This window comes from Mycobacterium sp. IDUB_17 (assembly GCF_055419465.1).
On record NZ_JBVAXS010000001.1, the window covers coordinates 1 to 111339 of the forward strand.

The window sequence follows — 111339 nt, forward strand, 5'->3', positions numbered from 1 at the left end:
GGTGTTGCCGCCGGAGCATTTGGGGCAGCGGGCCTGGGCGGGGAACGTGGTGGCCGTGCAGTCGGTGCAGCGGCTGCAGATCAGCTGGGGTTCGGCATCGGGCCAGGTCGAGATCTCCGGCGCGAGGGCCTTCTGCATGCGTCCGATTCCTCCGTGGTCGGCCAAAAATGTCTAGCAACTGTAACTCTTACAGTAACGTAGTCCAAGTGATCGAAGGCAAGGCTGAGTCCAAGGTGACGTTCTGCCGGATCTGCGAGCCGCTGTGCGGCATGATCGCGACGGTCGAGGACGGCAAGCTCGCCGCGCTGCGCCCGGACAAGGACCACCCGCTTTCGGCCGGATTCGCCTGCCAGAAAGGCATCGCGTTCACCGAGGTGGTCAACGACCCCGATCGGGTCACCATGCCGTTGAAGCGCACCGCGGACGGTTTCGAACCGGTGAGCTGGGATGCGGCGCTCGACGACATCGCGGCCAGGCTCACCGAGATCCACCGCCGCCACGGATCGGGTGCGCTCGCCTGGTACATGGGAAACCCGGCAGCCTTCAGCTACTCGCACCTGTTCGCCGCGATGGCGTTCGCCAAGGGCATCGGCGGCGACAGCCATTTCTTCAGCTCCTCGACTCAGGACACCAGCAGCCGGCTGCTGGCCAACCAGTTCCTCTACGGCGCCCCGTTCCCCGTGCCCATCCCGGACCTGATGCGGACCGACCTGCTGGTCATGTTCGGCGCGAATCCGGTGGTGTCCCACGGCAGTTTCCTGACCGCGCCCCGGATCAAGGACCGCATGCACGACATCGTCAAGCGCGGCGGACGGGTCGTGGTCGTCGATCCGCGGCGCAGCGAGACCGCCGCCCAGTTCGAATGGCTCGGGATCGTCCCGGATGCCGATTCCTACCTGCTGTTGTCGATCCTGCAGGTGCTGTTCGCCGAGGGGCTCGTCAGTGCGCGGGCCCGGACCCAGGCTGACGGGCTGGACTGGCTGGAGGCGCAATCGGCGCGGTTCAGCCCGGAGGCCACGCAACGGCACACCGGCATCGACCCAGACGCCGTGCGCACGTTGGCCCGCGACCTCGCCGCCACCGAACGGGCCGCCGTGTACGGCCGGCTCGGCACCTGCGTCGGCCGCAACGGAACCCTGACCACCTACCTCCTCGATGCGGTCAATCTCGTCGCGGGCAACCTGGACGCCCCGGGCGGCAGCGTGTTCAGCACACTTGGCATCCCCGGCCAGAAATGGGGATCGCTCGCGATGGGCGCCTCGCTGCGCCGTAGCTACCGGAACAAACGGACGCGGGTCGGTGACCTGCCGTTGGTCATCGGGGCGGAGCCTGCCGCATTCATGGCCAAGGAGATCACGACGCCGGGCCGGCGGCAGGTCAAGGCGATGTTCATCGGAGCCGGTAACCCGGTGCTGTCGGTCCCCAACGGCGCGGAACTAGAAGAAGCAATGGAATCGACGGACCTTTCGGTCGGACTGGACCTCTACGTCAACGAGACCACCGCACACTGCGACTACGTGCTGCCCGTGACGACGATGTACGAGCGTGACGACTTCGCGGTCACCTTCCAGATGTTCCAGGCCACGCCGTTCCGTCAGGCCACCGATGCGGTGGTGGCACCGCGCGGCCAGGCCCGGACCGAATGGGACATCGTCGTCGACCTGATCAGCCGGATGGGCGTCCGCACACCGGTTTTCGTTGCGCTTCGGCTGGCGGCCACGCGGGCTGCGCGACGCGGGAAGCGGCTCAGTCCGCGGCCGATGATCGACGGAATGATCCGGATGGCCGACGGTGGTGACCGTTTCGGGCTGCGTCGCGGCGGGCTGACGTTCCGCCGCCTGGCCGAACAGTATCCACACGGTGTGGTGGTGGCACCGAACATCCGTACCGGCGTGCTCGGTGAGGTCGTGGTGTATCCGAAGGGGCGGATACGGCTCGCGCACGAGGACATCGCTTCTGAGATCACGGCGCTGTCGCGACGAGCCGAGCCCGACGGCTACCCGCTGCGCATGATCGGCATGCGGGAACCGCGCTCGGAGAACTCCTGGTTGCACAATTCACCGTTGCTCATGCGCGGCAAGAGGATTCATCGAGCGCTCATGCATACCGAGGACGCTGCGGCGCGCCACCTCGCGGACGGCGACGCGGTGCGGGTGCGTTCGCCCTACGGTCAGATCGACATTGCGCTCTCGCTCACCGACGACATCGTGCGTGGCACGGTCGCGATACCGCACGGCTGGGGGCACAAGGGGAGTGGTGGCTGGCGGATCGCCAACCAGGCGGGCGGGGCCAACGTCAACCAGCTGATGTCGAGTGATCCCGCCGACGTCGAGGCATTGGCCGGCATGTCCTGGCTGACGGGCGTGCCAGTGCAGGTGGAAGCCTGCTGACCTACCGCGAAACTGTGTTCCAGCAGGCCGGTACTCGAACTTTCTCGGCTGGAATGCGGTTTCGGCGATTGGGTGCATTACTGTAAGTGTTACAGTTGTGCGCGTGAGCGAAGTCGTCGACCAGGCCGCTACCAGTGTGGACATCGGCGCCCGCGCCGGCGCCCGGGCCGAGAAACGCATGCTGATCGACGGTGCGTTGGTCGCCGCGGCGTCCGGTGCTGAATTCGACAATCTCAGCCCTGCCACGGGCCTGGTTCTGGGGCAGACCGCGGCCGCCGGTCCCGAGGACATGGATCGGGCGATCGGGGCGGCCCGGTGCGCGTTCGACGATTCCGACTGGAGCACCAATCGTGAGCTGCGTCAGCGCGTGCTGGCCCAACTGCAGGAGGCGATCGAATCCGAAAAAGATGACCTGCGTGAGGAGTTGATCGCCGAGGTGGGGTGCCCGGTGATGACGACGGAGAATGCCCAGCTGGACTGGCCGCTGGCCGACGCGCTGCGGTACCCGGCCCGGCTGATCGACGAGTTCGAGTGGGAACGCACGCTCGACGGCGGTGGGCTGTTCGGTGAGCGCAACGCCCGCACCGTGGTCAAGGAGGCGGTCGGTGTGGTCGCAGCGATCACCCCGTCGAATTTCCCCATCGAGGTGATCCTCAACAAGCTCGGGCCCGCGCTGGCCGCCGGCAACACCGTAGTGCTCAAACCCGATCCGCACACGCCGTGGAATGCCACCCGGCTGGGCCGCTTGATCGCGGAGCGCACCGATATGCCGCCCGGCGTGGTCAATGTGGTGCCCACGCCGTCCAACGAGGTGGCCGGGCAGTTGGGCACCGACCCGCGTGTCGACATGGTGTCGTTCACCGGGTCGACGGCCGTCGGCAGGCACCTGATGCGGGTGGGCGCCGACACCATGAAGCGCACTTTCCTGGAGCTCGGCGGCAAGTCGGCGATGATCGTGCTCGACGACGCGAAGCCCGGCCACATCATCCCCGGTGCGATCGGAGCCTGTGTGCACGCCGGCCAGGCGTGTGCGGCCAATACCCGGATGCTGGTGCACCGCAGCCTGTTCGATGAGGCGGTCGCCAATGTGACGATGGCGTTCGGTGCGGTGCCCGTTGGCGATCCCGCACTGCCGACCACCCTGGTCGGCCCGCTGATCAGTGCGGCGCAGAAGCAGCGCGTGCTCGGTGCCATCGCCGGCGCCCGCCGCGACGGCGCCGACATCGTGGTGGGCGGTGGTGAGGTCGCCGGGTTGGCCGATCATCTGCGCGACGGGCACTTCGTCGCACCCACCGTCATCGTCGGGGCCGATCCGGGATCGTCCATCGCGCAGGACGAGGTGTTCGGACCCGTGTTGGTGATGATCCCGTTCGACGATGACGACGAGGCGGTGCGGATCGCCAACGACAGCGCATTCGGCTTGGCAGGAGCGGTGCTGTCGGCATCGTCCGAGCGGGCGATGGGCATCGCGCGGCGCATCCGCACCGGGGCCATCGGCGTGAACGGTGGCATGTACTACGGAGCCGATGCACCCTTCGGCGGATACAAGAACAGCGGTGTCGGAAGGCAGTGCGGCATAGAGGGGTTCGCGCAGTACACCGAGACCAAGACGATCGGCTGGCGGCTGCCCCGTCAATGACCGACGGGGCTGTCCACATCCGGAACCGTCAGGCGCGGGTTTGCTCCGGCCGCCACGACGCGCATCACGAATGCCGCGGCTTCTTCGGCCTGCCGGGCAGCATCGAGTCCGCCGAGAATCGCCGTGCGCGCCCCCAGATCGGCGATCAACTTCTCGCTCTCCCGCAACGCGGTGGCGTCGTCACCACAGATTGCGACCACGGGAGACATGCTTCGTTCCCCGGTGAAAGGCCATGAGACGCCCGCGAACAGATGCAGCGCTTTGACCACGTGGGCGCCGACGGCAAGCTGGGCGACCAGTTCGGCAGCTGACCCGGATTCCGGATGCAGGCGTCCGCTGCGGTAATCCACCGGATTGGTGCAGTCGACGACGGTTTTACCCGACAACGCCGCGGTCGGGCCGCCGACGAGCGTCAGTGCGTCTGCCAACCCGTCCCAGGCGATCGCGACCACGATGACGTCGGCCAGGCCGGCCAGGTCGGAGGGGGCGACGGGCCTTGCGGCGGGGCCGATCTGCGTTGCCGCGGCGTTCGTATGGTCGGGGTTACGTCCCGTGACCACAATGGCATGCCCTGTGCCGGCCCACGCCTTTCCGAGTGCGACCGCCAGGTTCCCGGTACCCAAAAGTCCGATGACCACGTTTCTCTCCTTCGCCGAGTAGTTGTCGTCGTGGCGACGCTAGAGGGCCGGTTCCTACCGATCGGTGTGCTGCGCAGTGGGATACTGGCCCGGTGATCGACGGGAATTGCCAGTCGTTTGTTTCGGACTGTCACGTACGTGCTGCTGTCGCACTCATCAACCACACTTGGGACCCTGTCGTCCTGTCCGCACTGCGACTCGGCCCAACCCGCCGCAGCCTCCTGCTGCACCGAATCTCCGGCATCAGCGACAAGGTTCTGACCGAATCGCTGCGCCGTTTGAAGTCGCGTGGCCTGATTGCGCGGACGGTTGACGATTCACGATGCGAGGCAGCCGTTTACGAACTCACCGAGTTGGGCACTTCATTCGCATGTGGGCCGCTGGCACACCTCGCCCGGTGGGCGGCGGAGAATCAGGCCGAGCTGTCAGCGTGACAAGAACGCCTCGCCCCGGTCGAGGATGCTGTCGAGGATGTGGTCGAAGTTGCCGTCGTCGGCCATGCCGATTCGGTAGCCACGCCCGGGGATCGACGCGATCAGTGGCATCGCGTCGGCGTCGAGTACCTGTTCCCAGTACTCGCGGGGGAACTGGTCCTCGGCGGTGCGGCTCTGCAAGCGCTGTAGCACAGCGGAACTGCGTACCAGCACGGAGATGGCCGTATAGGTGTCGAAGGCCTGTTTGGCAGTGAGTCCGGCCGCCACCAGTGCGGCCACCGGCTGCTCGATCTTCTCCAACGCGGTGCGGGCCGCCGGTACGCCCCGGGTGCCGCGAATCAGGATGAGGTCGCACATGATCGGGTTCTCGGTGAACATCGCGCGCATGCGGTGGGCATGGGCGCGCAGGGACTCGCGCCAGGTGGCGGCGTCGATGGACAGCACACTGAGGTCATAATCGCGCAGGACGCGCTCGGTCATCGCGTCGAGCAGCTGATCTTTGCGGCGAAAATACCAGTAGATGCTCGTGACGCCGACATCGAGATGACGGGCCAGCTGCGGCATGCTGAGGTTGTCGATCGACACCTCGTCGGCGATTTCAAATGCGCCGCGCAGGATTTCGTCGACGCTGATCGACCCGCGTTCGCGGCGCTGGCGACCACTGGTGTTCGCGGGCCTGACCATTGCATCGTCCTTCAGCGGATCGGGTCGAACGTGACGGGTATGGCGGTGGGGGAGCGGAACGGCTGACCGAAGATGTGCGGGTCGTCCTCGGTGACCAGTTGAAGGTTGCGTACCCGGCCGAGCAGGCTCTCCATGGCCACCCGGGTTTCCATCCGGGCCAGGTGCAGCCCCATGCAGGTGTGCTCGCCGGCGGCAAAGGTGATGTGCGGTAACCGTTTCCGGAAGATGTCGAATTCCTCGGGCCGTTCCCAGCGGTTCTCGTCGCGGTTGGCCGACCCCATGCAGACGTCGATCACCGCGCCGGCCGGCAGCGCCACACCGTCAAGCTCGGTGTCCCGGGTGGCCGAGCGTTGCACGGTGGTGAGTGGTGTTTCGTAGCGCAAGGCCTCTTCGATGGCCTGGCCGACCAGCTCATGGTCGGCCTGTACCGCGGCGAACTGATCAGGGTGGGTGAGCAGCAGGTAGATCAGATTGCCCGAGGACCGGTAGGTGGTCTCCAGCCCGGCCGGCAAGAGCAACCGCAGGAACGAATAGATGGCCTCGTCGGTCAGCTTCTCCCCGTCGATCTCGGCGGTGACGAGGTCGCCGATGATGTCGTCGGTGGGGCGGGAGCGGCGCAGGTCGATTTGGCCGAGGAAATAGTCTTTCAACGCCGCAGATGCCTCGAAGGCGCGTTTGTACTTCACCGTGTAGCTGATCAGTTCGACGGCCCGTTGCCGGAACCAGGGCAGGTCCTCCTCGGGCAGGCCGAGCAGCTTGGAGATCACCCGGGTGGGGAATTCGAAGGTGAAGTCGCGCACCAGATCGGCGGTACCGGCTTCGATGAACTCGTCGACCAGGGCCTCGCAGATGGGGCGGACGATCTCGGGTTCCCAGCGTTGCAGCGAGCGCGACTTGAAGGCGGCCGAGACCAGGTTGCGGTGGTCGCGGTGGGTCTTGCCCTCCATGGCCAGGATGGTGGGCCCGATGAACAGCCCGATGGTGTTGTCGTAGATCTTCGAATTGAACGACTTGCCGTCGCGGAACACGGCGTTGACCGCGTCGAAGGACACCGCGGCGAATTGGTGTTCTGGCAGTAGGGATTCCGGCGTCTTGGACCAGTCCATCACCGAGCCACGGAAGACCCCGTGCTGGGCGCGGTGCCGCGCGAAGATCGGGTACGGGTCGCGCAGCAGGGTGGCTGTGTCGTCGACCGACTCGTCGACGGTCAGATCCTGCACTTCACTCTCCACAGCTCACCCCCACCGTCCGCAACGGATCCACGACGCTGATGAATATTACTGTAAATCTTACAGTAACGGAATCTGTGCGGTTCTGAGCGGTCAGAGGGGGATCGGGGCCCCATTGCTCATCGAGGCGATGAAGCCTGCGTCGACCTGGATGTCCTGGCCGTTGATCCAACGCGCCTCGGGGGAGGCCAGGAAGGCGATCAGCGGAACCACGTCGTCCACGGTGGCGTGCCGACCCACCGTGGCCCGCACCAGGTCGAGGACGTCCTTGCCCATGGTCTGTTCGAAATCGGTCAGAATCGGCGTCTCGACGGGACCCGGGCTGACGGTGTTGACGCGTACCCCGTACTTGGTCCAAGCCGGCCCCGCCACCCGCTTGACGAACAGAATCGCGGCTTGTTTGGAGGTGGTGTACACCGGGAAGTCCGGATCTTGTCCGGCCTGCCATTGCGCCACCGCGTCTCCATCGGTGAGCTCGAGCAGGCCATCGAGGATGTCGAGGCGTTGTTGCCAACCCAGGGCCGCGGTCGATGCCACCGTGACGATCGAGCCGCCGTGGCGCAGCAGCGGCAACATGCCCTCGGCCATCAGCCGCATCCCGAGATAGTTGACCTTGAGGACGTCGGCCGCCGGTGCGGTGCCCGGAACCCCCGCGACGTGCGCGAGCATGTCCCAGCCGTCCCCGATCTCGCTCAACAGCCGGGCGACGTCACCCGCATCCCGTAGGTCGCAGGTCGCGTGCTCCGACGCCGGCGTCTCACTTGTGCGCAGATCGACGGCGAGCACGTGGTCGCCGCGTTCGTGGAAATGCGCCGCGGTGGCTGCGCCGATCCCGGATCCGGCTCCGACGACGACGATTCTGCGTGCGGTTTCCGACATGCGCCGACCTCTCACTGAATGAACGACAGTAAGCATGACTGTAAACAATTCCGTCCGCCCGGACAATTGCCTACGACCTGCGGGGGCAGTGCTACCGTTAGCCTCCCCGGACAGATCTCCGGAGTGAAATGTCGTGTGCCTGGCGAGGAGACGGATTCGATGAGCGCGATCGAGGAGCGTGCGGCGGTGCGGCCGCAGCGCGACGGTCTGGATGAGCTGCTGGCTGCCCAGCGCCGGTCCTTCATCGCCGACGGCCCGCCCGATGTCGCGCTGCGCCGCAACCGCATTGATCGGCTGTTGGCCATGGTCCTGGACAACTCCGAGGATTTCGTCGCGGCCACGGCGGCCGACTACGGATCGCGGTCGCGGTCGGCGGCATTCCTCTCCGAGATCATGGGCATGCTCTCGGTCATCGAGCACACCAGGTCGCATATCCCGCAATGGATGCGCGCCACGAAGCTGATGCGGGCCGCGCGATTCGCGGGCCTGCGCGCCGAGGTGCTGCCGAGCCCGCTGGGCGTGGTCGGGGTGATCGGTCCGTGGAACTTCCCGATCCAGCTGACGGTGCTACCCGCGGCAGCGGCATTCGCAGCGGGTAACCGGGTGATGATCAAGATGTCCGAGGTCACCCCGCGCACCGCGGAGTTGATGGCGGCGACCGCGCCGAAGTACTTCGACGCCACTGAATTACAGGTCGTGACCGGCGGTCCGGATGTGGCTGCCGAGTTCGCCGGCCTGCCGTTCGACCACCTGTTCTTCACCGGCTCGCCCTCGATCGGTGCGCTGGTCGCCCGCGCGGCCTCGGAAAACCTGGTTCCGGTGACGTTGGAGCTGGGCGGCAAGAATCCGGTGGTGGTTTCCCCGGAGGCTGACATCGAACGGGCGGCGAGCCGAATCGCCCAGGCACGCATGGTCAATGGTGGGCAGGTCTGCGTCTGTCCCGACTACGTCTTCGTCCCCGATGCTCAGGTGGACCGGTTCGTCACGGTGGCGCGCAAGACACTGACCAATCTGTTTCCCACCATCGTCGACAATCCCGATTACTGCTCCTCGGTGAACGAGGCCAACTTCGACCGGGTGGTCGGCCTGATCGCCGACGCCCGCGCCCATGGGGCTCGCATCGACTCCGTCGTGCCGGCGGGGGAGGTGCTGCCCGATCCGGGCTCGCGCAAGATCGCCCCGACCATCGTGCGTGACGTCGACGATCGGATGCGGATCGCGGGCGAGGAGGTGTTCGGACCGGTGCTGGTGGTCCGCGGCTACTCCGCGCTCACCGAGGCCATCGACCACGTCAACGCCAATCCCTCACCGTTGGTGGCGTACTGGTTCGGCCCCGACGACGCCGACTTCCGGAGCTTCGTCAGCCACACCCGTAGCGGTGGGGTGGCCCGCAATGACTTTGCCGCGCACATGATTCCGTCGGACGCCCCATTCGGTGGCGTCGGGCGCAGCGGGACCGGCGCCTACCACGGCAAGGCCGGCTTCGATACGTTCAGTCACTACCGCTCTGTGGTGGGCAGTGACCTGCCGTTCAGCGTCACCGGCCAAGCGGCCAGGCCGTTCACCGCCTCGATGCGGGTCACCACCGACCTCGCGCTGCGGCGGGCCCGGAGCCGAACCGCCGCCCGGCTCAAGAAGTTTCGCTGACCGCCTGCTCGCGGGCCCATCGGTAGTCAGCCTTGCCGGCCGGGCTGCGCTCGATGACCGGGCGAAACACCACGGCCTTGGGCAGCTTGTAGCGGGCGATGGAGGATTCGGCGTGCCGGATGAGCTCTTCGGCTTCCGCTGAGGCGCCATCGGCCAGCGCGACGATAGCCACCACTTCCTGGCCCCAGCGTTCACTGGGCCGGCCGGTGACCACCACATCCCGCACCGCCGGATGTGAGGCGATCGCGGATTCGACCTCCTCGGCAAAGATCTTCTCCCCACCGGAATTGATCGTCGCCGAGTCACGGCCGAGCAACTCGATCGCGCCACTGTCGAGATGGCGGGCGCGGTCACCGGGTGTCGCATAGCGCACGCCGTCGATCACAGGGAAGGTCGCCGCCGTCTTGGTCGCGTCGCCCTTGTATCCCAGCGGCACGAACCCGCGCTGTGCCAGCCAGCCCAGCCCGTCGTGTCCCGCAGACAAGACCGCGGTGAAATCCTCGGCAACCACGCAGGTATCGGGTCCGGCGTTGAAGGTTCCTGTCGACACCGCACCCGGGGCCGACATGTGGCTCATCTGAGCGCCGGTTTCCGATGACCCCACCCCGTCGACAACGATGAGGTTGGACTTGGCGTCGATGAGTTGTTGTTTGACGTACGGGGTCAATTGCGCCCCACCGTTGGCCACGACGGACAGTGAGGACACATCCACGGTGCCGTCCCGCAGGCCGGTCTTGATCGCATCAAGGAGCGGACGCGCCATGGCGTCACCCACCACTGTGGCCACCAGCACCTGCTCGCGTTCGATGGTGCGGACCACGTCGTCAGCATCGAAACGGTCGACCACACTGGGGAATACGACGGTTTGGCCGGTCGTCAGCGCCGTCATCGCACCCCATTGGGCGGCGCCGTGAATCAGCGGCGGGAGGATGAGCAGCTTCGTGCCCGGGTTGTCGACCGCACGCCCCACGATCTCCTCGACGGACTGTGCCTTCTCACCGGTCATCATGTTGCGGCCGCCGAACGCGGTCATGAAGATGTCGTGCTGCCGCCACAACACTCCCTTGGGCATGCCGGTGGTACCGCCGGTGTATAGCACGTAGAGATCGTCGGGGCTGGGCTCAACCGGGGGTGCCGTCAGCGTCGGGGAGCCGACGATCGACTCGTAATCCACTGCGCCGTAGAGCAGTTCATTGCCAGAGTCGTCAGCGATCTGGATCAGAACCCGCAGTGCCGGCAGATCTCCGAGAATCTCGGCGACCCGCGGTGCGAACGCGGCGTGGTACACGAGCGCAGAGGCGCCGGAATCGGCCAGCAGATACTGCAATTCGTTCTTGACGTAGCGGTAGTTGACGTTGAACGGGGCGACGCGGGCGCGGAAGGAACCGAGCAGGGATTCGACGAACTCGGGACCGTTGTAGGCGTAGATGCCCAGCAGGTCCTGACCCACCTCGTGGCCGGCCAGCTCACTGCGTTCGGTCCGTGCACCCAGCCCGCGCGAATGCAGATACGCCGCCAGCCGATTCGACCGGTCCACGATCTGGCGGTAGGTATAGCGGCGGTCGCCCTGGACGATCAGTGGGCGGTCTCCGAGGGCGGTGGCGACGGCCTCAGCGACAGCCGGAACGGTGAACTGCACGAGTGCTCCTCTTGGGCGGTCAGCGCTGCCAGGCGTGCAGCAGGTTGTCGGTGGTGGTGACGGTGGCGAGCAAGGACAGAGTGTTGTCGATGACCGCGTCGGAGTAGGCCGTCGGCATACCGGCTACTGCGTCGCGGGGCAGCACCACCCGGTACCCGGCGTTGACCGCGTCCATCACCAGGTTGGTGATCGCGATGTTCACCGAGACGCCGACAGCCACGATGGTGCGTACCCCGAGGTTGCGCAGGATCGCATCCAGGTCGGTGCCGCCCATCGGCCCCAGGCCATGCCAGCGGGACAGCACGAGATCGTCTGGCTCCGGGCCGAATTCGGGTAGCAGCGTGGCGCCGGGGGTGCCAGGCAGGATGCCGACGTCATTGCGGCCGATGGCGAAGATCTTGGCGTTGTGGTTGGAACCCAGTCCGTCCGGACGTCGCTGCACCAGACAATGAACCACCCGGGCCGAGGCGGCCCGCGCCGCCGGCAGCAGCCTGGCGATATTGGGCAGCGCTTCCCGGCGAGCCTCGTCGGCCAGTGCGGCCAGCCCGGCGTCGGGACCGACCACGGCGCCCTGACATTCCTGAGTGACGATCGCGGTGTGCTCGGGCGCGACCAGTTCGGCCAGGTCGGGCCTCATGAGACGGTGACTGCGTTCTCCACGGGCGGGACCTCGTAGAACTGGGTCGCCCACTTACGCATGGCCATATACGGTTTCGCGTCGATCTTCGCTAGCGGCGGATGCTCGACGTACTTCTGGTAGCGCCAGATGTCGCAGTCCTCCCACACGGTTTTGAGGAACTGCTTCTCCACCTGCTTGCGTACCGCGTCGGGCGGGATGTCGGACGTCTCGCCCGCGAGCTTGGGCCACCAGATCGAATAGAACATGTCCGACACCTCGTCGTCGACCGGTGTGCAGGCGAAGATCAGCCGGTGGTTGGACGAGCCCTCGAAGGCGCTCATGGCGAAGCCGAGGCCGGAGAAGTGGCTGTGAATCCGCAGTGCCATCTTGTTCGGATCGTCACTGCGGGCGTCGGGCCAGCCCGTCAGGAACCGCCACTCCTCGTCGACGTGCTCCCAGTGCAGACATACCGGCGTCACGGTGGCGCCGTGGACGTAGCGGAAATGTGAACTGTCCGGGCCGTTCTCGGCCACGATCTGCGGGTGGACCGGGATCGCGTCGGCCCGGCTGGAGAACTCCGGGTAGGGCCGGTAGTACGCATTCGGATCGGTTTCGAACTGGGGAAACTTGTGAAAGATGTCGGGCAGTTCCCACTGCGGTTCCGAGCCGGCGGGCTGGTACCACATGAAGATGCAGCCGTACTGCTCCTTGACCGGGTAGGAACGCAGCCGCAGGCCGCGGTTGGGCTTGTCCGGCTGATACGGGATGTAGGTGTTGTTGCCTTCGGGGCCCCAGCGCCAGCCGTGGAACGGGCACTCGACGCAGTCCCCGACGACCTTGCCGCCGTGGCCGATGTGGGCGCCCAGATGCTTGCAGTGCGCCTCCAGTACGTGCAGCTCGCCGTACTCGTCGCGATAGGCGGCGAGATCTTCGCCGAAGTACTTGAGCGCTTTGACATCGCCGACCGCGTACTCAGCCGACCATCCGATCATGAACCAGCCGGTTACCTTCCAGGTGAACGGCACTTTCATGGCCAGCTGCCTCCCTGCTTCACGGCTCTCACAACAAGTACGGAAGACATTACAGTAATGGTTACCGCATAGATAGTGGGCAAATCGCGGTCGCGAACCGGCGTGAGGGCGTTCGGTCGGGTGGGGCCTGTGGGCGGGTTGTTGATTCTACTGAATAGCTTACGGTAGCGTTTACAAAAAGTAAGACTGGCCGATCCCCGATCTGGACGGGTGAGCTGGTCAGGGGTATGTCGCGGACCGTGACTCGTCACAGAGTCGGAAGAGGATTATCGATGACTGCGGCCACGGTGGTGTTCGACCCGTTCTCCGAGGACTTCTTCAACAGTCCCTACGAGATGTACCGCCAGATGCGCGTGCACGCACCGGTCTACTACAGCGAGCGGTATGACTTCTACGCGCTGACGCGTCATGAGGATGTCGCCGCGGCGTTCAAGGACTACGAGACCTACTCCTCGGCCTACGGTGTCGACCTCGCTCAAGTTCGCAAAGGTGATGTCACCGAGCACGGTTCGATCATCGCCATGGATCCACCGGCGCACCGGAGGATGCGCAGTCTGCTCAACAAGGTCTTCACACCGCGCGCTATCCAGTCCCAGCGGGGCTTGGTGAACGGACTGGTCGACAAACACCTTTCGGCCGTGGACCCAGCAGGTTTCGACTTCGTCCAGGACTTCGCAGCCCTTTTTCCCGTCGATGTGATGACCACGCTGCAGGGCGTCCCCGACCAAGATCGCCAGCAGGTGCGGCTGTGGATCGACGACCTGCTTCACCGGGACGCGGGACAGATCGAGATGAGTGCGGCTGGGGTGGAGTCCGCCGTCAACATGGCCGTCTATTACTACCGGCTGATCAAGAAGCGTCGCGAGGATCTCGGCGAGGACTTGCTAAGCAAGCTGATCGAATCCGAGATCGAACGGGACGACGGTGAGATGTCCCCGCTGACGAACATCGAAATCACCGAATTCGCCACGCTGCTCGGCGGTGCCGGTGCCGAGACGGTGACCAAGCTGCTCGGCAATGCGGCAGTGGTCTTTGCTCAGTTTCCGGACCAGTGGCAGAAGCTGCTCGAGGACCGTAGCAAGGTGCCGGCGGCGGTCGAGGAACTGCTGCGCTACGAGGCGCCGGCGCAGTACAACGTGCGCCGCTCGATGCGCGAGGTCGAATTGCACGGGGTGACGATTCCGACCGGCAAGCCGGTGTTCCTGGTGGGCGGTTCTGCCAACCGGGATCCTGAAGCGTGGACCGAGCCGGACCGGTTCGACATCGACCGCGATCGATCGCAGGCGCAGAATCTCGGGCTGGGCTACGGAATTCACAGCTGCCTGGGTGCGGCGTTGGCGCGTCTGGAAAGCGTGATCGCACTGGACAAGATGCTGGACTTCATGCCGCGCTACGAAGTGGATTACGACGCCTGCAAGCGGGTGAACATGCAGAACGTCGCGGGCTGGAGCAACGTACCGGTGCGCCTGTTGGACTGAGTGGCGAAGCTGCCGGCCGGCATCGCAACTGAGGTGCTTACCGTATAGTTCGCCGTAGTCGACCAGGAGGTGACCCGTTGTCCGACGACATCGAAGCGATCAAGCAGCTCAAGGCCCGTTACTGCCGGTTCCTGGACACCAAGGACATCGATGCCTGGCGCGCGTTGTTCGTCGACGACGTTGTGGTGAAGCTCGACATGGCTGTCTCGACCGGTGGGGCCGATCCGCAGACGGCCCCACCGCTGAACAGCTTCGACGAGTTTTTCCCGGTGGTCTGGGGCGGTGTCGAGAACGCGGCGACGGTGCACCACTGTCACACTCCGGAGATCATGCTGACCTCCGATACCACCGCGACGGGTATCTGGGCGATGGAGGACATGTTGTTCTTCCCCGATGGCAGCGAGCTGCACGGCGCCGGTCATTACCACGAGACTTACGAAAAGCGTGACGGGACATGGCAGATCACGAGCCTGCACCTGACCCGGACCCTGTTGAAGTTCAAGACGGCCTAGCCGGCTGAGCTGCCCGCGCGCGTAGCGCTGTGGCGAAAAATCGGGGTGCTCACCGCCGCAGCGCTACAAACGTGATTCCGAGATGCCGTGTCTTGCGGCAAGATCCATCGATCTCATCGTTTTCGAGGCGCTACTGAAAGCGTTACCGTAACATCCATCGTTGGTCGTCAACTGGGATGGAGTAGCGATGGATCGCCGGCGAAAAGTACTCGTCATGGGCGCAAGCGGAAACGTAGGAGCCTGTGTCACCCGTCAACTCGTCGAGCGGGGCGACGATGTGCGGGTGCTGCTGCGGCGGAGTAGTTCGACCAAGGGCATCGACGGTCTCGACGTTGAACGGTGTTACGGCGACATCTTCGACACCGATGCGGTGGCGGCGGCGATGTCCGGCCGGGACGTGGTGTTCTATTGCGTCGTCGACACCCGCGCCCACCTGGCCGACCCGGCACCACTGTTCTCCACCAACGTCGAGGGCCTGCGGAATGTCCTCGACGTCGCGGCGAATGCCGACCTGCAGCGGTTCGTCTTTCTCAGCACCATCGGGACGATCGCCGTCGGTGACGACGGCGCGACCGTCGATGAGGACACCCCGTTCAACTGGGCCGGCAAGGGCGGGCCGTACATCGAATCCCGACGCCAGGCCGAACGTCTGGTGCTGTCCTACGCCAGGGAACGCGGACTGCCCGCTGTGGCGATGTGCGTGTCCAACCCGTACGGACCGCCGGACTGGCAGCCGAGACAGGGTGCGCTCGTCGCGATGGCTGCGTTCGGCAAGTTGCCCGTGTATGTGCGCGGCGTCGGCTCGGAGGTGGTTGGGATAGACGACGCAGCCGATGCGCTCATCCGGGCCGCCGAGCACGGCCGGATCGGTGAACGCTACATCGTGTCCGAGGGCTATATGTCTCAGCGGGAGATGTTCACCACCGCCGCGGAGGCAGTGGGCGCGCGACCACCGCGATTCGGAATCCCGATGGCCCCGTTGTATGTCTTCGGATGGTTTGCCGGCATATCGAATCGGTTGTTCGGCACCGACTTTCCGATGAACCTCACGGCCGCGCGGCTGATGTGGCTGACCTCGCCGGCCGACCATGGCAAGGCCACTCGCGATCTGGGCTGGAAACCGGCACCCACCGCCGAATCGATCGGCCGGGCCGCGCAGTTCTACATCGACCGCAAGAGCCGCAACGAGAAGGTCATCGACTTGTGAGCGATACCGATTTCGATGCGATCGTCGTGGGTGCAGGATTCTCCGGCTTGTACGCGCTGCACCGGCTGCGCGAGCAGGGCCTGCGGGTGCGGGTTCTGGAGAAGGCCGAGGCCGTCGGCGGCACCTGGCTGGTCAATCGGTATCCGGGTGCTCGCTGCGACATTGAGAGCATCGAATACTCCTACAGCTTCAGCGATGAGATCCAGCAGGAGTGGGTCTGGACCGAGACGATGCCCGCGCAACCCGAGATCGAGGCATATCTGAACTTCGTCGCCGACCGACTCGACCTGCGCCGTGATATCGCATTCGGTTCCGAGGTCGTGACGATGACGTTCGACGAGGGCACCTCCCAATGGGCCGTCACCACCGCCGATGGTCAGACACTGCACACCCCTTTCGTGGTGGCCGCCACCGGAATCCTTTCGGTGCCACTGGAACCCGACATTCCCGGGGCGTCCCGATTCACTGGCACGTCGCTCTTCACCAGCCGCTGGCCCCGCGAGGGTGTCGACCTCACCGGCAAGCGGATCGGGGTGATCGGTACCGGCTCCACCGGTGTGCAGCTGATCCCGGTGGTGGCCGGGCAGTGCGAACACCTCACGGTGTTCCAGCGGTCCCCGGCGTTCACCCTGCCGTGGCAGGTCCGGCCTTTCGAACCCGGGGAACTCGACGCACTCAAGGCTGACTACGCGAGCATCCGGGCTGCGCAGCGGGAACACCCGGTCGGGGCGGCGCGGCTCAGTGCATTCTCGGTGCTGCTGGAGATGCTGGTGCGGCCGCCGGTGAAATCGGCATCGCCCGAGGAGAAACGGCGCGCCGTCGAGGAGGACGGTGTCATGGGTGCGCTGAATTGGGGCGATGTCTTCTTCGACATCGACGCCAACCGGATGGCCACCGAGCTGTACGGACAAGCCGTGGCCCGCATCGTCACCGACCCGCACACGGCGGCGTCGCTCACGCCCAGCCACCCGTTTGCCTGCAAGCGGCCGATCATCGACCAGGGCTACTACGAAACATATAACCGCGACAACGTCACCCTTGTCGACCTGCGCAAGGGTGCCATCCGTGAGGTGACGGCGACCGGGATTTCCACCGAGCAAGGCGATTTCGACCTCGACGTGATCGTGTATGCGACCGGGTTCGACGCCATGACCGGCGCGTTGAGCCGGATCGATGTGCGGGGCCGGGACGGAGTGGTGCTGGGGGAGTACTGGTCCAAGGAAGGCGCGCTGTCCTACCTGGGCTTGGCGGTGGCCGGGTTCCCGAATCTGTTCACGATTCAGGGACCGGGAAGTCCCTCGGCAGCAACGAATTTCGTGGCCGCCCTGGAGCAACACGTCGAGTGGATCGCGGACTGCATCGCGTACCTGAGAGCCGGTGGGTACTCGAGCATCGAGGCTGCGCGGCAGGCGCAGGCCGAATGGGTCGAGCACACCACGGCGCTCGTGGCGCCCACTGTGTTGGTGCACCCGAGCTGCAACTCCTGGTACAACGGCGGCAATGTGCCCGGCAAGAAGAGGATGTACCTCGGATACACCGCGGGCATACCCGAGTACCGTCGCCGCTGTGACGAGATCGCCGCTGACGGCTACCCGGGATTCATCATTGCTTAGGGCGACCCGGATAGCGTGGGAGCTAGGCGGCGTGGTGCCGCGCTCGGTGGGCGCTATGGCAGGCGCGGGGGATTGGAATCCGCTTTCCTTCACCGGTCTACGTCAGCTCGGCGAGGTCGCCCTCGACGAGCTCGTGGTCACCGGTATGACGCTGACCGGCCCACCGCCGCAACTCCCGCGACCACTGGGCGAGTATCAGCGGGCGTCCGACGAACTTGGCGCGCTCGGTATCGATGCGGCGCATTCGCGCCCGGATGCTCTGCAGGTCAAACACATCCGGCCACGCCGGTTCGGCGCGCTGACGTTCGATGAGTTGGTCTTCGAACACGAACCCGCGCTGCCGGCCTCAGTGCTGGCCGACGGTCACGGCGGGGTTGCCACGGCCAGGGTGCGGTTGTATCGGTGCGGCGACGACACCCGGCCCTGGCTGATCTGGGTGCATGGGGCCGGTCAGGGCGATCCGATGGATCTGCTGGTCGCCCGGGTCCGACGCCTGCGCGAACTCGGATTCAACGTGGCGTTGCCGGTGCAGCCCGGGCACGGTGCTCGGCGCGGTTGCCGGCCCGAATATCCCGCCCGCGATCCGCTGGCCAATGTCGCCGGCATGATGCGGGCGGTGTCAGAGGTGCGGGCGTTGATCGGCTGGCTGGAACCACAGGCGTCGTCGATCGCGGTAGCCGGTCTGTCACTGGGCAGTGCGGTGGCGGCGCTGGTGTCACATCTGGACGAAAGGGTCGGGGCGGTGGCGGTCTACACCCCCATTCTCGGGCTCAACACGATGATCGGAATGCACCTGGGACGCTGGGGAGCAGCCGGACAGCAGTCGGCGCGAGAGTTGCAGTCGACCACAGTCGCGGCGATGACCTCGGTGATCGACCCGCTGCGCACCCGGCCGCGCGCCGAGCGTCGCCTCATCGTCGGTGCCTGGCATGACCGGATGGCGCTGCGCAGTTCGGCGCTGGCCATGCATGAGCAGTGGGGCGGCGAGCTCTACTGGCACGACGGCAGCCATGTCGGACACCTGTTTTCCGGTGCGGTACAGGATGAGACCGAGCGGTTCTTAACGACCGTAGCTTGAGGTGATCCGGGCCCGCACACAGTTGATCTCGTGGTCGAGATCGTGGTCCTCGGGCAGGACCACCCACTGGAAAGCGATCCCGAAGATGGACCCGGTGATGTCCCGCAGCGCCATGTCGACATCGATGTCGGCCCGCAGAGAACCGTCGGCGATACCGGTGCGCAGGCCCGCCTCGATCTTGACGGCTGCCCCCGCCAACTGGGTGCGCACGCCGTCGCGCAGTGGCGAGGTGGTCTTCACGGCCTCGAATGCCGATACGAACATGGCCCTGGTCACCGCGGCATCCTCGGCGTGAATCTCCTGCACGCGGTCGAAATGTGCCAGTACCTGCTGCAGTCCGGTGGCGCCCGGTTCAGGGTCGGGGTTCAGACGCGCCACGTACACATCCTGGAAGGCATCGAGGATGGCGTCCTTGTTGCCGTAGCGGGCGTGCACCATGGCCCGGCTGTACCCGGCCCGTCGGCCGATCTCGGCGGCAGTCGTTGCTTCCCAGCCCTTTTCAACGATCAACTCAGCGGCAGCCTGCAGCAGCCGGCGCGAGGACTGCTCGACGCGTTGCGGCTGGGTGAGGCCCTGAGCTGGGGAAGGCACCCTTGCATATTAGACGGTCGACAACTAACTTAGTTGTTCAGCGTCAAATTTCTGTGCGGAGGTCAACGATGACATCAGTCGCAGTGCCTTTCTCTGGGCCGGTACCCACCGGCATCGATGAGGTCACCGCGCCCTGGTTGACCGAGGCGCTGGGCGCACAGGTGACGGCGGTTCGAGCGGAGCGGATCGCTTTGGACACCGGTTTCTCCGCAGCGCTGTACCGGATCCATCTGAGCGGATCCGATGATGTGCCAGAGACTTTGATCGTCAAACTGCCCGCGGACTCACTGGCGCGTGGCGGGATGGAGATGCTCGGCGGCTACCAGCGCGAGCTGTACTTCTACCGGCATGTCGCGTCGGAATCTCCTATTGCCACGCCGCGCTGCCATGTCGCCCGGATGTCCGGTCCCGACTTCGTGCTCGTCCTCGAAGATCTGCGGGACTGGGAGAACGCCGACCACCTGGCCGGGCTGTCGCTCCCGCGCGCCCGGCTCGGTATCGAACAGTTGGCCGGGCTGCACACATGGTCGACAGGTGTCGATGATGCTGTACTGCAGGAATTCCCGAGCATCGACAGCTCGTTGACGCGCGACCTGTTCCTGCCGGCATTTGCGGCCGGGTGGCAGCTCTACCGAGACCATACCGGCCGGACGGTTTCGCCGGCGGTGGCGCATTTCGCTGAGCGGTTCGCCGATCTCGCACCCGCCGCGCTGTCTGCGCTCTCGGACCGGAACATGTTGCTGCACGGAGATATTCGAGCTGACAACATGTTCTTTCGCGACGATGCGCTGAAGGTGGTCGACTTCCAGCTGACGGTCCGCGGTGCGGGTGCGGCCGATATCGCGTATCTCATCAGCCAGGGCCTGCCCACCGAGGTCCGCCGCGGCCACGACGCGGAGTTGCTGCGCGAGTATGTCAGTCAGGTCGAGGGGTATTCGTTCGATGCGGCCTGGCGGCACTATCGCTTTGCGACCGCCCTGCTGATGTACATGCCGGTGGTGGCGCTGCTCACCTGGGACGTCGCACCGGAGCGGTCCCGGCAGCTGTGTCTGACGCTCATCGACCGCGCCGTCGCGGCCATCGAGGACATCGACGCCTTGGAGGAGTTTTCATGAGGACGGCGCGTGAAGTCGTGGAGCAGTACAACTGGGTGGTCTGGAACGAGAAGGACTTCGCCCTCGCCGATGAACTGTTGGGGGACACAGTCACCCGTCACGATGTGGGCGAGGTCAACGTGCTCACCCATGAAGAGGCGGTGAACCGGGTGATCGACCACTGGGCGATGTTCGAGACGATCCGGTTCGACCTGAACCTGATCGTCGCTGGTGACGACGCTGAGCACGTCGCGATCGTGTACGAATCCCCGATGACGTTCCCGGACGGCAACGCCATGACCGTCAGCAGCATGGAGATCTTCCGCGTGGTCGACGGTCGCATCACCGAGGTGTGGAACTGTGGTTACAAACAAGGAGTTTGGGCATGAGCGAAGTGGTTCTCGACGAACTTGGCTACTACCTGTTGGCCGGCGCCGGCGGTGAAGGCCCGGCCACGCTGATGGACGAGGCGCGCCGCGGCGAGGAACTCGGCTTCGGTACCGCGTTCATCTCCGAGCGGTGGAACGTCAAGGAAGCATCCTCGCTGGTCGGCGCCGCCTGCGCGGTGACCGAACGCATGCAGATCGCGACGGCGGCAACCAATCACAATACCCGCCACCCGCTGATCACCGGGTCATGGGCCACCACGATGCACCGGCTGTCACGTGGCCGATTTACCTTGGGCATCGGTCGCGGCGTTGCGGCCATGTACAACGCATTCGGGGTACCCGCGGTGACCACCGCGCAGATGGAGGACTTCGCGCAGGTCATGCGCAGACTGTGGCACGGCGAGGTGGTCTTCAACCACGACGGCCCGATCGGCAAGTACCAGGTGCTGTTTCTCGACCCGGACTTCAACGAGGACATCCGCCTGGCGATCGTGGCCTTCGGACCGAAGACGCTGGCGTTGGGCGGGCGGGAGTTCGATGACGTCATCCTGCACACCTACTTCACCCCCGAGACGCTGCAACGCGCGGTGAAGACGGTCAAGGAAGCCGCCGAGCAGGCCGGCCGCGACCCCGCCAGCGTGCGGGTCTGGTCGTGCTTTGCCACCGTGGGCGACCACCTGCCCGAGGAACTGCGGCTCAAGAAGACCGTGGCTCGGCTCGCCACCTACCTGCAGGGCTATGGCGACCTGCTGGTGAGCACGAACAATTGGGATCCGGCTGTGCTGCAACGCTTCCGGGAAGACGCTGTCGTCACGTCGATTCCGGGCGGTATCGACCACAAGGCGAGTGCCGAGCAGATCGAACACATCGCGACCCTGATCCCCGACGAGTGGCTGGAACCGTCGGCCACCGGATCGGCACGTCATTGTGTGGACCGCATCCGCAAGGAGTTCGACTACGGCGCCGACGCGGTGATCATGCACGGGGCCACCCCCGACGAGCTCGAGCCGATCGTCGCCGAGTACCGGTCGACCAAGGTGTCATAACGCTACTGCTCCCGAGCGAGGTGGGCTGCTGGGTGCGACACCCAGCAGCCCACCTCAATCGCCGCATCGCGACTCGCCGCCATCCCCGAGGTTCAGTACCGCTCACCTGACATCGACCGCGCCCAGCAGGAGCTGGAATCACTCGACGATCAGGTGCTGGCATCCTGAGACGCCGCGGCGCGGTGGAGGGCTAGGGCGTGATCACGGTGCGCGACACTGGTTCGGCGACCGCCTGGCGGCTGAAGATGCCGTGCTGCAGCGTCGTCAGCAGGGCGTTGCGGGTTTCTTCGGGGGAGATCAGCTCGTCGAAACCGAGGTGACCCGCCGACCGGAAGGACGCCTCCAGTTCCATCCGCTTGAGCACCTCGGTGTAGTCCTCGCCGGCGTGGGTGGCGGCGCTGAGTGCGGCCGCGCCCATCGCGCCCATCGTGGCTCCGGGATAGGCGAATGTCGCCACCTGATCGTCAAACCCCAGTAGCGACATCACCATTGACCCGAACCCGAAGGCCTTGCGCAACGTCACGTGCAATTTGAGAGTGGTGGCGGCGGTCTGGGCGGCGAACATGCGTGCCCCACTGCGCAGCACGCCGCTGCGTTCGGATTGGCTGCCCGGCAGCATTCCGGGATTGTCGGCAAGGAATACTATCGGCAGATGGAATGAGTCGGCCACGGTGATGAAATGCGCTGCCTTGTCGGCGGCGTCGGCATCGATCGAACCGGCCATCACCTGTGGCTGGTTGGCCACCACCGCGACCGGATAGCCGCCCAGATGAGCTAGCGCACAGATTATCGCGCGACCGAACTTGGGTTGCACCTCGAACCAGTCGGGCCGGTCGAAGATCTCGTCGATCACCGCACGGATGTCGTAGATCTGGCGGTTGTCGCGGGACACGATGTCGAGAATTTCCGGGGTGAGTCTCGGGTCTGCGGTGTCGTCGGCAAGCCGGGTCGGCGGATACGACCATGCGCTGGACGGGAAGTAGGAGAGGTAGCGCCGGATGTCGTCGATGACCGTCTCGTCGTCCTCGGCGTAGTTGTGAATGACGCCGCTGGCCAATGCCACGTTGGGGCCGCCCAGATCCTCCTTCGAAATATCCTCTCCGGTCGACTCTTTCACCACCGGCGGGCCGGCAGTGAAGATCGCTCCCTGACGGCTCATGATGCTGAAGTCGCACACCGGGGCCACCAGGGCACCGTGGCCGGCAGACGGGCCGAGGATCGCCGATACCGTGGGCACCTTTCCCGAACATCTCGCCTGGGCGATCAGATCGGTCGGCGTGCGCCCGTAGTGCTCACCGCTGGGGCGAAAACCTGCGCCCTCCAACAGCATCACGAGCGGAATCTTGTTGCGAAGCGCCAACTCGGCGAGCCGGTACCGCTTGGCGTTGCCGCCCGGGCCGATACTGCCGGCCAGGGTGGTGAAATCCTCGGCGCCCACCATCACCGGTGTGCCGTCGATACGGCCCGCCCCCGCGACGAGGCCATCGGCGGCGATGTCGCCGCCGACCAGCGTCCCGAACTCCTGAAAGGTGCCGGGATCCAGCAGGCGCGCGATCCGCGCACGGGCGTCGAGCTTGCCCTTGCCGTGGTGTTTGGCCAACCGATCGGGACCGCCCATGCCATGGGTGTGTTCACGCCGACGAGCAAGGTCCTCGAGAGTTTCCTTCCACTCCGGGTCGTTCGTCATGCCGCCGTCCTTTTGTCGAGCGTTCGCGCTTGGGTGCACAAGCCTACCGCCGTTGACCATACTGAATTGCTTACTGTAGCGTCGATCAGGTGGTCGCTTTGCGCATGGTGAAACACGCTGGCAAAGGAATGCGTCGCCGATGAGTGACCCCGTTCCGCGCGTTGTCAAAGTCGACCGAGGCGTCCCCAGCCGGTTGGCCGATGTCCCGGATATCGCCCGTGAGCTCGAGGCGAGCGGTTATGACGGGTGCTGGACGGGCGAGATCAACCACGACCCGTTCCTGCCCTTGGCGATCGCGGCCGAGCACACCGACCGGATCCAGATCGGAACCAGCATCGCGGTGGCCTTCGCGCGCAATCCGATGAGCATGGCCCAGCTGGGTTGGGATCTGCAGACCTATTCGGGAGGACGTTTCATTCTCGGATTGGGCACCCAGATCCAGCCGCACATCGAGAAGCGGTTCAGCATGCCGTGGAGTCATCCGGCCCGCCGCATGCGCGAGTACATCGAAGCGCTGCATGCGATTTGGGGCTGCTGGCGCGATGGGACCAAGCTGCGGTTCGAGGGGGAGTTCTACACCCACAAGATCATGACTCCGATGTTCACCCCGGAGCCGTCGACGCTGCCGTTTCCGAAGGTGTTCCTGGCCGCGGTGGGTGAACTGATGACCGAGGTGTGCGGTGAGGTGGCCGACGGGCTGCTGGCCCATGCGTTCACCACCCGGCGATATCTGGACGAGGTGACCACGGTCGCGCTGCAGCGGGGCATGGACCGCAGCGGGCGCGACCGTGACGACTTCGAATTGTCCTGCCCGGTCTTCCTGGTCACCGGTGCCGACGAACAGGAGATGGCCGCGGCGTCGGTCGCAACCCGCAAACAGCTCGCGTTCTACGGCTCGACACCGGCCTACCGCAAAGTCCTGGAGCTGCACGGCTGGGGCGATCTGCATACCGACCTGCACCGGCTGTCGCTCGCCGGGGAGTGGGACGCGATGGGCGAGCTCATCGACGACGAAGTGCTCGGCACCTTCGCCGTGGTCGCCCCGATCCCAGAGCTTGCCGAGGCATTGCGGCGCCGTTGTGACGGCGTCATCGACCGCGTGCTTCCAGGCTTTCCCGCCGCTGTATCCCCGGAAACCGTGAACGCGGTGTTGCAGGAGTTTCGCGAATGCCCGCCAGTGAGGAGCAACGTATGACCGTCCGCACGATCGACGATGTCGCCAAGATGTTCGCCAACCCGTCGGCCTATACCGACGAGGCGACAATCCATGCGGACCTGGCCCACCTGCGGGCCAACGCCCCGGTTTCCTGGGTCGAGGTGCCCGAGTATGCCCCGTTCTGGGCGATCACCAAGCACGCAGACATCATGGAGATCGAGCGTGCCAACGACATCTTCACCAACTCTCCCCGCCCGGTACTGGTCACCCGCGAGGGTGACGAGCAGCAGGCCGCCATCGGAATCCGGACGCTGATCCACACGGACGACCCTCTGCACCGCGACCTGCGGGCCATCGGTGCCAACTGGTTTCGGCCAAAGGCCATGCGCGCGTTGAAGGATCGCGCCGATGAACTGGCCAAGCAGTTCGTCGACAGAATGGTCGATGAGGGGCCGGAATGCGATTTCGTGCAGCAGGTCGCCGTGAACTATCCGCTGTACATGATCATGACGCTGCTCGGTGTGCCCGAGTCCGACTTTGCGTTCATGCTCAAGCTCACCCAGGAGCTGTTCGGCAGCGACGACGACGAGTTCAAGCGCGGCACCAGCATGGAAGAGCAGGGCATGGCGCTGCTCGAGATGTTTCAGTACTTCACCGAACTGACTGCATCGCGTCGGGCGAATCCGACCGACGACTTGGCTTCGACGATCGCCAACGCCACCCTGGATGGGGAGCCGCTGTCCGATATCGACACGGTTTCCTATTACGCGATCATCGCCGCGGCCGGCCATGACACCAGCAGTGCCAGCATTTCTGGCGGCATGCACGCGCTGCTGCAGAATCCCGACCAACTGGCCCGGCTGCAGAATGACATGAGTCTGATGCCGCTGGCGGTCGAGGAGATGGTCCGGTGGTCGACACCGGTCAAGGAGTTCATGCGTACCGCGCAGCAGGACTACGAGATTCGCGGTGTACGCGTTGCGAAGGGCGAGTCGGTGCTGCTGTCCTATGTCTCGGGTAACCGCGACGAGGATGTCTTCGTCGATCCGTTCCGCTTCGACGTCGGTCGAGATCCCAACAGACACATCTCGTTCGGCTACGGTGTGCATTTCTGCCTCGGTGCCGCACTGGCCCGGATGGAGATCAACAGCTTCTTCTGCGAGCTGCTACCGCGGTTGCGCTCCGCGGAGCTCACCGGCGCACCGCAGCACATGGCCACTACGTTCGTCGGCGGGCTCAAGCACCTGCCCGTGCGCTACTCGCTGCGGTAGGGCGCCGAGCATCACCCGGCTCTGCGATGGGCGATCTGAAAGAGATTGCCCTGCGGGTCGGCCACCATGGCACGCCGGTCGCCGTACGGGGTGTCGCGCGGTGTTTCGATGCTCGTCGCGCCGGCGGTGAGGGCCCGCTGATAGGCGCGGTCCGCGTCGTCGACGTAGATGTAGAGGAAGGCGGGGAACAGCCCGCGCTCGCCGACCGAGGTGACCATGACCAGTGAATCGCCGATGCGCATCTCGGCAGGGCGATCAGGATGGACCTCGCCGGTGGCACCGAAGACTGTCCGCAGGAAATTCACCGCTACCGCGACGTCGCCGACAACCATGCGGGGCGTGACCGTGTGGTACCCCGGGGGTGGATCGAGCATGCGATGCACCTTCCCTCCTGACCCTCGTGGGAACCACTTGGCGGGTCGGTATGAAAGGTACGCCTCGCGGGTCGGACCCGGTGTCGACTAGCTCGACCCCGAGTTCCCCCGCGCCGCGGCGTGCAGCGCGTCACCGCGGGTGCCCTGCTCGTGGTGGCTCAGCGCCTGGATCGAAACGTCATGACCCTCAGCGGCTTTGCGCAGCGCGCCAACCGTCGCCTGGTCGCGCGAGATGTGCGTGAACGGGTCGAACGAGTACCAGCGCATGGCGTTCTCGTGAGTCATCTTGTTGATCTCGTCATCGGGCACGTTGTTCTCGGTCAACACGTCCCACAGCTCCTCGGGGGCGCCCGGCCACATCGAGTCGCTGTGCGGGTAGTCGGCCTCCCAGCTGATGTTGTCGACGCCGATCCTGTCGCGCAACGCGACGCCGACCGGATCGGAGATGAAGCAGGTCAGGAAGTGCTCGCGGAACACCTCGCTGGGCAGCTTGCCGCCGAAATTCTGGTGCGTCCAGGTCGAGTGCATCTCATAGGTGCGGTCGACGCGCTCCAGGAAGTACGGAATCCAGCCCGTACCGCCCTCGGACAGCCCGATCTTGAGATCCGGGTAATCCTTGATGGGCTTGGACCACAACAGATCCGCGGCGGCCTGCACGATGTTCATCGGCTGCAGGGTGATCATCACGTCCAGCGGCGCGTCCGGGGCGGTGATGGCCAGCTTGCCCGACGATCCGATGTGCACATTGAGCACGGTGTCGGTGTCGCACAACGCCTTCCACAGCGGGGTCCAGTAGTCGTCGTGGAAACTCGGGTAACCCATCGCGGCGGGGTTTTCGGTGAACGTCAGCGCGTGCACACCCTTCTTCGACACCCGGCGGACCTCGGCGGCGCACGCCTCGGCGTCCCAGATCACCGGAAGTGCCATCGGGATGAACCGGGCCGGGTAGGCACCACACCATTCGTCGATGTGCCAGTCGTTGTAGGCCTGGACCAGGGCCAGGGAGAACTCGGGATCCTCGGTGGCGAACAGGCGGCCGGCGAAACCGGGGAAGGACGGGAAGCAGATCGAGCCGAGGATGCCGCCGGCGTTCATGTCCTTGACCCGCTCGTCGACGTTGTAGCAGCCCTTGCGGATCTCGTCGAGGCCCTGTGGCTCCAGGCCGTACTCCTCCTTGGGCCGGCCGGCGACCGCATTCAACGCGACGTTGGGGATGACGATGTCGCGGAACTGCCAGGTGTCGCTGCCGTCGGGATTGTGCACCAGACGCGGCGCCTCATCGGCGTATTTCTTCGGCAGGTGGTTCTTGAACATGTCAGGCGGTTCGACGATGTGATCGTCCACGCTGATCAGGATCATGTCGTCTTTGTTCACGAACGCGCTCCATTCACGACGGCCTTACCGTATGGACGACAGTTTAGCCGGACGTGACGGCTTCAGGCCAGGCCATCAGCAGATTCGCGGTTCAGCAGCAGCGCGCCCCTGGATTGGCCTCCGTGTTGCGGTGCCGCATTTTCCAATAATCCCGCTCGGACAGCACCGGGTCACCCGGATGGGTGCGCTCCCGATGGGCGACGTAGCGCCGATAGTGGTTGTCGCCCATCAATGTTGACCAGTACCACCCGATGTGGCGTGCGGCCTGGCGTGTGCTCCGGGCAAGGCGTCCCACTGCTTCTGCACCTCCTTCTCGACCGAAGTGGCGATCAGACCTGATGGGGCGAAGATGCGCGAGGGCACCTCCTCATCCACGGCCAGCGGTCGCCCGGTTCCACGTAGCGCCTGCAGCGCCATCACGACGCCCGCGATGAACACGATCAGCACCAGCACCGCGAAGACCACCGACAAGGTGCCCTGGATGAAGGTGTTGCGGATGACCGCGTCGATCTGATCGGGGTTCTTCGCCGCACCGAATGTCGACTTGCCGGCCTCCTGGGCGGCGACGTACTGCGAATGCTGCTTCCAGTAACCGACTTTCGGGTCGGCGGAGAAGATCTTCTGCCACGATGCCGTCATCGTCACCGTCAGATCCCACAGCAGCGGAATACCCGGAATCCAGGCCCATTTCACCAGCCCGCGCTTGATCACCACCACCGTGACCACCGTCAATGCGATCGCGGCCAGCAGCTGATTGGCGATGCCGAACAGCGGGAACAAGGTGTTGATACCGCCCAGCGGGTCGGTGACGCCCATCAGCAGGATCGAACCCCACGCGGCGACCACGATGACGCTGCAGGCCCAGGCGCCGGCCCGCCAGCTGGGATTGCGCAGCTTCTTCAGCGGCCCACCGAGATTGCCGAGGCCGTCCGACAACATGAATCGCGCGACCCGGGTGCCGGCGTCGACCGTGGTGAGGATGAACAACGCCTCGAACATGATCGCGAAGTGGTACCAGAACGCTTTGAGGCTCTCGCCGCCGAACACCTGGTGCAGCACCTCGGACATGCCGAACGCCAGGGTGGGTGCACCGCCCGTCCGCGACACGATCGAGTGCTCGCCCACGCCCTCGGCAGCTGCGGTGATCTCCTGTGCAGTGATCGGCTGACCGGACAGGCCAAGGCCGTTGACGTAGTCGGCCGCGGTCTGTGCCGTCGTACCGGTAGCGGCTGTCGGTGCGTTGATCGCGAAGTAGAGATGCTGGTTGAGGATCGCCGCGGTGATCAGCGCCATGATCGCGACGAAGGACTCGGTGAGCATGCCGCCGTAGCCGATCAGCCGCATCTGGCTTTCCTTCTCCAGCAGCTTGGGCGTGGTGCCCGAGGAGATCAGCGCGTGAAAGCCCGACAGAGCACCGCAGGCGATGGTGATGAACAGGAACGGGAACAACGAGCCGGCGAACACCGGGCCGGTGCCGCTGGTGGCGAACTGCGAGATCGCGGGTGCCTGCATCACCGGCCGGGCGATCAGGATGCCGACGGCAAGCAGTGCGATGGTGCCGACTTTCATGAACGTCGACAGATAGTCACGCGGGGCCAGCAGGAACCACACCGGCAGCACCGAGGCGGCCAGGCCGTAGATGATGATGCACCACGACAGGGTGACCTTGGAGAGGGTGAACCAATCGGCGCCCCAGGATGTTTCGGCCACCCAACCGCCGGCGATCACCGCGAGCAGCAGCAGTACGACACCGATCAGGGAGACCTCCGACACCCGGCCGGGGCGGAAGAACCGCAGGTACAGGCCCATGAAGATGGCGATCGGGATCGTCATCGCGATCGAGAAGACACCCCAGGGGCTTTCGGCCAGCGCGTTGACCACCACCAGCGCCAGCACCGCAAGCAGGATCACCATGATGACCAGCACGCCGACGATCGCCGCGACACCGCCGACCAGGCCGAGCTCGTCGCGCGCCATCTGGCCCAGCGACCGGCCGCGGCGGCGCACCGAGATGGACAGCACCAGGTAGTCCTGGACACAGCCGGCCACCACGGCGCCGATGATGATCCAGATCGTGCCGGGCAGATAGCCCATCTGCATGGCCAGCACCGGGCCGACCAGCGGGCCGGCACCCGCGATCGCGGCGAAGTGATGACCGAACAGCACCCGCCGATCCGTCGGCATGTAGTCCGTGCCGTTGTCGAAAAGTTCGGCCGGAGTGGCATTGTCGTCGCGAGGCCGGACGATCTTCATCTCGATCAACCGGGCGTAGAACCGGAAGCCGATGACGTAGGTGCAGATCGCGGCGATCACGAACCAGACCGCATTGACGGTTTCACCGCGGAAGAAGGCGATGACCGCCCAGGCCACTGCGCCCAGCACCGCGACTGTCGCGAAGATCGCCTTGTGTTTGGCGGTGATCGGAGAGCGGTCGATGATCGCCACCGGCGGAAGATCCTTGTCGGTGCGGATATAGGTGACGTCGCCGTCGTGCTCCTCGATGCGGTCCGCCGGTGGGGCGTCCGGTGTTGCCACGGTCTCTCCTCGCTCACCCAGTGTCATACGCGTCGTCTGTGATCTTTTCATCGCGCCAAACCGCGCGGCATCGAATCCCGGTTTCCGAACCGTAACCGGGAAATCGTCGGCAGGTCAGGTGAGGAATGCGCGCACGGTGTCGATCGTGCTCGGTCTGCCGCGTCAGCATCACGCGGTCAAGCCCCGCGAAGTCAGTTGGCTGCGATGTCAGCCGCAAACTCGCCCGCGACGTTGATCGGCCGGCGATGCCACCACCAGCCGTCCTTGTTCTCGATGCGGTAGAACCTGCCAATTGCGAGGCCTCCGTCGTCCACCGTTGCGGCGCGGAAGCGGGCGTCGAGCGCCTCCAGCTCCCCAACGCGTGCGCCACGGACGCGGTCGGTCAGCATCGGCCACACGAGGGCAAGCCAGTCCCGGCAAGCCATGTCGTTGGTGTACTCATACGCCATCTGGTCGTAGCCCCGCTCGACTTCTGCGACGAGTGAAGCCCATGCAGCGAACATCTCATTCACCGTGAATGCCTTGCGCCATCCGCGAGCGTGGAGTTCGCGGGATGCCCGATCGATGGACTCGTAGTCCTCGGCGGTGAATTCGCCCATCGGACTACTCGCCGTCGCGCCAGGAAACGAGCGCCTCTGCCAGTTTGCGATCTGCGCCGAAATCAGGGTTCAGGCCGAAGTGGTCGACTCGTTCGCGTGCGATCCAGCCGTGCAGGAACACGGCGTCGGCTCCGCTCCGAATGTGGCCGAGAAGCGGACCGATCATGCAGTCGTACTCGTCTTGGCATTCGACGGCGTCCGCAACGCCGATGGCGTCCCACTCCATGAGCAGAGCACGCACTCCTGCCATCTGCTTCTCGGGCTCCCGATTGTCCACGTCGCCATTCTCGACGACGCTGCCTCGCATGGGAGACCGATTGTGGTCACGGGCTGGCGAGATACGACCGCACGGTATCGATCGTGTCCGCCTGATCCGGGGTCTTGTCGTCGCGATAACGCAAGACCCTGGCGAAGCGCAGCGCGACGCCACCGGGGTAGCGGCTCGACCGCTGGACCCCGTCGAAGGCGATCTCGACGACCTGCTCCGGCCGGACGGTGACCACCCAGCCGTCGTCATCGACCTGCAGTTCCCGGAAGCGCTCGGTCTGCCAGGCCAGCATCGCGTCGGTCATGCCTTTGAAGGTCTTGCCCAGCATCAAGAATCCGCCGGTGTCGGGATCGCGCGCGCCGAGGTGGATGTTGGACAGCTTGCCGGTGCGCCGCCCCGACCCCTGCTCGACGGCCAGCACCACCAGGTCCAGGGTGTGCACGGGTTTGACCTTGAGCCAGCCGGCGCCGCGGCGGCCAGCCTCATACGGTGCCGTCGGTGACTTCGCCATGACGCCCTCATGGCCGGCGGCCAGGGTGCGGTGCAGGAACTCCTGCGCGACCGACGTGTCCGACGTAACCACGCGATCGACGCGGCGGTCCTGCGGAACCAGCGCGTCGAGGGAGGCCAGCCGCTGGTCGGTGGGCAGATCGAGCAGATCCCGGCCGTCGACGTGCAGCAGGTCGAAGAAGAACACCGAAAGCGGTTCGAGATCATTCGGGGTCTTGCGGCCGAACCGGGCGGCGGTGACCTGAAAGGGGTGCGGGCGATTGTCCGGACGCAGAGCGATGGCCTCGGCGTCGGCGATCAGATCCGTGGCCGGCAATTCCAGCGTCGCCTCGACCACCTCGGGCAGCCGGTGGGTGACGTCGTCGAGGCTGCGCGTGAACACCGACACCTGTGATCCCGTGCGGTGGATCTGTACCCGGGCGCCGTCGAGCTTGGCCTCCAGAATCGCTGTGCCGCCGAGGCGTTCGAGCGCATCGGTGACACCGGTCGCGGTCTGTGCGAGCATCGGCCCGACCGGGCGACCGACCTGCAAAGCGAAGTCGGTCAGGGCGGTACGGCCACCGGTCAGCGCCGCGGCGGCCACCGCGGGTAGATCACCGGCGAGCATGGCGGCGCGGCGGACCTCGGCCGCGGGGATGCCGGATGCCCGGGCCACGGCGTCGGCCATCACCCCGGCCAGGGCGCCCTGACGCAGCTCGCCACCGAGGAGGCGGCGCAGGAAGGTCTGCTCGGTGTCCGTGGCTGTGGCGAAAAGGTCCCGCACCAATTCGGCGCGCAGGGCCTGTGAGCCCTTCCCGGAGACCGCGCCGATCCGGGTGAACCGCTCGTCGACCCCGTCCACTGTCAGCCCCGGGTCCTCTGCCGGTGCCGGCAGTGAACGCAGCGCCGCCCATCCGACGCCGATCTGGCGTTGGGGGAGCTCTCCGGACAGCCAGGACACCGTGACCGCCACCGTGCGGGCGTCGCCCTCGGCGGCGGCCACCGACAGCAGGGCGGCGATGCGGTCGATCTTGGCCAGCCGCGCCGACGTCCCCGCGATGTCGGCGGATGCGGCGGTGACGTCGGCGAGCAACACGCCCTCAGCGTGCCACGGGGCTCAGACAACCTCCGGGGTTTGGCTGAGCACCTGCGTCAGGACGGCGGCCTCCGATTGCAGATCCGCCGCCCGCTGGTGATGCCCGTTCGCGATGTATTGGTCTGCCGCCGTGAGTCGTTCATCGACCTCGGCCTGAATGAGGCCGCGAATCTCGTCATCACTGAGCGCCCGGCGGGCGACCTCGGTCGAGCCCACTCCGGACACCGCACCCGCGATCGGTCCGCCGATGCGGGTATCGGTCTGGTCGGCCTGCGGCGTCTCCGCGTTGTCGATGGCGCTCAACGCCGATCGGATCGCGGTGACGCTGGTGGCGTCGCGGGACTTGCGCGCGGACAGCAGGGATTCGCGGAATCGGTCGCGCCAGTGCTGGGCAGGTGTCATGGCAGGCGAACTTAACGGGGTCGTGGGGCGGCGTCGAGGGTTTTTCGCACGCTCGTCGACGGTGAGGGAGCGCGGAATGCCGGCGACATGCGGCGTGTCAGGGAACAGGCATGCACGGTCGCGGTGCAGGGGAACCGGAAGAGGAAGAAAAAAAGGGGGAACCCGAAAGGCTTACCGGAAGGGTTGATGGGATAGGTTGCTTTACGATTTCGGTCATTTTTGGAAAGGAAGCTAGATGGAGATCGAAGGCAAGAAGGCGATCGTCGTCGGCGGCGCGTCGGGCTTCGGCCGGGCCACCGCTGAGGCATTGGCCAAGCGTGGCGCCAGCGTGGCTGTGCTGGACCGGCCCCAGTCCAAGGGGCAGGAAGTGGCCGACGCGATCGGCGGCTCGTTCTTCCCCGTCGACGTCACCGACTTCGACGGCACCGAAAAGGTGCTGGAAGAGGCCGTCGCGGCGCTAGGTGGCCTGCACATCATCGTGACCACCGCAGGTGGTGGCATCGGTGAGCGCACCATCAAGAAGGACGGTCCACACAGCCTGGACTCGTTCCGCTCCACCATCGACCTCAACCTGATCGGCACGTTCAACATCAGCCGGCTGGCGGCCTGGCACATGAGCAAGAACGAGCCGGTCGATGCCGAGGCCGAGGAGCGCGGCGTCATCATCAACACCGCCTCGATCGCGGCGTTCGAGGGTCAGATCGGTCAGGTTGCCTACACCGCGTCCAAGGCGGCCATCGCCGGGATGTGCCTGACCATGGCGCGCGACCTGGGCAGCCTGGGGATCCGGGTGCTGGCCATCGCGCCGAGCCTGTTCGCCACCGGACTGACCGAAGGCATCCCCGACGAGTTCGCCGCGGTGCTGACCAAGGACGCCGCGTTCCCCAAGCGGTTGGGCAAGCCCGAGGAGTACGCCAAGCTCGCCGTCGCGATCGCCGAGAACCCGATGCTCAACGGCCAGTGCCTGCGTCTGGACGCCGGCCAGCGCTTCGCCCCCAAGTAGAGTGAATCCGGCGTGATCGAGGGCGCCCAGCGTCACCGATCACGCCGGAATCGCATACCGGGGAGGCGTCATGGCGACGATTGCAGACCAGGTCATCTCCACCCTGACGTTGAGCGGGGTACGACGGGTCTACGGTCTTCCCGGCGACAGCCTCAACGGCTTCACCGACGCCATCCGGCGCAGCGGCGAGATCACCTGGGAGCACGTCCGGCACGAGGAGACCGCCGCGTTCGCCGCGGCCGCTGACGCCGCACTGACCGGGCAACTGGCCGTGTGTGCGGGTAGTTGCGGGCCGGGCAACCTGCACTTGATCAACGGACTATTCGACGCGCAGCGCAGCCGCGTCCCGGTGCTGGCGATCGCCGCCCACATTCCGCGCACCGAGATCGGGTCGGAGTACTTCCAGGAAACCCATCCCCAGGACCTCTTTCGCGAATGCAGCGTCTACTGCGAACTCGTCAGCACTCCCGAGATGGCGCCGCGCATCCTGGAGATGGCGATGCGAGCGGCCGTCGAGGAGAACGGCGTCGCCGTCGTCGTCATCCCCGGTGAGATCTTCCTGCAGCGTGCGGGGGAGACCGGTTGGACGGCACGCCCGGTGCGGCCCACCCGATCGATCGTGCGCCCGGACGACGAGTCGGTGCGCCGGGCCGCCGACATCCTCAACAGCGCCGAGCGCGTCACGATCCTGGGCGGCGCGGGCGTGGCCGGTGCGCACGACGCCCTGATCGAACTGGCGTCAGCCCTGCAGGCCCCGATCGTTCATGCGTTGCGCGGCAAGGAATTCATCGAGTACGACAACCCTTTCGACGTCGGCATGACCGGACTGCTCGGGTTCGCCTCGGGCTACAAGGCCATCAAGGAGGCCGACACCCTGCTGATGCTGGGCACTGACTTCCCGTATCAGCAGTTCTATCCCGAGGGCGCCACCGTCATCCAGGTCGACATCCGCGGCCGCAATCTGGGCCGCCGCACCCCGATCGACCTCGGCCTGCGCGGCAGCGTCGCCGACACGCTGGCCGCACTCCAGCCGCTGCTGCGGCCCAAGACCAACCGGGAGCACCTCGACCGGTCGTTACGCCACTACCGCAAGACGCGCTCCACCCTCGATTCGCTCGCCGTCAACGATCGCGACAAGACCCCGATCCGGCCGGAATATGTTGCTGCGCTTGCCAACCGGCTCGCTTCCGACGATGCGGTGTTCACCTGCGACGTGGGGTCCCCGGTGGTGTGGGCGGCTCGCTACCTGACCATGAACGGTCGGCGCAGGCTGGTCGGGTCGTTCAACCACGGCAGCATGGCCAACGCGCTGCCGCACGCGATCGGCGCGCAGACGGCGTTCCCGGGCCGGCAGGTGGTCGCACTGGCCGGTGACGGCGGTCTGACGATGCTCTTCGGTGAGTTGGTGACGCTGATCCAGAACCGGTTGCCGGTCAAGCTGATCGTCTTCAACAACTCGTCGTTGAATTTCGTCGAGCTCGAGATGAAGGCCGCGGGCATCGTCACGTTCGGCACCGACCTGGTCAATCCTGACTTCGCCGCAGTCGCTCAGTCCATGGGCGTGTTCGGCCGGCGGGTCACCGAACCGGCAGACCTCGAGCGCGCCATTGCCGATGCCTTCGCCCACGACGGCCCCGCCGTCATCGACGTGCTAACCGCCCGCCAGGAACTGTCGATACCGCCGGCGATCACGGTCGAGCAGGCCAAGGGGTTCTCGCTCTACGCGATCCGCACGATCCTCGCGGGGCGTGCCGACGAACTCCTGGACCTTGTCACCACCAACGTCGCCCGCCGGATCCTGGACTGACCGCTCAGGCCGGCCGCGGAATCGCAGCCGCAGTGCTCTGGCCCAGCCATTTCGGGATAGCCCGGCGGACGTCAGCGGAGCCTGACAAGGCGACACTGCCATCGAGCACGGCACGCGCCCACCCGGCGTCACCGCGCCAGATCTCGATCAGAGTGCGCAGGTGGGTCTGTACGGTGCCGGCCACCTCGTAGCCGGGATCGAAATCGCACACGTCGGCCTGCCCGTCGCTGACCGTCAGCCACCACCTCGACGACTTGGGCGCGACACCGTCGAGGACGAACGCGATCGTGGTGCGCGAGCGCGGCCAGTCCCCGATGGGGATGGTGCGGCGCATGTCCCACATCAGCAGGTGCGGATCGAGATCCTGCTCGCCGAGCTCACCGATCCACCGCACGCCCCACGACCCGAGTGCATCGACCACGCCGGCGAGTTCCTGGCCACATGGAGTGAGGGAGTAGTTTGTGCGCCCGTCTATTTCGGAGCGTTCGATCACCCCGGCGCGGGTCAGCGATTTCAGCCGCTTGGACAACAGTGCCGGGGACATCTTCGGCACACCGCGGCGCAGATCGTTGAAGTGGGCGCTGCCCCGCAGTAGTTCTCGGACCACCAACAAGGTCCAGCGTTCGTCGAGCAACTCCATGGCCTTGGCCACGGGACAGAACTGGCCATATGTCGACATCGGCGGTCTTCCTCCCCGGGAGAGTGCGCAGTGTCTTAAGTACACCGCTGTCGTGGCCCGGAAGCCAGTACAGATCCAGAACCTGGCCCACTACAGATCTGGTACTGGAATGGCCGCACCTCGCGGGATGACGATGGAACCGACCGGAGAAATGGACGATGGGAGTCTGGCCATGAACGTCACGATCGCCGACAGTGAGCTTGAGGCCAAACACCGGGCGCTGTGGGCGCTCGGAGACTACGCGGCGATCGCCGCGAACATCGTGCGCCCGCTGGGCCCCGTGCTGGTCGCAGCCAGCGGCGTCGGGCCCGGTGACCGCGTGTTGGACGTGGCTGCCGGCACCGGCAACGCCGCCATCCCCGCTGCCGCGACCGGTGCGCGGGTGACCGCCAGCGACCTGTGCTCGGAACTGGTCGAACAGGGACGTCAACTCGGAGCGGAAGCCGGAGTGGCGATCGACTGGGGAGAGGCCAACGCCGAGGCATTGCCCTACGGCGACCACTCCTTCGACATTGTGTTGTCCTGCATCGGGGTGATGTTCGCCCCGCACCACCAGCGGGCCGCTGACGAACTCCTGCGCGTGACCCGTCCGGGTGGGCGGATCGGTCTCATCGCCTGGACGCCTGAAGGTTTCATCGGGCAGCTGTTCGCCACCATGAAGCCGTACGTGCCGGCGCCGCCACCGGGGGTGTCCCCGCCGCCGCGGTGGGGAGACGAGGAGTATGTGCGCACCCTGTTGGGGGACCGGGTCGGCGAGTTGACCTGTGAGCGGCGGCAACTGGAGGTCACCGCGTTCACCGACGGCGCCGCGTTCCGCGACCACTTCAAGGCCAACTACGGCCCGACCATCTCGGCCTACCGGGCCATCGCCGCAGACACCGATCGGGTCGCGGCACTGGACGCCGAGATCGCCGCGCTCGGCGACCGGTTCCTCACCGATTCCACGATGCCGTGGGAATACCTGCTGACAGTGGTAGACGTACGCTGATCGGCCGAACCACCCTGGGCGACCGGGGCAGCTGGCACCATGACTGCATGCCCGACGATGTTCAGGAACTGCCGTCACTCAGTGCCACCGATCAGGACGCCATTCAGCGGTGGTTGCAGGATCAGCGGATCGGAACGACCCTGACCGACGTGGCACCGCTGACCGGCGGGACCCAGAACATCGTGGTGGGCATGAGCGTCGACGGTCGTCGAATGGTGTTGCGGCGGCCGCCTTTACACCCCCGTCCGACCAGTGACAAGACCATGCTGCGGGAGATCGCGGTGCTGCGCACGCTGGCCGGTTCAGCCGTGCCTCATCCAGGATTCATCGCCGCCTGCACCGACCTCGACGTCATCGGCGTCGTGTTCTACCTGATGGAGGAGGTCGACGGATTCAACCCCGGTACCGAGGTGAGTCCGGCGTATGAGGCCGATGCCGACCTGCGTTACCGCGTCGGATTGTCGTATGCCGGCAGCCTCGCCGAACTGGGCAACGTCGCCTGGGAGAACAGCGAACTCGCCGCGATCCGCCGGCCGGGATCCTTTCTGGCCCGGCAGGTTCCGCAATTCCTGGGGCTTCTCGACAGCTACCGGCATGAGCAGTATTCACCCGAATCGTTGACGGGCGTGGGGGAGTTGGCGCAGTGGCTGGAGGACAACCGCCCACCGGACGCTGAACCCGGCATCATGCACGGCGACGCGCACCTCAACAACGTCCTGTTGCGCCGGGACACCCCCGAGCTGGCCGCGTTCATCGATTGGGAGATGGGCACGATCGGCGATCCACTGCTCGATCTCGGGTGGATGCTGGTGTGCTGGCCCGACGATCCCAATCCGATCAACGCGGGGTCGGCGCTGGCCGCCCTCGGCGGTCTGGCCCACCGCAGTGAACTCATAGCGTCCTACCGCGCCGCCGGGGGTCGCCAGACCGACCGGCTGGATTGGTATGTGGCGCTGGCCTGTTTCAAACTCGGCATCGTCATCGAGGGCACCTGGTCGCGGTACCTGGCCGGGCGGGCCAGCCGCGACGCCGGCGAGCAACTTCACGCGTCGGCGGAGAACCTCCTCGCGCTGGGGACTCGGGTCGCCAAGGGGGACAACCCGTTCGAGTAGTCCCGAGTAATCCGCGCGGGGGAATTCAGTACGTGTCGAGCGCGAGCTTGACGGCAAGGGCCACGCCCGCCGCGCCGATCAGGAATCGCAGCGGAGCGGCGGGTGCGTGCCGCACGATCACCGGGCCCAGGCGTGAGCCGATCAGGCACCCGGCGCCCAACGGGATGACGGCCGGCCAGTACACCGGGGCAACCACGATGAACGCCACCGCGGCAACCGAATTGGCTACACCGAGGATCACGTTCTTGGCGGCGTTGGCATGCGCGAGCGTCGCACCGCCGGTCCGCAGCAGCAGCGCCAGCAGCAGCACTCCGGCCGCGGCACCGAAGTAGCCGCCATAGATGGTGATCAGGAAGATCGCCCCGGCCTCCATGGCCACCTTGATCCGATGCTCACGGTGATCGGCCACCCGCGACTCCCGCTGGCGGCCACGCGGCAGCAGAATCGCCACCGATGCGAACGCCAACAGGAAGGGGACGACCTTCTCGAAGCCCTCGGCCGGTGTGCACAGCAGTAGGGCCGCGCCGAGTGCCCCACCGGCCACCGCGACCGGGATGATCCGTTTGATCCACGCCCCCTGCCCGGCGAGCTCGGGCCGCGACCCCAGCACCGAACCGACGCCGTTGAACACCAACGCCACGGTGTTGGTCACGTTGGCGGTGACCGGAGGCAAGCCGATGAGCAGCAGTGCGGGATAGGTGGCCACCGAGGCCAGTCCGGCGATACTGCCGGTGAGTCCGCCGCCGATACCGGCCAGGACGAGCAGGACGACCTCACCGACGCTCATGCCGTCCCCACTCCGCCGACACTACGTACTCAAAGTGTTTGCGTGACCGGCCGGGCTGCGTCTAGCATCGCCAACGTGCCAAGGCGACTCGTAGTAGCAACCCGCAGCGGGGTCTGATCAGACCGACCCCTCGCTGTGGGTCGTTCGCTACTTCCGTCGGTCACTTCCTCTAACCAGAGAAGACCGGCACATGCACACCTCTCCTGAAACCGCTCCGCAGTCGTCGTTCGCGGCCCATTTCACCGACCCGCTGCCGCGTGGCCTGCGCGAAGCCGGCCAGACCGCCTCCTGGGACCAGTTCCTGGACGAATACGCGGCCGGCCCGGGAGTGTTGAAACTGGGCCAGTGGACCTGCACCGATACGGAGCGTTCAGCCAGCAGGCTGGGGCCGCAGGCTCGCCACTACCAGGCCACGTTGGCCTTGGGCGACACCATCAGTACCTTGACCGCGGCCGCGAGCGGGCCCATCGCCGCACTCACCGAGATGCTCTACGCGCGGGGGATCACGGTCGAGACCATGTCGTTTCACCAGCTGCCCACCGGCGGTCGGACCGCGACTTTCATCGAAGGCTGCGACGGCCTGCATAGCGAGTGGGCCATGGGGCTCGCCGATGATCCGGAGCAGTCGGCGCTGTACGCCGTGATCGCCTGTGCCAACCGGCTGATGGAAGCCTGATTGCTGCCTGTCAGCGCCGAATGGCCAGTTGTTGCACGCAAATTCCAGGAAACCGTGCAATAACCGGCCAATCGGTCATCGAATGCCTCAGTGCAGCGGGCGCAGCACGATCGGCATACCGTCGATCGGTACCGGCATGCCCCCGTAGTCGTAGTGCGGCCGGTAATCCGGGCTGGCGAGTTCCAGCTTGTAACGCCGCAGCAGCCGGTGCATCACGGTCTTGATCTCCAACTGGCCGAACACCATGCCGATGCACTTGTGCGCGCCACCGCCGAACGGGGCGAACGCGTAGCGGTGCCGCTTGTGCTCGCTGCGCGGCTCGGCGAAGCGGTCCGGGTCGAACTTGTCCGGGTCGGTCCACAGCTCGGGCAACCGGTGGTTGATCGACGGCCAGGTCACCACGCTCGTCCCGGCCGGGATGAAGTAGCCCAGCAGTTCGGTGTCGCGCACGGCCTCGCGGAAGTTGAACGGCAGCGGCGTCATCATCCGCAGTGATTCGTTGATCACCAGGTCGTAGGTTTCCAGCTTCTCCAGTGACTCGAAGTCCAGCGGTCCGTCGCCGATACGCGCGGAGTCGTCGCGCAGGCGTTCCTGCCATTCCGGATTGGCCGCCAGGTGATAGGCCATCGTCGTCATCGTCGAGGTGGACGTGTCGTGCGCAGCCATCATCACGAAGATCATGTGGCTGATGATCTGGTCGTCGGTGAAGGTCTGTCCGTCCTCGTCGGCGGAGTGACACAGCACGCTGAACATGTCGGTGCTCTCCGACCGCCGCTTCTCGCCGATGCGGCTGGCGAAGTACTCCTCGAGGGTTTTGCGCGCCTGGATCCCGCGCCACCACTTCAGCGGCGGAACCGCCGTCCGAACGATCGCATTGCCGGCCCGGGTGGTGGTGGTGAACGCGTTGTTCACCGTGGTGACCAGGGCGCGGTCGGTGCCGGCGGCAACGCCCATGAACACCTCGGAGGCGATATCGAGCGTGAGCTCCTTGATCGCCGGGTGGAACAGGAACCGCGGGTCGTCGGCCACCCAGTCATCGGCCAGCACGGTCGACGCCACCGAGTCGATGTGGGGGATGTAGCCGCTCAGTCTCGTGCGGGTGAACGCCTCCTGCATGATCCGGCGGTGGAACATGTGCTCGTCGAAGTCGAGCAGCATCAGGCCGCCCTCGAAGAAGGGGCCGATCACCGGATCCCAGGCCCGCTGCGAGAAGTCCTTGTTGCGGTTGGAGAAGACCGCCTGGGTGGCGTCGGGACCCAGCGCCATCACCGATGACAGCGCGGGGGACTGGGCGTAGTAGAGCGGTCCGTACTTGCGGTACTGCTCCAGGACGAAGTCGGGACCCCCGCGGAAGATCTCGATCATGTGGCCGATGATCGGCAAACCGGAGTCACCGAGGATCGGCTTGAGGCCACTGCCGGCCGGCGGTTCTGCGAACACGAACTGGTCCCAGTCCTTGGCCTTCAGCCTCTTCTCCAGCGCACCCATGCCCGGCAATGTGTTGGGCGTCGGGGTGAACCGGCGCTTGGCCTGATCGAGCAGGTAATGCGGGGTGCTGATGGTTGCCATGGGCCGCTCCTGACCATTGAAAGCCTGACGAAGTGTGGTCGATGTCACCACTTGAGGCCATCCTGGCTGTCAGACTTGACGCATGTCAAGTTTTGAACTGGCGCGTCGCGGTGCAAAGGTCTAGTGCCATGACCGCCGAATCGATACCGGGGAGCAGTAGCGGCTCCACCGGGCGTCCGCAGGCCCGTCGCAGCCGGGGTGACCGGCAACGCGAGGCCATCGTGGCGGCCGTGCGGGACCTGCTCGAGGAGCAGTCGTTCGCCGATTTGTCGGTGAGCACCATCAGTGAACGCGCCGGGGTGGCCCGATCGGGCTTCTACTTCTATTTCGATTCGAAGTACGCGGTGCTGGCCGTGATCGTGTCCGACGCGATGGAACAACTCGCCGCGTTGACGCACAACTACGCGCCCCGGGATGCCGGTGAAACACCTGCCGCTTTCGCCAAGCGGATGGTCGGCAGTGCGGCAACCGTGTTCGCCACCAACGACCCGATCATGTCTGCCTGCACCGTCGCTCAGAACACCGACGCCCAGATCCGGGAGTTGATGAACGACTACGAGGACGCCGTGATCGGTCAGATCGTCGGCCTCGTCGAACAGGATGCGGGTGCCCGCCCGATCTCGAACGACCTCCCGGCGCTGGTACGCACCCTGGTGGCGACGACGGCGATGACGCTGTCGCACGACTCGGCCTTTGTCGGGCGGGGCGCCGACCCGGCCCGCGCGGTCGACGTGGTCGAGCGACTGTGGCTCAACGCACTGTGGGGTGGCCAAGCGGGTTAGCGTCACAGGTAAGGTCACCGCTATGGGGAGTGATACCGCGGGTAACGGCCGAGCCGACTTTCGTGGCAAGAGGTGTTTGATCACAGGCGCCGCCAGCGGCATCGGCCGGGCCACCGCGCTGGCCCTGGCAGCTCGGGGCGCTGAGTTGTACCTGACCGACCGGGACGAAGTCGGGCTGGCCCAGACCGTTGCCGATGCCAGGGCGCTGGGCGCCCAGGTGCCCGCACACCGGGCGCTGGACATCTCCGACTACGACCAGGTGGCGGCCTTCGGTGCCGACATCCATGCGGCGCATTCGGCGATGGACGTGGTGATGAACATCGCCGGAGTGTCGGCCTGGGGGACCGTCGACCAACTCACCCATCAACATTGGCGCTCGATGATCGACGTCAACCTGATGGGCCCGATCCACGTGATCGAGACGTTCCTGCCGCCGATGGTGCAGGCCCGCCGCGGTGGGCACCTGGTGAATGTGTCCTCGGCGGCCGGCATCGTCGCGTTGCCGTGGCACAGTGCCTACAGCGCCAGCAAGTACGGGTTGCGCGGGTTGAGTGAAGTGCTGCGTTTCGACCTGGCGCGGCACCGCATCGGGGTGTCGGTAGTGGTGCCAGGTGCGGTGAAAACCGGTCTGGTGCAGACGGTTCAGATCGCCGGTGTGGATCGGGAGGACCCGAATGTGCAGAAGTGGGTGGACCGGTTCGCCGGCCACGCGATCTCCGCGGAGAAGGCCGCCGACAAGATCCTGGCCGGGGTGGCACGCAACCGCTTCCTGATCTACACCTCGGTGGACATCCGTGCCTTGTACGCGTTCAAACGCACCGCGTGGTGGCCCTACAGCGTGGCGATGCGACAGGTCAACGTGCTGTTCAGCCGGGCGTTGCGGCCGAAATCCGTGCAGCCCTAGCGTTTTCCCCAATGCCAGGACGGCGTGTTGAGCATGCCGAACCCTTCCACCTTCGTTTCACCCCATTGCTTGTAGAGCTCCACCTCGATCGCCGTGCTCGGCTGCTCGTCGGCTGCGGGCGTGGTTTCCAGGAAATCCAACAGTGCACGTGAGTGCGTCACCACGACCACCTGGGACTGTTTCGCGGCGGTCTTGATGAGGGAGGCCAGTGGTCGGACCAGATCGGGGTGCAAGGATGTCTCGGGCTCGTTGAGCACCATGAGAGATGGTGGCCGGGGGCTGGCCAGCGCCGTGGCCCACAACAGGAAGCGCAGTGTGCCGTCAGATAATTCGGCGGCGCGCAACGGGCGGAGCATGCCGCGTTGACGCAGCTGCAGATCGAACAGCCCGTCGTTGACCGCGACCGAGATGGTGGCCCCGTCGAACGCATCGGCCACCGCGCGGGCCAGATCGTCGAAGGTCGTTTCGACGATCGTCTGAACTGCCGCGGCCAGATCTGAGCCGTCGTCGGAGAGCACCGGGGTGCGGGTACCGACGTGGGGCTGGCGGGCAGGCGCTCCCGCGTCGACCCGGAATCCGTCGTAGAACCGCCAGTCGCGCAGCCGGTCCGAGACGGCCGACAGTTCCGGCAGCGCGTCCGGGTGTGCGTATTCGGCGAGCACGCTGCGGTAGGTAGGCAGCGAGCGCGTCAGCTCATCGAACCCCCGGCCTGATTGCGCGGCCACCTCGGCGTATTCGCGGGTGCGGCTCACCAGCGTCGAGGCCGGGCGCAGCACCGGTCCGGCGAACACCACTTCGCGTTTGATCTCGGGATCCTGGGCGAATGCCGACGGCTCGCCTCCCGATCCAGCCATCTGCGGCAGGCCCAGGTCCACCAGATACCCGAAATCGTCTGCGGCGAAGCCGAGTTCGAGCGACACCGGGCGGGTCCGGGTGGTGCCCTGGGTCTGTTCGTTCGGCTGTTCGGGCCCAGCCCACAGGACTGACTGCAGGCCCCCCTCCCGGGCCAGTGAGCCGATCACCTGGCCCCGCCCGCAGTCCGCCAGCAGCCGCAGCGCGCGGTAGATCGATGACTTGCCGGTGCCATTGGCGCCGGTGACCACCGTGAGTTCGGCCAGCGGCAGGATCACCTCCCGCAATGAGCGGTAGCCCCGAATGGCGATGGTCTGCATCATGGGGTCGAGGTTATTGGTCGGCGGTGACAACCGGGCCGATGGGACGCTCGGATTTGCCGTCATCCATGGACAGTTCCAGCCGTACGCCCAGCAGCCGGATCGGTCGGTCCAGCTCGAACTGATCGAACACCGCCAACGCGGCCTCGGTGATGACGCCGGCGTCCGTGCCGGGCGAACTCAGCTTGCGGATCTTCGTGCGCGTGTAGAACGTCGCGGTGCGGACCGTGACCGCCACTCTGGTGACAATGCGGCCCTGCTCGACCACCTCGTCGAGCGTGCGAAGGGCCAGCTCGCGGATCGCCTCGTCCATCTCGCTGCGCTCGGTGAGGTCCTGGGCGAACGTGGTGACGTGACTGCGTGATCGCGGAATCCAGGGCTCGGAGCTCACCTCGGTATCGCCACCGCCTTTGGCCAGCAACAGGATCCATAGCCCCGTACTGGGCCCGAACGCCGAGGTGAGCACGGTGGCATCGGTGGCGGCCAGATCGGCAACCGTGGTGATGCCCAGCGTGGCAAGCTTTTTGGTGGTCTTGGGGCCGACGCCCCACAGCGCGTCGGGCGGACGGTCACCCATCACCGACATCCAGTTGGCTTCGGTGAGCACGTAGACGCCCGCGGGTTTGGCTAGCCCGGTCGCGACCTTGGCGCGCTGTTTGTTGTCGCTGATGCCGACCGAGCAGGACAGCCCGGTTTCGGCGGCGATCACGGTGCGGATGCGCTCGGCCAGCTCGACCGGATCGCTCACGTCGGCCCCCAGATAGGCCTCGTCCCAACCCCAGACCTCCAGCGGGTGGCCGAGATCGCGCAGCAGACCCATCACCTGCTCGGACGCCGCGTCGTAAGCGTCAGGGTCCGACGGTAGGAAGGTGGCGTCGGGGCATTTGCGTGCCGCGGTGCGCAACGGCATTCCGGCGTGCACACCGAACTCACGCGCCTGATACGACGCACAGGTGACCACCTTGCGGGGTTCGGTCGGATCACCGCTGCCGCCGACGATGACGGGCAGGCCCTCGAGTTCAGGGCGACGGCGCAGCTCCACCGACGCCAGGAACTGGTCCAGGTCGACGTGCAGCACCCAAGCGGTCATGGTGCTAGTGGCCACACAACTTGCGGGCGGTGTCCTGCCACGCCGCGGTGAGCTCGTCGAGGCTGCGGCCGAGGGAGAGCTGGTGGGCCAGGTAGTCGGGGTTCAACAGCGCGATCAGGGCGTCGGTTTGGGCATCGAGATCACCTGTGGTGCCCGCGGTTTCGAGCAGCATCCGGACGTGGGTGCGGTGCAGGGTGAACGGGCCGGTGTAGCGCAGGGCGGGATCGCGGATGGCGTCGGACAGTAGGGCTTGGTGGCAGTGCACGAACCGGAGCCGATCCGCGCCGTAGGCCAGCAGCCGCTCCAGCGGGGGCGCGCCGGGCCCCAGTGGGGGTGGGCCGAACATGAAGGCGTTCTGTTCGGCGGTCTCGTCCTCGTCGAGCAGCACCATCATCAGCCCCGCACGGCTACCGAACCTTCGGAACACCGTTCCTTTTCCGACGCCTGCCTCGACCGCGATATCGTCGGTACTGACCGCGTCGGGCCCGCGTTCGGCGATGAGCCGGCGCGCGGCATCGAGAATAAGGGCGCGGTTTCGAGCGGCATCGCCGCGTTCCTGTGGCACCTGGTCGATGCCCGCGAGCTGGGTCGGGCGGTCGGAGGCTGCCACAACTGCACTTTAACTCAGGTGGAATTAATCGGACCACAGTCCGGTTGATCGTTGCAAGAATCGGGTCAGACGAACAAGGAGTGGTGAACATGGCCGATGTCAAGGTCCTGGTGTTGGTAGGAAGTCTGCGTGCGGCGTCGATCAACCGGCAGCTCGCCGAGTTGGCGGTGGAGCAGGCGCCCGACGGCGTGGAACTGCGAATCTTCGATCGGCTGGGGGAGTTGCCGTTCTACAACGAGGACATTGACACCGCGGATGTGGCCGAGCCCGTGGTCGCGCTGCGGGCGGCGGCCGCCGAGGCCGACGCCGCACTGGTCGTTACGCCCGAATACAACGGCAGCATCCCGGGTGTGTTGAAGAACGCGATCGACTGGCTGTCCCGGCCGTTCGGCAACGGTGCGCTCAAGGACAAGCCGCTCGCGGTGGTGGGTGCCGCGCTCGGGCAGTACGGCGGCGTGTGGGCGCACGACGAGACGCGCAAGTCCTTCGGCATCGCCGGGCCGCGCGTGGTCGAGGATCTCAAGCTCTCGGTGCCGGCCAAGGCGCTCGATGGCAAGCATCCGAGGGAGAACGCTGAGGTCGCCGAAGCGCTGCGCGACATTGTGGGCAAGCTCACAGTTGAGGTCGGCTGAGCGTTCGTCTTCGCGTTTTGCCGTTCGCGCCGCTTTCCGGCAAAATCTTGCCGCCGGCTGGGTCACTCCGACCCGGCCGGCGGCTTTGCTATTGGGGGACGCCTCGGTGTGTGCCAGGCCACTTTGTCGGTGGCTGGTGGTACATCTAGTGGTGCGGCGCGACACGGTCTGTCAAGTCGAGTGCGACACGCCGTGCACGTGGTTGCTGGCAAGCTTACGACCTGGGAATTTCAGAAATGTTATTCAGAACATCTTGTATGACTTCGAACTGTCGGCCACTAGGTGTAGTGTCTGGGAGACCGACAGGCCACCACAGTTCGGGAGCCGGCCGGAGCGCAGCGAATCCGGCCGGGTCGGTTTCAAGACCAGCCGGGGAGCGGCTTCGACCGGCAGGAATTTTGGCGGCCCGAAGGTCGCTGAACTTAAGCAAAACGTAAGACCCGATCAGTTGCCAGTCACCTGTCTAGTTTGTTCACTTTCCGCAAGAGGAGCCGTACCGAAGATGACCGTCACCGTGTACACCAAGCCCGCATGCGTGCAGTGCAACGCCACCTACAAGGCGTTGGAGAAGCAGGGCATCGCGTTCGAGAAGGTCGACATCACCCTCGACAGCGAGGCCCGTGACTACGTCATGGCGCTCGGTTACCTGCAGGCCCCGGTTGTCGTGGCCGGCAACGAGCACTGGTCGGGCTTCCGTCCGGATCGGATCAAGACACTCAGCACGGTCGCGGCCACTGCGTAACGGAATGTAATCACCACGGGGGAGGACGGAGAACACGATGAGCCACCTCGTCTACTTCTCCAGTGTCTCGGAAAACACCCACCGCTTCGTCCAGAAGTTGCAGTGGCCCGACGACCGAGTCACCCGGATCCCGCTGCGCGGCCGTATCGAGGTGAGCGGGCCCTACGTTCTGATCCTTCCCACCTACGGCGGCGGCCGTGCCACCCCCGACATCAACAACGGCGGCTATGTGCCCAAGCAGGTCATCGCGTTTCTGAACAATGAACACAATCGTTCGTTGATCCGCGGTGTCATCGCCGCGGGCAACAACAACTTCGGTGCGGAGTTCGCCTACGCGGGCGACGTTGTCTCGCGGAAATGCGGTGTGCCGTACCTGTATCGATTCGAACTCATGGGAACTCCGGACGACGTTGACGCTGTCCGTGCGGGGTTGAAAGACTTTTGGAAGGACCAGACGTGCCACCAACCGTCACAGCTGCAGAGCCTGTAACCAACCCCGGGCACGCCCTGCCCGGCGAGACTGATTACCACGCGCTCAACGCGATGCTGAATCTGTACGACGCCGACGGCAAGATTCAGTTCGACAAGGATGTGCTCGCCGCGCGGGAGTACTTCCTGCAGCACGTCAACCAGAACACGGTGTTCTTCCATAGCCAGGACGAGAAGCTCGATTACCTGATCGAGAAGGAGTACTACGAGCGCGAGGTGCTCGATCAGTACAGCCGCAATTACGTGAAGTCACTGCTGGATCGGGCCTTCGCCAAGAAGTTCCGGTTCCCGACCTTCCTGGGCGCGTTCAAGTACTACACCTCTTATACGCTCAAGACCTTCGACGGGAAGCGCTACCTCGAGCGCTTCGAAGATCGCGTGGTGATGGTCGCGCTCACTCTCGCCGCCGGTGACACCGAGCTGGCCGAGAAGCTCGTCGACGAGATCATCGACGGCCGATTCCAGCCGGCCACGCCCACCTTCCTCAACTCGGGCAAGAAGCAGCGCGGCGAGCCGGTGTCCTGCTTCCTGCTGCGCATCGAGGACAACATGGAGTCCATCGGGCGCTCCATCAACTCTGCGCTGCAGCTGTCCAAGCGCGGTGGCGGAGTGGCCTTGCTGCTGACCAACATTCGTGAGCATGGCGCCCCGATCAAGAACATCGAGAACCAGAGCTCGGGCGTCATCCCGATCATGAAGCTGCTGGAGGACTCGTTCTCCTACGCCAACCAGCTCGGAGCCCGCCAGGGAGCCGGTGCGGTGTACCTGCATGCGCACCACCCCGACATCTACCGGTTCCTCGACACCAAGCGTGAGAACGCCGACGAGAAGATCCGGATCAAGACGCTCTCGCTGGGCGTGGTGATCCCGGACATCACCTTCGAGTTGGCCAAGAAGAACGAGGACATGTACCTGTTCTCGCCGTACGACGTCGAGAAGGTTTACGGCGTTCCGTTCGCCGACATCTCGGTGACCGAGAAGTACCACGAGATGGTCAACGACGGCCGGATCCGCAAGACCAAGATCAAGGCGCGCGAGTTCTTCCAGACGCTGGCCGAGCTGCAGTTCGAGTCCGGCTACCCGTACATCATGTATGAGGACACGGTGAACCGGGCCAACCCGATCGCCGGCAAGATCACCCACTCCAACCTGTGCTCGGAGATCCTGCAGGTCTCCACTGCCTCGGAGTTCAACGACGATCTGTCCTATTCCAAGGTGGGCAAGGACATCTCGTGCAACCTGGGGTCGATGAACATCGCGAAGACGATGGACTCACCGGACTTCGCCCAGTCCATCGAGGTGGCCATCCGGGCGTTGACCGCGGTGAGCGATCAGACGCACATCTGGTCGGTGCCGTCGATCGAACAGGGCAACAACAGCTCGCACGCGATCGGCCTGGGGCAGATGAATCTGCACGGGTACCTGGCCCGCGAACGGATTCATTACGGCTCCGAAGAGGGCATCGACTTCACCAACATCTACTTCTACACCGTGCTGTTCCACGCCTTGCGGGCATCGAATCTCATTGCGATCGAACGTGGTACGAGCTTCGGCGGGTTCGAGGACTCCAAGTACGCCTCCGGTGAGTTCTTCGACAAGTACACCGATCAGGTATGGGAGCCGGCCACCGACAAGGTCCGGCAGATCTTCGCCGATGCGGAGATCCACATCCCGACGCAGGACGACTGGAAGCAGTTGAAGGAGTCGGTGCAGAAGCACGGCATCTACAACCAGAACCTGCAGGCCGTCCCGCCGACCGGGTCGATCTCCTACATCAACCACTCGACGTCGTCGATCCACCCCGTGGCGTCGAAGATCGAGATCCGCAAGGAAGGCAAGATCGGCCGGGTCTACTACCCGGCGCCGTACCTGACCAACGACAACCTGGAGTACTACCAGGACGCGTACGAGATCGGCTACGAGAAGATCATCGACACCTACGCCGCGGCGACTCAGCATGTGGATCAAGGTCTTTCACTGACGCTGTTCTTCAAGGACACCGCCGACACCCGCGAGGTCAACAAGGCGCAGATCTACGCCTGGCGCAAGGGCATCAAGACGCTGTACTACATCCGGCTTCGCCAGATGGCGCTGGAGGGCACTGAGGTGGAGGGTTGCGTCTCCTGCATGTTGTAGGCGCGTTCTAACTGAGAAGCAGGCCAGGGGGAATACGTTCCCTGGCCTGCTTCTTTTTTCGGGGCCGCCTGCCGGGCCGGAAGCTGATGTCCCGAATGGGAATCGGGCTCGGTAGCGAGCATTGCGAGCGAATTCATGCCTGGCGCTGTGCAAGTCGTACGGTAACCTCACGACCAGGGATTTCGCCGGTTGGGGGATTGGCATCGCACACGAATTGCAGGTCGACCGGCCGGCCGATCGTGTCCTCGCCGCGGTGACGGAGACGCTCGCCGCAAACGGTCGCGACGAAGCTCCGTGCTGAGCGGCTCCGAGGAGGAATGACGATGGCATACCTGGCGGGACAGCTGCTCTTCTTGGCTGTCGTCGCGGCGCTGATCGGCGGCGTGATCTGGGCGGTGTCGGTGATGCGCAAGCCGCGCCCGCCGCTTGAGGACGACGACGAAGGCGACGACGGTGAGTGGTGAACCGATTCTCTGCGGCGCACACAGCGCGTAGAGACCGCCACTCTGGGGCAGGTGCCGGAATGGCAGCGCCGCAGGCAAACACCGAGTCTCACTCGACAGCTATTATCGCGCGGTGACCGACAACAGCTTTCCTCCTCAGTACTCGCATGACCCGCAGAGCCCATACGGGGCGCAGAACCCCTATGGGGCGCCGAACCCGTATGGGGCGCCCGCGCCGGGCCCGGCGGCCTTCGAGGTGCCCGAGAAGTGGCGCAGCCGGTTCGACTTCTTCTCACGCTACGGCCAGCCCGCGTCCTCGCCCGAGGCAAAGGCCGCGTTCAAGCAGCTCTCGTTCGGACAGCGGATGCGGCTCGGAGCAAACGGTCCGGCGTTCTTCTTCGGCCCGATCTACTTCGCTATCAAGGGGCCTTGGCGCAAGGGCCTCAGCATCTTCGGCATTTCGTTCGTGTTGAGCTTCATCATCGCGCTCATCGAGTTGACCCTGAACCTCACCTTCCCGCCGGCCGCCTACGGCGCCGCAATCGGCGTGCTCTACTCCAGCACCGCGAACTGGGCCTACTTCCTCCACGTCACCCGCGGCAGCACCAGTTGGAACCCGTACGAGGGCGTGCCGCTTTTCGGCCGGAAGAGCTGACGTCCGCGGGCTCGGCCGCGTGGCCGCAGGGTAGGGCCGTGTACGCGAAGATGTTCCGATGTCGACGACCGTTGAGGCCATCCTTGTCACCGCTCTGGTTCTCGGCATCGTTGTCGCGATATTCGGACTGATCTACCTGTGGGAGAAGTGGGGCAAAGGCACGCGGCTGGAGCAGCGCATCGATCGCTTCTTCGACCGCGTGAGCGACATGTTCGACCGGTAGCGTCGCGCATGGCGTGATCGTGGCGTCGGCCAACCGTCCGCCGCAGTACGCCCGAGGGTTCGGGAATTGTGAGCCGGCGCGCAGGGTTCGTGCACATATGACAATAAGCGGTGATGTTGCGTCGTTCGGTCCCAACGCGCCTGGATATGTGTGGAAGTCGACTACGGACGTCGAACCGATCGAAGTCTCTCCAGGTATCACCGTCCAACTGCTCTGGCAGGGTGTCAACGGTGCCAAGGCGGCGGTCACGACCATTGCGCCGGGTGCCGTCTGGGTCGGTGAAGACCTACACGACCCGGGCCCCGAAGAGGTCTATGTTGTCTCCGGGGTCTTCAACGACGGCGTGAATGACTACGCCGCAGGCACATTCCTGCACGCCCCGGCCGGGTCGTGGCATATACCGCAATCCGCGGTGGGGTGTGTGCTGTTCCTTTTCTACCCAGAAGGCTAGACAGTGCGGGGCCGGCAAATGGCCTGCCCCGCTCGAAAAACCTGCAGCGACAGTCGGATTGAGCCTGCATGCGGAAACGGCGCTAGGGCGCTGGCGCTTCTGGGGGCGCGGGCGGAGCCGGTGCCGGGTCGGGCATGTGCCCGGGTTCGTCGGGAAGTACGTCGTCGGCACGCACCTCGTAGGTGTCATCACTCCTGACCTTGTCTTCGACCCAGCCGCCGGGGTAATAGGTGCAGTTGCTGCCCCAATAGGAGTTGGAGCAGCTGCTGGTCGGGTTCTGATAGTGGCGGGGAACTCCGATGACTCGGTGCCGTGTCCAGGACCCGTCGGGGCGGATCGGTTGGTCGCAGATCTGACGCGTCTCCGACCCGAGGAAGCCCCACGGGCGATTCTCGCAGTTGGGAGGAATTTCGGCATTGGCGACGGGCGCGTGGATAGTTGTTGCGCCGATGACCATTCCTAGTCCGAGCAAGAGAAGCGTGCGGCCCATGGCGCTGGCGGTCATTGGGGTCCTTTCGGGTGTCGATGATTGAAGGCAGCGTCAATTTACGTGAACCCGGGCACTTGCAGTGCGCAAATGGCGGTAATGCCTACGGCACCGACAACGTGGCCAAACTCTGTCGCTATGCCTCCAGCGGGGCAGGAAACTCGGTCGCCACGTATCGGGCTTGCCAGCTACCGTGCGCGCGTGGACTTCTTCACCGCCGACCTGCACCTCGCGCACCCGAAGCTGGCGGGTTTGCGCGGGTTCGACACCGTGGCTGCGCACGACGCCGCAGTGATGGCGCCGCTGTATCGGCTCGATCCGAAGCACGACACGTTGTGGGCGCTCGGCGACATCTGCGCCGGCGGTGTGGCGTCCATGGAATCGGCTCTGGCGCAGCTGAGCACGCTGCGGGTGCCGATGCACCTCGTAACCGGTAACCACGACCCGGTGCATCCGATGTACCGGGGCGCGCAGAAGCGCTTCGCCGACTATGCCGCTGTGTTCGCCAGCGTGCAGCAGGTGGCGCGGACGAAGGTGGGCGGTGAAGGCGTGATACTCAGCCACTTCCCATACGCCGACGTCCCGGACAGGTTCTCGCGCAAGAACTTCGACCAATACCAGTTGCCGAACCTCGGGATGTGGTTGATCCACGGACACACACACTCGGACCAGCGACGGTCGGGGAAGCGGTCGATCTGTGTGTCGCTGGAGGCGTGGGATCGGCGGCCGGCATCGGCTGAGGAGATCGCTGTGGAGATGCAGACACCGAGCCTGCATTGCGTCAGGGCGTAGTCGTGGGACGTCCTACCACTTCGAGGTGATCTGGTGCCAGTGTTCGCCGATATTCAGCTGTCGCACATCAACCCCAGCTGAGGTGATCAGCTCCTCGGGGCTGACGAAGAACGCAGAACCGACCGGGGCTCCGCACACGTACCAGCGTTCGCGTCGGCCGCGCTCCGCGGCGATCTCTTCGAGACGACCGAGGACAGCGTGGACGGCGTCGAGGCAGTCGTTGTTGATGTCACGTGCCAGGATCTCCTGACCGTCGAGAGCGATGTAAATCTTGTCGTCGGCCGTGCGCAGGGATGTGCGGGTCACCTGGATGCCGATGTTCGCCAGCACCGCCAGAGCTTCGGTCACCAACTTCTCCACCCATTCCTGCGCCTCGCAGTCGGGGACGTAGTCAGTGTCGACAGTTGCTGCCCGGCCCCAGTATTCGTTGCTCCAGTCACCGAAGAGCTCGTGGATTGTCGTCTCGTCCATTACTGGTTCCTTGCGAACGATTATCTCGTTGAGTGTCGGGTCAGCTCGGTGTCACGATTTCGCCGCGCGGCGGCAGTTGACCGTCGCGGAGCGCCTGGTCGACCTCCGCGAGCAACTCGCTCTCGCTGAGGCCCTCCACGTCTTCCTCGTAGAGGTAGCCGGCATCGAGCGCGCTGCCGTCGGGGTATTCGAGGTAGATCAAGACGCCGTCGTCGAGGTCGTCCAGGACGTAGGTCGTGCCGGCGTACTCCGGGTCGTCACTGACGACCGCGTACGTGGCTCGCACGGAATCTGTCACGTCTCGTAGTCTGCCGCACTTCGGCTACTGCTCCACACGGAACTTTCCGACGATGTCATCCCGGTGGAGTAGCGTTCCTGCTCATGCGCACAACCTCGGCCGGCGGTCTCAGGAGACCGCGGTAGCCCTGCCCCGCAGCGGATCTGCGGACTCGGTGGGGCTGCCCCAGTTCCGAGGATCCGCATGTCTCGCACCGATGCTCACGCTCCCTTCGCCGTCCGCCTGCTCCGAGATGAAGTAACGCATCACCCGGTGCACCTCTGTGGTGGTGACCCGGCGCTCTGCTCCCTTCCTGATCTGGAAGCCGGCTGGACCACAGGTCCCGGCTGCTGCCGATGGGAGTGGACTTTCACCGGCCAGAAGTGGTGCTCGTGCTGGATGTGCCACTGGCAGAGTCGTCGTCAGCCTCGCCGATCGGGTCGGGGTGCGTACCGCGGTCGACTGCGTGGAGTCGCCCGCTTGTGGAACGGCGGAGACAAGGAAGCAGCACTCGATATGTCACCGCTCGAGTTGTCGGTCGTCCAGTGGCCAGTTCTTACCCGCGTACCGCGAAAGAACGTGCGATAACTGGCCATTCGACGTCTAGGCGTCGCGAGCCTGCTCCGCGCGCAGCGCCTTCAGGCGGCGCTGCTCCTGTAGCACGTTCTGGTAGCTCTCGCGTTCGGCGGTCAGCCACTCCGGCTTCTCCTCGAGCAGCTGATCGATCTGCTCGGTGGTCAGCGCATCCCCGACGCCGCCGCGCGCGAGGCCGGCGATCGAGATACCCAACTTGGCCGCCACGAGGTTCTTCGGGTGCGGCCCGTTCTTGCGGAGCTCCTTGAGCCACTGCGGCGGGTCCTCCTGGAGGGCGGCGAGCTCGGCCCTGGTGATCGCGTTCTCCTGGAACTCCGCAGGTGTCGCGGGCAAGTACACGTCCAGCTTCTTCGCCGCCGTGGCGGGCTTCATGGACTGCGCGTTTGGCCTGCTCATGGAACCAGCCTATCGGTAGCCTGAAGCAGTGACCCTGCTGTCCCTCACCCTCGGGTACGTTCCCGGGGGGACCCCGGCGAAGTGGGCGCGGATCTGGGCGGACCGCCACCCCGACGTGCCGCTGCGGTTGAGCTCTGTCGACGCGGCCGACGCGGCCGATGCGGTGCGGGCCGGCACCGTCGACGTGGCGCTGCTCCGGCTACCCGCCGACACCTCTGGGCTGGCCGTCATCCCGCTCTACGAGGAGACAACGGTGGCCGTGGTGCCGGCCGATCATATTTTCAGTGCCGTCGACGCGATCACCACCGCGGACCTCGACGGCGAGCCGACGCTGCTGCCACTCGATGATGTCGTCGACTGGGCGCGTGCTCCCGGAACGCCGGTCGATCACCGCCCGGAGACCACCGCGGATGCCATCGAACTGGTCGCCGCGGGGATGGGCGCTCTCGTCGTTCCCCAGTCGCTGGCACGGCTGCATCACCGCAAGGACCTCACCTACCGGCCGATCACCGACGCACCCACCTGCCACGTGGCGCTCGCCTTCCCCGAAGGGCAGCAGCCGGCACTGGTCGAGGAGTTCATCGGGATTGTGCGGGGCCGTAAGCCCGGATCATCGCGCGGGCAGGCCCAGCCGGCACCGAAACGCACCGCACGGGAGAAGACCCTCGCGAAGCAGGCCGCCCGTGCCGCCGCGGGCAAGGTCGCCCGCAAGCCGGGCCGGACCGAGCGTGGCCGACGCTGACTTCAGGGTTCCGTGACGGTCGTGAACACCGCGACCGTGCTGTCCTGACGGTAGAAGATGTCCGCCGGCGGATCGGCCAGATGCGAGTCCGGGAGCCAGCTGTAGTCGACGACCTGAACTTCGAGTGGCCCGGCCGGCCCGGTGAGCTGCACCTCGATCCCGTCGGCAGGAACGGCCGAGAACTGAAAACCCTGCCGCGGCACCGGTGTGATGTCGCGTCCGGAGACACGCAGCGCCTGTGGCGGGCGGTCATATCGCAGGGCGATCGAGGTCGCCCCGCGGGTTGAGCGCAACTGCAGTCCGACGGTGCGATGGCCGGAATCGGTGGTGTCGGAAAGGATTTCGGCACTCGGCGCGGTCAATGCGCGGACCGGAGCGGAGCCGCTGGCGACCGATTCGGGCCATAGCCCGGCGAACTGTGTTCGTGGCGGGCCCGGCTCGACGAACTGTCGCGTCCAATGATCGGGCCGTTGTTGCGAAACCCACTGTGCTTCATGACGGTCGGCGTCGAGCGCGTAGGACAGATGTGACATCAGCGGATGCCGATCATCGAAGCGGTCGACAGCCAGACCCGCGGCCGCCAGAACCACGGTGAGGGCCAGCGCCGCGGACGGAATGATCGCGGTCCGGCGGCTCGGCCAGGAGTGTGTGAGCGTCGGTAGCAACAGCACGCCGAGCAACATCACCGCCGGAGCTGTGAGGTACGGCGCGCCGGAGACCCCCGCCTGCAGTCCGGAGAATGCCATCGTGCCCAGCATTACCGCACCCGGAACCAGCAAGATCGTGAGTATGGGCAGCCGCCACGGATCGGGCACCACGAAGGTGAGCGAAACACCCAGCGCCGCAGCGAAGACAGGTACTACCACCACGACCGCGGCCGCCGGGGCAATGGCCGTCGATACCGCGCCGATCAACGCCACACCGCACAGCAGTCCCGCGACGGTTGCCGACGCTCCGAACCACCGCCGAGACAGCGCATACCACGCGGCGAGTACGGCCACGCACAAGACGAGTACGGCTGCGTAGTAGAACTCGGGCCGGTACGGATCGACGAACAGCGAGCGGTACTGCGGCCGAATCGCGATGATCGCTTCCCACAGTCCGTAGACAGCGGCCATCGCGACCGGTATCGAAAGCACCGCGGTCGCCGCCGAACCGAGCGAGCGGACGATGCTCGCCTCACCGCTGCACCGCATCCGCCACACCACCCAGCCGGCAACGAGCACTGTGGTGACCGCAAGCACGATGATCACCCAGAGCGGCAGTATCACCAGCACTCCGAACGGCAGTGGGAAGTACGCGCTGTTCTCGTCCACGGAAGTGCCGAGGTCGCGCCGACCGAAATCGTGGGCCAGTGCGAGGGTATTGTCACCGAACTGCTGCACGGTGGCGAGGTTGACCTGGCTGGGATCGTCGAACGGATTGTGGTAGTAGGCATTCCGCCCGACGAACGCCCAATCGAGCACTTGCAGACCGCTGAGGTCAAGGGCGGCGAAATCGGTATTGCTGCCGGTCTGAGCACCGGCCAGGGTAGTCGTCAGCGAGTCGGTATTCGGGTGCGGGGCAGCGCCTACCGCACTGATCAACATGCTGCTCGGTCGGTTCATCCGCCACATCAGGGGCGGGCCGCCCGCCCCACGAGCCTCATGGTTGATGACCACTCCGCCGCGCGGGTCGGCGCCGCCCGACGCCACGAACGCCTCGGCGCCCAGTAGGCCGAGTTCCTCTGCATCCGTCAGCACAACTACCAGGTCATTGCGCAGTTCCGTTGCGCTCGCCTGCAGCGCGCGTACGGCTTCGACGATGGTGGCGACTCCGACGCCGTCGTCGTTCGCGCCGGGGCCCGACGGCACTGAATCGTAATGCGCCATCAGGTAAACGGTGCCGGTGGAGTCGCGTCCGGGCCGGTGCGCGACGACATTCCCCACGCGCGCCATGCCGAGCAGGTCGTGTTCCAGCTGCGCGGGGTATCGGCCGACGCCGTAGCGGATCTCGGTGTCCAAACCCAGATTTCGCAATTGGTCGACGAGATGCTCACGCACCCGGTCGTGTTCGGCGCTACCGACCGGATGCGGCCGCGACGCGATCGCTTTGACCGTGTCGAGCGCGCGCTCGGCGCTGAACATCTCCATGGGTGCGGAGGTATCGCGGTGGCCACGCGGTTGCTGTTCCCATGCGGTGCCGGCCACTACTGCCAACAGGATCGCGAACGCCAGCACCCCGGACAGTCGACGGCCCACCCCACGATCGTATCCGGCCAAGGGGGCCGGATTCCTACCTGATACCGAACGCGTATGTGACGTACCGTAATTGACCGCCACGCACTGTCGCGCGAGATTGATGTCCTGCGTCACAACATGTTTCACCAGCAACCATGATAGATGTCGGTTGGCATTTGCTACGGTTTGGGTTTGCGGCCCGATCGGAATGCTAGGACGGTCCCGGTAGAGCCGGTGAGCAATGCCAACGCCGCCACCAGCATGTATAGGTATTCGCTGGTAAGCGAATACTCTGTCTTGTCAACGAGGTCCAATCCAACCCGGATAACGACGCCAGCGGCCAACCAGCTCAGCAGCACCCGAGCTCCCAAGCTCATCAGAGCTCGAAATCGGTTCATTCGCCGGAGGGTAGCACCGGAACCGGAACGGCGCTGTGCGATAAACGGATCTCGATACTCCGCTATGAAAGTACGCGCAGACCCGAAGGTGACGCATCATTTGCCCGGTCGCGGGGCGGTGCCGCGGCAGCAAATCTACTGATGATCGAATTGATGGCGCGCCCAAGGGATCGCGAATCTGAAGTGAGCGCCCGCCGGGAGCGCCTGGCAGAACAGGACAACATCGGCACCAGCGCGCGAGCAGCAGTCGGTGTCGCCGACGCTGTCAGCCGCAGCACGCTGCTGGACCGCTACTGCGCCGAGATCGGCCGTGATCCGCGGTCGATTATGCGGTCCATGGCCCTGCCGGTGTCCCACGACCAGTTCGGCCAGGCCCAGGGCGCGATCACAGAAGCCCTCGACGCCGGCTTCGGTCATATCGTGCTGATCCTGGCCGCGCCGAATCCCGAGAACGTCGTCACGTTGGGCCGCAGACGAACTCGTCAACAGCCCTGTGTGGCGACGAGTGCCTACGTGTGTTGCGGACTCTGCGCCTTCTTGTACAGCGACTTGAGCAACATGTCGCGGAAGGTGTGATTGTCCAACGCCTTCAGGCCCGCACCCGCGACCGCGGGAATCCCGGCCAGCTTGTTGAAGAAGCGGCCCCGGCGGTATTCACGACCCCACGCGGCGCGCATCCGCTGCTCGTAGTTGGTGAAGTCATCGGGCCCGCCGTTGGTGAGCGCGGCGATCGCGCACTCGCCTGCGGTCAGCCCGGATTCGAGCGCCTTGGAGATGCCCGCACCGGACACCGGCTTGCCGGCGCCCAGCGAGTCACCGGCGAACAGCACACCGGGACGCCACGGCGGCCAGGCGGTGAAGCCCATCGGCAATCGCCAGGCCCGCACGCTCTTGTTCTTCTTGAGTTCCTCGATCGGCGGCAGTTCCCATTCGGCCGGCAGGGTCCGCATGAAGTCGCCGAGGAACTGGGTGGCGTTGATGGACTGCCAGTTCTTGTAGCTGTTGACGTAGCCGAGGCCGATGTTGAACCGGCCGCCGCCCATCGGGAAGACCCAGCCGTAGCCCGGCAGTTGGTCACCCTGGAACATCAGCTTGAGGTAGATCTCGAAGGCATCGCTGTCGGGACGGTTGGCGTGCATCTCGGACCGGATGGCGATAGCTGAGTAGCCGTTGTACTCCGAGTCGATCTTCAGTGCGCGCTTGATGGGGGAGTAGGCACCGTCGGCCGCGATGACCGCGTCGCCGTAGACCTTCTCACCGCTCTTGAGCACCACGCCGACCACCCGGCCCGTGGCGTCGAATTCGGGCCCGGCCACCTCGGCGCCCTGGCGCACCTCGGCACCCGCCGACTCGGCGTGCTTGAGCAACAGCGTGTCCAGTTCGGTGCGGCTCACGGTGTGGCCGTGGTCGGGCATGCCGGGACGCCGCGGGAAGGACAGCTCCCACTCGCTGGGGCTGTACACGGTCACCTTGTTGACCCGATGGAACTTGGCGACTTCGTCGGACAGGCCCATCTTCTGCAGGTAGCTCACCGCGCGGGCGGTCAGCCCGTCACCACAGGGCTTGTCGCGGGGGAACTCCGCCTTGTCCAGGACCAACACCTTGGCGCCGGTCTGAGCGGCCTGCCACGCCGCGGCTGACCCCGACGGGCCGCCACCTGCTATGACCAGGTCGTATCGCTGCGTCATGAGCCTCGTCTCATCGGTTGACTGTGGCTGCGATAGTACCCAAGCGAGGTGTCGGTGGCTTGACGGGCGAACGCCCGGGTCAAACGGTACAACCGCGTGTTGTGAGGCGGTCTGGGCAGGTCAGCGCTATCAGGGCGGGTACAGTGATCGCGTGCGGCGAACGTCGAGATCACATTCCAGCGATGGCCCGGGCGTCAAGGTTGACGCTCGTAGCGAGCGCTGGCGTGAGCACCGAAAGAAGGTGCGGTCGGAAATCGTCGACGCATCATTCCGGGCGATCGACCGGTTGGGCCCCGAGGTCAGCCTGCGGGAAATCGCCGAAGAGGCCGGTACGGCCAAGCCGAAGATCTACCGTCACTTCGCCGACAAGTCAGATCTGTTCCAGGCGATCGGCGAGCGGCTGCGCGACATGCTGTGGTCGGCGATCTTCCCGGTGATCAACCTCGGTGCCGATCCGGCCCGGGAAGTCATCCGCCGCAGCGTCGAACAGTACGTGCTGTTGGTCGACGAACACCCCAACGTGTTGCGGTTCCTGATTCAGGGCCGGTTCGCTGAACAGAGCGAATCGACGATGCGGGCACTCAACGAGGGCCGGGGCATCACCCTGGCGATGGCCGACATGTTCTCCAACGAACTGCGCGAGATGGAACTTGACGGGGCCGCGATCGAACTCGCCGCTTTCGCCACCTTCGGGGCCTGCGCCTCGGCCACGGACTGGTGGCTGGGCACCGACGAGGACAGCCCGCGCCGGATGCCGGCCCAGGAATTCGTCAACCACCTGACCACGATCATGGTCGGTTCCATCAACGGCACCTGTGAACTGCTCGGCATCTGGATCGACCCGGACCTGCCGCTTCATGAGGGTGTCCAGCGTCGCCAGCACGCCAGCTAACCATCTCGTTGACAGTCGGGTCCCAGGTCCGGAGACTGGGAAGTATCCGGTACCGCCGTTCCCAGAAAAGGACCTGAGCTATGACGGCTGCCCAACCCTCGCCGCAGGGTCAGCAACCAATCCACACCCGCGCCCTGATCATCGGCAGCGGGTTCTCGGGGATGGGGATGGCGATCGAGCTGCAACGCCGCGGCGTCGATTTCCTCATCCTGGAGAAGGCCGACGAGTTCGGCGGCACATGGCGCGACAACACCTACCCGGGTTGTGCCTGCGACATCCCGTCGCACATGTACTCATTCTCCTTCGAACCGAAGGCGGACTGGAGCCACATGTGGTCGTTCCAGCCCGAGATCCAGGATTACCTGCTGGGTGTGGCGTCCAAGTACGGGCTGCGCCGTTACACCCGGTTCAACACCCATGTGGACCGCGCGCACTGGGACGACCAGGAGCTGCGCTGGCACGTGTTCAGCGACACCGGCCAGGAGTTCATCGCCCAGTTCCTGGTCTCGGGCGCCGGTGGCCTGCACATCCCGCAGATCCCCGATATCGAGGGCCGTGACGAATTCGCCGGTGTGACTTTCCATTCCGCGCAGTGGGACCACAGTGTCGACCTCACGGGCAAGCGGGTCGCGGTGATCGGCACCGGTGCCAGCGCGATCCAGATCGTGCCTGCGATCGTCGACGACGTCGCCGAGCTGCACCTCTACCAGCGCACCCCGGCCTGGGTCATGCCCCGGGTGAACACCAAGTTCCCGCAATCGATTCGGCGCATGTTCAGCTATGTGCCCGGCACGCGTGCGGCGATGCGCGCGGCGATCTACTGGATCCACGAGGGCGTCGGCTTCGCCATGACGCAGCAGCCATGGCTGCTCAAGATCGGCGAGGCGATGGGGCGCTACAACATCAACCGCAGCATCAAAGACCCCGAGCTGCGTCGCAAGCTCACGCCGCGCTACCGCGCCGGGTGTAAGCGAATTCTCAACTCCGACACTTACTACCGCGGGATCGCCAATCCCAAGACCCAGGTGATCACCGAGTCCATCGCCCGCATGACGCCGACCGGCATCGTCACCGCCGACGGCGTCGAGCATCCGGTCGACGTCGTGGTATTCGCCACCGGCTTCCATGTCACCGACTCCTACACCTACGTCGACATCAAGGGTTCCGGCGGTGAGGATCTGGTCGACCGGTGGAACCGCGAGGGGATGGCCGCGCACCGCGGTGTCGCTGTCGCGGGCATGCCGAATCTGTTCTTCCTGCTCGGGCCCAACACCGCGCTGGGGCACAACTCGGTGGTGTTCATGATCGAGCAGCAGATCCGCTACGTGGGTCAGGCGATCGCCGCCGTCGACAAGGCCGGCGCCGAGGCGCTCTCACCCAACCCCCGCGCCCAGGCGGAGTTCAATGCCGAGCTGCAACGTGATCTGGCCGACACGGTGTTCAATACCGGAGGTTGCCGGAGCTGGTACATGGACGCCCACGGCGTCAACCGCACCCTGTGGAGCGGCATGACCTGGCAGTACTGGCTGGCAACGCGCAAGCTGGATCCCGCGGAATTCGATTTCCTCAAGGCTGGGCGCGACACGAAAACACTAGATGTTCCGGTCCCCGCGGGTGGTTAGCCCCAGGGGTAGTGTCATGGGTATCTGCTGGCAAACACAACGACCTGGTGAAATGAGGTTCCGGTGAGCGAAGGCATGAAGCTGATCGACCGCGTCTCTGCGATCAACTGGAACCGGCTCCAGGATGAGAAGGACGCCGAGGTCTGGGATCGGCTCACCGGCAATTTCTGGTTGCCGGAGAAGGTGCCGGTGTCCAACGACATCCCGTCGTGGGGAACGCTGACCGCGCACGAGAAACAGCTCACCATGCGCGTGTTCACCGGCCTGACGCTGCTGGACACCATCCAGGGCACCGTCGGCGCCGTCAGCCTGATCCCCGACGCGCTCACTCCCCACGAGGAAGCCGTCTACACCAACATCGCGTTCATGGAGTCGGTGCACGCCCGCAGCTACTCCAACATCTTCTCCACCCTGTGCTCGACGGCTGAGATCGACGACGCGTTCCGCTGGTCGGAAGAGAACCCGAACCTGCAGCGCAAGGCCGAGATCGTCATGCAGTACTACAAGGGTGACGAGCCGCTCAAGCGCAAGGTGGCCTCCACGCTGCTGGAGAGCTTCCTGTTCTACTCGGGCTTCTACCTGCCGATGTACTGGAGCAGCCGGGCCAAGCTGACCAACACCGCCGACATGATCCGGCTGATCATCCGCGACGAGGCCGTGCACGGCTACTACATCGGCTACAAGTACCAGCGTGGGCTGGCCCTGGTCGACGAGGAAAAGCGTACGGAGCTCAAGGATTACACGTACGAGCTGCTCTTCGAGCTGTACGACAACGAGGTCGAGTACACCCAGGACCTCTACGACGAGGTCGGGCTCACCGAGGACGTCAAGAAGTTCCTGCGCTACAACGCCAACAAGGCGCTGATGAACCTCGGTTATGAGGCGTTGTTCCCGAAGGACGAGACCGACGTGAACCCGGCGATCCTGTCTGCGCTCTCGCCGAATGCCGACGAGAACCACGACTTCTTCTCGGGCTCGGGTTCCTCGTACGTGATCGGCAAGGCTGTCGTCACCGAAGACGAGGACTGGGACTTCTAGTCACGCGGTTTTCTCGCCACTAGTTGGCGTACGGGTTGCGTCCCTCGCCGGTGTTGAGCAGCAGCGGATTGTTCGGATCGAGGACATGGCTGCTCGCCGGGCTGAGGACGAACCCAGCCCCGTCAAACGAGTTGCTGCACATCGTCACCGTGCCGTCGGTCCCACACGTCACATTGCGGAAGCTGATGCGTGATCCGGGCAGCAGCCGGTTCGGCAGCCCGTCGAACACGAACAGCGGCCGGTTGTCGCTGACGAACGTGGGCAACCCCTGTTGCGCGCCCGTGACCGCGTTGGCCCCATCTGGTGCTGCGGGCAGCGGGCCACTGCAACCGTAATTGCCCGACTTGCGGCTGATGGCGCATGCGATATCGCCCGGCACCGCGAATGCGTAGTACTCGCCGTTCTGCATCGCGAAGTCCGACGGCTTCACCGGCGTAAGCGCATTGAGATTGAGCGGCGGTGGGGGCGGAGGCGGGGGCGGGTCCGCTGCAGCCACGCCCGGGATGCAGAGGCCGGCGCCGACCGCCGCGCTCACCAAAGCCATCAGAAGTCTCCTGCGCATCGGTTCACCTTATGACGTCACATCGAGGCACGCAGTAACACCGGGGCGTTAACGTGCCTGGCCCGGCAACCGTCGCAAGTGGCGTGCTCTCGAATCTGGTCGATCCGTCCGCACCGATGATCACGCCGTTCTTTTGTCCCGATCGACGGATCTGGTGTCGACTTGGCCGTGGGCTGTATACGTGTGCCCCAATTCGGTTGATGCAACTTGGCCGTCGGTGACGGGCGGGCGCGCTATTCTCCCGTCGAGATCTCTGCAGTCCGAACCGGGGAGGACCTATCGATGACGGTGCCCATGCCGCCAGGCTGGTATGACGACCCGGACGGGTCACCCAACTCCGAACGCCGCTGGGACGGCCAACAGTGGACTCCAGAACAGCGGATGAAATCCGGGTCGAACCCTCAACCGGCCTACCCACAACCCACTCCACCGCCACTGCAACCACCGCCACCGATGGCACAGATGCAATATCCGCCGCTACCCGCTCACGCGTCGTATTCGCCGCCGCCGTATCCGCAACCGGATGTGCACGCGCAGTATCCGCTACCGCCACAGGCTCAATATGCGAACGGGTCCGCGTCGTCCAATCTCTTCTCGATCATTGCCTTTGTATGCGCGGGTGTCTCCGTGCTGTTCTGCCCGATCCTGTTCGGGCCGGCCGGCCTAATTCTCGGAGCGGTCGGCCTCACGAAGAAGGAACGCTTCGCGCCTATCGCAATCGCCGCGGCGGCCGGCGGCATGATCGCGGGGATCGTGCTCGGAGTGGCTGTTTGGGCCAATTAGCCGGATTTGGTTTCAGCTGGCGCCGGCGGCGGTTGCGACGTCGTCGCCGAACCACTTCTCTTTGATCAGGTTGTAGGTTCCGTCTTCGCGCATACGAAACAAGGCCTGATCGATCGGTTTACGCAATGGGCTGTTGGTGCTGATGACAAAGCCCTGGTTCTCGTCTTGGAACACCGGACCGGCCGTGACTGCGACGCCTTCACCGCGGTGAGCGACGTAGTAACGCAGCACCGGGGCATCGAAAACGACAGCGTCATAGCCCTCTTCGCGCAGTAAGTGGTACGACTCCTCGATGGTGGATGTCTCGGTAGCGTCAATGCCCATCGAGTGAAGGAAATCCGCCGCCGTCGTCCCGTGCACCGTAGCCACGGATTTCTCGTAAAGATCAGCCGGACCGGTGATTTTCGCGTCCAGCTTTGCCACGGTCAGGGTCGCGCTGAGGTTGGCCGAGTAAAACGACACGAACACGATTGCGGCAAAACCCCACAGGATCGCCAGCGCCTTGGTGATCGTTTGGGTTGCCGAGACGCTCTGGCGTCCGACCAGCGAACCCATTCCCCAGCCGAACGCCTGAAAAATGCCCGGGAAGTACGACCGCGACACCACGGGCCGTTCACTGCGTCGCCGCTCCACCAGCCAGAAAACATGGGCGGGAACAACACTGACCACCACCGCGGCAGCGAGCCAGACCAACATCGTGCGTGACAGCAGCAGGTCAAGATAGCCGCCCAACCCAGGCACCGAAGGCCGGGTGTCCTGCACCGGGACGATGATCTGCAATCCCGCGTCCAGGGTCGGTTGGGTGAAGTCGAACGACTGTTCGCGCTGCGCCGTCAGTGAAATTCCGCCGACCGCGACATCAGCACGTCGGGCAGTCACCGCCGCCAGCTGCCCGCGGACATCATCAGTGGTCAGGTAGTCGGTTGTCCATCCCACACGTTTGGCAACTTCGTCCCACAGATCGATGCTGAACCCAGTGAGTTCCCCGCTGCTGGTTCGCATCACAAACGGCTCTAGTTGATGGACGGCAACGCTGACCGTCTCCGCCGTTGTTCCTGGGTCTTTGGGGGGCGCCGGCTCGGCAGCGGCCCGCGCTGCAACAGCGGGTCCCATCGCAAGCAACGACGAGGCGATCGCGAGAGCCGCCAACCCCAAGCATCGACGTATCAGCACACTACCTACACTTCCTGCCCGCATGGCAAGTGTTACAACCACACGAAGCGTGACGGTGCCACCAGAGCGTCTTTCACCATGCCAGGCGCTGACGCTGCGTAACACTCGACCCGTGCCGGTTCAGCTGTTTCTCGGGTGGGGCGGGCTTTCACCGCCGACCCGGCTCACGTGCGACCATCAACCAGGGCAGTCGTGTAAACACGCTGCGGTACAACAAGGTTGAACAGTTGGCGATTCGCGATCAGATGAAGCCGAAACCGGGGAAGCCGTAGAACTCATCCTCGCCGGGGTACACCCCTGGGGTGGCGTCGATTTGGGTATTGCCTTCGGATGCGCACTCGGTGGTCTGCCCACCAGCTACCGAGCTGCCACCGGTCACCTGGCATTGCGGCAGCAGTGAGGGATCGGCGCCGGCGTTCGGCGCGCCCAGCAGTGCAACAGCCGCACCGACCACCGCAGCACTCCCAATCAGAACCTTACGAACTTGCGGCATTTGCGACGACACCTTCCGTTTTGGCGCGAACCACATCCACGACACCTGCTGACCCGCTGGTTATCTCGATCCGTGCACCTGATTGTCACGCACGATATGGTTGCATGCAAACATTAACCGCAGCTCGTAAACCGGAACCGATGATTGATGGAGTCGCATGAAGCCTGCAATGCATTCGCTTGGCCGTGCCACCGCGGCGGCACTGGGAACGGCGGCGGTAATCCTGAGCGCGTCGGCAACCGCCTCCGCCGAGGCGCCGAACTGCACAACTGCTGACGTGACCGCCGTGATGGCAAGTGTTTCGACAAACATGACCGGCTACTTGTTCACCCACCCGGACGTCAACGCGTTCTTCACCGGGCTGCAGGGGCAGAGCAAGTCCGCGACAGCCGCGCAGACGAAGGACTACCTCAACCAGAATCCGCAGGTACGCGCCGAGCTCGACGCGATCCGGGCGCCGGCGCTGGACCTGCGCAATCGCTGCAACATCCCGCTGGAAGCCGAGATATCCGGCGTGATCTGAGAGTCACACTTTCGCTGGTAGTACCGGAGCCTGCAGAGGCTCACAGGCGTGGAGGTGCGCGGTCCTACCGACCACGGCGCCCCCGAGGCGCGTTGTTGGATTTGGTTGCGTCGCAACGTGATCGGATCAGAAGTATTCATCGCACCGGCGGTTCCGGCCGGGACGGCGGGCGATGACGACGTCGTGGCGTGCACCTGCCCATGCAGAAACCACTCAGCGAGTTGACAGCTGGCGTTGATAGGAAATGAGCTGATGTACCAGCTCATTGCACAGATCTCGCTGATCCACGGCTGGTTCCCATTTGCCGTGCAGGCGATCGCGGCCCTGCTGCTGGGAGCCGCGGTGGGCTGGCGCTCGCCGCGCTGGCGCCGTAGGTTGCTGCCGGTGCTCGTGGTCACGGCGGCGGTGCTGGCGGCCGTGACCTACTGGTATATCGACTCGATCGGGGTAGCGGGCAACGCCGGGCCACCGGAGCTGTGGGTCTGGATCGCATTGACCGCGCTGGCCGCCGGGGTTGCGTTGCTGGGTTGGGTGAGTGCCCGATGGTGGCGACGGACCGCGTCGGTCGCGTCGGTCGGGGTCTGCGGGCTGGCCTGTGTGCTGACACTGAACATCTGGGTCGGATATTTCCCGACTGTGGACGCCGCCTGGAAGCAGCTCACCTCGAGCCCACTGCCGGGGCAGACGGACCGGTTGACCGTGACGAAGATGCAGCTCGCCCACTTCCGGCCGACAAGCGGCGTTCTGGTCCCGGTCACCATCGACTCGACGGATTCGGGGTTCAGCCACCGCGGTGAACTCGTCTACCTGCCGCCGGCCTGGTTCGCCGGCAATCCGCCGCCGCAACTTCCGGCCGTGATGATGATCGGCTCGCAACTGAACACCCCAGCCGACTGGCTACGCGCAGGCAACGTGCTGGGCATCCTCGACGGCTTCGCGGCAGCCCACGACGGCAACGCGCCGGTGTTCGTATTCGTCGATGCCACCGGCTCATTCACCAACGACACCGAGTGCGTCAACGGCGTCCGGGGCAATGCCGCCGACCATCTGACCAAAGACGTTGTTCCGTATCTCATCTCGAACTTCGGTGTGCGCCCCGATCGTGACGGGTGGGGGATCGCAGGCTGGTCGATGGGTGGTACCTGCGCGGTGGACCTGACCCTGATGCACCCGGACATGTTCAGGTCATTCATCGACATCGCTGGGGACCTGCGACCCAACACCGGCGACAAGACGCAGACGATCAACCGGCTCTTCGGTGGGGACGCCGACGCGTGGGCGGCCTACGACCCGGTCACCATCATGCGCAGCCACGGCCCGTACTCCGATGTCACGGCGTGGTTCGAGGTGCCGATCTCGCAGCGTGGTGCGAACACGCACGATCCCACGGCGAATCCCGAGGCTCAGGACGTCGCCGCGAGCACGCTGTGCGGCGCGGCCCGCGCGGACGCCATCACGTGCTCGGTGCAGACCGCGCCGGGCCGCCACGACTGGGCATTCGCCGCCAACGCGTTTGGCGCCGCCCTACCGTGGCTGGCCGGCCAGCTGGGCACCCCCGGCGTGGAACAGACCGAACTGCCACCGTCGACGTTGGGGTCGCAGCCCACCAACGTCCAGGCCGCACCGCGCTGAGTCAGCGGCCCCGCGCGGGCTGGGCAGCCGTCGATGCTGACGAGGACGGCAGAGTCGACGGGCGTTCGATGATGGTCGAATTCTGCCCTCCCACGCGGTAACTGGCACCGCGATGCTCATCGGCCAGGCGATCGCCGTGCCCCAGCAGCTTGTTGCGCAGACTGCCCGGCGCGTATGCCGGCTGGTAGGCACCGCGCTCGGTGAGGACCGGAACGACGTGCTCGATGAATTCCGAGAAGGATCCCGGCGTGATCGCATAGGCCAGGTTGAAGCCGTCGACGTCGGTCTCCTCGACCCACTCCTGCAGGGTATCGGCGACGTGCACACCCGACCCGACGATGCGCGGCCCCATGCCGCCGATTTCACCCCACTCGGCGATATCCCGCACATTCCACTCACCGCCCTTGTCCGAAGCGGACTGAAATGCCTTGACCGCGGACAGGATTGCGTTGGAATCGACATTGCCGATCGGTTCGTCGAGGCCGTAACGGGCCAGATCCACGCCCATCCACCCGGACATGAACACCAGTGCGCCCTCGGGATCGCCGTAGGCCAGATACTCGGCGTGCCTGGCGTGGGCTTCTTCGTCGGTCTCGCCGGTGATGATGGTCGTGAGGTTGAATATCTTGGCCGAGTACGGATCCCGGCCCGCCAACTCAAGCTCGGCCCGTATCGTGGAAACTGTTTCGCGCAGAAGGGCTTTGGTGGGAGCGGCGGTGAAGATCGCCTCGGCGTTCTCCGCGGCGAAGCGGACCCCGCGCGGCGAGGAACCGGCCTGGTAGATGACCGGCGTGCGCTGCAGCGACGGTTCGGCCAGATGCACCCCGGGGACGCTGAAATGAGTGCCGGAATGACCGATATGGTGCACCTTGGCCGGGTCGGTGAAGACTCCGCGTTCGGCGTCGCGCACCACCGCGTCGTCCTCCCAGGAGCCCTCCCACAACTTGTAGAGCACCTCGAGGTACTCGTCGGCATGGTCGTAGCGGGCATCGTGCGCCGGTTGGTCGGTCTGGCCCATATTGCGTGCTGCCGCAGGAAGATACCCGGTGACGATGTTCCAGCCGACCCGGCCGTTGGTCAGATGGTCGAGCGTCGACATCCGCCGGGCGAACGGATACGGATGCTCGAATCCGGTACCAGTGGTGATTCCGAACCCCAGATTCTCGGTGACCAGCGCCATCGCCGATACCAGCAGCATCGGGTCGCCGACCGGGATCTGGGCGGCCTGGCGGATCGCCGCTTCGTCGCTGGCCCCGTACACGTCGTAGGTGCCCAGCACGTCCGCGATGAACAGGCCGTCAAAACGCCCGCGTTCCAACAACTTCGCCAGCTCGGTCCAGTAGGTGATGTCTTTGTAGCGCCAGGACTGATCGTCTGGATGACGCCACAAGCCCGGCGACTGGTGGGCGACGCAGTTCATGTCAAAAGCGTTGAAACGGATCACACGGGTCACTGCGCCGAGAATGCCGGGACAGCGGTGGACGGTCACCGGTTGCGCTCAGCGGGATTGTATTTGGCGGTGAACCACGAATGAATGGCCGCCCAACTGTCGGCTCCTCCAGTGGTGGGTTGGCCTCGCAACCGCGAAACTTAGTCGGGTGTCAACAAAGTCGCTGCTGATCTCGGTCCTGAACTGGCTGCGCGCCGGCTACCCGGAAGGCGTGCCGGGCACCGATCGCGTGCCTCTGCTCGCGCTGCTGCGGGCTACCCCGCTGACCGAGGAACAGGTGGCCGAGGTGGTGCGCAACCTCGCTGAGGCTGCGGCACCTGCCGACGTCGACCATCCCATCGACCGCGACGACATCGCGGAATTCATCGCCGAAGTCACCGACCACGATGCCGGTCCGGAGAACATTCAGCGGGTGGCGGCCAAACTGGCCGCTGCGGGCTGGCCGCTGGCCGGGGTCGAACTGCAGTCCCACACCGGTCAGGAGTCAGAGGCCCGATAACGCGTTACGCCGCGGATTGCGGTCACTATGTGACGGCAATCCGCGGCGTTGACGACTCGGGATTGTTTGACCGGGCTGCGGACTAGCCGCGCAGTGAGGCGGTGTCGATCACGAAGCGGTACCGCACATCACTGGCCAGCACCCGCTCGTAGGCCTCGTTGATGTAATCGGGCTGGATGACCTCGATCTCGGGGGTCACGTTGTGCTCGGCGCAGAAGTCGAGCATCTCCTGGGTCTCCAGGATGCCGCCGATCATCGAACCGGACAGGCTGCGGCGGTAGGCGCCGAGCGGGAAGAACGGCACCACCAGCGGCTTCTCCGGCGCTCCGAGCTCCACCAGCGTGCCGTCGGTCTTGAGCAGGCCCAGGTAGGCGCCGAGGTCGAGATTGGCTGACACGGTGTTGAGGATGAGGTCGAAGCTGCCGGCCAGCTTGCGGAAGGTGTCCGGGTCGCTGGTCGCGTAGTACTCGTCGGCGCCCAGTCGCAGGCCGTCTTCCATCTTCTTCAGCGACTGTGACAGCACGGTGACGTGCGCGCCCATCGCGTGTGCGAGCTTGACGCCCATGTGGCCCAGCCCGCCGAGGCCGATCACGGCGATCTTCTTGTCTGGCCCGGCGTTCCAGTGGCGCAGCGGTGAGAACAGCGTGACGCCGGCGCACAGCAGGGGAGCGGCCTTGTCCAGAGGAATCGAATCGGGGATGCGCAGGACGTAGTTCTCGTCGACGACGATCGCGCCGCTGTAGCCGCCGTAGGTCGGGGTGCCGTCGCGCCCGGTCGCGTTGTAGGTGCCGATCATGCCGCCGCCGGTGCAGTACTGCTCCAGCCCGGCCTTGCAGTTGTCGCACTCCCGACAGGAGTCGACGAAGCAGCCGACACCGACATGGTCGCCGACCTTGTACTTGGTGACCTCCGAGCCCACGGCGGTCACCACGCCGGCGATCTCATGACCGGCCACCACGGGGTAGTTGGGGGTGCCCCACTCGCCCTTCACGGTGTGGATGTCGGAGTGACAGATGCCTGCGAAATGGATGTCGAAGGCCACGTCATGAGGCCCTACTTCACGGCGGGTGATGGTGGTCTTGGCCAGCGGTTCGGTCGCCGAATTGGCGGCATAGGCATAAACAGTGCTCATCAAAGCCCTCTTTGCTCGTCGTCTGTGCGTATCCCGGAAAAGGTTAGTCCGGTTAACTGAATACTGCCTGAGCGGCAGTCTCGTAGCTGCAACGACGCAGGCAGCGGCGATAATCCCGCCGCCGGTGTGACAAATCTCCCCGATCGAAGCCGGGCGCGGGTCACAACCCGGGTGCGCGGACCGACCCGTTGAAGGACACGCGCTCGCAGCGAATGAGCCCGGCCAGGGTGTAGGGGTCGCGGGCGATGACGTCCTCTACCTCCGCTTCGCTGAGGTCCCCGGTGACCAGGACCGCGCCGGTCGCTGATTCCAGACGTCCGGCCAACAGGATGCGGCCCGCGGCCACTTCCTCCTTGAGCCACGCGACGTGCGCGGGGCGGGTCTGGTCGACGACGTCGATGGGTTGCACGTAAGTCGTGGTGAGGACGTGGAACATGCAATGCAGACTACGGGTCGGATGCGCTGTTCCTGTTATGCCTGTCGATCTCGCGGTGGCTACGTGAACGCAGGGCTGCGGCCGCATCGTCAGGAATGCCCAGGACGCGCATGCAGGCATCCGCCACGTGGAACGGCATATCGGAACGTTTCGGACCGGGCGGCATCGACCACACGTTGACCAACGATTCGACGAGCCGGAACGGGAGGTCGGCGGCTGCTTCGTGAACGCCGGTCCGCCGGCTCAGTGCGCGACTCACAGACAGATAGTGCAGCCGTAACCGCTCCCGGTCCGACCAGAACGGTTCGAGCTTGGCTTCACGCAATTCGGGCAGCAGGTAGAGCGCACCGAGGTTCCACCTCCCGGACATCAGTTGCGCGCCGTCGAACGCCGCCAATGCGTGCAGATGTTCATCGGCGGTCAAAGCGGGTTCGGTGCCCAGCAGGCTCGGGATGAACTCGAGGGTCGGCGCAACGGTCTGCTCGAGCAGTGCGCACAAGATGTCGTCCTTGGTCTTGAAGTAGTGGTACAGGGATGCCTGGCGGACACCGACCGCCTCGGCGATCGCCCGCGTCGAAGTACCCGCGTAGCCGGTTGCGGTGAACAATTCCCCTGCGGCGTCGAGGATTTCGTCACGAGCGGTGTGCCCCTGCCGACGCTGGGCGTGTACCCGTGGTCTTCCTGCCATAGGGCCATGGTTGGCTCTTCAGCCGCAAACAGCCAGCGCAGGGGGTATCGGTCACTCGATAGAAACGCGCGACACGTGACGGTTACCGGGCCCGTCAATTCCTTTACACCTCATTAACGCCTGTGACACCCAGTGACGCCGCCGCCGGGGAAAACTGTCGCTCGACAGGCTGCGGCACAGGGTGGTGACGCGGAACAGCCAAATCGCTTCTGGGAGGCCCACGATGGCTGAGGTCACGATCGACATGACCTTCCCCGCGGATCTCGGCGCAGATGACCCCGCGACTGACGACTCGGCGATACACGCTGAGCCGACGTCACTCTCACCGCCACAGCCGGTTGCCACCATCGATGACCTACACGTCACCTTTCGTCGCAATGGCCGCGACATCCACGCGCTGCGCGGAGTCTCCCTCACCATCGCCCCGGGGGAGATCGTTGGTCTGGTCGGTGAATCCGGTTCCGGCAAAACCGTTCTGGGGTTCACGATGCTCGGCCTGCTGGCCAAGAGCGCCAAGATCGGCGGGTCGGTCCGGGTGGTGAACTCCGACATGGTGAACGGCGGAACCAAGGCGTTGCGCAAGGTGCGCCGCCTCGACCTGGGCGCGGTGTTCCAGGATCCGATGACCTCGCTCAACCCGACCATGCGTATCGGCAAGCAGGTGGCCGAGGCGGCCGGCAGCGAGCAAGAGGCGCTGCGCCTGCTCACCGCCGTCGGTATTCCGGAGCCCAAGCGCCGGATGCGGGCATATCCGCACGAACTCTCCGGCGGGCTGCGTCAGCGCGTGATGATTGCGATGGCGGTCGCGGGGGACCCAGAACTCGTCATCGCCGACGAACCGACCACCGCGCTCGATGTCACCGTTCAAGCCCAGGTCTTGCGGCTGCTACAACGGCTGCGGGACGAGATCGGTTGCAGCATCGTGCTGATCACCCACGACCTGGGCGTTGCTGCGCAGATCTCGGATCGCATCGCGGTGCTCTACGCGGGGCGCATCGCCGAAATCGGCCCCGCCGCCGAGGTGCTGGCCAACCCCGCCCATCCCTACACCAAAGGACTGCTCGGCAGCCGGCTCACCCTGGATACCGCACGTGACCGGAAGCTCGCCGCGCTGCCCGGCGCGGTGCCCAGCCCGGCCTCGCCATTGCCCGGATGTGCCTTCGAGCCGCGGTGTGCCGTGGCCTCCGGGGACTGTTCAACGTCGCTACCGGAGCCCGTTGTCGTTGCACCCCAACGAGTCAGTGCGTGTGTCCGGCCGATGGCGGACATCGCCGGCGTGGTGCGGCCCTCGGCAGCGAAGGCCGCAGAATTGTTCCCGGCCAAGGTGGCGGACAGCGCCGAGCAGCCACCGGCCGTGGCGCTGGCCAATGTCGCCAAGACGTTCGCGGTGTCGCGACGATGGCTGGATCGTTCGGCCGACAATCACGGAAAGCTGTACGCGCTGCGCGGCGTGACCATGCGTGTGCGCCAGGGCGAGTCCGTGGCCCTGGTCGGGGAGAGCGGCTCGGGCAAGTCCACGCTGTTGCAGATCATCGCCGGGCTGGAGAGTCCGACCTCGGGATCCGTCCAGGTGGCCGGCGGTCAACGACCACAGATGGTCTTCCAGGACGCGGGCGCCTCACTGACACCATGGCTGTCGGTCGGTGAGTTGATCGCCGAGCGGTTGCGCGGCACCAAGATGGCGGCGGCTCAGCGCCGCACCGTCGTGGCGGAGGTACTTGAACGGGTCGGTCTGCCGGCCGAGGTGGCCAAAGCGCGTTCAGGGGAGCTGTCCGGCGGGCAGCGCCAACGGGTTTCGCTGGCGCGGGCCACCGTTGTGCCACCGTCGGTTCTGCTGTGCGACGAGCCGACCAGCGCGCTCGACGTGTCGCTGGCGGCTTCGGTCCTCAACCTGATCGGGGATCTGCGCCGCAGTCTGGACATGTCCGTCGTCTTCGTCACCCACGACCTGTCCGTCGCCCGGGTGGTGGCCGACCGGATCGCCGTGATGTATCTGGGTCGCATCGTCGAGATCGGACCCGCAGATCAGGTGATCGGCGACCCGGCCCATCCGTACACCCGGGCACTCGTCGACGCGATCCCCGACCTGGGCCGCGAATCACGCGTACTGGCAGGCGAGCCCGCCAGCCCACTGTCACCGCCGGATGGCTGCGCGTTCCACCCGAGATGTCCGATCTCGATACCGGCGTGCGGCGGTAGCGAACTCGACGTCCGGTTGGAGGGCACACCGGGCAACCCCCATCACGTTGCGTGTATCGAAAGGCGGGCGGTCTGATGGCGATAGCCGTTGCGTTCCCCACGTTGGCGAGCGGGCGTGCACGCCCGTGGTTGTCGCGGTCGTGGCCACGGTCCACGGTGCTCAACTGGGCCGGATTCTCGATGGTGATCGTGCTGACGATGCTCGTCATCGCGGTGCCGCTGATCGCCCCGCACGACCCGCTCACACCGGTGGGCATGCCGCTGCAAGCGCCTGGCAAGAACGGGTTTCTGCTCGGCACCGACAGCGTCGGCCGCGACATCCTGTCCCGAGTTCTCTACGGCGCCCGTTCCAGCTGGTTCGCCGCGCTGGTCGTGGTCGCTGCCGGACTCGCGATCGGCGGGTTGATCGGCCTGATCGCCGGCGCGTCCGGAGGCTGGATCGACTCGGTGTTGATGCGCATCACCGACGGGTTCCTGTCCCTGCCCGCCCCGGTGCTCGCGATCGCCGTAGTCGCCGCGCTCGGACCGAGTTTCGTGCACACCCTGTTCGCGGTGTCGATCGTCTGGTGGCCGTTCTACGCCAGGCTGGTACGCGGCGAGATTGCTCGCCTGGCTGCCCGCCCACACGTCGAGGCCGCCAAACTCGCTGGGGTGAGCCGATTCCGGCTTGCGACGCGGCACCTTCTTCCGGGTGCGGTGCCGAACGCCCTCGTCGCCGCCAGCCTGGACCTGGGCACCCTGATCCTCACCGTGGCGGCACTGTCGTTCCTCGGGCTCGGGCAGGCCGCGCCGGCACCCGAACTGGGTGCCGACTCGGCCCGCAACCTCAGTTATTTCCTGCAGCAGTGGTGGATTCCGGTGATGCCGGGTCTCGGTGTCCTGGTTCTGGCGCTCGTCGGAAACATCGCCGGGGACTGTCTGCGCAACCTGATGAAGAACCGGTGAGTGAGGAGGATTCGAATGAAGACTTTCGTGGCTTCCCGGCTGGGTGCGATGATCGCCATCCTGATCGCCCTTACCGGAGTGATGTTCGTGCTCCAGCACGTCTCGCCGCTGGACCCCGTGAAGGCGCAGTTGGGTGCACAGGCCTCGGCCCAGGCGGTCGCCGCCAGACGCGAGGAACTCGGCTTGAACCAGCCGGTGCTCGTGCAGTTCTGGCACTACCTGACCAATGCGGTGACCGGTGACCTCGGAACCTCCTACCGCACCCGTCACCCGGTGTTGTCGGACCTCGGCAGCTTCCTGCCGGCCACCTTGGAACTCGCGATCTTCGGGATCGCCATCGCGCTGGTGCTGGCGGCCCTGCTGGCCTTCAGCACCACGCTGAAATGGCCGGGTGCCCAGGTGCTTCGGGCGGTGCTGTTCACCGGTGCCGCGGCGCCGATGTTCCTGCTCGGCATCCTCGGGCTGATCGTGTTCTACCAGGAGCTGGGCTGGGTTCCGGCCAATGGGCGCATCGCGGTGTCGAATCCACCTACCGGGCCGACGGGCCTGCTCACCGTCGACGGCCTCCTGCACGGCCGGTTCGACGTGGTGGCCGATGCCGTACAGCACCTGATGTTGCCGGCCCTCGTGATCGCGATCGGCCCGGCCGTGGCGATCGGGCGGGTACTGCGCAGCAGCCTGATGACCGACATCGACAGCGACTACGCACGGACCGCCCGGGCCAAGGGGCTGTCGGAGGGCCAGATCATGACGCGGCACGTGCTGCGCAACTCCGTCGGGTCTGCGTTGTCGATGACGGGTCTTCAAGTGGGCCTGATGTTCTCGGGCGTGCTCGTCGTCGAGCAGGTCTTCGGGTGGCCGGGAATCGGCCAGTACATCGCCCAGAGCATCCCGGTCGCCGACTTCCCGGCCATCGCGGGCGTCACCTTGATGTTGGGTGCGCTCTATGTAGTCATCAACACCGCCGTGGACCTGCTCCAGGCGGCAGCCGATCCCCGTATCGCAGTAATAGGAGGTTAGGTGCCCAAACAGCCACTCATCGTGGGTAATCCAGTACTTGTCGTGGTCGACATACAGGAAGGCGGTGGAATGTCGGCCCAGGACGCCGGGATTCCGGTGATGCCCGGTCATGCCGAGCGCGTCGCCGTCGCCGAGAAGCTGCTCGCCGCAGCGCGTGCGGCTGATGTGCCGGTGGTGTTCTTCCAGGAGGTCCACCGGCCCAGCGGCATCGACTTCGGCCGCGAGCTCGACGGCACCGAGGGCGTCCACTGCGTCGAGGGGCAGCCCGGCACCGACCTGGAACCGACCCTGCGGCCACTGCCCGACGAGTTCCACATCGTGAAGCGGCGCTACTCCGGGTTCATCGGAACGGATTTCGAGATCGTCCTGTCCGGCCTCAAGGCGTCGACGCTCATCCTCATCGGCGGACTCACCGACGTGTGTGTGCACTACACCTTCGCCGACGCCCACCAGCGTGACTTCTACGTGCGCGTCGTCACCGACTGCGTGGGCGGGTCGTCGCAGTACCGGCACGATGCCGCGCTCGACGCCATGGAGTACCTGCAGACCGGTGCGCTACGAACCTCCGACGAGATCCTCGCCGCCTTCACAAAAATCGCCACGTCCCAGCCCGTTCTCGAAGGAGCCGCACGATGATCAAGCGATGGACGACCATGGCCGCCGTGAGTGCGGTGGCGGCGTTGATGCTGAGCGCCTGCGGCGGTTCGGATTCCGGGAGCGGCACACCCAGCGCGGCACCGACCGACAAGGTGCTGCACCTTTCGTTCCTGCAGGACCCCGGTCAGCCACCCGACCCTGACATCTACTACGCCGGCCAGGGCCTGCTGCTGACCACCAATATCTACGAGGGGCTGCTGCAGTACCAGGCGGGAACCGACAAGCCCGTATTGGAACCTCTGCTGGCCACCGAGTGGAAAGCATCGCCGGACAACAGAGTGTTCGATTTCAAGCTGCGCCAGGGCGTCAAGTTCCATGACGGCACCCCGTTCACCGCGGAGGCCGTCAAGGCGTCGTTCGATCGCAGGCTGGCGGTCAACCAGGGGCCGGCCTACATGGTCAAGGACGTGGAATCGGTTACCCCACACGGTGATTACGACGTCACCATCACGCTGAAGGCGCCCAACGCGGCCTTCCTCGACTACCTGGCGTGCGCCTACGGGCCCAGGATGCTGAGTCCTCAGGGCCTGCAGCAGAACGCGGGCACCGATCACGCACAGAGCTATCTGACGAATCACGATCTGGGGACCGGCCCGTACACGCTCACCGCGGCGGAGGTCGGATCGCGCTATGCGCTGGCGTCATTTCCGGAGTACTGGGGTGCCAAGCCGTACTTCGAGAAGGTCGAGATGCCGGTGATCACCGACGTTTCGGCCCAACAACTCCAGTTCAACAACGGGCAGCTCGCCGCGATCCTGCATGACCTGCCCTCGTCAGCGGTCCAGTCGTACCTGGACAACAAGGCGTTCGCCAATTACTCGCTGCCGACCATGATGTCCAACTACCTGTACGTGAACCCACACAAGGGCATGATGGCCGACGCCAAGAACCGCACTGCGGTGCTGCAGGCGATCAACGTCGACGAGCTGGTCAAGCAGACGTACTTCGGGCGCGGTGATGTGGCCGGACAGATCTATCCGCCCAACATGATGGCCTCGGACTTCGCCAATCAGGCTGTGGCTCACGATCCGTCGGTGCTCAGCGGCATCGCAGGGGGACTGCCCGCCGACCAGAAAGCGATCACGATCGGCTACGACTCGAGCAATCCCGACAATCAACTGGTCAGCAATCTGCTTCAGACACAGCTTGCCGCTGCAGGATTGACCGCCAAGGTACAGGCCTACCCGACGTCAGAAATCTACGGTTGGGTCGGCACCGACGGTCAATCGGCTCCGGAGATCTTCACCGCGCTGGCGTGGCCCGACGCCCCGTCGCCGTACACCTGGGGACACATCACGTGGGATGCCGACGGCGGCCTGAACTACCTGGGCTGCTCGGCACCGCCGGTCACCGAGGCGTTGGCCGGTGGCCTGCCCACCGGTGACTCCGCGGTGTTCTCGCGGGCCGGGCTGGAAGCGGTGAAGACCGGCTGCTGGCTCAACATCGCCGACGTCAACGACTTCATGGTGGCCCAGCCCTGGCTCAAGGGTGTCGAACAGTCCCACGTGGTTACCAACCCCAACTCGTTGCGGCTCGCCGCGCTGTCGGTGGGCTGATGGCGACGCTGGTCCGCAAGAGCGGAGTCCGCCACATCATTCTGCTCACCCTGGGTTGGGAGGAACTGCCGAAATCGGTGTCGGTGTACGGAGCGCCGGCCGCGGAGCGCATGCGCGAACCCGTTCCGGGCGTGCTGCTTCAGACCGATGGCGGCTGGGTGCTGCTCGACACGGGGTTCAACACCGCACTCGTGCGTGACCCCGCGTTGTATCGCCGGTTCTTCCCGACCGTGGAGTACCGACCGGTGCTCCCGGGGCCCGGCGAGCCGATCGAGCAACGGCTCGCCGAGGTCGGAGTCGACTTCGAAGACATCCACACCGTCGCGGTGAGCCATCTGCACCACGACCATGCCGGTGGGCTGAAGCTGTTCGCCGGCAAGGTCCCGGTGCACGCCCAACGCCGTGAGCTCGAATACGGTCTGTCCAACCACCCTGAGCCGGAACGCAATGCGATCGTCCGGGTGGACTTCGACGATCCGAACATCGACTGGCGGCTGGCCGACGGCGAGGCCACGATCGCACCCGGCATCACCGCGATCCCGACGTACGGACACACGCCGGGGCATCAGAGTTTCGCGGTGGAGCTCGATGAGTCAGTCGGCGGCGGCGGGTTCGTGTTCGCATTCGATGCCGCAGATCTCACGGAGAACATCGAGCACGAACTCCCGATCGGCGGGTTCATCGACGTCGATCCCGAGGAAACGGTCGAACCGATCCGCAAGCTCAAGAAGCTGGCGCGCGACAAGGGATATCAGTTGATTCCCGGCCATGACCCGGAGGTGTGGCCCGGGCTGACCGAGCACTTTCACGAGCGCTTCGGGCCGGTTCCGCACGGGCTGGAACAGGAATTCTCATGAAGCCGGTGATGGCCGCGGAGTGTGCCGGACTGTGGCGGCGCACCCTGCTGATCGAGGCCGACGGATCACGTGACACCGGGACAGACATCGCGTGGTTGCAGGCCGGCAGCGCCTACGTCGACTCTCGGGGCTTCGGCGGTGAGCTGGTCCAGCGCGGCACCGTCTTCTCCTGGCGCCGTGATGTCGAGCTGGTGCCGTCGGGCCCGGCTCCCGACGAGGGTGAGATGCGTTGGGAAGGAGACACTCTGATCGAGACCGGGGTGCATGAAGACTACGTCGAGCACTGGGTGCGGGAGCTCGGTCCGACGACTCCGCGTGGCGGGTACTTCCTGCGGGCACCCGACGGAGGCCAGGCCATCCTGGTGCGGGTCGGCCCGATCTTCGCGTGGCTGGGCGCCGGTGAGGTGGTGATCGACACGGTGGGCGGGCCGCGATGGGCCGCACTCGCAATCGACTTGGAAGGTCAGCAGATTCAGGCCAACGGCGTGCGCTGGGTCGTGGAACGAACCGAAGGGACAGTGAATCTGTGAGTGGCACATCATCGTTGGCGGCGTTCATGTCCGTGCCGATCGTCGACATCAGTGGGCTGCGTTCGGCCCGGCGCGAAGAGCGGGAACGGGTCGCGGCCGAGATCGGCACGGCGGCCCGAGAGGTCGGCTTCTTCTACATCAGCGGATCCGGCATCGAGGAAGCGGTATTCGACCGGATGCTCACTGCCACCAAGCAGTTCTTCGCCCTGCCGCTGGAGGAGAAGATGCGCAGCTACATCGGGCTGTCCCAGTGTCACCGCGGTTACGTCCCGGTGGGGGAGGAAGGTCTCGAATCCGACAGCCCGCCCGACCTGAAGGAAGCCTTCGACACCGCACTGGACCTGCCGGCCGACGACCCCGACCATCTGGCGGGCAACCCGATGCTCGGACCGAACACCTGGCCGGATCTCCCCGGATTCGCCGAAGCGGTGACGGCCTACTACCAGGCTGTGATCGATGTTGGCCGGCAACTGTTGTGGGCGTTCGCGGTGGCGCTGGGGGAGGACCCCGAGGTGTTCTCCCGGCACACCACGAAAACGCCCAGCCAACTGCGGTTGATGCACTACCCGTACAACGCCGACGCGCAGGACGGACAGGGCATCGGCGCGCATACGGACTACGAGTGCTTCACGCTGCTCAAGCCCACCGCGCCCGGCCTAGAGGTGCTCAACGGCGCCGGCGAGTGGATCGACGTGCCACCGGTGGACGGGACGTTCGTCGTCAACATCGGCGATCTACTCGAACTGTGGACCAACGGAACATTCGTGGCGACCAGTCACCGGGTGCGCCGCGTCGCGCAGGAGCGCTATTCGTTCCCGCTGTTCTTCAACGTCGACTATCACACCGAGGTGAAACCGCTGCCCCGGTTCGTCACGGGCGACGGCTCGCAGCGTCCGGCGCTGCGAGCCGGTGAGCATCTGTTCGCCCAGACCGCGCAGACCTTCACGTATCTGCGCCGCCGCATGCAGGCCGGGGAACTGGTGCTACCCGACGGGTCGCTGGCCACCGGCCAATTCGGCCAACAGGCCGTGTACGGAGTCGACGGCCGGATCAGTTGATCGGGGCGTTCACCCAGCGCAGGTCATCAAGGATGCCGCGGGCGGCCACGATGTTCTGCCCGGTCTGCCAGACCTCGTTGTTCACCACGAACACCCGGTTGTCCTTGGCCGCCGACAGGGCCCGCCAGGCCGGGCTTTCCAGGATCTTGGGTGCGTTGTCCTTGGCTGCCGCGGACGCGAACGAGACGTAGACGATATCCGCGTCGGCGCTGCGGTAATCGGCGTCGGCGGTGCCGAGCTCCTCGTAGGGTTTGTCGGTAAACCGTTGCGCGGCAGGGCGATCCAATCCCACCGCGGCCAGCACGCTGCCAGCGAAGGTGTCGGCGCCATACACCCGGACACTGTTCTCGGTCAGTTGCACCACCGAGGCCTGGAAGTGCCCGGCGTCGTTCTGCGCGCCGGTATCGCGGGCGGCGTCGTCGAACTTCGCGATCAGGTCGGCCGCGGCGTCCCGGCGACCGGTCGCCTCACCCACCGCGCGCAGTGTGTCGCGCCAGGCGGCCCCGGGCGCCCCGGTGAACACGGTCGGGGCAATCGCCGACAGCGCGCCGAACGATGCAGGGGTGAGGCTCGCGGAACCGAGGATCAGCTCCGGGTTGGCCGACTTGATGGCCTCGAGGTCCGGCGCGTTCCGGGAACCTGCCGGGGCGACCCCGTGCACGACGGCCCCCAGATAGGAGGGCTGCTCGGACGAACCATCCGGAAGTGCCGCCGCGACGATGCGCGACTGCAGGCCCAGCGCGCACAGCGCATCCAGTTGGTCCCCGGACAGCGCGATGATGCGCTGCGGGTCGCCACGCACCTCGGTGGACTCCGGAATATCGGCACCTTCGGCGCGCGCGTTGCGGACCTCTCGTGCCGACTGATCGGCGGCGGCCGGCTCGGCCGCGCAGGATTCGTCGGGGCGGCGCTGATTACCCAGCACGCCGGCGTCGGCGATCTTGGTGACACTGGTGGTCATCGACGTCTGCGCCTGTTGCGTCTGCTCGGCAGAGCCGCACCCACTGGCGAGTGTCGCGGCCGCGGCGATCACCGCGACGGTGGCGCGGGGTCGGTTGGTCAGCACCGGGCGACGGTAGCATTCATCGTCTTATCGCTGGTCAGGGCCTCGCGGCTGAAAGTCGCGACTCCAGGGAGCGACTCAGTACGACGGTTTGTAGGACCCACGGGCGCACAGGCCGCCGGGAGCGTTAGGATTCAGGTCGATATGCGGGATTTCCCGACGAATCTTTGGAGGATCTCTTGGTAGCCGAAGCGCCCCCAATCGGAGAACTCGAGGCACGTCGTCCTTTTCCGGAACGGATGGGCCCCAAGGGCAACCTGATCTACAAGCTCATCACGACGACCGATCACAAGTTGATCGGCATCATGTACTGCGTCGTCTGCTTCGCCTTCTTCTTCATCGGCGGTCTGATGGCGCTGTTCATGCGTACCGAGCTGGCGATGCCTGGGTTGCAGTTCCTGAGCAATGAGCAGTTCAACCAGCTGTTCACCATGCACGGCACGGTGATGCTGCTGTTCTACGCGACCCCGATCGTGTTCGGGTTCGCCAACCTGGTGCTCCCGCTGCAGATCGGCGCGCCCGATGTGGCGTTCCCGCGGCTGAACGCGCTGTCGTTCTGGCTGTTCCTGTTCGGCGCGCTGATCGCCCTGGGCGGCTTCATCACGCCGGGCGGTGCCGCGGACTTCGGTTGGACGGCCTACTCGCCGCTGACCGACGCCATCCACTCGCCGGGTGCCGGCGGTGACCTGTGGATCCTGGGTCTGGCCGTCGGTGGTCTGGGCACCATCCTCGGTGGCGTCAACATGATCACCACCGTGGTCTGCATGCGTGCGCCCGGTATGACGATGTTCCGGATGCCGGTGTTCACCTGGAACATCCTGGTGACCTCGATCCTGGTGCTGATCGCGTTCCCGATCCTGACCGCCGCGCTGTTCGGTCTGGCCGCCGACCGCCACCTGGGCGCGCACATCTACGACCCGTCCAACGGCGGTGTCCTGTTGTGGCAGCACCTGTTCTGGTTCTTCGGTCACCCCGAGGTGTACATCATCGCGCTGCCGTTCTTCGGCATCGTGTCCGAGATCTTCCCGGTGTTCAGCCGCAAGCCGATCTTCGGTTACACCACGCTGATCTACGCGACCATCAGCATCGCGGCCCTGTCGATCGCGGTGTGGGCGCACCACATGTACGCCACCGGCGCGGTCCTGCTGCCGTTCTTCTCCTTCATGACGTTCCTGATCGCGGTCCCGACCGGCATCAAGTTCTTCAACTGGATCGGAACGATGTGGAAGGGCCAGTTGACGTTCGAGACGCCGATGCTGTTCTCGGTCGGCTTCCTGATCACCTTCCTGCTGGGTGGCCTGTCGGGCGTGCTGCTGGCCAGCCCGCCGATCGACTTCCACGTCACCGACAGCTACTTCGTCATCGCGCACTTCCACTACGTGCTCTTCGGCACCATCGTGTTCGCCACCTACGCGGGCATCTACTTCTGGTTCCCGAAGATGACCGGACGTCTGCTCGACGAGCGCCTGGGCAAGCTGCACTTCTGGCTGACCTTCATCGGCTTCCACCTCACCTTCCTGGTGCAGCACTGGGTCGGTAACGAGGGCATGCCGCGCCGCTACGCCGACTACCTGCCCAGCGACGGCTTCACCACGCTCAACGTCGTCTCCACGATCGGTGCCTTCGTCCTGGGCATCTCGACCCTGCCGTTCGTGTGGAACGTGTTCAAGAGCTGGCGCTACGGCGAGCCGGTGACGGTCGATGACCCCTGGGGTTACGGCAACTCGCTGGAGTGGGCGACCTCCTGCCCGCCGCCGCGGCACAACTTCACCGAGCTGCCCCGAATCCGTTCGGAGCGACCGGCGTTCGAGCTGCACTACCCGCACATGGTCGAGCGGATGCGCGCCGAGGCCCACGTGGGCCGCGCGCATCACCCAGAGCTCGAGTCTGCGGACCGCTCCAGCTGACGGGTGGCAGCATCCGGGGGTGAGCACGTCGAGGATGTTTCGATGACCGGTGCTCCACGAGAGCGCTCGTCAGTACTGATCACCGTCACCGGAGTCGATCAGCCCGGTGTCACATCGGCGCTGTTCGAGGTGCTCGCCCGCCATCAGGTGGATCTCCGCAACGTCGAACAGGTCGTGGTCCGCGGCCGGCTCACCTTGGGTGTGCTGGTCGCGGCACCGGTCGAGTTGGTCGACGGCGATGCGCTGCGCAGTGACGTCGAGACGGCGATCCACCGGCTCGGCCTGGACGTCACGATCGAGCGCAGTGACGACATGCCTGTCATGCGCGAGCCGTCGACCCACACGATCGTGGTGCTGGGCCGTCCGATCACTGCTGAGTCGTTCAGCGTGGTGGCCCGTGCGGTCGCAGGTCTGGGCGTCAACATCGACACGATCCGCGGGGTGTCCGACTACCCGGTGACGGGCCTGGAACTCCGTGTGTCGGTGCCTGCGGGGGCCGCGTACAGCCAGCTGCAAACGGCGTTGGCCCAGGTGGCGGTCGACGAAGGTGTCGACATCGCGCTCGAGGATTACAGCCTGGCACGGCGGGCCAAGCGGCTCATCGTCTTCGACGTCGACTCCACGCTGATCCAGGGCGAGGTCATCGAGATGCTGGCCGCCCGGGCCGGCATGGAAGCCCAGGTGGCCGCCGTCACGGAAGCCGCGATGCGCGGCGAACTGGATTTTGCCGAATCGCTGCACCGCCGGGTCGCGACCCTGGCCGGTTTGCCGGCCTCGGTGCTCGACGATGTCGCCGATCAGGTGGAGTTGACGCCCGGCGCCCGGACAACCATCCGGACCCTGCGGCGGCTCGGCTTTCACTGCGGCGTGGTGTCGGGCGGTTTCCGCCAGGTCATCGAGCCACTGGCGCACGAACTCATGCTGGACTACGTGGCGGCCAACGAACTGGAGGTCGTCGACGGCAAGCTGACCGGACGGGTCATCGGCCAGGTCATCGACCGACCGGGTAAAGCCAAGGCACTGCGCGATTTCGCCCAGCAGGTCGGCGTGCCCATGGAACAGACCGTGGCCGTGGGGGACGGGGCCAATGACATCGACATGCTGGCGGCAGCCGGCCTCGGCGTCGCCTTCAACGCCAAACCTGCGTTGCGTGAGGTCGCCGACGCGTCGCTGAGCCATCCCTACCTGGACACCGTGCTGTTCATCCTCGGCGTCACCCGCGGTGAGATCGAGGCCGCCGACGCCCAGGACGGCATGCTGCGTCGCGTCGAGATCCCCGAGGACTGACGTCGGGAAGGGTGAACCGGCAGGCACCCTGAAGTAGGGTGTGGGCATGGCGAACCTGAAGCACACGGTCGTGGTTGGCGCGTTCGCCGTTGCGGCAGTCCTGGGACAGTTGGCGGTCGCGGCCCCGGCGGAGGCCAAGCGGTGCCCGTCGGGAACGGTGCAGACCAAGTTCGAGGGTGTGTGCGTGGCCGGTTCGTCCGGCGGCGGGATGGGTGCAGTGGCACCGCCGGTGATGGCGCCCAGCGCCGGGGGGACCAACATCACGAACCAGCCGGGCCAGCTGCCGACGGTAAACGGGATTCCGTGCACCATCGAGCACTACAGCACGTGCTACGCGATGTCGCAGCAGCCTTGATCGCTGACTAGACCACCAGCGTCTGCGGTTGCGCGCTGAGCGTGCCGGTGATGCTGTGCCAGGCCCGCACCAGCAGGTGCACCGCCTCTTCCAGTTCGGATTCCGGGAGCGCATAGGGCAGCCGGATGAACCGTTCCAGCGTGCCGTCCACCCCGAACCGCGGGCCGGCGGGCACATCCAGGCCCAGCCGCATCGCGGCGGCCGACAACGCGGTGCTCATCGGCGCGGGCAGCTTCACCCACAGCGACATCCCGCCGCGGCCGTGCCCGGGCTGCCAGTCCGGAAGCTCACGGGCCAGCAGCGCCACCAGGAACTCCCGACGGACGCGCAGGATCTCGCGCCGTTCCGGTAGTACCTCGGCGTGCATCTCGAGTAGCTTTGCCGCGGCGAGTTGTTCGAGGATCGGGGTACCGAGGTCCACCGAAGGCCGGATGGCGGCGATGGTGGCCAGCGTGCCGCGCTCGGCGCGAATCCAGCCGACCCGCAGACCGCCCCAGAACGATTTCGACATCGAGCCGATGGTCAGCACCAGATCGTTGCGGGGGACCGAGGCCGCCAGCGGTTCGGGAGGCGCCTCGTCAATCCACATGTCGATGATCGATTCGTCGACGATGGTGCGGGTGCGCGTGTCGGAAATGATCTGCCCCAACCGCTTTCGCTCCGCTGCGGGCATGGTGAAACCGGTCGGGTTGTGACTGTCGGGAACCAGGTAGGCCAGGCTCGGGGCGAGCTGCCGCAGCGCGGCCTGTACGGCATCGAGCTCCCAGCCGTCCCCGGTGAGTGCGACAGGCACCGCCCGCGCTCCCGCGGTCGAGATCGCCGACAGCGCGCCGTGATAGGTGGGTTGCTCGACGAGTACCCGGTCGCCGGGCTGGGTGTGGCTGGCCAGGATCAGCCCGATCGCGTGCTGGGCTCCGCTGGTCACCATGATCTGGCTCGGATCGGTGGGTAGTCCTCTGGCGCAATATCTTTCGGCAATCGCCGCGCGAAGCGGTCCGACACCCATCAGTTCGTGACCGGGCTCGCGCAGATACGGCGCGATATCGCGAGCGGCTTCGGCGAACGCCTCCAGTACAGCGGTGCCGGGCGCGGACAGGGCGGCGGCGGCCAGGCTGACCGTGGGTGTGGTGGCGTCGGGCCCGATGTGGCCGGCGGCCGGCAGGGCGGTGATGCTGCGGGCCCCGCGGCGGGCGTGCAGGTAGCCGTCGTCGCGCAACTGGGCGAAGGCGGCGGTGACCGTCGTGCGCGACACCCGCAACGACTCGGCCAGCGCCCGTTCGCTGGGAATGCGTGACCCGACCGGGACCCGGCCGTCCACGATGAGCAGCCGGATGGCGTCGGCCAGGCCGAGATAGGCGGGGCCACTTTGGCTGGAGGTGCGCCAGTTACCCAGTTCGCGGGCCAACAGGTCCACGTCGAGGGCTCTAGCCGCCATATCCATCGACATAATGAGGCCAGTATGTGTCAACTGGATATTGAATGGCAAGCCAGATGGTCGAGATCATGGGTGCATGGCCCGGAACTGGATTTCCCGACTGGCGGAGAATCTCCGCCGTATGTACGACCCCGGCAACTACCCCGGAGACCGCGACGTGGACGCCCGCCGGGTGCGCAGCGAGCTCGACGCGATCCGCGTCCGATTCCCTGACCACGCATGAGGACCGCATTCAAACGCGGTGCCCTGCTCCTGATCGGCCTGTGCGGCTACGGCGCGTCGATGGCGATGATGGTGCGTGCCGGGCTCGGCCTCGATCCGTGGGACGTCTTCCACCAGGGCCTGACCCGGCACACCCCGCTGTCCCTCGGAATGGCCTCGGCCGTCGTCGGCGTCGTCGTCCTGCTGGCCTGGATCCCGTTGCGGAACCGGCCCGGGATCGGGACCGTCGCCAACGTCATCGTCATCGCCGTCATGGTGGACGCGACGCTGGCCATCCTGCCCGCGCCGTCGGCGATGCCGGTGCGCATCGCGATGATGACCGGCGCCGTCGTGCTCAACGCCATCAGCACCGTGCTCTACATCGGCGCCGGCCTGGGCCCCGGACCCCGGGACGGCCTGATGACCGGACTCGTCGCCCGCACCGGGTTGTCGGTGCGTCTGGTGCGCACCGGAATTGAGGCGACCGTGCTGGCGGTGGGCTGGCTGATGGGCGGCACCGTCGGGATCGGCACCGTCATCTACGCGTTCGGGATCGGGCCGCTCGTGCAGCTGTTCCTGCGGCTGATGCCACGGTCGTTGTTGTTCCACGATTTCAGCGGCGGACGTGCCCGGGCGGATCGGGAACCGGTCACTACGATGAGCGAGTGGCCTCAGGGGAACGTACCGACTCGACAATCGGCGACGACGAAGACGGAACCGACCCCGACCTCTTGATCGACTTCGCCAGGGTGAGCCTGCGGCGTGGCGGCAACACCCTCGTCGGGCCCATCACCTGGGCCGTCGAACTCGACGAACGCTGGGTGGTGATCGGCCCCAACGGGGCGGGCAAGACCTCGCTGCTGCGGATCGCCGCCGCCACCGAACATCCGTCATCAGGCACCGCCTACGTGCTCGGTGAACGGTTGGGGCGCACCGACATGTCCGAGCTGCGGGCCCGGGTCGGCCTGAGCAGCTCGGCGCTGTCCCAGCGGATCCCCGACACCGAGGTGGTGCGCGACCTGGTGGTGTCGGCGGGCTACGCCGTTCTGGGCCGCTGGCGCGAGGATTACGAGGACGTCGACTACGCGCAGGCCATCGACATGCTGGAAAGCGTCGGTGCCGAACATCTTGCCGAACGGGCCTACGGGACCCTGTCGGAAGGTGAGCGCAAACGGGTCCTGATCGCCCGGTCACTGATGACCGACCCCGAACTTCTGCTGCTCGACGAGCCGGCGGCCGGGCTCGACCTGGGCGGCCGCGAGGAGCTGGTAGCCCGGTTGACCGATCTGGCTGCCGACCCCGATGCGCCGGCCATGGTGTTGGTCACCCATCATGTCGAGGAGATTCCGGTCGGGTTCAGCCACGCGCTGATCCTGTCGGAGGGCAAGGCGGTGGCCTCGGGTCTGCTGACCGAGGTGTTGACTGCTGAGAACCTCTCCAAGGCGTTCGGTCAGTCGATCGCCCTGGACACGATCGACGGGCGCTACTTCGCCCGGCGAACCAGGACCCGAGCGGCGCACAGGAGGCGTGAATGAGCAGCAGTACCCCCGACGATCCACTGGTGCCCCGGCCGGCGGCCACGGTGATGCTGGTCCGCGATGTGCACTGCGGAGGTGCGCCGGATATCGAAGTCTTCATGATGCGTAGGCATGCGGCGATGGAGTTCGTCGCCGGGGTGATGGTGTTCCCGGGCGGGGGAGTCGACGACCGCGACCGCAATGCCGACATCGCCTGGTTCGGACCCGAACCGGACTGGTGGGCACAGCGGCTCGGCGTGGACACCGGGCTGGCCGAGGCGCTGGTATGCGCCGCGGCCCGCGAGACCTTCGAGGAATCCGGCGTGTTGTTCGCCGGGCCGCACAGCGGACCAGGCGACCCGGGCATCGTGTCCGACGCCTCTGTGTATGGCGAGGCGCGTGCCGCCCTGGCCAACCACTCACTGTCCTTCGCCGATTTTCTGCGGGACGAGAAACTCGTGCTGCGCGCCGACCTGCTGCGGCCATGGGACAACTGGATCACTCCCAAAGAGGAACGCACCCGCCGCTACGACACGTTCTTCTTCGTCGGCGCCCTGCCCGAGGGCCAGCGGGCCGACGGCGAGAACACCGAGACCGACCGGGCGTTCTGGAGCACCCCGCAAGCCGGTCTCGACGACTTCGAGCAGGGCAACTCGTTCCTGCTGCCGCCGACCTGGACCCAGCTCAACTCCCTCCACGGCCGTTCGGTCGCCGACGTGCTGGCGACCGAACGCAAGATCGTCGCCACCGAACCCAACCTCTCCCTCGGCGAGGGGAGCTGGCAGATCGAGTTCTTCGACAGCGGCCGGTACAACGCGGCCAGGAACCACCGGGCCCCGCTGGGCCGCGGCGGGGCGGCCGGGGAATCGGTTCAGTGAACGAGTTCGTCAACGCGATCACCGGGGCGGCGCCGGAGCAGGACCGTATAGGCACCCTGATGCTGTCGCGGCCACCCACCAATGCCCTGACCCGGCAGATGTACCGCGAGATCATCGCGGCGGCCCACGAGCTGGGTGAGCGCACCGACATCTCGGTGGTGATCCTGTTCGGCGGGCATGAGATCTTCTGCGCCGGCGATGACGTTCCCGAACTGCGCACGCTGAACACGGGTGAGGCCGCCGCCGCCGACGCTGCGCTACGCCAGTGCATCGAGGCCGTGGCCGCCATCCCCAAGCCCACGGTGGCCGCGATCACCGGCTACGCGCTGGGCAGCGGGCTGAGCCTGGCGATGGCCGCAGATTGGCGGGTCAGCGGCGACAACGTCAAATTCGGTGCAACGGAGATCCTGGCCGGTCTGGCGCCCCGCGCCGGCGGCGGTGCGCGGCTGGCCAAGGTCGTCGGGGCCAGCAAGGCCAAGGAACTCGTGTTCAGCGGCCGGTTCGTCGGCGCCGAGGAGGCGCTGGAACTCGGGCTGATCGACCAGATGGTGGCACCCGACCACGTCTATGACGAGGCACTGGCCTGGGCGCGGCGATTCGTCGACCATCCGGTGGACGTGTTGGCCGCGGCGAAGGCCGCCGTCGACGGAGTGGTGGACCGGCCCTGACGCCCACCCCACCCGGGCCGTTAGGCTGCCCTGCATGACTGACATCAAGGATTCCGGCGCCGACGTTGACGCGGCGGTCGATGTAGCTGGCATGCCGACTCCTAACCCGCACGCCACGGCCGAACAGGTCGAGGCCGCGATGCACGACAGCAAGCTCGCGCAGGTGCTCTACCACGACTGGGAAGCCGAGACCTACGACGAGAAGTGGTCGATCTCCTACGACCAGCGGTGTATCGACTACGCCCGCGGCCGGTTCGACGCGATCGTCCCCGAATCCGAGCAGCGCGAGCTGCCGTACGACCGGGCCCTCGAGCTGGGCTGCGGTACCGGGTTCTTCCTGCTCAACCTGGTCCAGTCCGGTGTGGCGCGGCGCGGTTCGGTGACCGATCTGTCCCCGGGCATGGTCAAGGTCGCCACCCGCAACGGTCAGTCGCTCGGCCTGGACATCGACGGGCGGGTCGCCGACGCCGAGGGCATCCCCTACGAGGACAACACGTTCGATCTGGTGGTCGGGCACGCCGTGCTGCACCACATCCCCGACGTCGAACTCTCGCTGCGTGAGGTGGTCCGGGTGCTCAAGCCCGGCGGCCGTTTCGTGTTCGCCGGTGAGCCCACCACGGTCGGCAACAAGTACGCCCGGGAGCTGTCCACCCTGACCTGGCACGCCACCACCAACCTGACCAAGCTGCCCTGGCTGAGCGGCTGGCGCCGTCCCCAGGCCGAACTCGACGAGTCCTCCCGCGCCGCGGCGCTGGAAGCCGTCGTCGACCTGCACACCTTTGATCCGGCCGATCTGGAGCGGATGGCCACCAACGCCGGTGCGGTCGAAGTGCGCACCGCCAGCGAGGAATTCACCGCGGCGATGCTGGGCTGGCCGGTCCGCACCTTCGAGGCCGCGGTGCCGCCGGGGCGTCTGGGTTGGGGCTGGGCCAAGTTCGCGTTCAACAGCTGGACCACGCTGAGCTGGGTCGACTCCAACGTGTGGCGCCGCGTGGTGCCCAAGGGCTGGTTCTACAACGTGATGGTCACCGGGGTCAAGCCGTCATAGTGTTCGATCCCGCCGACGTCGCATATCTGCGGTCGCAGGCGGGAGCACAGGCCCTGGATGAGGTGGCCGGGCGCCGCCTCACCGGGGCCAGCCTGGTCAGCGACATCGCCGCTGTCCGAACACAATTCGGTGATCACGCCGGAATTCTGGTGGAGACCGTACAGCTGAGGCGTCGGGCCGCGGCCAAGTTCGACGACCCGGGGCAGTGGCTGTTCACCGACGAGGCGCTGCAACAGGCCACGGCTGCGCCGGTGGCCGCGCATCGGGCCCGCCGGCTGGCCGGGGCCCGGGTGCACGATGCCACCTGCTCGATCGGCAGTGAGCTTGTGGCACTGCGTGATTGCGCAGCACAGCTGGTCGGCAGCGACCTCGATCCGGTGCGGCTGGCGATGGCCGCAAACAATCTTGATGACGGCGGCCCCGCTGTCCCACTGTGCCGTGCCGACGCGCTGGCGCCGGTCACCCGCGACACGGTGGTGATCATCGATCCGGCCCGCCGGTCGGGCGGACGGCGCCGATTCGACCCACGGGCCTACACCCCGGCGCTCGACGCGGTCCTGGACGTCTACCGCGACCGGGACCTCGTGGTGAAATGCGCTCCGGGAATCGATTTCGATGCGCTCACCGAGATGGGGTTCGGCGGTGAGATCGAGGTGACTTCGGTCGGGGGCAGCGTGCGCGAAGCCTGCCTGTGGTCGCCCGGTCTGACCGAACCCGGTGTACGCCGGCGGGCCAGCATGCTCGAAACCCGTGAAGAGATCAGCGACGCCGAACCCGACGACTGTTCCGTGGCCCCGGCGGGGCGCTGGATCGTCGACCCCGACGGTGCGGTGGTGCGTGCCGGGTTGGTACGCCACTATGCGGCGCGGCACGGCCTGTGGCAGCTCGACCCCGATATCGCCTACCTGTCCGGTGACGAGTTGCCCGCCGGGGTGCGCGGTTTCGAGGTCCTCGAGCAGCTGCATTTCCAGGAGCGGCGGTTGCGCGCCGCACTGGCGGCCCGGTCGGTAGGGGCGCTGGAGATTCTGGTTCGCGGCCTGGACGTGGATCCCGATGCGTTGCGGGCCCGGATGCGGCTGCGTGGCACCGAGCACCTGGCGGTGGTGATCGCGCGGCTCGGTTCCGGGGCGGCCAGCCGGGCAACGGCATTCATTTGTCGCCCGTCGCGATAACCGCCAAGTAACCTGGTCCCAAACACGCCGGTGGTTCAACCGGTGTGAGTTGATCGCCTGCGAGGACGACTGACGATGCGAATTCCCCCTGTGACAGCGCTGCTGGCAGCCGGTGCGCTGCTCGGCTGGCTCGGCATATCGGTGGCAGCTGCGCAGTCGGCCTGCGCCGACCTCGGCGGAACCGTCGACGGCGACGAGATCTGTCAGGTGCACACCGCGAATGCCACCTACACACTGGATTACACGTTCCCGCTCGGGTACCCCGATCAGCAGGCTGTCGCCGGTTACCTGATCCAGACCCGCGACGGCTTCGTCAACGTGTCGGGAATGCCCGGCTCACGCGATCAGCCCTACGTCCTGGACGCCAAGGGCACCGCCTACAGCTCCGGGACGCCTGCTCGCACCCAGAGCCTGGTTTTCGAGGTGTATCAGAACGTCGGTGGCGCCCACCCGCAGACTTGGTACAAGACGTTCAACTACAACGTGGCCACGCGGGCACCGATCACCTTCGACACCCTGTTCAAGCCGGGCTCCAAGCCGTTGGACGTGATCTTCCCGATCGTCCAGCGCGAATTGCAGAAACAGTCCGGCGTCGAACTGGCGATCCCGTCGACCGTCGGACTGGACCCGGTGCACTACCAGAACTTCGCGATCACCGACGACTCGGTGATCTTCTACTTCGGGCAGGGCGAACTGCTGCCGGAGGCCGCCGGAGCCAGCCAGGCCAACGTCCCGCGGTCAGCCGTGGCGGCACTCCTGGCCTGACGCGCGAGATCGCGCCTGACGCGTGATCAGGCCGGCGCGAACCCGTACACCTGGCCGTCACTGGTCGCGGTGACGATCCGATGGTCGTTCCCGATCGATACCCCGACGGGCCAGCCGGTGGCCTCCGGAACGGGATAGGCATTGAGGGTGTGCCCGTCGGAGGTGTCGAACACCAACAGGGTCTGGCCGTGTCCGCCCTCGCGGGCAACCGTGTAGCCGACACCGTCCGCGCGACTCGATGTGGTCAGCGGGACCACATCGTCCCGGGTCCAGGCCACCTCGCCGTGGTCTCCGGCATCGCGCACCGCGGTCAGCTTGGCCTCCGGTCCGCCCCCGGCCACGATCAGCCCTTCCGGCGACACGGACGGCGGGGTCTGGGCCAGATAGTTCAGTGGCACCGACCATTTCGGCGAGCCGTCGGCAGAGTTGAGTGCCCACAGCTTCTGGTCACGGCCGTTGACGTACACCGTCGAACCGTCGGCGGACAGTACCGGGCTGGCCAGCGGTCCGCGGCCCACGGCGTTGCTGGTCCATTCCTGGGTCAGAAGAGTGGCCTGGCCGGGGTGGTAGCGCAGCCCCATCAGCACGGGCGCCTCGGCCCCGGGCTGCCACACACTGAGCACTACGAGGCCGGCCTGATGGGAGAAGGCCGGTGCGGCCGCCACCGGGCACCGCGACCGGGCCGGCTGGCAGTCGCCCAGACCACGCTGCGAATCGGTCGGGTCCACACCGGAAACCAGATCCAGCGGTGTTCCCTCGACCGTGCCGCGGTGCCCGTCGAACACCAGCACCTGGCCCAGATGGGTGACCACCAGCAGTTGGCCGTCATCGAGGAGCCGGGGCGTGGTCGGCATGCCGATCACCGGTTGACGCCAGCGGATCCACTGTGTCGGCGGGAAGGACAGGATGGTGCCGGGCTGCCCGACATAGACGTTGTCGAAGCCGTCGAACAGGGGACTGGACCAGCCACCGCCCAGAACCAATCGCGTGCACCAGCGCTGGCGGGCGTTGTTGTCGGCCTCCCACACCATCAACGAACAGCCCCCGGCGGTCTGCGCGTTGACCGCCAGGCGATTATCCGTGCTCAGTGCCACCTGGGCACCCAGCTCACCCTTGACCGACCGGCTCCACTCCAGGCGGAGCGCCTCGGGGCCGCGGGCTCGGATGTAGCTGCTGTTGGCGGCGTCTCCGTACTGCGCTGACCAGCCCTGTGCGGCGTGCGCTTCCACCCAGGAATCGGTGTTCTCGCAACCGGCGAGCAGGCCTGTGAACAGCACCGCGACCGCCAGTGCAAGGTATCGCCGGAACACGATGTCCTTTCGTCGCCGAACACGCATGGGGCAGGTATGAGTGGCCCAGGTGAGGGTACCCGGCCGCGCGGCAGGACCTGGTAACGCGCCTGTTGGCCTCGCGTAGGCTGTCCGGCCATGACGACGATGTGGGGCGCCCCGATTCACAAACGCTGGCGGGGCTCCCGGCTACGTGATCCGCGCCAGGCCGACTTCCTGACCAAGGCGTCGCTGAAATGGGTGATCGACAACCGCGCCTACACCCCGTGGTACCTGGTGCGGTACTGGCGGCTGTTGAAGTTCAAGCTGGCCAACCCGCACATCATCACTCGCGGCATGGTCTTCCTCGGCAAGGGTGTGGAGATCCAGTGCACGCCGGAGCTGGCGCAGATGGAGATCGGTCGCTGGGTTCACATCGGCGACAAGAACACCATCCGCTGCCACGAGGGCTCGCTGCGTATCGGCGACAAGGTGGTGCTGGGCCGCGACAACGTCATCAACACCTACCTCGACATCGAGCTCGGCGACTCCGCGCTGATGGCCGACTGGTGCTACGTGTGCGACTTCGACCACAAGATGGACAACATCGACATGCCCATCAAGGACCAGGGGATCATCAAGGGCCCGGTGCGCATCGGCCCGGACACCTGGATCGCCGCCAAGGTCACCATCCTGCGCAACACCTCGATCGGCCGCGGCTGCGTGTTGGGCGCCCACGCTGTGGTCAAGGGTGAGATCCCCGATTTCTCGATTGCCGTCGGGGCGCCGGCCAGGGTGGTCAAGAACCGCAAGCTGGACTGGGAGACGTCGGCCGCCGAGCGCGCCGAGCTCGCCGCGGCACTGGCCGACATCGAGCGCAAGAAGGCGGCCAACAGCAACTGACCGGGCCGCTCAGGCCCCGTTGCACACCCCGGAATCGCGGATCACGTTCCCGTAGACATTCGCGGTGGCGATGTTGGCGTTGATCACCCCGGCCGGCTGCTGTTTCTGGATCTTGTCGCTGATCTGGGTCAGCTGATACCACAGGTGATAGATCGAATCACCGTTGTACAGCGGTGAATACTGGCTCTGGTCGGGGTAATTGGTGATGTACAGGGTGTGAGCTCGGGGATCGAGGAACGCCGCCGACTGATCGACGTTGGCTTTCACGGCGTTGCCTGCGGCCTGCACGCCGGGTGCGGTCCAATAGTCGTGCTGCCCGCCCAGGAAATTCTGGAAACCCACGATCTGACTCATCAACGTGCCGTATTGGGCGTTGAACCACTGGCAGGACTCACGCTGGGCGTCGATCTGCTCTCCAGTGACGCGCACCTGCCACAGGTTGTAGGGGAACACCGTGTAGTTCGGTGACCAGTCCGAGGGTTGGGGCACGAACGCCGGCAGTGAGGGCGCGGTGCCGTTGGGCTCGGCGGTCGCCGGTGCGGCCAGGCCGAGTGTGAGCGTTGCGCCGACGAAAGCAGCGCAGACCGTACGTAGATGTCGGGGGATCTGGACCACGCCTCGATTGTGCTTGGTCAGTGCGGCGCCGACAGCGGATCGACGATTCTCGCATCCGGCGCCGGCTGAACCGGTCACCGAGCGATCCTGCGGTCAGCAGAAACGCCGCGAACGTGACGTTGTAGGCGTCGATGGTCCATTGCGCACCGGTCACCCCGCCGCCGAGGTCACTGCCGATCGCGGGGAGCGCCAGGTTGACGGCGTTCGCGTCGACCAGGCCGACGAACAGCCCGAGGTAGGCGGCGATCAGCGTGAGGATGGGCGAGCGTTGTGGTGCCATAACCGCACGCTAGGTGCGGAATGGTTCGACGCCGGTCGAATCAGCGGTCGGGCAGGGCGTGCTCGACGATCGGCCGGCGCGGATGTGGCTCCCGCTCGGCACGTTTGGCGGCCAGATAGACCTGGCTGGTCTCGGCGGCCACGGTGTGCCAGTCGAAGTCGGCGCTGAGCCGCTCGCGCGCGGCGATCGCCCGCCGCTGCGCGGCCTCGGGATCGTCGAGCACAGCGCGGACCGCCGCGGCCAGCCCGACCACATCCCGTGGTGCAAAGGACATTCCGGTCTGACCGTCGATCACCGCTTCGCCCAGGCCGCCGACGTTCGAGGTCACCAGCGGGGTTCCGGTGGCCGCGGCTTCCAGTGCCACGATGCCGAACGGCTCGTAGTGGCTGGGCAGCACCGCGGCGTCGGCGGCCTGCAGGGCCTGCAGCAGTTCCTCGTGCCCGAGCCGTCCGACGAACCGGGTCGCCTTGAGCACCTTGTGCTTCCGGGCCTGCTCGATAAGCCACTGCTGCTGGGTTCCGTCGCCGGCGATGGTCAGGGTGGTGCCGGGATGTGCGCGCCGGATACGGGGCAGGGCCGCAATCGCGTCGTGCACACCCTTCTCGTATTCCAGGCGGCCGAGATAGAGCAACTCGGGTGGACCCTGCCGGGGACGTCGCGGCGCGAACGGCCAGAGATCGGCGTCGATCCCGTTGCGGATCACCCTGATCTCGGACAGCTCGGGTCCGAACAGCTCGGTGATCTCATCGCTCATCGACGCCGAACACGTGATCAGCGAATCGGATTCGCGTACCAGCCAGGATTCCACGGCATGCACCTGGCGGCTGATCGGGCCCGAGACCCAGCCGGAGTGCCGACCCGCCTCGGTGGCGTGGATGGTGGAAACCAGTGGCACATCGAAGAATTCGGCCAGGGCGATGGCGGGATGGGCCACCAGCCAATCGTGGGCGTGAACGAGGTCCGGCACCCAGCGGTCGCCCGAATTGTCTTTGACGGCAAGGCCGGTGCGCACCATGGCGTGGCCCATGGCCAGGGTCCAGGCCATCATGTCCGCGCCGAACACGAACTCATGCGGATCCTGGGCGGCGGCCACCACCCGTACTCCCTCGCTGACCTCGTCGGTGGACGGGTGCGTGCTGGGATCGGTGTCGGTGGGCCTGCGGCTGAGCACCACGATCTCGTGTCCGGCTTCGGCCAGCGCGGTGGCCAGGTGGTGCACGTGTCGGCCCAGACCGCCGACGACGACGGGCGGGTACTCCCATGACACCATCAGGATCTTCATGACTGCGTGCCTTCGTGCCGGTGTGCGGAAAGTGCTGAGGGTTGGTGGCGTGTCGGGCGGCAGACACGCAAGCTCGCGCTGATGGTCATTTTGGCAGACGCCGGGCGTCGAGGGCACCGAACAGTCCGTCCGCCTTGTTCCAGCCGTCGGCGAGGCGCTCGGCGTGGTCGCGACGGCCAGAGGCCAGTGCATCGGAGATCTCGCGCGTCGCGTGGGCGTGCAGATGGGCGCGGTAGCGCGCGTAATCGGCGGCCGAATCCTTGCTCACCATGAACGGCCAGTCGCTGGACACGGTCAGCAACGTCTCCCGCAGGATCTGATCGGCCACCCGGTCGCGCGGGGTCGGTGCACCGACCGCGGCATGCTGGGTGAGCGCCTTGTCCACAGTGCTCAGCGCACCGTCGACCACTTCGCTGTTCAGCCGCACCAGATCGGTGACCTTCTCGCCGTTCCAGACCTGCCAGTTCTTGCCCGAACCCCATGAACTGGGCGGCAATTCGACCGGGTCGCCGACGAATCCACCGGCCTTGGCATCCGCCAGCGTGCCCACCTGCACGCCGGCTGCCGGCAGTGCCCGCAGTACCCGGCCCAGCCACTCGGGGCCCTCGTACCACCAGTGCCCGAACAGTTCGGTGTCGAACGCGGCCACCACATGTGCCGGGCGGCCGATCCGCTCGCTCTCGCTGACCAGCCGGCGGCGGACCACTTCGACGAAGTCGGCGACGTGCTCGTCGATCGCACGGTCGGCGCGCTGCGGATCGTAGGGAGCCTTCTCCTCGGACGGGACGTTGCGGCCGGTGACCCGGGCCGGCTTGAGGCCCGTGGTGTGGTCGTAGGTGTGGAAATCCCGGTATGCGGCATGGCCGGGGTAGCCGGACTTCGGCGACCACACGCGGTAGCTGACCTGCAGGTCGCGCCCGAAGGCCACCACGTCGGAGTCACCGACCGGGCGGCCGAGGGAGGTGTCGCCGTGCAGCGACGGGCCGTCCACCATGAAATGCCCGACACCGGCCGCGGCATATCCGGTCTCCATGCCCGGCGCGTACGCGCATTCGGGCGCCCATATTCCGACCGGGGTGTGCCCGAACCGCTGCTGCGCATCGGCCAGGCCTTCGCGCAGTGCGAACTCGCGCAGTCGCGGGTTGAGCAGGGGCTGGAACGGGTGCGACAGGGGACCGCCGAGCAGCTCGATGGTCTCGGCATCGATCAGCTCGCGCAGTAGCCCGCTGGCGCCGTGCCGCCAAAGGGTGGTGAATTGCTCGATGGCCGCGCCGGCCTCGGCGTATTCGCGAACCCCGAACTGCTGCAAGGCTTCTTGACCGCGCAGCGTCGTCGCCTCCTGGGCGCGCAGCTGCCAGTTGGCCAGCCAGTGATGCATGCCTGTGAGGCAGTAGGGGTCATCGAGCTGTGCGGTGACCACCGGCGTCATGCCGAGCGTGATCAGATGGCTGCGGTCCTCTGCGGCCAGACCGCGCAGCACCCGCATCAACGGCAGGTACGCCGCGGCCCAGGACTGGTAGAGCCACTCCTCGCCGACCGGCCAGCGGCCGTGATGGGCCAGCCAGGGCAGATGGGTGTGCAGGACGAGCGTGAACAACCCCGGAACCGGATCGCCGGCGACATCGGGCCGGGGTACAGGTTCGGGTTCGGGGTCGGCAGCGGGATGTGTCACGGCCGCACCGCGATCGCGACCAGGTCCAGGCTGTCGTCAATGTTGCGTTCGTTCGCGGACGTGAGATCGAAGTCATCGATGCTGACGGCGGCCACGTCGGCGAGCAGCTGTTCGGGCCACGGAGCGTCGGCCACGGCCCGCTGCACCTGTGCCTCGATGATCGAGCCGCCGTGCCGCGCGTCGAGTTCGGCCAGCCCGGCGCCGTGAAACACCCCGAGCATCGACTCGACGGTGAAACCGGCGTCGTGCAGCAGTTCGGTCAGCTCCGCGGCATTGAGCTCACGGGTGTGGAACGGGTTCAGCGGGGTGTCGCGACCGGGGGAGAAGGTGATGCGGTTGGGGGTGGAGACCAGGAAAACGCCACCGGGCCGCAGCACGCGGAAACACTCGGAGACGAATTGACCCTGATCCCACAGGTGCTCGATGACCTGGAAATTCACCACGACGTCGACGGACTCGTCCGCGAGGGGCAGCTCGGCCAGGTTGCCGTGCCGGATGTCCACCCGGGGGTAGCGGGCCCGCACGTGTGCCACCGTGGCCTCGTCGTAGTCCAGTGCGACGACGCGGCGCGCCACGTCGGCGATCAGGTCGGCGCCGTAGCCTTCACCGCAGCCGGCCTCCAGGACCTCGCGATCGACGCACCGGCCGGCCAATCGCTGATACACCACCTCATGACGGCGAAACCAGTAATTCTCCTCGGCCAGGCCGGGGATGGTCCGCTCGCCGGTCAGGGGTAGGGCGTTATCCGGGTCGCCAACGAATGCGCTCATTGGAAGGCAGGCTAACCCAGGCGAAGCGGTGGTGGACTATCCGCGAACGGTTCCCTTACCTCAGGGGTGTGGTAGGGGAGGCCGGAATACAAACTTCGACCAGCTATGGTGTTCCTGCGAACCATCAAAAGTTACCGACCGGTAACATGGTGCTAGTTGCCTAGAACGTGATATGAGCCCGGGCCACCGGTCTCATCGAGGAGGACGAACCAGAGTCATGACGAACATCGTGGTCCTGATCAAACAGGTCCCAGACACTTGGTCGGAGCGCAAGCTGTCCGACGGCGATTTCACCCTCGACCGCGAGGCTGCCGACGCCGTGCTCGACGAGATCAACGAGCGCGCCGTGGAAGAGGCGCTGTTGATCAAGGAGCGTGAGGGCGGAGACAGCACGGTCACCGTGCTGACCGCCGGCCCGGAGCGCGCCACCGAGGCGATCCGCAAGGCGCTGTCCATGGGTGCCGACAAGGCTGTACACCTCAAGGACGACGGCCTGCACGGCTCCGACGTGATCCAGACCGGGTGGGCACTGGCCCGCGCGCTGGGCACCATCGAGGGCACCGAGCTGGTCATCGCCGGTAACGAGGCCACCGACGGTGTGGGCGGCGCAGTTCCGGCCGTGATCGCCGAGTACCTGGGCCTGCCGCAGCTCACCCACGTGCGCAAGCTGACCGTCGAGGGCGGCAAGGTCACCGCCGAGCGTGAGACCGACGAGGGCGTGTTCAGCCTCGAGGCCTCGCTGCCGGCCGTGGTGAGCGTCAACGAGAAGATCAACGAGCCCCGCTTCCCCTCCTTCAAGGGCATCATGGCCGCCAAGAAGAAGGAAGTCACCGTGCTCACCCTCGCCGAGATCGGCGTGGAAGCCGATGAGGTCGGTGTTGCCAATGCCGGTTCCAAGGTGCTGTCTTCGACCCCGAAGCCGCCGAAGACCGCCGGCGAGAAGGTGACCGACGAAGGTGACGGCGGCACGAAGATCGCCGAGTACCTGGTTGCCCAAAAGCTGATCTAGCCCACCCACTTCCGAAAGACGTAACGAGAACTCATGGCTGAAGTACTTGTGCTCGTTGAGCACTCCGAAGGCGCATTGAAGAAGGTCAGCGCCGAGCTCATTACCGCCGCCCGCGTGCTGGGCGAGCCTGCCGCTGTTGTGGTGGGCAAGCCGGGCACCGCCGCCCCGCTGGTCGACGGCCTGAAGGCCGCCGGCGCGGCCAAAATCTACGTCGCCGAGTCCGACGACGCGGAGAGCTACCTGGTCACCCCCGTTGTCGACGTGCTGGCCGGACTGGCCGAGACGGCCGCCCCCGCCGGCGTGATCGTCGCCGCCACCGCTGACGGCAAGGAAATCGCCGCCCGCCTGGCTGCGCGTATCGGCTCGGGCCTGCTGGTCGACGTGGTCGAGGTCCGCGAGGGTGCAGTGGGCGTCCACTCCATCTTCGGTGGTGCCTTCACCGTCGAGGCCCAGGTCACCAGTGACACCCCGGTGATCACGGTCCGTCCGGGTGCCATCGAGGCCGCCCCGGCCGACGGTGCCGGCGAGGTCGTCAACGTCGAGGTCCCGGCCCAGGCCGAGAACGCGACCAAGATCACCAAGCGCGAGCCCGCCGTTGCCGGTGACCGCCCCGAGCTCACCGAGGCCAGCGTCGTGGTCGCCGGTGGCCGTGGTGTCGGCAGCGCCGAGAGCTTCTCGGTCGTCGAGGAGCTGGCCGACTCGCTGGGCGGCGCCGTCGGTGCCTCCCGCGCCGCGGTCGACTCGGGCTACTACCCGGGCCAGTTCCAGGTCGGCCAGACCGGTAAGACCGTGTCGCCGCAGCTGTACATCGCCCTCGGTATCTCCGGCGCGATCCAGCACCGCGCCGGCATGCAGACGTCGAAGACGATCATCGCGGTGAACAAGGACGAGGAAGCTCCGATCTTCGAGATCGCCGACCTCGGCATCGTCGGTGACCTGTTCAAGGTCAGCCCGCAGCTGACCGAGGCGGTCAAGGCCCGCAAGGGATAGATCCCCAACGCGTCAACGCAGAACCCCGGTGCACCTGGTGCGCCGGGGTTCTGTGCTGTGTGGGGCAAACGGGCGCACACAACGCGCACCGGGTGTCACGCTTGAAGTGGCGCTCGAGCCCGAGAGCCACTCTCGCGTGACAGGGCGGCGGCACGGTCTGCCGTCCCGACTACGGACTTTCCAGGGTTTGGATCTCGGCCTGCGGTGCCAGTGTTGGTTCTGCCAGCACGTCGAGAAAGGGATTCGCACAATGAAAATCACAGTCATAGGTGCCAGTGGCCAGATCGGCTCGCGGGTCGTGCGGTTGCTCACCGAAGCCGGGCACGACGTGGTGGCCGCCTCCCTGTCGTCGGGTGCCAACGTCCTGACCGGCGAGGGCCTGGCGGACGCGCTCAACGGCGCTGAGGTGCTGGTCGACGTGGTCAACTCGCCCTCGTTCGAAGACGGCGCCGTGATGGACTTCTTCACCACGTCCGCACGCAACCTGGCGGCCGCCGCGAAGGAGACCGGTGTCGGGCACTACGTCGCGCTGTCGATCGTGGGCACCGACGGCCTGCCGGACAGCGGCTATATGCGGGCCAAGGTAGCCCAGGAGAAGGTCATCACCGAGTCCGGGCTGCCGTACACGATCGTGCGCGCCACGCAGTTCCAGGAATTCGCCGAGGCCATCACCGGGACGCTGGTGGTGGGCGGCGAGGTACGCGTCCCCGATGCCCGGATCCAGCTGATCTCCGTCGACGACGTCGCCGCCGAGGTGGCCAAGGTCGCCCAGGGCGCGCCGCTGGGCGGCATCGTCAACATCGGCGGGCCCGACAAGATCTCGTTCGCCGACATGGCACGCGCGGTACTTGCCAAGCAGGGCGACGACAAGCCGGTCGTGATCGATCCGCAGGCAACGTATTTCGGCACCGCCGTCGACGACGACAGCCTGGTGACCGGCGACGACGGGATCCTCGGTGAAACTCGTTGGGTCGCATGGACCGGGGCTCACTGACATGCCTGTCACAGCGGAGCAGGAAAAAGCCCTCCACGATGCGATGACTGTGATCGCCACCGCGACACCGCCGTTCATCCCGCCGAATGCCGAGGTGATGACGACGATCATCGAGTGGCCCGCGGGATCCCCAGGGGCGCCGCCACACCGGCATCCGGCCGGACCCGCCTTCGGCTATGTGCTGGAGGGCGAGATGCTGTTCGAGCTGGAGGGCGAGGCGCCACGGGTGGTGAAGGCGGGGGAGGCCTTCTGGGAGCCCGGCGGTGACGTCATCCACTACTCGGATGCCAACAACCGTGACGACATTCCGCTGAAGTTCCTCGTCAACATGCTGTGTGTGCCAGGTGAACCCATGCTCGTCATCGTCGAAGACGAGGAGCTCGAGGCCCGCAAGGACCGGCGAGTTCGCTGATGGCCGAGTTCGGAGACGTCGTCCGGTCGCGTCGTTCGTCGCGAATGTTCCTGCCGGACAAGCCTGTTCCACGTGAGCTCCTGGACGAGGCGCTCGCGTTGGCCGTGCGGGCGCCGTCGAACTCGAACACGCAACCCTGGCACGTCTTCTTCACGACCGGCGAGCGGCGCGTCCGATTGGTGGACGCGCTGCTCGCCGCGGTCGAGGCGGCACCGCCGGCGGTCGGCTCCGCGGGCCTTCCGCCGCGGTTCGCTTACCTGCGCCGCGAGAGCGGTGCCCTGGTCTACGGGGCAATGGGGATCGCCCGCGACGACGCCGAGGGACGCTGGGCGGCCCAGAAGCGCAACTGGGAGTTCTTCCACGCGCCCGTCGCCGGGGTGGTCTGCATGCACCGGGATTTCACCAACGTCGACGCGATGGGGGTCGGGATGTTCCTGCAGACCCTGCTGTTGGCGTTGAACGAACGGGGACTCGGCAGTTGCGTGCAGGTGTCCATCTCGTTCTATCCGGACGTACTGCGCGAACAGCTGGACATCCCCGACGATCTGACGATCCTGAGTGGGCTGTCGATCGGCTATGCCGACCCCCAATTTGCGGCGAATCACCTGGATACACCGCGCAACCCGATCGGCGAGAACGTGGTGTTCCTGCAGGACTGACCGGCAGCCCAAAAAGTCACCTGGCGCTCACAGACATGTCACACAGGCGATGCCGTATGGAGACCCGGCTGGGCGACCGTGCTGGTTATGAGCACTGCATCTGTACTCATCGCCGCTGACCACGCCGACAGCGCCGCGCCCGATGCGCCGCGCTACACCCTGTTGTTGTCCGCCGATCCCGAGCTCATCGAAGCCGCCCAGCGGCTCCGTCACGACGTGTTCACCTCCGAACCCGGATTCGCCCTCACCGGGGCTGCCGATGGACGGGACGCCGATCGATTCGACGAGCACTGCGACCACCTGCTGGTACGTGAGGACCGCACCGGCGAGTTGGTGGGCTGCTACCGGATGCTGCCCCCACCCGGCGCCATCGCCGCGGGCGGGCTCTACACCGCCACCGAATTCGATGTCCGCGGTCTCGACGCACTACGGCCGTCCCTGGTCGAAATGGGCCGTGCGGTGGTGCGGACCGACCACCGCAACGGCGCCGTCGTCCTGCTCATGTGGGCGGGCATCTTGGCCTACCTCGACCGCTCCGGGTACGACTACGTGACGGGCTGCGTTTCGGTGCCGGTCGCCGGGAACGCCGACGGCCCACCCGGAACCCAGATCCGCGGGGTACGTGACTTCGTGCGGCGTCGCCACGCCGCGCCCGCCGAACACACGGTGTACCCGTACCGGCCGGTCGTCCTGGACGGCAGAGGGCTCGACGAAATCGACCCGCCGTCGCGGACCACGGTGCCTCCGCTGATGCGGGGCTACCTGCGCCTGGGCGCCCAGGTGTGCGGGGAACCCGCCCACGACCCAGACTTCGGGGTCGGGGACTTCCCGGCCCTGCTGGACAAACGCCGCGCCGATGTCCGCTACCTCAAACGCCTGCGCTCCGTCTCGGCCGCAGCCGACATGGCCGACGGGACGGCCGGGGGCGCGTCATGAGCACCGCCACGAGTGAACATTCCTGGCTGCCCAAGGCCTCGTGCGACGGCAGTTGCGTGCATGCCGGCGGCGCCGATGCCGGCCGTCGGCTCGTGGTCTGGACCCGCACCACGGTGCGGGTGGTCATGGCCGTCCTTCTGGCGCCCGGGGTGCCGCTGCTGGCGGTGCCGATGCCGGGCCGCTCACACGTGCAGCGCTTCTACTGCCGGTTGATGCTGCGCTGCTTGGGGGTACGAATCGCCTTGTCGGGCGGACCTATTCGTAACCTGAAGGGCGTGCTCGTGGTCAGCGGCCACGTGTCTTGGCTGGATATCTTCACGGTCGGTGCGGTGCTGCCCGGCTCGTTCGTGGCCCGTGCCGATCTGGTCGAGTGGCCGGCGGTGGGCCGGCTGGCCCGGGTGATGAAGGTGATCCCGATCGACCGGGGCAGCCTGCGCCGGCTGCCCGCGGTGGTACACACCGTGGCCGAGCGCCTGCGCGCGGGGCACACGGTGGTGGCCTTCCCGGAGGGCACCACCTGGTGCGGCCTGGCCTACGGGCCGTTCCGGCCGGCGATGTTCCAGGCCGCGATCGACGCGGCCCGGCCGGTGCAGCCGCTGCGGCTGGTCTACCGCCACCGCGACGGCCGGCCGTCGACGATTCCGGCCTTTGTGGGGGAGGACACCCTGTTGCGATCGGTGCGGCGGGTCATCACCGCACGTCGCACGGTGTGCCATGTCCATGTGGGGTCGCTGCAGCTGCCGGGAGACGACCGGCGGGCACTGGCGGGCCGCTGCGAGGCGGTGGTGCGCGGCCACCAGGAGCTCCCCGGCGCACCCGCGCACGTCCTGGTGGCCTGAGGCGGCTGGAGGGACGGTCGCCTGCCAGCGGCTATCCTAGGAGGGTTATGGCCTCCATCCTGACCTCCACCTCAGGCCGGCCGGTCTATCTCGATCACGCCGCCACCACCCCGATGCACGCCACTGCCATCGAGGCGATGACCTCTGCATTGGCCACCGTCGGCAACGCGTCGTCGCTGCACGGTTCCGGCCGGATGGCGCGTCGCCGGATGGAGGAGGCCCGCGAGACGCTGGCCCGCCTGCTGGGCTGTCGCCCCTCGGAAGTGATCTTCACCGCCGGTGGCACCGAGAGCGACAACCTCGCCGTGAAGGGCATCTACTGGGCCCGCCGCGATGTCGAGCCGGCGCGGCGCCGGATCATCACCACCGCCGTCGAGCATCACGCCGTTCTGGACGCCGTGCAGTGGCTGGTCGACCACGAGGGTGCCGAGGTGACCTGGCTGCCGGTCGACGCCGAGGGCGCCGTCGCACCCGAGTCGCTGCGCTCGGCGCTGGAGGCGGGCGACGGACCCGCTGACGTGGCCCTGATCAGCATCATGTGGGCCAACAACGAGGTCGGCACGATCATGCCGATCGCCGAGCTGGCCGCCATCGCGGCCGAGTTCGAGGTCCCGATGCACAGCGACGCCATCCAGGCCGTCGGACAGATCCCGGTCGATTTCACCGCCACCGGGCTGGCGGCGATGAGCGTCGCCGCGCACAAGTTCGGCGGTCCGATGGGAATCGGCGCGCTGGTCCTGCGTCGGGACACCGCGTGTGTGCCCCTGCTGCACGGCGGCGGGCAGGAGCGCGACGTCCGGTCCGGGACACCCGACGTGGCCGGCACCGTGGCGATGGCCGCGGCCGCGGAGGTGGCCATCGGCGGGCTCGCCGAACACAGTGCCCGGGTGCAGGCCCTGCGGGACCGGCTGATCGACGGTGTGCTGTCCACGATCGAGGACACCTACGTCAACGGGCCGCGTGGAGCCGACCGGCTTCCGGCCAACACCCATTTCACATTCCGTGGCTGCGAAGGCGATTCGCTCCTGATGCTGCTCGACGCCAAGGGCATCGAATGTTCCACCGGCTCGGCGTGCACCGCCGGCGTGGCGCAGCCGTCGCACGTCCTGATCGCCATGGGCGCCGACCCGGCCACCGCGCGGGGATCACTGCGATTCTCGTTGGGGCACACCAGCACCGACGCCGACGTCGACGCTGTGCTGCAGGTGCTGCCCGCGGCGGTCGAGCGGGCCCGGCAGGCAGCGCTGGCCAGCGCGGGGAGGACGTTCTCATGAGAGTCCTTGTCGCGATGAGCGGCGGCGTGGATTCCTCGGTGGCCGCCGCACGGATGGTCGATGCCGGCCACGATGTCGTCGGAGTGCACATGGCGCTGTCCTCGGCGCCGGGGACGCTGCGCACGGGATCCCGGGGTTGCTGCTCCAAGGAGGACGCCGGCGATGCCCGCCGGGTGGCCGACATTCTTGACATCCCGTTCTACGTATGGGATTTCGCCGACCGGTTCAAGGACGACGTGATCGACGATTTCGTCGAGTCGTACGCCCGCGGCGAGACCCCGAACCCCTGTGTGCGGTGCAATGAGCGGATCAAGTTCTCTGCGCTGGCGGCGCGGGCGCTGGCGCTCGGTTTCGACGCGGTGGCCACCGGTCACTACGCACGGCTGTCCGACGGCCGGCTGCGCCGCGCGGTAGACGCCGACAAGGACCAGTCCTACGTCCTGGGTGTGCTGACCGCCGAACAACTGTCACATGCGCTCTTCCCGATCGGTGACACGCCCAAGTCGCAGATCCGGGCCGAGGCCGCCGAGCGTGGCCTGGCCGTCGCGAAAAAGCCTGACAGCCACGACATCTGCTTCATTCCCTCCGGAGACACCCAGGCGTTCCTCGGTGCGCGGATCGGGGTCCGCCGCGGCTCGGTGATCGACAACGAGGGCACGGTGCTCGCCGAACACGAAGGCGTGCACGGTTTCACCATCGGACAGCGCAAGGGTTTGGGCATCGCGGGACCGGGTGCCGACGGCCGGCCTCGCTACGTCACGGCGATCGACGCCGATACGGGCACAGTGCGCGTCGGACCGGCCGAAGACCTCGAAATCTGGGAACTGGTCGGCGACAAGCCCGTGTTCACCAGCGGGGCCGCGTTGCAGGGGCCGGTGGAATGCCAGCTTCAGGTGCGGGCGCACGGCGGGATCACCGACGCGGTGGCCGAGCTGCGCGACGGTCGGCTGGCGGTATCCCTGCGGGCACCGCTGCGCGGGGTGGCCCCGGGCCAGACCATGGTGCTGTACCGGCCCGACGCCGACGGTGACGAGGTCATCGCCAGCGCGACCATCGCGCGCGTATGAGCGCCTTCGTATGAGCGTCTTCGCAGCGGCAACCGGTATCGGTTCCTGGCCGGGCACCCAGCCGCGGGCTGCCGCAGAAGTTGTCGTCGGTGAACTGCACACCCTGTCGCACCTCGTGGAACTCCCGGCGCGGGGAATCGGCGCCGACCTCATCGGTCGGGCCGGGGCCCTGTTGGTCGACATCGCCATCGACACCGTGCCGCGCGGGTACCGCATCGCCGGTGGCCGCAGTGCTGCGCTGCGGCGGGCGGTGAGCCTGCTCGGCGAGGACATCGATGCGCTGGAAGAAGCCTGGGAGCGCGCGGGGCTGCGGGGCAGCGGGCGCGCCGTCAAGGTGCAGGCGCCCGGACCGATCACGCTGGCCGCCCAGCTGGAACTACCCAACGGACATCGGGCCATCACCGATCGCGGTGCGCTGCGCGATCTTTCGGCTTCCCTGGCCGAGGGGCTGGCGATCCACCGTGCCGAGGTGGCCCGGCGGTTGGAGACCCCGGTGGTGGTCCAGATCGATGAACCGTCGCTGCCCGCCGCGCTGGCGGGCCGGCTGTCCGGGGTCACCAGTTTCACCCCGGTGCATCCCGTGGACGAACCGTTGGCGATCAACCTGATCGACGCCTGTGTGGCAGCGGCCGGCTCCGATGTCGCATTGCACTGCTGTGCTCCCGAGCTGCCGTGGAAGGCGTTGTTGCGCAGCGCTGTTCACGCTGTGTCGGTCGACGTCTCGACTCTGACGCCCGCGGATCTGGACGGTGTGGGGGAGTTCGTCGATTCGGGGCGCACTGTGCTGCTCGGCGTGGTGCCCTCGACCGCGCCCGAGGGCAGGCCGTCGGTCGAGGAGGTCGCCAAGGCGGCGGTCGCGCTGACCGATCGACTCGGGTTCGCCCGGGCCGTGCTGCGTGACCGCATCGGCATCACGCCGTCCTGTGGGCTGGCCGGCGCCACCTCCCAATGGGCGCGCACTGCGGTGGAACTCACGCAGAAGGCCGCCGACGCGTTCGCCGAAGATCCGGACGCCATCTAGTAAAGCGCTGTCACGTCGCTGGGACCGTGCCATCGACCGTCTGCGGGCCTACGTCGGGGACTAACGTCATAGTCCCGGCGCGGTACGAGGAGGTAGACACCGGCAAGACCTAGCGGGAACTTTGGGAGGACGAATCGACCGACCGCCGCGAGGTTCTCCGGAAGGCCAAGATCCGGCTATTACTGCACTTCCTGGCAAGCGGCTGTGGCGCGAACTCCATGAGTCCGCTGACTTCAGCGACAGCCCAGAGACGAGGCTGGTTATCGAGGCGGCGTGCTACCTCGCCGATGAGGTCGACCGCCTACCCAAGATCGTTCGTGCCGCCGGGCGGATACTCGGGTGGCCGACCACTTGCGAATCCGGCTTGGCATAGCACCCCAGACCATCCCGCCCCCGAGCGGCAACGTCCTCCGCAACTGCTCGCGAGGTAGCCAACCAACTCCGCGCCGGGCTCTGCAGAGCTCTGATCGACAGCAGCTCATACCCGAACTGCCGCGACTGCGGGGGGCCCTCGCTTACACCAGCCACCCCGTGAACGTGGCCCTCCGTTGATCTGAGAGCCAGATACGAACACCAATGAGCTTGCTAGACAAAGGAACTGACAAGCGGTATTCATCGCCGGTGGCGCGCGATGATCTACAACGGCTCGGCATCAACAGCGCGGGCCGAGTACGTCAAGGTCCGCAAATGCAGGGAGTCCAACCGTTGTAACCCGGCTGAGTTCCATCGCGAATCAAGACGAAACCCTGAAACCGCAGGTCACGCCCCACGCGCCGAATTGGCACATCCACTCTGACTACGGCAAACGGGGCTGGTAACAGTTCAACTGAGGTCAGGTCAGGGGCCGAGTTCGATTCAATCGAGGTCAGGTCCCGGCGGAGGCTCGTTCGGACCGAGCATTGAGGCAGGGATCGGAACAGTGGCATTCGGGTTGGCAATCGGGAACAGACAGCGCGGGCCCGAAGAGGGCGACGACGAGAGGCGCGCTGCCTGCGGCTCGTACGCGAGAATGCCCGACAACCACCGATACCGAGGGTTCGGCCAGATTCTCGCTTCGATCATCGGTGCGAACTCATCCCATTTGGCGCTGCCGCTATACAGGTGAACCGCGACTAGGTACGGCAGATCTGGGCGGGCGCTCGCCTGGCGCTTCTTCCTATCGAGGGCGTCCCGCAACGAGCTGAGTCCGTTCTGTACGTCTTCCT

115 protein-coding genes and 1 pseudogene (1 of these 116 only partly in view) are annotated in these 111339 nt (G+C 66.1%); 70 read left to right on the forward strand and 46 right to left on the reverse strand.

All coding sequences use genetic code 11. From position 1 onward, the window contains the following. Positions 1-138: zinc ribbon domain-containing protein (locus ACZYZ7_RS00005; RefSeq protein WP_463740528.1), on the reverse strand; the 138-nt coding region annotated here is incomplete at its 3' end. 29 nt (positions 139-167) lie between these two features. Between ACZYZ7_RS00005 and ACZYZ7_RS00010 the strand changes: the two genes are divergently transcribed. Then, positions 168-2390, forward strand: coding sequence for a molybdopterin-containing oxidoreductase family protein (locus ACZYZ7_RS00010; RefSeq protein ID WP_450068623.1), 2223 nt, complete (start codon positions 168-170; stop codon positions 2388-2390). 103 nt (positions 2391-2493) lie between these two features. Continuing rightward, positions 2494-4029, forward strand: a complete 1536-nt coding sequence (locus tag ACZYZ7_RS00015; protein WP_450068624.1) for an aldehyde dehydrogenase family protein — start codon at positions 2494-2496, stop codon at positions 4027-4029. On the opposite strand, the gene ACZYZ7_RS00020 is transcribed toward ACZYZ7_RS00015, so the two are convergent. After that, on the reverse strand, positions 4023-4667 hold the full coding sequence (locus ACZYZ7_RS00020) for an NADPH-dependent F420 reductase (protein ID WP_450068625.1): 645 nt from the start codon (positions 4665-4667) through the stop codon (positions 4023-4025). The two genes, ACZYZ7_RS00015 and ACZYZ7_RS00020, sit on opposite strands and share 7 nt — an antisense overlap. Positions 4668-4759: 92 nt before the next feature. Here ACZYZ7_RS00020 and ACZYZ7_RS00025 point away from each other — a divergent pair, with 92 nt between their 5' ends. Then, positions 4760-5101 carry a winged helix-turn-helix transcriptional regulator gene (locus ACZYZ7_RS00025; protein ID WP_450068626.1) on the forward strand — a complete coding sequence of 114 codons (342 nt, stop codon included), beginning with the start codon at positions 4760-4762 and terminating at the stop codon, positions 5099-5101. Here the strand turns inward: ACZYZ7_RS00025 and ACZYZ7_RS00030 are convergent. The 3 genes from ACZYZ7_RS00030 to ACZYZ7_RS00040 all read right to left on the reverse strand — a co-directional run bounded on the left by ACZYZ7_RS00030 (position 5093) and on the right by ACZYZ7_RS00040 (position 7893). Then, positions 5093-5785 (reverse strand): TetR/AcrR family transcriptional regulator, encoded by a 693-nt coding sequence (locus ACZYZ7_RS00030; protein WP_135453458.1) that lies wholly within the window; start codon positions 5783-5785, stop codon positions 5093-5095. The genes ACZYZ7_RS00025 and ACZYZ7_RS00030 overlap by 9 nt on opposite strands. Before the next feature lie 11 nt (positions 5786-5796). Beyond that, the gene (locus tag ACZYZ7_RS00035; protein ID WP_450068627.1) at positions 5797-7017 is read right to left on the reverse strand and encodes a cytochrome P450; all 1221 of its coding nucleotides are present in this window, start codon (positions 7015-7017) and stop codon (positions 5797-5799) included. Between the two features lie 90 nt (positions 7018-7107). After that, on the reverse strand, positions 7108-7893 hold the full coding sequence (locus tag ACZYZ7_RS00040; protein WP_450068628.1) for an SDR family oxidoreductase: 786 nt from the start codon (positions 7891-7893) through the stop codon (positions 7108-7110). A 159-nt stretch (positions 7894-8052) separates the two neighbouring features. On the opposite strand from ACZYZ7_RS00040, the gene ACZYZ7_RS00045 reads away from it, so the two are divergent. Continuing rightward, positions 8053-9540 carry an aldehyde dehydrogenase family protein gene (locus tag ACZYZ7_RS00045; protein WP_450068629.1) on the forward strand — a complete coding sequence of 496 codons (1488 nt, stop codon included), beginning with the start codon at positions 8053-8055 and terminating at the stop codon, positions 9538-9540. On the opposite strand, the gene ACZYZ7_RS00050 is transcribed toward ACZYZ7_RS00045, so the two are convergent. The 3 genes from ACZYZ7_RS00050 to ACZYZ7_RS00060 are packed head-to-tail and all read right to left on the reverse strand — an operon-like array spanning position 9524 to position 12829. Next, a complete protein-coding gene (locus tag ACZYZ7_RS00050; RefSeq protein ID WP_450068630.1) occupies positions 9524-11179 on the reverse strand; it encodes an acyl-CoA synthetase in 1656 nt (551 codons plus the stop codon). The two genes, ACZYZ7_RS00045 and ACZYZ7_RS00050, sit on opposite strands and share 17 nt — an antisense overlap. A gap of 19 nt (positions 11180-11198) precedes the next feature. Continuing rightward, complete coding sequence (locus ACZYZ7_RS00055; RefSeq protein ID WP_463739995.1) at positions 11199-11816, reverse strand: cysteine hydrolase family protein; 618 nt, start codon at positions 11814-11816, stop codon at positions 11199-11201. Then, the gene (locus ACZYZ7_RS00060) at positions 11813-12829 is read right to left on the reverse strand and encodes a Rieske 2Fe-2S domain-containing protein (protein ID WP_463739996.1); all 1017 of its coding nucleotides are present in this window, start codon (positions 12827-12829) and stop codon (positions 11813-11815) included. Before ACZYZ7_RS00060 ends, ACZYZ7_RS00055 begins: the two co-directional genes overlap by 4 nt. A 272-nt stretch (positions 12830-13101) precedes the next feature. On the opposite strand from ACZYZ7_RS00060, the gene ACZYZ7_RS00065 reads away from it, so the two are divergent. From ACZYZ7_RS00065 to ACZYZ7_RS00085, 5 genes are all read left to right on the forward strand, one after another. Then, positions 13102-14307 carry a cytochrome P450 gene (locus tag ACZYZ7_RS00065; protein WP_463739997.1) on the forward strand — a complete coding sequence of 402 codons (1206 nt, stop codon included), beginning with the start codon at positions 13102-13104 and terminating at the stop codon, positions 14305-14307. Between the two features lie 77 nt (positions 14308-14384). Then, positions 14385-14819 (forward strand): nuclear transport factor 2 family protein, encoded by a 435-nt coding sequence (locus ACZYZ7_RS00070; RefSeq protein WP_090424921.1) that lies wholly within the window; start codon positions 14385-14387, stop codon positions 14817-14819. Positions 14820-15006: 187 nt separating this feature from the next. Continuing rightward, complete coding sequence (locus ACZYZ7_RS00075; protein WP_463739998.1) at positions 15007-16026, forward strand: NAD-dependent epimerase/dehydratase family protein; 1020 nt, start codon at positions 15007-15009, stop codon at positions 16024-16026. After that, complete coding sequence (locus tag ACZYZ7_RS00080; protein ID WP_463739999.1) at positions 16023-17639, forward strand: flavin-containing monooxygenase; 1617 nt, start codon at positions 16023-16025, stop codon at positions 17637-17639. Before ACZYZ7_RS00075 ends, ACZYZ7_RS00080 begins: the two co-directional genes overlap by 4 nt. A 55-nt stretch (positions 17640-17694) precedes the next feature. Then, positions 17695-18717, forward strand: a complete 1023-nt coding sequence (locus ACZYZ7_RS00085) for an alpha/beta hydrolase (RefSeq protein ID WP_463740000.1) — start codon at positions 17695-17697, stop codon at positions 18715-18717. Here ACZYZ7_RS00085 and ACZYZ7_RS00090 read toward each other — a convergent pair. Further along, complete coding sequence (locus tag ACZYZ7_RS00090; protein WP_463740001.1) at positions 18700-19308, reverse strand: TetR/AcrR family transcriptional regulator; 609 nt, start codon at positions 19306-19308, stop codon at positions 18700-18702. The genes ACZYZ7_RS00085 and ACZYZ7_RS00090 overlap by 18 nt on opposite strands. Before the next feature lie 68 nt (positions 19309-19376). Here ACZYZ7_RS00090 and ACZYZ7_RS00095 point away from each other — a divergent pair, with 68 nt between their 5' ends. Genes ACZYZ7_RS00095 through ACZYZ7_RS00105 form a run of 3 tightly spaced genes read left to right on the forward strand, consistent with a single transcriptional unit; the run spans position 19377 to position 21837 of the window. After that, on the forward strand, positions 19377-20423 hold the full coding sequence (locus ACZYZ7_RS00095; protein ID WP_463740002.1) for a phosphotransferase: 1047 nt from the start codon (positions 19377-19379) through the stop codon (positions 20421-20423). Next, the gene (locus tag ACZYZ7_RS00100) at positions 20420-20791 is read left to right on the forward strand and encodes a nuclear transport factor 2 family protein (RefSeq protein ID WP_135453470.1); all 372 of its coding nucleotides are present in this window, start codon (positions 20420-20422) and stop codon (positions 20789-20791) included. The genes ACZYZ7_RS00095 and ACZYZ7_RS00100 overlap by 4 nt, the downstream gene beginning before the upstream one ends. Continuing rightward, positions 20788-21837, forward strand: coding sequence for a TIGR03857 family LLM class F420-dependent oxidoreductase (locus ACZYZ7_RS00105; protein ID WP_463740003.1), 1050 nt, complete (start codon positions 20788-20790; stop codon positions 21835-21837). The genes ACZYZ7_RS00100 and ACZYZ7_RS00105 overlap by 4 nt, the downstream gene beginning before the upstream one ends. 190 nt (positions 21838-22027) lie before the next feature. Here the strand turns inward: ACZYZ7_RS00105 and ACZYZ7_RS00110 are convergent, their stop codons facing one another. Further along, positions 22028-23524, reverse strand: coding sequence for an acyl-CoA carboxylase subunit beta (locus ACZYZ7_RS00110; protein ID WP_450068640.1), 1497 nt, complete (start codon positions 23522-23524; stop codon positions 22028-22030). Positions 23525-23663: 139 nt separating this feature from the next. On the opposite strand from ACZYZ7_RS00110, the gene ACZYZ7_RS00115 reads away from it, so the two are divergent. Both ACZYZ7_RS00115 and ACZYZ7_RS00120 read left to right on the forward strand, forming a co-directional pair. Next, complete coding sequence (locus tag ACZYZ7_RS00115; RefSeq protein ID WP_463740004.1) at positions 23664-24719, forward strand: LLM class F420-dependent oxidoreductase; 1056 nt, start codon at positions 23664-23666, stop codon at positions 24717-24719. Next, entirely contained in the window at positions 24716-25951 is a 1236-nt protein-coding gene (locus ACZYZ7_RS00120) for a cytochrome P450 (RefSeq protein WP_463740005.1), read from the forward strand. Before ACZYZ7_RS00115 ends, ACZYZ7_RS00120 begins: the two co-directional genes overlap by 4 nt. An 11-nt stretch (positions 25952-25962) precedes the next feature. Here the strand turns inward: ACZYZ7_RS00120 and ACZYZ7_RS00125 are convergent, their stop codons facing one another. The 8 genes from ACZYZ7_RS00125 to ACZYZ7_RS00160 form a co-directional block, all read right to left on the reverse strand. Next, complete coding sequence (locus tag ACZYZ7_RS00125; protein ID WP_463740006.1) at positions 25963-26325, reverse strand: VOC family protein; 363 nt, start codon at positions 26323-26325, stop codon at positions 25963-25965. 87 nt (positions 26326-26412) lie between these two features. Further along, positions 26413-27699 carry an amidohydrolase family protein gene (locus ACZYZ7_RS00130; RefSeq protein WP_135453476.1) on the reverse strand — a complete coding sequence of 429 codons (1287 nt, stop codon included), beginning with the start codon at positions 27697-27699 and terminating at the stop codon, positions 26413-26415. A gap of 91 nt (positions 27700-27790) precedes the next feature. After that, complete coding sequence (locus ACZYZ7_RS00135) at positions 27791-27928, reverse strand: YbdD/YjiX family protein (protein WP_463740007.1); 138 nt, start codon at positions 27926-27928, stop codon at positions 27791-27793. Then, complete coding sequence (locus ACZYZ7_RS00140; RefSeq protein ID WP_135453478.1) at positions 27928-30234, reverse strand: carbon starvation CstA family protein; 2307 nt, start codon at positions 30232-30234, stop codon at positions 27928-27930. Before ACZYZ7_RS00140 ends, ACZYZ7_RS00135 begins: the two co-directional genes overlap by 1 nt. Before the next feature lie 191 nt (positions 30235-30425). Further along, the gene (locus ACZYZ7_RS00145; protein ID WP_135453479.1) at positions 30426-30833 is read right to left on the reverse strand and encodes a hypothetical protein; all 408 of its coding nucleotides are present in this window, start codon (positions 30831-30833) and stop codon (positions 30426-30428) included. A 4-nt stretch (positions 30834-30837) separates the two neighbouring features. Beyond that, a complete protein-coding gene (locus tag ACZYZ7_RS00150) occupies positions 30838-31140 on the reverse strand; it encodes a hypothetical protein (protein WP_463740008.1) in 303 nt (100 codons plus the stop codon). A 16-nt stretch (positions 31141-31156) separates the two neighbouring features. Beyond that, complete coding sequence (locus tag ACZYZ7_RS00155; RefSeq protein WP_463740009.1) at positions 31157-32686, reverse strand: ATP-dependent DNA ligase; 1530 nt, start codon at positions 32684-32686, stop codon at positions 31157-31159. A 21-nt stretch (positions 32687-32707) separates the two neighbouring features. Then, positions 32708-33088, reverse strand: a complete 381-nt coding sequence (locus ACZYZ7_RS00160) for a GatB/YqeY domain-containing protein (RefSeq protein WP_463740010.1) — start codon at positions 33086-33088, stop codon at positions 32708-32710. Positions 33089-33323: 235 nt separating this feature from the next. On the opposite strand from ACZYZ7_RS00160, the gene ACZYZ7_RS00165 reads away from it, so the two are divergent. Both ACZYZ7_RS00165 and poxB read left to right on the forward strand, forming a co-directional pair. Continuing rightward, positions 33324-34091: an SDR family NAD(P)-dependent oxidoreductase gene (locus ACZYZ7_RS00165; protein WP_090424937.1), complete on the forward strand. Its 768-nt coding sequence runs from the start codon at positions 33324-33326 to the stop codon at positions 34089-34091. Positions 34092-34161: 70 nt separating this feature from the next. Next, positions 34162-35898 (forward strand): ubiquinone-dependent pyruvate dehydrogenase, encoded by a 1737-nt coding sequence (gene poxB, locus ACZYZ7_RS00170; protein ID WP_450068648.1) that lies wholly within the window; start codon positions 34162-34164, stop codon positions 35896-35898. Between the two features lie 4 nt (positions 35899-35902). On the opposite strand, the gene ACZYZ7_RS00175 is transcribed toward poxB, so the two are convergent. Continuing rightward, on the reverse strand, positions 35903-36577 hold the full coding sequence (locus tag ACZYZ7_RS00175; protein WP_135453482.1) for a winged helix-turn-helix transcriptional regulator: 675 nt from the start codon (positions 36575-36577) through the stop codon (positions 35903-35905). 172 nt (positions 36578-36749) lie between these two features. Between ACZYZ7_RS00175 and ACZYZ7_RS00180 the strand changes: the two genes are divergently transcribed. Beyond that, complete coding sequence (locus tag ACZYZ7_RS00180; RefSeq protein WP_463740011.1) at positions 36750-37565, forward strand: class I SAM-dependent methyltransferase; 816 nt, start codon at positions 36750-36752, stop codon at positions 37563-37565. Between the two features lie 47 nt (positions 37566-37612). After that, positions 37613-38677: a phosphotransferase family protein gene (locus tag ACZYZ7_RS00185; protein ID WP_450068649.1), complete on the forward strand. Its 1065-nt coding sequence runs from the start codon at positions 37613-37615 to the stop codon at positions 38675-38677. Between the two features lie 25 nt (positions 38678-38702). On the opposite strand, the gene ACZYZ7_RS00190 is transcribed toward ACZYZ7_RS00185, so the two are convergent. Continuing rightward, entirely contained in the window at positions 38703-39464 is a 762-nt protein-coding gene (locus ACZYZ7_RS00190) for a sulfite exporter TauE/SafE family protein (protein ID WP_135453485.1), read from the reverse strand. A 190-nt stretch (positions 39465-39654) separates the two neighbouring features. Between ACZYZ7_RS00190 and ACZYZ7_RS00195 the strand changes: the two genes are divergently transcribed. Beyond that, positions 39655-40140 (forward strand): 2-isopropylmalate synthase, encoded by a 486-nt coding sequence (locus ACZYZ7_RS00195; RefSeq protein WP_450068650.1) that lies wholly within the window; start codon positions 39655-39657, stop codon positions 40138-40140. 87 nt (positions 40141-40227) lie between these two features. Here the strand turns inward: ACZYZ7_RS00195 and ACZYZ7_RS00200 are convergent, their stop codons facing one another. Beyond that, positions 40228-41709 carry a cytochrome P450 gene (locus ACZYZ7_RS00200; protein ID WP_450068651.1) on the reverse strand — a complete coding sequence of 494 codons (1482 nt, stop codon included), beginning with the start codon at positions 41707-41709 and terminating at the stop codon, positions 40228-40230. A 128-nt stretch (positions 41710-41837) separates the two neighbouring features. Here ACZYZ7_RS00200 and ACZYZ7_RS00205 point away from each other — a divergent pair, with 128 nt between their 5' ends. Both ACZYZ7_RS00205 and ACZYZ7_RS00210 read left to right on the forward strand, forming a co-directional pair. Next, a complete protein-coding gene (locus tag ACZYZ7_RS00205) occupies positions 41838-42491 on the forward strand; it encodes a TetR/AcrR family transcriptional regulator (RefSeq protein WP_450068652.1) in 654 nt (217 codons plus the stop codon). A 22-nt stretch (positions 42492-42513) separates the two neighbouring features. Then, positions 42514-43395, forward strand: coding sequence for an SDR family oxidoreductase (locus ACZYZ7_RS00210; protein WP_135453491.1), 882 nt, complete (start codon positions 42514-42516; stop codon positions 43393-43395). Here ACZYZ7_RS00210 and ACZYZ7_RS00215 read toward each other — a convergent pair. Genes ACZYZ7_RS00215 through ACZYZ7_RS00225 form a run of 3 tightly spaced genes read right to left on the reverse strand, consistent with a single transcriptional unit; the run spans position 43392 to position 46267 of the window. Continuing rightward, entirely contained in the window at positions 43392-44570 is a 1179-nt protein-coding gene (locus tag ACZYZ7_RS00215) for an AAA family ATPase (protein ID WP_463740012.1), read from the reverse strand. The two genes, ACZYZ7_RS00210 and ACZYZ7_RS00215, sit on opposite strands and share 4 nt — an antisense overlap. A 10-nt stretch (positions 44571-44580) precedes the next feature. Continuing rightward, positions 44581-45657: a DNA polymerase IV gene (locus ACZYZ7_RS00220; RefSeq protein WP_463740013.1), complete on the reverse strand. Its 1077-nt coding sequence runs from the start codon at positions 45655-45657 to the stop codon at positions 44581-44583. Positions 45658-45661: 4 nt separating this feature from the next. Then, complete coding sequence (locus ACZYZ7_RS00225) at positions 45662-46267, reverse strand: TetR/AcrR family transcriptional regulator (RefSeq protein ID WP_463740014.1); 606 nt, start codon at positions 46265-46267, stop codon at positions 45662-45664. Between the two features lie 89 nt (positions 46268-46356). On the opposite strand from ACZYZ7_RS00225, the gene ACZYZ7_RS00230 reads away from it, so the two are divergent. From ACZYZ7_RS00230 to ACZYZ7_RS00265, 8 genes are all read left to right on the forward strand, one after another. After that, a complete protein-coding gene (locus tag ACZYZ7_RS00230; protein ID WP_450068655.1) occupies positions 46357-46899 on the forward strand; it encodes an NAD(P)H-dependent oxidoreductase in 543 nt (180 codons plus the stop codon). A gap of 502 nt (positions 46900-47401) precedes the next feature. Continuing rightward, positions 47402-47641: a redoxin NrdH gene (locus ACZYZ7_RS00235; RefSeq protein WP_450068656.1), complete on the forward strand. Its 240-nt coding sequence runs from the start codon at positions 47402-47404 to the stop codon at positions 47639-47641. Positions 47642-47678: 37 nt separating this feature from the next. Next, on the forward strand, positions 47679-48131 hold the full coding sequence (gene nrdI / locus ACZYZ7_RS00240) for a class Ib ribonucleoside-diphosphate reductase assembly flavoprotein NrdI (protein WP_450068657.1): 453 nt from the start codon (positions 47679-47681) through the stop codon (positions 48129-48131). A 17-nt stretch (positions 48132-48148) separates the two neighbouring features. Next, positions 48149-50266, forward strand: coding sequence for a class 1b ribonucleoside-diphosphate reductase subunit alpha (gene nrdE / locus ACZYZ7_RS00245; protein ID WP_463740529.1), 2118 nt, complete (start codon positions 48149-48151; stop codon positions 50264-50266). Positions 50267-50589: 323 nt separating this feature from the next. Continuing rightward, positions 50590-50730, forward strand: a complete 141-nt coding sequence (locus tag ACZYZ7_RS00250) for a hypothetical protein (RefSeq protein ID WP_450068659.1) — start codon at positions 50590-50592, stop codon at positions 50728-50730. 112 nt (positions 50731-50842) lie between these two features. Then, positions 50843-51364: a DUF2628 domain-containing protein gene (locus ACZYZ7_RS00255; protein ID WP_463740015.1), complete on the forward strand. Its 522-nt coding sequence runs from the start codon at positions 50843-50845 to the stop codon at positions 51362-51364. A 58-nt stretch (positions 51365-51422) separates the two neighbouring features. After that, positions 51423-51587 carry a hypothetical protein gene (locus ACZYZ7_RS00260; RefSeq protein ID WP_450068661.1) on the forward strand — a complete coding sequence of 55 codons (165 nt, stop codon included), beginning with the start codon at positions 51423-51425 and terminating at the stop codon, positions 51585-51587. A 97-nt stretch (positions 51588-51684) separates the two neighbouring features. Continuing rightward, a complete protein-coding gene (locus tag ACZYZ7_RS00265) occupies positions 51685-52038 on the forward strand; it encodes a cupin domain-containing protein (RefSeq protein WP_450068662.1) in 354 nt (117 codons plus the stop codon). An 82-nt stretch (positions 52039-52120) separates the two neighbouring features. Here the strand turns inward: ACZYZ7_RS00265 and ACZYZ7_RS00270 are convergent, their stop codons facing one another. After that, positions 52121-52543 (reverse strand): CDGP domain-containing protein, encoded by a 423-nt coding sequence (locus ACZYZ7_RS00270; RefSeq protein ID WP_450068663.1) that lies wholly within the window; start codon positions 52541-52543, stop codon positions 52121-52123. A gap of 183 nt (positions 52544-52726) precedes the next feature. Between ACZYZ7_RS00270 and ACZYZ7_RS00275 the strand changes: the two genes are divergently transcribed. Beyond that, a complete protein-coding gene (locus tag ACZYZ7_RS00275; protein WP_463740016.1) occupies positions 52727-53317 on the forward strand; it encodes a metallophosphoesterase family protein in 591 nt (196 codons plus the stop codon). 12 nt (positions 53318-53329) lie between these two features. Here the strand turns inward: ACZYZ7_RS00275 and ACZYZ7_RS00280 are convergent, their stop codons facing one another. The 3 genes from ACZYZ7_RS00280 to ACZYZ7_RS00290 form a co-directional block, all read right to left on the reverse strand. Continuing rightward, on the reverse strand, positions 53330-53788 hold the full coding sequence (locus ACZYZ7_RS00280; protein WP_463740017.1) for a hypothetical protein: 459 nt from the start codon (positions 53786-53788) through the stop codon (positions 53330-53332). Positions 53789-53828: 40 nt separating this feature from the next. Next, positions 53829-54086 carry a hypothetical protein gene (locus ACZYZ7_RS00285; RefSeq protein ID WP_463740018.1) on the reverse strand — a complete coding sequence of 86 codons (258 nt, stop codon included), beginning with the start codon at positions 54084-54086 and terminating at the stop codon, positions 53829-53831. A 582-nt stretch (positions 54087-54668) separates the two neighbouring features. After that, complete coding sequence (locus ACZYZ7_RS00290; RefSeq protein ID WP_450068667.1) at positions 54669-55055, reverse strand: DUF5997 family protein; 387 nt, start codon at positions 55053-55055, stop codon at positions 54669-54671. Between the two features lie 28 nt (positions 55056-55083). Here ACZYZ7_RS00290 and ACZYZ7_RS00295 point away from each other — a divergent pair, with 28 nt between their 5' ends. Then, a complete protein-coding gene (locus tag ACZYZ7_RS00295; RefSeq protein ID WP_135453515.1) occupies positions 55084-55797 on the forward strand; it encodes a LysR family transcriptional regulator substrate-binding protein in 714 nt (237 codons plus the stop codon). A gap of 2 nt (positions 55798-55799) precedes the next feature. Here ACZYZ7_RS00295 and ACZYZ7_RS00300 read toward each other — a convergent pair whose 3' ends face one another. Further along, positions 55800-58037 (reverse strand): M20/M25/M40 family metallo-hydrolase, encoded by a 2238-nt coding sequence (locus ACZYZ7_RS00300; RefSeq protein WP_463740019.1) that lies wholly within the window; start codon positions 58035-58037, stop codon positions 55800-55802. A gap of 560 nt (positions 58038-58597) precedes the next feature. Here ACZYZ7_RS00300 and ACZYZ7_RS00305 point away from each other — a divergent pair. Continuing rightward, positions 58598-58990, forward strand: a complete 393-nt coding sequence (locus tag ACZYZ7_RS00305; RefSeq protein WP_463740020.1) for a hypothetical protein — start codon at positions 58598-58600, stop codon at positions 58988-58990. Here ACZYZ7_RS00305 and ACZYZ7_RS00310 read toward each other — a convergent pair. Next, positions 58924-60102: an NAD(P)/FAD-dependent oxidoreductase gene (locus ACZYZ7_RS00310; RefSeq protein WP_463740021.1), complete on the reverse strand. Its 1179-nt coding sequence runs from the start codon at positions 60100-60102 to the stop codon at positions 58924-58926. The two genes, ACZYZ7_RS00305 and ACZYZ7_RS00310, sit on opposite strands and share 67 nt — an antisense overlap. Positions 60103-60253: 151 nt before the next feature. Here ACZYZ7_RS00310 and ACZYZ7_RS00315 point away from each other — a divergent pair, with 151 nt between their 5' ends. From ACZYZ7_RS00315 to nrdF, 3 genes are all read left to right on the forward strand, one after another. Continuing rightward, positions 60254-60994: a TetR/AcrR family transcriptional regulator gene (locus ACZYZ7_RS00315; protein WP_450068671.1), complete on the forward strand. Its 741-nt coding sequence runs from the start codon at positions 60254-60256 to the stop codon at positions 60992-60994. A gap of 80 nt (positions 60995-61074) precedes the next feature. After that, positions 61075-62616 carry a flavin-containing monooxygenase gene (locus ACZYZ7_RS00320; protein WP_463740022.1) on the forward strand — a complete coding sequence of 514 codons (1542 nt, stop codon included), beginning with the start codon at positions 61075-61077 and terminating at the stop codon, positions 62614-62616. 75 nt (positions 62617-62691) lie between these two features. Then, the gene (gene nrdF / locus ACZYZ7_RS00325; protein WP_064865507.1) at positions 62692-63654 is read left to right on the forward strand and encodes a class 1b ribonucleoside-diphosphate reductase subunit beta; all 963 of its coding nucleotides are present in this window, start codon (positions 62692-62694) and stop codon (positions 63652-63654) included. A 19-nt stretch (positions 63655-63673) separates the two neighbouring features. Here nrdF and ACZYZ7_RS00330 read toward each other — a convergent pair whose 3' ends face one another. Then, positions 63674-64216, reverse strand: a complete 543-nt coding sequence (locus ACZYZ7_RS00330) for a hypothetical protein (protein ID WP_135453520.1) — start codon at positions 64214-64216, stop codon at positions 63674-63676. A 294-nt stretch (positions 64217-64510) separates the two neighbouring features. Between ACZYZ7_RS00330 and ACZYZ7_RS00335 the strand changes: the two are divergent. Both ACZYZ7_RS00335 and ACZYZ7_RS00340 read left to right on the forward strand, forming a co-directional pair. Beyond that, positions 64511-64606: pseudogene (locus ACZYZ7_RS00335) on the forward strand (DUF2510 domain-containing protein); the annotation flags it as partial. 63 nt (positions 64607-64669) lie between these two features. After that, positions 64670-64999 carry a hypothetical protein gene (locus tag ACZYZ7_RS00340; RefSeq protein WP_463740570.1) on the forward strand — a complete coding sequence of 110 codons (330 nt, stop codon included), beginning with the start codon at positions 64670-64672 and terminating at the stop codon, positions 64997-64999. 12 nt (positions 65000-65011) lie between these two features. On the opposite strand, the gene ACZYZ7_RS00345 is transcribed toward ACZYZ7_RS00340, so the two are convergent. From ACZYZ7_RS00345 to ACZYZ7_RS00355, 3 genes are all read right to left on the reverse strand, one after another. Further along, entirely contained in the window at positions 65012-66148 is a 1137-nt protein-coding gene (locus tag ACZYZ7_RS00345; RefSeq protein WP_463740023.1) for a transporter substrate-binding domain-containing protein, read from the reverse strand. Between the two features lie 265 nt (positions 66149-66413). Beyond that, positions 66414-66665: a hypothetical protein gene (locus tag ACZYZ7_RS00350; protein WP_454789338.1), complete on the reverse strand. Its 252-nt coding sequence runs from the start codon at positions 66663-66665 to the stop codon at positions 66414-66416. A 60-nt stretch (positions 66666-66725) separates the two neighbouring features. After that, on the reverse strand, positions 66726-66977 hold the full coding sequence (locus ACZYZ7_RS00355; RefSeq protein ID WP_463740024.1) for a hypothetical protein: 252 nt from the start codon (positions 66975-66977) through the stop codon (positions 66726-66728). On the opposite strand from ACZYZ7_RS00355, the gene ACZYZ7_RS00360 reads away from it, so the two are divergent. Together ACZYZ7_RS00360 and ACZYZ7_RS00365 are read left to right on the forward strand one after the other, a co-directional pair. After that, complete coding sequence (locus ACZYZ7_RS00360; RefSeq protein WP_353653676.1) at positions 66976-67188, forward strand: hemophore-related protein; 213 nt, start codon at positions 66976-66978, stop codon at positions 67186-67188. The two genes, ACZYZ7_RS00355 and ACZYZ7_RS00360, sit on opposite strands and share 2 nt — an antisense overlap. Positions 67189-67440: 252 nt before the next feature. Further along, on the forward strand, positions 67441-68820 hold the full coding sequence (locus ACZYZ7_RS00365) for an alpha/beta hydrolase (protein WP_463740025.1): 1380 nt from the start codon (positions 67441-67443) through the stop codon (positions 68818-68820). A 1-nt stretch (position 68821) separates the two neighbouring features. Here ACZYZ7_RS00365 and ACZYZ7_RS00370 read toward each other — a convergent pair whose 3' ends face one another. Next, positions 68822-70273 carry an LLM class flavin-dependent oxidoreductase gene (locus ACZYZ7_RS00370; RefSeq protein ID WP_135453524.1) on the reverse strand — a complete coding sequence of 484 codons (1452 nt, stop codon included), beginning with the start codon at positions 70271-70273 and terminating at the stop codon, positions 68822-68824. Positions 70274-70418: 145 nt separating this feature from the next. Here ACZYZ7_RS00370 and ACZYZ7_RS00375 point away from each other — a divergent pair, with 145 nt between their 5' ends. Continuing rightward, positions 70419-70769, forward strand: coding sequence for a DUF3349 domain-containing protein (locus tag ACZYZ7_RS00375; RefSeq protein WP_450068678.1), 351 nt, complete (start codon positions 70419-70421; stop codon positions 70767-70769). 82 nt (positions 70770-70851) lie between these two features. On the opposite strand, the gene ACZYZ7_RS00380 is transcribed toward ACZYZ7_RS00375, so the two are convergent. The 3 genes from ACZYZ7_RS00380 to ACZYZ7_RS00390 all read right to left on the reverse strand — a co-directional run bounded on the left by ACZYZ7_RS00380 (position 70852) and on the right by ACZYZ7_RS00390 (position 73025). After that, the gene (locus ACZYZ7_RS00380) at positions 70852-71901 is read right to left on the reverse strand and encodes an NAD(P)-dependent alcohol dehydrogenase (protein ID WP_463740026.1); all 1050 of its coding nucleotides are present in this window, start codon (positions 71899-71901) and stop codon (positions 70852-70854) included. A gap of 160 nt (positions 71902-72061) precedes the next feature. Then, a complete protein-coding gene (locus ACZYZ7_RS00385) occupies positions 72062-72337 on the reverse strand; it encodes a YciI family protein (RefSeq protein ID WP_463740027.1) in 276 nt (91 codons plus the stop codon). A 10-nt stretch (positions 72338-72347) separates the two neighbouring features. Beyond that, complete coding sequence (locus ACZYZ7_RS00390; protein WP_135453528.1) at positions 72348-73025, reverse strand: TetR/AcrR family transcriptional regulator; 678 nt, start codon at positions 73023-73025, stop codon at positions 72348-72350. 223 nt (positions 73026-73248) lie between these two features. Here ACZYZ7_RS00390 and ACZYZ7_RS00395 point away from each other — a divergent pair, with 223 nt between their 5' ends. From ACZYZ7_RS00395 to ACZYZ7_RS00430, 8 genes are read left to right on the forward strand one after another with little or no spacing between them, the layout of a single operon-like run. After that, complete coding sequence (locus tag ACZYZ7_RS00395) at positions 73249-75300, forward strand: dipeptide ABC transporter ATP-binding protein (protein WP_463740028.1); 2052 nt, start codon at positions 73249-73251, stop codon at positions 75298-75300. Further along, on the forward strand, positions 75300-76169 hold the full coding sequence (locus ACZYZ7_RS00400; protein WP_463740029.1) for an ABC transporter permease: 870 nt from the start codon (positions 75300-75302) through the stop codon (positions 76167-76169). The genes ACZYZ7_RS00395 and ACZYZ7_RS00400 overlap by 1 nt, the downstream gene beginning before the upstream one ends. A gap of 15 nt (positions 76170-76184) precedes the next feature. After that, on the forward strand, positions 76185-77189 hold the full coding sequence (locus ACZYZ7_RS00405; RefSeq protein ID WP_135453530.1) for an ABC transporter permease: 1005 nt from the start codon (positions 76185-76187) through the stop codon (positions 77187-77189). Next, a complete protein-coding gene (locus tag ACZYZ7_RS00410) occupies positions 77190-77825 on the forward strand; it encodes a cysteine hydrolase family protein (RefSeq protein WP_463740030.1) in 636 nt (211 codons plus the stop codon). It begins immediately after the preceding gene. Next, on the forward strand, positions 77822-79402 hold the full coding sequence (locus tag ACZYZ7_RS00415; protein WP_463740031.1) for an ABC transporter substrate-binding protein: 1581 nt from the start codon (positions 77822-77824) through the stop codon (positions 79400-79402). Before ACZYZ7_RS00410 ends, ACZYZ7_RS00415 begins: the two co-directional genes overlap by 4 nt. Then, on the forward strand, positions 79402-80259 hold the full coding sequence (locus tag ACZYZ7_RS00420) for an N-acyl homoserine lactonase family protein (protein WP_463740032.1): 858 nt from the start codon (positions 79402-79404) through the stop codon (positions 80257-80259). The genes ACZYZ7_RS00415 and ACZYZ7_RS00420 overlap by 1 nt, the downstream gene beginning before the upstream one ends. Continuing rightward, a complete protein-coding gene (locus tag ACZYZ7_RS00425; protein ID WP_463740033.1) occupies positions 80256-80789 on the forward strand; it encodes a hypothetical protein in 534 nt (177 codons plus the stop codon). Before ACZYZ7_RS00420 ends, ACZYZ7_RS00425 begins: the two co-directional genes overlap by 4 nt. Before the next feature lie 26 nt (positions 80790-80815). Beyond that, the gene (locus tag ACZYZ7_RS00430; RefSeq protein WP_463740530.1) at positions 80816-81847 is read left to right on the forward strand and encodes an isopenicillin N synthase family dioxygenase; all 1032 of its coding nucleotides are present in this window, start codon (positions 80816-80818) and stop codon (positions 81845-81847) included. Here the strand turns inward: ACZYZ7_RS00430 and ACZYZ7_RS00435 are convergent. Further along, entirely contained in the window at positions 81840-82913 is a 1074-nt protein-coding gene (locus ACZYZ7_RS00435; RefSeq protein WP_463740034.1) for an iron-siderophore ABC transporter substrate-binding protein, read from the reverse strand. The two genes, ACZYZ7_RS00430 and ACZYZ7_RS00435, sit on opposite strands and share 8 nt — an antisense overlap. Before the next feature lie 176 nt (positions 82914-83089). On the opposite strand from ACZYZ7_RS00435, the gene ctaD reads away from it, so the two are divergent. The 3 genes from ctaD to ACZYZ7_RS00450 are packed head-to-tail and all read left to right on the forward strand — an operon-like array spanning position 83090 to position 86459. Continuing rightward, positions 83090-84817: an aa3-type cytochrome oxidase subunit I gene (gene ctaD / locus ACZYZ7_RS00440; protein ID WP_135453536.1), complete on the forward strand. Its 1728-nt coding sequence runs from the start codon at positions 83090-83092 to the stop codon at positions 84815-84817. Between the two features lie 42 nt (positions 84818-84859). Next, on the forward strand, positions 84860-86104 hold the full coding sequence (serB, locus tag ACZYZ7_RS00445) for a phosphoserine phosphatase SerB (RefSeq protein ID WP_450068683.1): 1245 nt from the start codon (positions 84860-84862) through the stop codon (positions 86102-86104). Between the two features lie 46 nt (positions 86105-86150). Continuing rightward, a complete protein-coding gene (locus tag ACZYZ7_RS00450) occupies positions 86151-86459 on the forward strand; it encodes a hypothetical protein (protein WP_036439478.1) in 309 nt (102 codons plus the stop codon). A gap of 7 nt (positions 86460-86466) precedes the next feature. Here ACZYZ7_RS00450 and yczR read toward each other — a convergent pair whose 3' ends face one another. Beyond that, positions 86467-87906, reverse strand: a complete 1440-nt coding sequence (gene yczR / locus ACZYZ7_RS00455) for a MocR-like transcription factor YczR (RefSeq protein WP_450068684.1) — start codon at positions 87904-87906, stop codon at positions 86467-86469. Positions 87907-87970: 64 nt separating this feature from the next. Between yczR and ACZYZ7_RS00460 the strand changes: the two genes are divergently transcribed. From ACZYZ7_RS00460 to ACZYZ7_RS00495, 8 genes are all read left to right on the forward strand, one after another. Beyond that, the gene (locus ACZYZ7_RS00460; RefSeq protein ID WP_167857786.1) at positions 87971-88117 is read left to right on the forward strand and encodes a hypothetical protein; all 147 of its coding nucleotides are present in this window, start codon (positions 87971-87973) and stop codon (positions 88115-88117) included. After that, positions 88114-88830 carry a membrane protein YczE gene (gene yczE / locus ACZYZ7_RS00465; RefSeq protein ID WP_450068685.1) on the forward strand — a complete coding sequence of 239 codons (717 nt, stop codon included), beginning with the start codon at positions 88114-88116 and terminating at the stop codon, positions 88828-88830. The genes ACZYZ7_RS00460 and yczE overlap by 4 nt, the downstream gene beginning before the upstream one ends. Further along, positions 88761-89630, forward strand: a complete 870-nt coding sequence (locus ACZYZ7_RS00470; RefSeq protein ID WP_450068686.1) for an ABC transporter ATP-binding protein — start codon at positions 88761-88763, stop codon at positions 89628-89630. The genes yczE and ACZYZ7_RS00470 overlap by 70 nt, the downstream gene beginning before the upstream one ends. Continuing rightward, the gene (locus ACZYZ7_RS00475; protein WP_463740035.1) at positions 89627-90490 is read left to right on the forward strand and encodes an NUDIX hydrolase; all 864 of its coding nucleotides are present in this window, start codon (positions 89627-89629) and stop codon (positions 90488-90490) included. The genes ACZYZ7_RS00470 and ACZYZ7_RS00475 overlap by 4 nt, the downstream gene beginning before the upstream one ends. Further along, positions 90478-91158 carry an enoyl-CoA hydratase gene (locus ACZYZ7_RS00480; protein WP_450069241.1) on the forward strand — a complete coding sequence of 227 codons (681 nt, stop codon included), beginning with the start codon at positions 90478-90480 and terminating at the stop codon, positions 91156-91158. The genes ACZYZ7_RS00475 and ACZYZ7_RS00480 overlap by 13 nt, the downstream gene beginning before the upstream one ends. A gap of 91 nt (positions 91159-91249) precedes the next feature. Then, a complete protein-coding gene (locus ACZYZ7_RS00485; RefSeq protein ID WP_135459949.1) occupies positions 91250-92206 on the forward strand; it encodes a class I SAM-dependent methyltransferase in 957 nt (318 codons plus the stop codon). Continuing rightward, on the forward strand, positions 92206-93378 hold the full coding sequence (locus ACZYZ7_RS00490) for a THUMP-like domain-containing protein (protein ID WP_450068687.1): 1173 nt from the start codon (positions 92206-92208) through the stop codon (positions 93376-93378). The genes ACZYZ7_RS00485 and ACZYZ7_RS00490 overlap by 1 nt, the downstream gene beginning before the upstream one ends. Before the next feature lie 75 nt (positions 93379-93453). After that, positions 93454-94143, forward strand: coding sequence for an esterase (locus tag ACZYZ7_RS00495; protein ID WP_450068688.1), 690 nt, complete (start codon positions 93454-93456; stop codon positions 94141-94143). Positions 94144-94169: 26 nt separating this feature from the next. Here ACZYZ7_RS00495 and ACZYZ7_RS00500 read toward each other — a convergent pair whose 3' ends face one another. Beyond that, entirely contained in the window at positions 94170-95453 is a 1284-nt protein-coding gene (locus ACZYZ7_RS00500) for an outer membrane protein assembly factor BamB family protein (RefSeq protein ID WP_463740531.1), read from the reverse strand. Positions 95454-95570: 117 nt separating this feature from the next. On the opposite strand from ACZYZ7_RS00500, the gene ACZYZ7_RS00505 reads away from it, so the two are divergent. Further along, the gene (locus ACZYZ7_RS00505) at positions 95571-96314 is read left to right on the forward strand and encodes an acyltransferase (RefSeq protein ID WP_135453542.1); all 744 of its coding nucleotides are present in this window, start codon (positions 95571-95573) and stop codon (positions 96312-96314) included. Between the two features lie 9 nt (positions 96315-96323). On the opposite strand, the gene ACZYZ7_RS00510 is transcribed toward ACZYZ7_RS00505, so the two are convergent. The 4 genes from ACZYZ7_RS00510 to ACZYZ7_RS00525 form a co-directional block, all read right to left on the reverse strand. Next, positions 96324-96920 (reverse strand): hypothetical protein, encoded by a 597-nt coding sequence (locus ACZYZ7_RS00510; protein ID WP_463740532.1) that lies wholly within the window; start codon positions 96918-96920, stop codon positions 96324-96326. A 329-nt stretch (positions 96921-97249) separates the two neighbouring features. Further along, a complete protein-coding gene (locus ACZYZ7_RS00515; RefSeq protein ID WP_450068690.1) occupies positions 97250-98491 on the reverse strand; it encodes a glycosyltransferase family 4 protein in 1242 nt (413 codons plus the stop codon). 85 nt (positions 98492-98576) lie between these two features. Beyond that, positions 98577-100163, reverse strand: a complete 1587-nt coding sequence (locus ACZYZ7_RS00520) for a 1,4-alpha-glucan branching protein domain-containing protein (protein ID WP_135453544.1) — start codon at positions 100161-100163, stop codon at positions 98577-98579. After that, the gene (locus tag ACZYZ7_RS00525) at positions 100160-100933 is read right to left on the reverse strand and encodes a class I SAM-dependent methyltransferase (protein ID WP_135453545.1); all 774 of its coding nucleotides are present in this window, start codon (positions 100931-100933) and stop codon (positions 100160-100162) included. The genes ACZYZ7_RS00520 and ACZYZ7_RS00525 overlap by 4 nt, the downstream gene beginning before the upstream one ends. A gap of 217 nt (positions 100934-101150) precedes the next feature. Between ACZYZ7_RS00525 and ACZYZ7_RS00530 the strand changes: the two genes are divergently transcribed. The 10 genes from ACZYZ7_RS00530 (at position 101151) to ACZYZ7_RS00575 (ending at position 110134) form a co-directional block, all read left to right on the forward strand. After that, positions 101151-101942, forward strand: a complete 792-nt coding sequence (locus ACZYZ7_RS00530; RefSeq protein ID WP_044517415.1) for an electron transfer flavoprotein subunit beta/FixA family protein — start codon at positions 101151-101153, stop codon at positions 101940-101942. A 33-nt stretch (positions 101943-101975) separates the two neighbouring features. Continuing rightward, positions 101976-102932, forward strand: coding sequence for an electron transfer flavoprotein subunit alpha/FixB family protein (locus ACZYZ7_RS00535; protein WP_135453546.1), 957 nt, complete (start codon positions 101976-101978; stop codon positions 102930-102932). Positions 102933-103182: 250 nt separating this feature from the next. Then, positions 103183-103926 carry an SDR family oxidoreductase gene (locus ACZYZ7_RS00540; RefSeq protein WP_450068691.1) on the forward strand — a complete coding sequence of 248 codons (744 nt, stop codon included), beginning with the start codon at positions 103183-103185 and terminating at the stop codon, positions 103924-103926. A 1-nt stretch (position 103927) separates the two neighbouring features. Continuing rightward, the gene (locus ACZYZ7_RS00545) at positions 103928-104338 is read left to right on the forward strand and encodes a cupin domain-containing protein (RefSeq protein WP_044517420.1); all 411 of its coding nucleotides are present in this window, start codon (positions 103928-103930) and stop codon (positions 104336-104338) included. Further along, positions 104338-104997 carry a nitroreductase gene (locus ACZYZ7_RS00550; protein ID WP_450068692.1) on the forward strand — a complete coding sequence of 220 codons (660 nt, stop codon included), beginning with the start codon at positions 104338-104340 and terminating at the stop codon, positions 104995-104997. Before ACZYZ7_RS00545 ends, ACZYZ7_RS00550 begins: the two co-directional genes overlap by 1 nt. 87 nt (positions 104998-105084) lie before the next feature. Further along, a complete protein-coding gene (locus tag ACZYZ7_RS00555; protein ID WP_135453549.1) occupies positions 105085-105933 on the forward strand; it encodes a GNAT family N-acetyltransferase in 849 nt (282 codons plus the stop codon). Beyond that, complete coding sequence (locus tag ACZYZ7_RS00560) at positions 105930-106772, forward strand: lysophospholipid acyltransferase family protein (RefSeq protein ID WP_450068693.1); 843 nt, start codon at positions 105930-105932, stop codon at positions 106770-106772. Before ACZYZ7_RS00555 ends, ACZYZ7_RS00560 begins: the two co-directional genes overlap by 4 nt. Positions 106773-106819: 47 nt before the next feature. Continuing rightward, positions 106820-108046 carry a cysteine desulfurase family protein gene (locus tag ACZYZ7_RS00565; RefSeq protein WP_450068694.1) on the forward strand — a complete coding sequence of 409 codons (1227 nt, stop codon included), beginning with the start codon at positions 106820-106822 and terminating at the stop codon, positions 108044-108046. Beyond that, positions 108043-109113 carry a tRNA 2-thiouridine(34) synthase MnmA gene (gene mnmA, locus ACZYZ7_RS00570; protein WP_450068695.1) on the forward strand — a complete coding sequence of 357 codons (1071 nt, stop codon included), beginning with the start codon at positions 108043-108045 and terminating at the stop codon, positions 109111-109113. Before ACZYZ7_RS00565 ends, mnmA begins: the two co-directional genes overlap by 4 nt. 10 nt (positions 109114-109123) lie before the next feature. Further along, positions 109124-110134 carry a uroporphyrinogen decarboxylase/cobalamine-independent methonine synthase family protein gene (locus tag ACZYZ7_RS00575; RefSeq protein WP_450068696.1) on the forward strand — a complete coding sequence of 337 codons (1011 nt, stop codon included), beginning with the start codon at positions 109124-109126 and terminating at the stop codon, positions 110132-110134. An 855-nt stretch (positions 110135-110989) separates the two neighbouring features. Here the strand turns inward: ACZYZ7_RS00575 and ACZYZ7_RS00580 are convergent. Beyond that, on the reverse strand, positions 110990-111339 hold the 3' portion of the coding sequence (locus tag ACZYZ7_RS00580) for a hypothetical protein (protein WP_450068697.1). It continues 913 nt past the right edge of the window; the window shows 350 of its 1263 coding nt (coding positions 914-1263); the start codon falls outside the window, past its right edge — the gene reads right to left on this strand; it ends in the stop codon at positions 110990-110992.

Excerpts from the sequence above, each read along its gene's own strand:
- ACZYZ7_RS00165 (WP_090424937.1), top strand. The coding sequence starts at position 33,324 with ATGGAGATCGAAGGCAAGAAGGCGATCGTCGTCGGCGGCGCGTCGGGC.
- ACZYZ7_RS00450 (WP_036439478.1), top strand. The coding sequence starts at position 86,151 with ATGGCGAACCTGAAGCACACGGTCGTGGTTGGCGCGTTCGCCGTTGCG.
- ACZYZ7_RS00085 (WP_463740000.1), top strand. The coding sequence starts at position 17,695 with ATGGCAGGCGCGGGGGATTGGAATCCGCTTTCCTTCACCGGTCTACGT.
- ACZYZ7_RS00390 (WP_135453528.1), bottom strand. The coding sequence starts at position 73,025 with ATGGCAGGAAGACCACGGGTACACGCCCAGCGTCGGCAGGGGCACACC.
- ACZYZ7_RS00210 (WP_135453491.1), top strand. The coding sequence starts at position 42,514 with ATGGGGAGTGATACCGCGGGTAACGGCCGAGCCGACTTTCGTGGCAAG.
- ACZYZ7_RS00040 (WP_450068628.1), bottom strand. The coding sequence starts at position 7,893 with ATGTCGGAAACCGCACGCAGAATCGTCGTCGTCGGAGCCGGATCCGGG.
- ACZYZ7_RS00250 (WP_450068659.1), top strand. The coding sequence starts at position 50,590 with ATGGCATACCTGGCGGGACAGCTGCTCTTCTTGGCTGTCGTCGCGGCG.
- ACZYZ7_RS00055 (WP_463739995.1), bottom strand. The coding sequence starts at position 11,816 with ATGAGGCCCGACCTGGCCGAACTGGTCGCGCCCGAGCACACCGCGATC.
- ACZYZ7_RS00280 (WP_463740017.1), bottom strand. The coding sequence starts at position 53,788 with ATGGACGAGACGACAATCCACGAGCTCTTCGGTGACTGGAGCAACGAA.
- ACZYZ7_RS00075 (WP_463739998.1), top strand. The coding sequence starts at position 15,007 with ATGGATCGCCGGCGAAAAGTACTCGTCATGGGCGCAAGCGGAAACGTA.
- ACZYZ7_RS00235 (WP_450068656.1), top strand. The coding sequence starts at position 47,402 with ATGACCGTCACCGTGTACACCAAGCCCGCATGCGTGCAGTGCAACGCC.
- ACZYZ7_RS00100 (WP_135453470.1), top strand. The coding sequence starts at position 20,420 with ATGAGGACGGCGCGTGAAGTCGTGGAGCAGTACAACTGGGTGGTCTGG.
- ACZYZ7_RS00415 (WP_463740031.1), top strand. The coding sequence starts at position 77,822 with ATGATCAAGCGATGGACGACCATGGCCGCCGTGAGTGCGGTGGCGGCG.
- ACZYZ7_RS00545 (WP_044517420.1), top strand. The coding sequence starts at position 103,928 with ATGCCTGTCACAGCGGAGCAGGAAAAAGCCCTCCACGATGCGATGACT.
- ACZYZ7_RS00030 (WP_135453458.1), bottom strand. The coding sequence starts at position 5,785 with ATGGTCAGGCCCGCGAACACCAGTGGTCGCCAGCGCCGCGAACGCGGG.
- ACZYZ7_RS00420 (WP_463740032.1), top strand. The coding sequence starts at position 79,402 with ATGGCGACGCTGGTCCGCAAGAGCGGAGTCCGCCACATCATTCTGCTC.
- ACZYZ7_RS00065 (WP_463739997.1), top strand. The coding sequence starts at position 13,102 with ATGACTGCGGCCACGGTGGTGTTCGACCCGTTCTCCGAGGACTTCTTC.
- ACZYZ7_RS00265 (WP_450068662.1), top strand. The coding sequence starts at position 51,685 with ATGACAATAAGCGGTGATGTTGCGTCGTTCGGTCCCAACGCGCCTGGA.
- nrdI (WP_450068657.1), top strand. The coding sequence starts at position 47,679 with ATGAGCCACCTCGTCTACTTCTCCAGTGTCTCGGAAAACACCCACCGC.
- ACZYZ7_RS00525 (WP_135453545.1), bottom strand. The coding sequence starts at position 100,933 with ATGAGCGCATTCGTTGGCGACCCGGATAACGCCCTACCCCTGACCGGC.
- ACZYZ7_RS00395 (WP_463740028.1), top strand. The coding sequence starts at position 73,249 with ATGGCTGAGGTCACGATCGACATGACCTTCCCCGCGGATCTCGGCGCA.
- yczR (WP_450068684.1), bottom strand. The coding sequence starts at position 87,906 with ATGTCGATGGATATGGCGGCTAGAGCCCTCGACGTGGACCTGTTGGCC.
- mnmA (WP_450068695.1), top strand. The coding sequence starts at position 108,043 with ATGAGAGTCCTTGTCGCGATGAGCGGCGGCGTGGATTCCTCGGTGGCC.
- ACZYZ7_RS00045 (WP_450068629.1), top strand. The coding sequence starts at position 8,053 with ATGAGCGCGATCGAGGAGCGTGCGGCGGTGCGGCCGCAGCGCGACGGT.
- ACZYZ7_RS00460 (WP_167857786.1), top strand. The coding sequence starts at position 87,971 with ATGGCCCGGAACTGGATTTCCCGACTGGCGGAGAATCTCCGCCGTATG.
- ACZYZ7_RS00175 (WP_135453482.1), bottom strand. The coding sequence starts at position 36,577 with ATGTCGACATATGGCCAGTTCTGTCCCGTGGCCAAGGCCATGGAGTTG.
- ACZYZ7_RS00530 (WP_044517415.1), top strand. The coding sequence starts at position 101,151 with ATGACGAACATCGTGGTCCTGATCAAACAGGTCCCAGACACTTGGTCG.
- ACZYZ7_RS00495 (WP_450068688.1), top strand. The coding sequence starts at position 93,454 with ATGCGAATTCCCCCTGTGACAGCGCTGCTGGCAGCCGGTGCGCTGCTC.
- ACZYZ7_RS00430 (WP_463740530.1), top strand. The coding sequence starts at position 80,816 with ATGTCCGTGCCGATCGTCGACATCAGTGGGCTGCGTTCGGCCCGGCGC.
- ACZYZ7_RS00215 (WP_463740012.1), bottom strand. The coding sequence starts at position 44,570 with ATGATGCAGACCATCGCCATTCGGGGCTACCGCTCATTGCGGGAGGTG.
- ACZYZ7_RS00120 (WP_463740005.1), top strand. The coding sequence starts at position 24,716 with ATGACCGTCCGCACGATCGACGATGTCGCCAAGATGTTCGCCAACCCG.
- ACZYZ7_RS00485 (WP_135459949.1), top strand. The coding sequence starts at position 91,250 with ATGCCGACTCCTAACCCGCACGCCACGGCCGAACAGGTCGAGGCCGCG.
- ACZYZ7_RS00475 (WP_463740035.1), top strand. The coding sequence starts at position 89,627 with ATGAGCAGCAGTACCCCCGACGATCCACTGGTGCCCCGGCCGGCGGCC.
- ACZYZ7_RS00290 (WP_450068667.1), bottom strand. The coding sequence starts at position 55,055 with ATGAGCAGGCCAAACGCGCAGTCCATGAAGCCCGCCACGGCGGCGAAG.
- ACZYZ7_RS00190 (WP_135453485.1), bottom strand. The coding sequence starts at position 39,464 with ATGAGCGTCGGTGAGGTCGTCCTGCTCGTCCTGGCCGGTATCGGCGGC.
- ACZYZ7_RS00185 (WP_450068649.1), top strand. The coding sequence starts at position 37,613 with ATGCCCGACGATGTTCAGGAACTGCCGTCACTCAGTGCCACCGATCAG.
- ACZYZ7_RS00550 (WP_450068692.1), top strand. The coding sequence starts at position 104,338 with ATGGCCGAGTTCGGAGACGTCGTCCGGTCGCGTCGTTCGTCGCGAATG.
- ACZYZ7_RS00535 (WP_135453546.1), top strand. The coding sequence starts at position 101,976 with ATGGCTGAAGTACTTGTGCTCGTTGAGCACTCCGAAGGCGCATTGAAG.
- ACZYZ7_RS00105 (WP_463740003.1), top strand. The coding sequence starts at position 20,788 with ATGAGCGAAGTGGTTCTCGACGAACTTGGCTACTACCTGTTGGCCGGC.
- ACZYZ7_RS00160 (WP_463740010.1), bottom strand. The coding sequence starts at position 33,088 with ATGACACCTGCCCAGCACTGGCGCGACCGATTCCGCGAATCCCTGCTG.
- poxB (WP_450068648.1), top strand. The coding sequence starts at position 34,162 with ATGGCGACGATTGCAGACCAGGTCATCTCCACCCTGACGTTGAGCGGG.
- ACZYZ7_RS00135 (WP_463740007.1), bottom strand. The coding sequence starts at position 27,928 with ATGGGCGACAACCACTATCGGCGCTACGTCGCCCATCGGGAGCGCACC.
- yczE (WP_450068685.1), top strand. The coding sequence starts at position 88,114 with ATGAGGACCGCATTCAAACGCGGTGCCCTGCTCCTGATCGGCCTGTGC.
- ACZYZ7_RS00260 (WP_450068661.1), top strand. The coding sequence starts at position 51,423 with ATGTCGACGACCGTTGAGGCCATCCTTGTCACCGCTCTGGTTCTCGGC.
- ACZYZ7_RS00515 (WP_450068690.1), bottom strand. The coding sequence starts at position 98,491 with ATGAAGATCCTGATGGTGTCATGGGAGTACCCGCCCGTCGTCGTCGGC.
- ACZYZ7_RS00365 (WP_463740025.1), top strand. The coding sequence starts at position 67,441 with ATGTACCAGCTCATTGCACAGATCTCGCTGATCCACGGCTGGTTCCCA.
- ACZYZ7_RS00095 (WP_463740002.1), top strand. The coding sequence starts at position 19,377 with ATGACATCAGTCGCAGTGCCTTTCTCTGGGCCGGTACCCACCGGCATC.
- ACZYZ7_RS00010 (WP_450068623.1), top strand. The coding sequence starts at position 168 with ATGTCTAGCAACTGTAACTCTTACAGTAACGTAGTCCAAGTGATCGAA.
- ACZYZ7_RS00575 (WP_450068696.1), top strand. The coding sequence starts at position 109,124 with ATGAGCGTCTTCGCAGCGGCAACCGGTATCGGTTCCTGGCCGGGCACC.
- ACZYZ7_RS00360 (WP_353653676.1), top strand. The coding sequence starts at position 66,976 with ATGACCGGCTACTTGTTCACCCACCCGGACGTCAACGCGTTCTTCACC.
- ACZYZ7_RS00150 (WP_463740008.1), bottom strand. The coding sequence starts at position 31,140 with ATGCGAGGCAGCGTCGTCGAGAATGGCGACGTGGACAATCGGGAGCCC.
- ACZYZ7_RS00355 (WP_463740024.1), bottom strand. The coding sequence starts at position 66,977 with ATGTTTGTCGAAACACTTGCCATCACGGCGGTCACGTCAGCAGTTGTG.
- ACZYZ7_RS00205 (WP_450068652.1), top strand. The coding sequence starts at position 41,838 with ATGACCGCCGAATCGATACCGGGGAGCAGTAGCGGCTCCACCGGGCGT.
- ACZYZ7_RS00560 (WP_450068693.1), top strand. The coding sequence starts at position 105,930 with ATGAGCACCGCCACGAGTGAACATTCCTGGCTGCCCAAGGCCTCGTGC.
- ACZYZ7_RS00405 (WP_135453530.1), top strand. The coding sequence starts at position 76,185 with ATGAAGACTTTCGTGGCTTCCCGGCTGGGTGCGATGATCGCCATCCTG.
- ACZYZ7_RS00145 (WP_135453479.1), bottom strand. The coding sequence starts at position 30,833 with ATGGGCGAATTCACCGCCGAGGACTACGAGTCCATCGATCGGGCATCC.
- serB (WP_450068683.1), top strand. The coding sequence starts at position 84,860 with ATGACCGGTGCTCCACGAGAGCGCTCGTCAGTACTGATCACCGTCACC.
- ACZYZ7_RS00540 (WP_450068691.1), top strand. The coding sequence starts at position 103,183 with ATGAAAATCACAGTCATAGGTGCCAGTGGCCAGATCGGCTCGCGGGTC.
- ACZYZ7_RS00320 (WP_463740022.1), top strand. The coding sequence starts at position 61,075 with ATGACGGCTGCCCAACCCTCGCCGCAGGGTCAGCAACCAATCCACACC.
- ACZYZ7_RS00555 (WP_135453549.1), top strand. The coding sequence starts at position 105,085 with ATGAGCACTGCATCTGTACTCATCGCCGCTGACCACGCCGACAGCGCC.
- ACZYZ7_RS00380 (WP_463740026.1), bottom strand. The coding sequence starts at position 71,901 with ATGAGCACTGTTTATGCCTATGCCGCCAATTCGGCGACCGAACCGCTG.
- ACZYZ7_RS00385 (WP_463740027.1), bottom strand. The coding sequence starts at position 72,337 with ATGTTCCACGTCCTCACCACGACTTACGTGCAACCCATCGACGTCGTC.
- ACZYZ7_RS00330 (WP_135453520.1), bottom strand. The coding sequence starts at position 64,216 with ATGCGCAGGAGACTTCTGATGGCTTTGGTGAGCGCGGCGGTCGGCGCC.
- ACZYZ7_RS00230 (WP_450068655.1), top strand. The coding sequence starts at position 46,357 with ATGGCCGATGTCAAGGTCCTGGTGTTGGTAGGAAGTCTGCGTGCGGCG.
- ACZYZ7_RS00565 (WP_450068694.1), top strand. The coding sequence starts at position 106,820 with ATGGCCTCCATCCTGACCTCCACCTCAGGCCGGCCGGTCTATCTCGAT.
- ACZYZ7_RS00270 (WP_450068663.1), bottom strand. The coding sequence starts at position 52,543 with ATGACCGCCAGCGCCATGGGCCGCACGCTTCTCTTGCTCGGACTAGGA.
- ACZYZ7_RS00060 (WP_463739996.1), bottom strand. The coding sequence starts at position 12,829 with ATGAAAGTGCCGTTCACCTGGAAGGTAACCGGCTGGTTCATGATCGGA.
- ACZYZ7_RS00425 (WP_463740033.1), top strand. The coding sequence starts at position 80,256 with ATGAAGCCGGTGATGGCCGCGGAGTGTGCCGGACTGTGGCGGCGCACC.
- ACZYZ7_RS00505 (WP_135453542.1), top strand. The coding sequence starts at position 95,571 with ATGACGACGATGTGGGGCGCCCCGATTCACAAACGCTGGCGGGGCTCC.
- ACZYZ7_RS00115 (WP_463740004.1), top strand. The coding sequence starts at position 23,664 with ATGAGTGACCCCGTTCCGCGCGTTGTCAAAGTCGACCGAGGCGTCCCC.
- nrdF (WP_064865507.1), top strand. The coding sequence starts at position 62,692 with ATGAAGCTGATCGACCGCGTCTCTGCGATCAACTGGAACCGGCTCCAG.
- ACZYZ7_RS00110 (WP_450068640.1), bottom strand. The coding sequence starts at position 23,524 with ATGACGAACGACCCGGAGTGGAAGGAAACTCTCGAGGACCTTGCTCGT.
- ACZYZ7_RS00220 (WP_463740013.1), bottom strand. The coding sequence starts at position 45,657 with ATGACCGCTTGGGTGCTGCACGTCGACCTGGACCAGTTCCTGGCGTCG.
- ACZYZ7_RS00200 (WP_450068651.1), bottom strand. The coding sequence starts at position 41,709 with ATGGCAACCATCAGCACCCCGCATTACCTGCTCGATCAGGCCAAGCGC.
- ACZYZ7_RS00310 (WP_463740021.1), bottom strand. The coding sequence starts at position 60,102 with ATGACGCAGCGATACGACCTGGTCATAGCAGGTGGCGGCCCGTCGGGG.
- ACZYZ7_RS00350 (WP_454789338.1), bottom strand. The coding sequence starts at position 66,665 with ATGCCGCAAGTTCGTAAGGTTCTGATTGGGAGTGCTGCGGTGGTCGGT.
- ACZYZ7_RS00195 (WP_450068650.1), top strand. The coding sequence starts at position 39,655 with ATGCACACCTCTCCTGAAACCGCTCCGCAGTCGTCGTTCGCGGCCCAT.
- ACZYZ7_RS00400 (WP_463740029.1), top strand. The coding sequence starts at position 75,300 with ATGGCGATAGCCGTTGCGTTCCCCACGTTGGCGAGCGGGCGTGCACGC.
- ACZYZ7_RS00180 (WP_463740011.1), top strand. The coding sequence starts at position 36,750 with ATGAACGTCACGATCGCCGACAGTGAGCTTGAGGCCAAACACCGGGCG.
- ACZYZ7_RS00340 (WP_463740570.1), top strand. The coding sequence starts at position 64,670 with ATGGCACAGATGCAATATCCGCCGCTACCCGCTCACGCGTCGTATTCG.
- ACZYZ7_RS00125 (WP_463740006.1), bottom strand. The coding sequence starts at position 26,325 with ATGCTCGATCCACCCCCGGGGTACCACACGGTCACGCCCCGCATGGTT.